Raw genomic sequence first — 111,587 nt, forward strand, 5'->3', positions numbered from 1 at the left:
AGTAGCCGGTGTCCCCGGGGACCTTGGTCTTGTCGTAGACGGTCTTCAGGGCCTTGAAGTAGTCGTCCCAGGTCCAGCCGGCCGCCGGCTCGACGCCCGCCTTGCGGAAGACCTTCTTGTCGATGACCAGCGCCATGGTGTTGGAGCCGACGGGGACGCCGAGCTGCTTGCCGTCGACCTCACCGACCTTGGTGACGCCGGCACGGAAGTTGTCGAGGCTGAGATTGCCCGCGTCGATCTGCGACTTCAGGTCGAGCAGAACACTTCTCTTGTCGTACTTGCGAAGGAATGTGACGGCGTTTTGGAAAACGTCCGGGGGATTTCCGCCGGAGGCCTGCGTCTGGAACTTCTCCCAGAAAGACACGTAGTCCTGGAAGTCCGTCTTCACCTTGATCTTCGGATACTTCTTCTCGAAGAGCTTGATGGTCTGGTTGATCTTCTTGGCCCGCTCGTCGGCACCCCACCACGAGTAACGGATCGTCACCGTTCCATCGGCCGAGGTGCCGCTGTCGCCTCCGCACCCGGTCGTCGCGGCCAGCCCCAGCGTGGCCGCGGTGACCCCCGCGGCCTTGAGGATCGTACGCCTCTCAACATCCCTGCTGGTTCCCACAGTCGGGCCCTCCCCGGCATCGTCGCCGCATGCATGAATCGTTTCAAGTAAGCGCTTGCTGGCACAAGTTACGGAGGGGCTCGGGGTGCGTCAATGATTCGGACAGGAATTTCTCGAGGGACTCGCGGGAGGGCGGGTGACGGAGGGCGACGGGTGGGTGGGAGGCGCGGGGCGAATGCGCAGGTGAGGGGCTTGCGGTTGGGGGGCCGAACGAGTTGGGAGCCCTGGGGGGCTGGGAGTGTGCGGCTGAAAATGGTTTGGGGGGAGGGGAGTTGACGGGGCGTTTGGCGGTGGGGGGCGGGGCGAGAGTGAGGTGTGGTCGAACGGGGTGGGATGGGGGTGGAGCGGGAGTGGAGCGGAGGTGGAACGTGGGGTGTACGCGGTGCGTGGTGCAGGCGCCGCGGAGCGCAGGCGCGATCAAGCGCCTGCCACGAGACAGCGCGCCTTGATCGAGACGCGTCTTCCACAGACTCGGCCACCTAGCCCACGGTGAACGCCCCTCTCACCGGAACATCGCACCCCGCAGCCCGCGGGCCCGCGCCGCCGCGACCGGCTCAGCCCGCACCGCCGAACACGGCGCCCCGATCGGCTCAGCCCGCACCCGTCCCGCGCACAGGCGCCGTCGCAGACCCCGGGCCCGCCGCCCACTCGCACACCCGCAAGCGCCCACTCACACACCCGCACAAAACAACGGTGGCCCACCTGCACTGATGCAGATGGGCCGCCGTTTCCGGGTGGGCGATACTGGGTTCGAACCAGTGACCTCTTCGGTGTGAACGAAGCGCTCTCCCACTGAGCTAATCGCCCGGGCGCAGGAAGAACATTACCCCATGTCAGGCGGCGCCCCGCACCCTCGCACGAAGATCACTGGTCCTCGATCTTCCAGGGCATCACGACCCCGAACTTCCACAGGTAGACGCCGACCAGCACGCCGACGATCACGAGCCCCACGGCGGTCAGCGTGATGTTGCGCCGCCGCACCTTGGGGTCGAGGGCCCGCTGGGCCGCCTCCGTGACCTTGCGCTTGGTCCAGCGGAGCACCAGCTGGGCCCAGACGAACTCGGTCGCCCAGATGGCCATGCCGCCGAAGATCACGACCCAGCCGGGACCGGGCAGCGGCAGCATGACGATGCCGGCGCCGACGACCGCGAGCCCGACGACGAAGACGCCGACCTGCCAGCTCAGATGCAGTGCGCGGCGCCGCTTGATGAACCCCGGCGCCCTGGATCCGAGCCCCTGCTCATCCCGCACGTCGCCCGCCTCGGTGCCGCCCGCTTCGAACTCGCCCGGCGCCACGGCGACCTCGCCGCCCGCACCGCCTGTCCGGTTACTCCCCGTATCCATACGGCCAAACTTTACCTTACTTTACTGACCGGAAACCAGTCACCGGAATGGCCGTACCGTACGAAGGAGCTCTCGGCCGGAAGAGTTACGTAAACGCACGCAAAACACTCAGAGGGGTTTACAACGGCACCGTAGGTGGCATGTCGATTTCGCCGACGTGCGAATCCCCGAGCGCACACTGAGCGAAAGGCCCTGGCGCTTATGAACACCACGGTCAGCTGCGAGCTGCACCTGCGCCTCGTTGTGTCGAGCGAGTCCTCCCTGCCTGTCCCCGCAGGACTGCGGTACGACACGGCCGACCCCTACGCCGTGCACGCCACCTTCCACACCGGAGCCGAGGAGACCGTCGAGTGGGTGTTCGCCCGCGACCTCCTCGCGGAGGGCCTGCACCGCCCGACCGGCACCGGCGACGTCCGTGTCTGGCCGTCACGCAGTCACGGTCAGGGCGTCGTGTGCATCGCCCTCAGCTCCCCGGAGGGCGAGGCCCTGCTGGAAGCCCCGGCGCGGGCGCTGGAGTCCTTCCTGAAGCGAACGGATGCCGCCGTGCCTCCCGGCACGGAACACCGGCACTTCGATCTCGATCAGGAGCTCTCGCACATCCTGGCGGAGAGCTAGGCCGAGAGCCCACCAAGCCGCCCGGCGCCGTCGACTCGGGGAGACGGCTCGGGCCGGAACAACCGCATAGGGCTCACGCCGACGCCGTCCCGTTTTCGTCACGGGACGGCGTCGGCGTGTCCGCGCGCGTCCTCCTCCGCCTGCGGAGCGGCTTGTCCGGCGTCGCGTGACCGGCGGCACCGGTTCGTACGCCCTGGGACGCATTACCATCGGCCAGCATCGGCGGGCGTGTGCCCGACCCCCAGGCCAGGGAGCGAAACGTGCTGATCACCCACGACACCCGGTGCGCCCTCGACACCGTGGTCGATCTGGTGAACACCGCGCCGGAGGACGACACGACGCCGGACGCGCTGCCGGACGTCCCGGCTCTCGAGGAGTTCGTACGAAACCACGAGATCAGCGATGTCGGCGTGCTGTCGGAGTTCGACCTGTCGGCGGTGCGCAAGATCCGCGGCCGGTTCGCCTCGGTGTTCGCCTCGCCCGACGCGCGGAGCGCCGCCGGGTTGATCAATGAGCTGGTTGCCGCGGCGGGCACTACTCCCCGTCTCACGGACCACGACGGCTACGACTGGCATGTGCACTACTTCGCGCCGGGCGCCTCCGTCGCCGACCACCTGGCGGCCGACTGCGGGATGGCTCTCGCGTTCTTCGTGGTGGCCGGGGAGCAGGAGCGGCTGCGCCGCTGCGAGGCGCCGGACTGCCGGCGTGCCTTCGTCGATCTGTCCCGGAACCGGTCGCGGCGGTACTGCGACAGCCGCACCTGCGGCAACCGCCTGCATGTGGCCGCGTACCGGGCACGGCGCAAGGAGGCCGCGGGCTGAGGCCGGCCGGGGACGGTCCGGCGATGTCGACGTGGTCCCCGACGGGTGACGCCGGGGACCACGGGTACGGCTCAGAGCAGCAGCAGATCGTGCAGCGCAGCCATGAGCAGCAGACACCCGATCACCGCAAGGAAGATCATCAGCGGTGGCTGGGAAAGGGCGAAGAGGCATCCGCGCGGCTCGTCCTTCGGCGGCGCGGTATCGCTTGGTGTCGTGTCCAGCATCTCGCGGCGATGATGGCGCAATCGGCACCCTCGGCGCGATCAACACACCCGAAATGACCGGGAGTTCGCTGGATCCCGTGACGTCCCGTTTCGGGCGTGATCACTTAGGGACGACACGTTGGTCCACTGTGACGTTTCAGCCGTCATGCGCAGGTCATATGCCGTGCTTCTTCAGGATGGCCTCGATGTCGCTGAAGTCGTCCGCGGAGTCGCCTCGCGGCGCGGTCGCCGGCCGGGTCGAGGCGCGGGTGCCCGGACCGAGGGAAGGTGCGGAGGCGGTGGGGGCCGCCGCCGCGCGCCGTTCGGCCGCCCTGGCCTCCTTGCGCTCCTTGCGGGTACTGCCCCGGCGGCGCTCCACCGCGCGTGTGGTGGAGAACAGCAGCCAGGAGACGCCGAGCACGGCGAAGCCGGCCCAGGCGGTCACACTGAAGGCGGTGTCCGCCAGCCACTCGACGACCCCGGTCATCACCAGGCCGAGGGGCACCAGCGAGTAGGCGGCGATGCGCGCTGCAGCGAGGAAACGCTTGCGGTAGGCGGTGACCGCCGCGATGCCCAGGCCGGCCGCGGCCACGGCGGAACAGACTGTCTCGGCGATCATCCGGTCCTCCAGGGCGGGCTCGATCGAGCAGGGGCGGTTCGTCCCTTCCCTTCCATCCTGCACCGCCCGGGCCCCGCCGGGCCATGCCCCGGGCGGACATCAGGGACATCTCCGGGTCGACTCCTCCGCAGGTGCCGGTACCGGGCGCCTCCCCGGTAGTGGTTCGGGGCCGGCCCCGCAGGTCACCGGCGTGCCGGCCGATTGGGACTGCCGCGTCCGGGCTGGAAGACTGTCCCCATGAGCGACTCCTCCCCCGCCCCCGTCCTCGACGTCTGGTGCGAACTCCAGTGCCCCGACTGCCGAAGCGCCCTGGACGACCTGCGTGCCCTGCGCGCCCGTTACGGCGACCGGCTGGAGCTGCGCCTGCGCCACTTCCCGCTGGAGAAGCACAAGCACGCCTTCGCCGCCGCGCAGGCCGCCGAGGAGGCACTGGAGCAGGGCAAGGGCTGGGAGTACGTGGAGGCCGTGCTGGGCCGGGTCGAGGAGCTGGACCGTGCGGGCGAGTCATTCCTCGTCGAGGTCGCCCGGGAACTCGGTCTCGACGCCGAGGAGTTCGACACCGCGCTGATCGACGGCCGGCACATCCTGATCGTCGACGCCGACCAGGCCGAGGGCAAGGCGATCGGCGTCACCGGCACTCCGACGTATGTGATCGACGGGGAGCGCCTGGACGGCGGCAAGAGCCAGGAGGGCCTGCGCGAGCGGATCGAGGAGATCGCGGACCGGCTGCTCGCCGCAAACCCGTGAGCCGGCCGACCGCCACCTGCGCCTGGGGTCTGTCGTTTGGATCAGCTCGGCGTCGCGGAGTCTGGCACGCACTCCCCCAGAGGGGGCACCCCCAGCCGCGTTGTCGTCACTCGCCGACTCCCTCATCCGCCTTCCAGCTGCACGCTCCCCCACGCTCGAACACCCTCGCGCGGGAGCACCCCCCACGACCCCGCTCGGCTCGGCCGAAACGCACCGCCCCCTGCAGTCGACCTGACCCCAAACGACAGACCCTAGAGCAGGTCCTTGTACAGGTGGTAGGTGATCGTCTCGTAGCCGAGTGACTCGTAGAGCCGCTCGGCGGGGGTGTTGCCCGCGAAGACGTTCAGCTGGATGGCGGGGCGGCCGGCGGCCACACTCTGGGCCTCCGCGAGAAGCATCAGTGTGCGTCCGTGGCCCCGGCCGCGGTGGTTCGCGTCGGTCTCCACCTTGTAGACGAAGGCCTTGCCGTCGCGGGAGCCCGTCCACAGGACGCCGACCGCTTCCCCCTCGTGCTCCAGGACGCTCAGATCCATTCCCTGGGTGGCCGGCCCGTCCGGCAGGGCGAGGGTATGGTCCCGCTCGGCCTTGGCACGGGCTTCCGCCTCGGGCACCCCGCGCTCGATCCAGCTCTGGGCGTAGCTTTCCTTGTCCTGCTCCTGCCAGGGCCCGAACTCCTCCGGAGTCATGGGCCGGCCCCGGCTGCCCGCGGGCAGGTCGGGTGCGGTGGGGCCGAGCGGTTTCTCCATGTGACGGTTGCGGACGACGTAGCCGAGGGTGTGCGCCAGCCGGAGTGCCGCCTCGGCGCCGGCCGGCACCGACACCTCGACCCTTTTGCAGCCCCAGCCGCGCAACACCTCTTCGGCGGCGAGCGCGGCGACCGTGCCCCGGCCGCGCCGGCGGTCCGGTTCCTCGATGCTCAGGTCCAGGATCTGGGCCACCGATTCGCCGAATGCGGGATTCGTGGCGAGGTGCACCGTGCCCACGGGGCGGCCGTTCACGCACACCTGGTAGTGGCGCGACAGCGCCCCGTCGGCGGCACGTTGGAGCGGCTCGGTCGGCCGCAGGGTCGTCGTCATCAGGGGAGTTCTACCCGGCGGGAAACCCTGAGTCAGCCCATTTTCCGCGTCTGTCACGGATCTTGGTCGGCTCCCGACCGCTCGTCGAAGATCCGCATGGCCTTGGCGGTCACCGGGCCGGGCGCGCCGGGCGGTTCACGGTCGTCGACGCGGTGGACGGCCTGGATGTCGCGCAGGGTAGAGGTGAGGAAGATCTCGTCGGCCCGCTCCAGCACGTCCAGGGGCAGCTCGCTCTCCACGGCGCCGGTCCACTCGATCGCCAACGCGCGCGTGATGCCCGCGAGGCAGCCGGAGGCGAGCGGCGGGGTGTGGATCTCGCCGTCGAGGACGACGAAGACATTCGATCCCGTGCCCTCGCAGAGCTGCCCGACGGTGTTGGCGAACAGGGCCTCGGAGGCGCCGTGTTCATGGGCGCGGGCGAGCGCGACCACGTTCTCGGCGTACGAGGTCGTCTTCAGGCCGGTCAGCGCGCCCCGTTCGTTGCGCGTCCAGGGCACGGTGATCACGGCCGTGGAGTCGGGGCGGCGGGTGGTCTCGCCGAGCGCGACGACGAGGGTGGGGCCGTGCTCGCCGCGGTCGGAACCGAGGGGGCCGTGGCCGCCGGTGTAGGTGATGCGCAGCCTGCCGAGCGGCATCGGATTGGCCTCGAGGACGGCGGCGCAGGCGCGGCGCACCTCGTCGTGGTCGGGGTCGGGCAGACCGAGACCTCGTGCGGAGCGGGTCAGCCGGTCGAGATGGCGGGTGAGCGCGAACGGCTTCCCGTCGACCGCCTTCACCGTCTCGAAGATGCCGTCGCCCACGGTCAGTCCGTGGTCGAAGACGGAGACGCGGGCGGATTCGATGTCCCTGAGCGCGCCGTCGAGCCAGATCTTCACGTCGTGATTCCCTCTCCACTCACCTCGTACGTCCCCGACGCTACCGCGAGCAGTCGGGCCGCCTTCAGCTCGGTCTCCCGCCACTCCGCCTCCGGGTCGGAGCCCCAGGTGATGCCGGCGCCGGTGCCGAAGCGCAGCTCGGCCTGGCCCTCTGCGGTCCGGTCGATCCAGAACGTGCGGATGCCGACCGCCAGCTCGCCGGTTCCGCGGTCGGCGTCCACCCAGCCGATGCCCCCGCAGTACGGGCCCCGGGGTGCGGGCTCCAGGGCGTCGATGATCCGCAGCGCGCTGGACTTGGGCGCGCCGGTGACGGACCCGGGCGGGAAGGCGGCATCCAGCAGCTCGGGCCAGCCGGCGCCGTCGCGCAGCTCGCCGCGGACCGTCGAGACGAGGTGGACCAAGCCGGGGTGTTTCTCCACGGCGCACAGGTCGGGGACGGTGACGCTGCCGGTGGAGCAGACGCGGCCGATGTCGTTGCGGACCAGGTCGACGATCATCACGTTCTCGGCGTAGTCCTTCTCCAGCAGGTCGGCCTCCGTGCGGCCGGTGCCCTTGATCGGCCCCGACTCCACGACCCGGCCCCGGCGGCGGAGGAAGAGCTCCGGCGAGGCGGTGGCTATCTCGACGCCGTGCCCCGGCAGCCGGACCGTTCCCGCATACGGCGCCGGGTTGCCACGCGCGAGCAGCGCCGTGAGGTCGTCGACATCGGCCCCGGGGGCCAAGGGGGCGGCGAGCACCCGGCACAGGTTCGCCTGGTAGACCTCGCCCGCCGCGATGTGCTCACGGATCCGGCGCACACCGGCCGTGTACGCGGCGCGGTCGAGGGACGACGACCAGTCGCCGGCCGCCGGCCCCCGCCAGCGTCCCGGAACCGGCGCGGGCACCGGCTCCTGTCGTACGTCGTCGAAGCGGGCGCAGGTCAGGCGGCCCTCGAAGTCCGCGACGACGGCCCAGAAACCGGCGGAGTCCAGGGCGGCGGGATCGGCGGTGACGTCGCGAAGGCCGGTGGCGACGCGCGTGCCGAAGCGGGCGAGAGGAGGGAGGTCGTGCACGCGTCGAGTCTAGGGCGGGTGTCCGAAACGTGACCTCGGCATGTCCCGCCGGAGGCCCTGGCCACGCCCCTGAGCAGGCGTAGCGCAGCACGCTGCGCAAACGCGTTTTTGTACTGGCCGCGGTATCCGCTAGAGTTCAACACGTCGCCGGGCCGCGAGAGCGGAACGAAACGACAAGCGGACGTAGCTCAGTTGGTAGAGCGCAACCTTGCCAAGGTTGAGGTCGCGAGTTCGAGCCTCGTCGTCCGCTCGATGGAAACAGGGGATCTTCCCGAGCCCCTGCACTCCTGGTGGAGTGGCCGAGAGGCGAGGCAACGGCCTGCAAAGCCGTCTACACGGGTTCAAATCCCGTCTCCACCTCCAAGGACGATTAGCTCAGCGGGAGAGCGCTTCCCTGACACGGAAGAGGTCACTGGTTCAATCCCAGTATCGTCCACTGGATCTTCGGCGGAACATCGAAGGTCTGACCCGCGCGATTAGCTCAGCGGGAGAGCGCTTCCCTGACACGGAAGAGGTCACTGGTTCAATCCCAGTATCGCGCACGCAGTACGCACGATCTCGATCGTGGTTCCCGCGCGATTAGCTCAGCGGGAGAGCGCTTCCCTGACACGGAAGAGGTCACTGGTTCAATCCCAGTATCGCGCACACACCGAAGCCCCCGGCCGTCCCAGACGGCCGGGGGCTTCTTCGTCGTTCCGGTCAGCTGGAGAACAGCATGTGGCCGAAGCTCTTGTGGCGGTGGTGACCGCCGTGGTGGCCGCCGTAGTGACCACCGCCGTGCGGGGCGCCCCAGGCCGGCGCGGGCGGGGCCGGGTAGGCCTGCGGCGCGGACGGGGGCGGCGGGGCGGGCTGGGACCACTGGGACTCCAGCCGGGTCAGCGCCTCCAGCTCGCCGTAGTCGAGAAAGATCCCGCGGCAGCCGCTGCACTGCTCGATCTGGACACCGTTGCGGTTGTACGTGTGCATCGGCGCATGGCACTTCGGACACTGCATGGTCGGCTCAACTCCTCGCCGGTCGGTCCTGCTTCGTGTTTCGCCAGGACAGACTCTGTCCGGCTGCGGTCGGTTGCACCCTACTTCGCTCGGACCGGGGTCAACTGCGGCGGGAGCGAACCCATTCGGGCACATGCGTCGATCACGGACACCTCGACCTCGTCGAGGGGGCGGTGGCCGGTGACGGCCTTGGTGACGGCCCGGGCGGCGGTCTGCACGGTCAGAGCGCGGGCCGGGACGTCGAGGGCGGGCCACGGGTCGCCGTCCGCCGGAACCGCCGGGCCTGCTCCGGCGCGGTAGGCGGTGAGGAAGCGGGTCCATTCGTCGGGCGGGAGCAGCCCGCAGGCGTACCAGGCCGCCGGGCGGGCGAGGTCCCAGGCGGGGATGCCGGTGCCGAGGTCGTCGACGTCGATGAGGAGCCAGGGGCCGTCGGGGGCGGGGTGGCGGACGAGCTGGCCGAGGTGGAGGTCGCCGTGGCAGAGGGTGGTGGCGTCCGGCATGGGGGCCTCGGCCCGGGCCCAGGCGGGGAGCGTGGCCCAGGCGCGCAGGACAGGGGCGACGGCGGGGTGGGGAGCCAAGGCCGAGCCGGTGGCCGCGGCGGCGAGCCGGGCGACGGCGTCGGCCGCCTTCGCCGGGCCGCGCATGGGCGGCAGGGGGGCGGCCGCGGGCGGGACCGGGGTGCGGTGGAGGCGGGCGAGCAGGGTGGCAGCGGCCTCCCAGGGGGCGGCGTCGGGCGCGTCCGGGTTCACGGGGGTGCCGTAGGGCCAGAAAGTCACGGCGCGGCCGTGCAGGTCGACCGGGGTCGCGGTCAACGGGGGCAGGAGGATGCCCGGGAGGTGGGCGGCGGCCGCGAGACGGGGAGCGAGATCGCGCAGGTCGGTGTGGGGGGCGTGGGCCTTGGCTACCGTGTCCGCGTGACGCACGACGGTGGCGTCCGGCCGGTCGGCCAGGGTGATGGACCCGCCGCACGGGCAGCCCGGGGTGCGCGTGTGGGCCGTGGCCTCGGCTCGGACGGTGAGCTCGGCGAGCAAGGCGGTGGCGGTCACGGGGCTCCCTGGGGCGGTACGGGGCTGCTTGCGCAGGGTACGGCGCGCGGTACGGCGGCCGTAACAGCCCCTGCGTCCCCGCGTCGACGGGATGGTGTCCGTTTCCGGGCAGAGCAATGCCGGCGCAGCTCCCCAGCTGCGCCGGCATTGTTGCCGTCCGCCGCACCCCCGTCCCCACGGGGTTTCATGGGTGGATGTCCCCGCCCGGACCGCTCTTCCGGGCCTGGGGTCGCCGCTCAGCGCCCCAGCATCACTCCCACGGACGACGCCTGTGTGGCCACTGTCTCCCAGCCGTCGAAGACGAAGAAGAGCAGGGCCGCCAGGGGGAGGACCATGAGCGTCGCCACCAAGGGGTGGCGGCGGCCCGTGCGGCGGGGGCGGAGCGTACTGCGCTCCAGCGTGCGGAACTGTGTCCGCGGTGCCGTCCAGGCCATGGTCCCTCTCCTGACCGATCTTGTTGTCATTGGCAGCGGCGGGTGTCTGACCTCGGGGGACGAGTGCTGCACCCGCCGCTTGACCTCAAATCTAGGCGTCCGGCGTGCTCTGGTCGTCATGCCCTCGTACCGATCGGCGGGCCTCCCGGAGGATGAGCCGCCGGCCGAGGAGTACTCCCCTGGGTGGAGACGAGGACCTAGGTCTCAGGGTCTTCCCCGAGGGAGCGCCCGGTGTGTGCGTGCTTTTCCGAGCTGTCCTCCCTCGGTACCGGCTGCTCGACCAGGGCCAGTACCCGGTTCGCCATGAAGCGGGCCGTGCGGACCACGGAGCCGTTCCTGGTGACTTCGCTCACTTCCACCACGCCTCGGCGCACCGCCGTCTCCACCCTGCGGCCCGCCCTGCTCGCCACCACCTCGTAGGTGCGGGTCGTGTCGCCCGCGTCCACCACTATCTCCACACGGTCACCCTTCACGGGTTCAATCCCCCTTCTGCGATGGGTGGTTGGCAGCACGGTCAACGGCAAGTCCGCCTGCTGCCGTGCTCCCTGACCACCCCTCAAGTCTCCCACCCGGCACTGACAATCGATCTGCGCGAGAGGGCGCGGCCTCTGCGCGCGGGCGGCCGTGGAAACGTAAGCTGTGCCACGTCACACGGACCGGGCAGCGGGGATGAACATGGCGATGATGCGCCTGAGGCGCGAGGACCCGCGCGTCGTCGGCTCGTTCAGGCTTCACAGACGGCTCGGCGCGGGCGGGATGGGCGTTGTGTACCTGGGCTCCGACAAGAAGGGGCAGCGGGTAGCACTGAAGGTCATCCGGCCTGACCTGGCGGAGGACCAGGAGTTCCGGTCGCGGTTCGCCCGCGAGGTCTCGGCGGCGCGGCGGATCAGGGGTGGGTGTACGGCCCGGCTGGTCGCCGCCGATCTGGACGCCGACCGGCCCTGGTTCGCGACACAATACGTGCCCGGTCCCTCGCTGCACGACAAGGTCGCCGACGAGGGACCGCTGGCCGCGGCCGACGTCGCGGCCGTGGGGGCCGCCCTGTCGGAGGGGCTGGTCGCGGTGCACGAGGCCGGTGTGGTGCACCGGGACCTCAAGCCGTCCAACATTCTGCTGTCCCCCAAGGGGCCGCGGATCATCGACTTCGGCATCGCCTGGGCGACGGGCGCCTCGACGCTCACCCACGTCGGCACGGCCGTCGGCTCCCCCGGCTTCCTCGCCCCGGAGCAGGTGCGGGGTGCCGCCGTCACACCGGCCACGGACGTGTTCGCGCTCGGGGCGACCCTGGCGTACGCGTCCATGGCCGACTCGCCCTTCGGGCACGGCAGTTCCGAGGTGATGCTGTACCGGGTGGTGCACGAGGAGCCGCAGCTGCACGGCGTCCCGGACGCGCTGGCCCCACTCGTGCGGGCGTGTCTGGCGAAGGATCCCGAGGAGCGGCCCAGCACGCTCCAGCTGTCGATGCGCCTGAAGGAGATCGCCGCCCGGGAGGCGCAGGGTCCCGCGGAGGTGCGTCCGCCCGGGCCGCGGACGGGCGAGGCGGACCGGCCCACCGGGCGGCTCGCCGACACTTACCCGGAGACGCTGCGCGAGCCGCAGCGGAGGCGTCCGCAGGGGACTCCTCCCCCACGCGGCACTTCTTCCTCGTCGCGCGGGGCCGCCCCGTCGCAGGGCGGGGTCCCGTCCCGAGGCGGCGGTTCGGCGACCGGCGGGAGCCAGTCCCGGGGCGGCGGCCCGTCGTCGCGGGGCGGCTCGTCCTCCTCGCGTTCGGGGTCCCGGCCCACGCCCGCCTCTCGCAACGGCACCCGTTCCGGCAGCGGGAGCCGGCCCGCGCCGCGCAGCGGTGCCGGGCGCCCGGCGCCCAGGACCACCGGGACGGGACGCCGGCCCGCCAATCCGCGGCTGCTGCGGCAGCGGTTGTTCGTGTTCGTGGTCGTGACCCTGCTGGTCGCGCTCGGCATCGCCGCGGCGCAGGGCTGCCAGGGGCCGGCGCGCGGTCTCGGCGACGACGGTCACGTCGTACGACAGCACCAGCAGCAGGTTCAGCCGGGTCCTGGCCAGGGGAGCCAGGTGTGCTGTTCGGGCACGTAGGTGACGGTGCAAGGGGCTTGCATGGGTGAGGGCCTTCTGGTGGGGATCCTAGGGCTCCAGGTTCGGCAGGACGCGTTCGAAGAACTCTCGGTCGCCGTCGAAGACGGGGTCGAGGGCGAGGAACTCCTCGGGGGTGACCCAGCGGAAGTCTCCGACCTCGGCGGGGTCGGGGACGACCTCGCCGTCGGGCGCGTCGGCCGTCCACCAGTAGAGGCGGAAGGTGCCGTCGTCGGTCTCCGACTCCCAGACCTTGGCCAGGGGTGCCGCCGAGAGGCCGACCTCCTCGCGGACCTCCCGGACGACGGCCTCCGGCTGGCTCTCCCCCGGCTCGATCCTGCCGCTCAGGGGCTGCCAGTAGCCGGGGCGCACGACGTCGGGACCCCGGCGGATGGCCAGCAGCCGGTCGCCGCGGCGCAGGATCGCGACGATCGCCTCGCCCCGCTCCACGGCTACCCCTGCGGGCGGCCCGTGGCCACCGCGTAGAAGGCGACCGCGGCCGCCGCGCCGACGTTCAGGGAGTCCACGCCGTGCGACATCGGGATACGCACCCATTCGTCGGCGGCGACCAGTGCCTGCGTGGACAGGCCGTCGCCCTCGGCGCCGAGCATCAGGGCGACGCGGTCCATCCGGTGCGGGGCGGCCTCGTCCAGGGCCTTGGCCTTCTCGTCGGGGGTGAGGGCGAGCAGCGTGAAGCCGGCCTCGCGCACCGATTCCAGGCCCTTGGGCCAGGTGTCGAGGCGCGCGTAGGGGACGGAGAAGACCGCGCCCATGGAGACCTTGACGCTACGGCGGTACAGGGGGTCCGCGCAGTCCGGCGAGAGCAGGACCGCGTCCATGCCCAGGGCCGCCGCCGAGCGGAAGATCGCGCCGATGTTGGTGTGGTCGTTGACCGACTCCATGACCACCACCCGGCGTGCGGTCTGCAGGAGTTCGGCCGCCGTCGGCAGCGGCTTGCGCTGCATCGAGGCGAGCGCGCCCCGGTGCACGTGGTAGCCGGTGACCTGCTCGGCGAGCTCCGGGCTGACGGCGTAGACCGGGGCGGGGAGCTCGTCGATGACGTCGCGCATGACGTCGACCCACTTGGCGGACAGCAGCATCGAGCGCATCTCGTACCCGGTGTCCTTGGCCCGGCGGATGACCTTCTCGCCCTCGGCGATGAACAGGCCCTCGGCCGGTTCGCGTTTGCGGCGCAGCTCTACGTCGGTCAGGCCTGTGTAGTCGCGCAGGCGCGGGTCGTCGGGATCCTCGACGGTGATGAGATCGGCCACAGGGTGATACTGCCTTGTCCTGGGTGTGGTGCCAACGGCTGGGAGCGAGTTGTGTTACCCCGGGTTACGCCGAGGTCTCCGGGCCCACCTTCACGACCGCGCCGATGACGATGACCGCCGGCGACCTGACCTCCTGCGTGACGACCGTCTCGGCGACCGTGGCGAGGGTGGCGTCGACGCGCCGCTGGGCGGCGGTCGTGCCCTCCTGGATCAGCGCGACCGGAGTGTCGGGCGACTTGCCGTGCGCGATGAGCGTCTCGGCGACCTTCCCGATCGTGGCGACGCCCATGAGGATCACGAGCGTCCCGGTGAGCTTGGCCAGCGACGGCCAGTCGACGAGGGAACGCGCGTCGTCAGGGGCGACGTGCCCGCTGACCACCGTGAACTCGTGTGCGACACCGCGGTGGGTGACCGGGATACCGGCCGCGCCGGGGACCGAGATTGAACTGGAGATGCCGGGCACGACCGTGCACGGGATGCCGGCCTCCGCGAGCGCGTTGACCTCCTCCATCCCACGGCCGTAGACGAACGGGTCGCCGCCCTTGAGCCGGACGACCGACTTGCCCTGCTTGGCGTGTTCGATCAGCGCGTTGTTGATGGCCTCCTGGGCCATGAAGCGTCCGAACGGCAGCTTCGCCGCGTCGATCACCTCGACGCCCGGGGACAGCTCGGCGAGCAGGTCGCGGGGGCCCAGGTGGTCGGTGATGACCACGTCGGCCTCGGCGAGCAGACGGCGGCCTCGGACGGTGATCAGGTCCGGGTCGCCGGGGCCGCCGCCGACGAGGGCGACGCCCGGGGTGCGGGTGCGGTGGTGCGGGGCGACCAGGGTGCCGTCGCGCAGTCCCTCGACGACCGCGTCGCGGATTGCGGCGGTGTGCCGGGGGTCGCGGCCGCCGGCGCGGCTGGTGAGGACGGCGACCGTCACGCCCTCGCTGGTGCCGGTCGCCGGGGTCCAGGCGGTGGCGGCGTCCGCGTCGTCGGAGCGTACGCACCACACGCGGTTGGCCTCCGCCTCGGCGGAGGCCCGGACGTTCGCCTCCGCGTCGCTGGTGGCGATCAGGGCGTACCAGGCGTCCGCCAGGTCCCCGTCGGCGTACCCGCGCCGGTGCCAGGTGATCTCGCCCGCTTCCGCCATCGCCTCGACGGAGGGAGTCGCCTCGGGCGAGACGAGGAGGACGTCCGCGCCCGCGGCGATCAGCGCCGGGAGTCGGCGCTGGGCGACCTGGCCGCCACCGAGGACGACCACTTTGCGGCCGGAGAGGCGGAGGCCTACGGGGTAGGCGGGGTGTTCGGCCATGAGGTGCGGCTCCTCGTCCTGGCAAAAAGCGATGGGCGCTACGGCGCTGGAGCAGCCCTGACGTGCGTGTTTCGATGACGCGTTCAGCGTACGGCCGGGATGGGGGCGACCGCAGTGACGGCGGTCCCACCCCGGCCGGGGCTCACTTCTCGGTGACGCCCGCCGAGTCGAAGGTCGCCACCTCGTGCATGGCACGGGCCGTGCTCTGCACGAGCGGCAGGGCGAGCAGGGCGCCCGTGCCCTCGCCGAGGCGCAGGTCGAGGTCGACCAGGGGGCGCAGGCCCAGCTTGTTCAGGGCGGCCACGTGACCGGGCTCGGCGCTGCGGTGGCCCGCGATGCAGGCCGCGAGGACCTCCGGGGCGATGGCGCGGGCGACCAGGGCGGCGGCCCCGGCGCTGACACCGTCGAGGATCACCGGCGTACGCAGCGACGCTCCGCCCAGCAACAGGCCGACCATCGCGGCGTGTTCGAAGCCGCCGATCGCGGCGAGGACGCCGATGGGGTCGGCCGGGTCCGGCTGGTGGAGTTCGAGGGCGCGCCGGATCACCTCGGTCTTGCGGGCCAGCGTCTCGTCGTTGATGCCGGTGCCGCGGCCGGTGACCTCGGCCGGGTCGGCGCCGGTGAACACCGAGATCAGGGCCGCCGACGCGGTCGTGTTGGCGATGCCCATCTCACCGGTCAGCAGGGCCTTGTTGCCGGCGGCCACCAGGTCGCGGGCGGTCTCGATGCCCACCTCGATGGCCAGCTTGGCCTCCTCGCGGGTCATCGCGGGGCCGGTGGTCATGTCGGACGTGCCCGCGCGGATCTTGCGGGGCAGCAGACCCGGGGTCGCCGGGAGGTCGGTGGCCACACCGACGTCCACGACGCACACCTCGGCGCCGACCTGGCCGGCGAAGGCGTTGCAGACCGCGCCGCCGCCGAGGAAGTTGGCGACCATCTGGGCCGTCACCTCCTGCGGCCAGGGGGTGACGCCCTGGGCGTGCACGCCGTGGTCGCCGGCGAAGATCGCGACGGCGGCGGGCTCCGGGATCGGCGGCGGGCACTGGCGGGACAGACCGGACAGCTGGGCGGAGATGATCTCCAGCATGCCGAGCGCGCCGGCCGGCTTGGTCATGCGCTTCTGCCGCTCCCAGGCCTCGCCGAGCGCCTTGGCGTCCAGCGGGCGGATCTGCGAGACGGTCTCGGCGAGCAGGTCGTGCGGCTCCTCGCCGGGCAGGGCGCGGCGGCCGTACGTCTCCTCGTGCACGACCCACGACAGCGGGCGGCGCTTGGACCAGCCGGCCTGCATCAGCTCGGGCTCGTCCGGGAACTCGTCGACGTACCCGACGCACAGGTAGGCGATGACCTCCAGGTGCTCGGGCAGCCCGAGCGCGCGGACCATCTCGCGCTCGTCGAAGAAGCTGACCCAGCCGACGCCGAGCCCCTCGGCGCGGGCGGCGAGCCAGAGGTTCTCGACGGCGAGCGCGGCGGAGTACGGCGCCATCTGCGGCTGGGTGTGCCGGCCGAGGGTGTGGCGGCCGCCGCGGGTCGGGTCGGCGGTGACGACGATGTTCACCGGGGTGTCGAGGATGGCCTCGATCTTCAGTTCCTTGAACTGCTTGGCCCGCCCCTTGGGCAGCGACTTCGCGTACGCGTCCCGCTGCCGCATGGCCAGTTCGTGCATGCTGCGCCGGGTGTCGGCGGAGCGGATGACGACGAAGTCCCAGGGCTGCGAGTGGCCCACGGACGGGGCGGTGTGCGCGGCTTCCAGGACGCGGAGCAGCACCTCGTGCGGGATGGGGTCGCTGCGGAAGCCGTTGCGGATGTCGCGGCGCTCGCGCATGACCTTCAGGACGGCCTCGCGCTCGGCGTCGTCGTAGGCGGGCGCGGCGGGGCCGGTGGACTGTCGTACTTCTTCCACAGCGGCCTTGCTCTCTTCTTCCTGGTCGGCGACCTGGGTGTCCAGGTCGTCCGCGTGCTGTACGGGTTCGGGGTCGGCCTCGCGCGGGGCGGGGACCGTGGCGGCCGGCTCGGGCGCCTGCGCCTGCTCCGCGGGGAGGGTGAGCGCGTGCGGCGGGGTCGGCGCGAGGTGCGGGGTGGTCGGCACGGAGCCGGCCACCGGCACGAACCGGCCGATGGACCGGTCGTCACCGGCCGGCGGGACCGCCGTCTCGGCGTCCGCGGGGAGGCCGGGCCGGTCGGCCTCGGGGGCCACCGGCGGGGGCGTCTGCGCGGGGTCGACGGGCTGGGGCGCGGCCCCCGCCTCGACAAGTGGGCTGCGGACCTGGGCGATGTGCTCGCCGTCCGCGGGCTGGGGGGAGGGGTCGGTGGCGATGGTGGCATCTCCGGTCGGTGCCGCGGGGCCGTCCGTCGGCTGCGGTGGCTGCGTCGGGTCGAGGGCCGACGGCAGGGTGCCTTCCGGCGGCTCGGGGGTTACGGCGGTGTGGGGGGCGTCCGCCGCGACGGCGGAGGCGGCGACGGCCACCTGGGCGGCGTCGAGGGGCGCGACCGGGGCAGCGGTCGGGGGCGTCGCGTCGTCCGGGAGCCGGCCGACCTCGGGCAGGGCCTGCGCCACGGGCACGGCCACCGGTTCGGCGGCCACGGCGTCGGAGACCTGCCCGGTCTCGGGTACGGCGGCTTCGGTGAGCTGGGCACCCTCGGGCGCGGCGCCCTCCGCGAACTGCGCGCCCGCGGGCGCCGACGCGGCATCGGGGGCGTACGCGGCTCCGGGAAGCGGGCCGGGGTCCGCCGCCTGGGCGGCGTCGGGAACCACCATGGCCTCGGTTGCCATGACGGCTTCGGTGGGCACGCCCTCGGGTCCCGCTCCGGCGGCGACCGTGTCGGGACCGGCCGCGACATCGGACGCGCCCTCCGTGCCGGGGCCGCCCGGAACGGTCTGCTCACCTGCCACGGCGAACTCGCCCGCGTGCCCGGCATCTGTCACGGGAACGCCCGGCCCCGCGGGCCCGGCATCCGCGCCGAGCTGGCCGGACCCATCGGCCGCGGGTACGGGGTGGCCTACGGCCTCGCCCTCCGGGGCCAAGCCGCCGGCAGCCGTGTGTGCGCCCTCGGCACCGGGCACGCCCGGCGCGACCTGCGCACCGTCCACGGCGAACCCGCCCACGCCCGCCTCTCCCGCATCGGCAGCGGGAGCGCCCGGGGCGACGGGGCCGCCCTCGACCGGCACGTCGGCCGCGTCGGGAGCCGCCGGAACGCCCGGCGCGACCGGCCCGCCCTCGGCATCGGCGACGTGAGCACCCGGGGCAACGGACCCGCCCTCGACCGCGTCGGTCTGCGCGCTGTCCGCCGCAAGGGGCCCGGGGGTAGTCGGAGCGCCGTCCGCCCCATGGGCCCCCGGAGCCGTCGGAGCGCCGTCCACCCCATGGGCCCCCGGAGCCGTCGGCGTGCCCTCCGGAGGGTTTCCGGACGCCGTCGGCGCGCCCTCGGCGGGGAAGGCGCCGACGGGCCCGCCGGAATCCGGGGCGAACCCGCCCGCGGAGGCGTCGGCTCCGGCGACGTGTGCGCCGTCCACGGCGGCCACTTCCACGGGCACATGCCCGCTCTCGGGGCCGTGGGCCGCGGTCGCGTCGTCCGGTCCACCGGTCTGCGTGTGGTGAGCGGCGTCACCGCTCTGGATCGCGTACGAACCGTCCTGCCCCTGCGCGGCGGCCCCCGCCTCCGTCGCGATGCGGGCCATGACGGCCTGGGCCGCGCCCACCGGCTCGGGCTGCCGCTCGTGCTCTCCCTGCTCGGGACCAGCGGAAACAGCCGGAGCAACCGTTTCGGCAGCCGTGGCCTCGGGGCCGACCGGCGCCTGTGTCGCGCCCGGCGCCTGGGCGCTCCAGGGGGTCGCGCCCTGCGGGGACGCGGCACGCGCCTGGGGTGCGTCGAGGTACTCGGGGCCGACCGTCGGCGGGCCCGGCTGGCGCACGGGCGCGCCCGCGGGGCCGCGGTCGGCCAGGGAGCGGACCGGGCTGGCGGACGCGTCGGGGATGGGCGGGCCGAGGTGGAGCGGGCGGCGCGGGGTGACCGGCGGGATCGGCGTGGTCGGCGCTTCGGGGAGACGGACGCCGCCGAGGTCGACCGAGCCGCTGTCGCGGCCGGACATCTCGTGCGGGCCCGGCTCGTGCACGGTCTCGACGACCGGCTCGGGCGCGGGCGGGGCGACCTCGTTGCCCCAGGGGCTCTGCGCACCCGGCAGCAACAACAGGTCTTCGTCCTCGGCGGTGGTCTCGGAGAGGTAGGCGTACGCACCGGGCGCCGGAACGCCCGGCTGTTCCACCACGCCTGCGTTCTCCGGCAGCCCCTCGCCCGGGACCTGGCCGGTGTCGGTCATGCGTACCCCTCGCCCATCGGTTAGTGCTTCTCGGTCCGGCTCACCGGGAACGGCGCACCGACCGCCCCCGCAGTGAAGAACGAGCGTGCGCGCCCAGCGGCACGAACGACCCGCCCATAAAAGGCGACAAAGCCATTCAGTGGCATTGTCCCGGTCGTTCCTCCGTCGCGACAGCTTGATCCGCGACAGCCCGCTGTGGACTGCGCCACGTTGCGCGTCCTCCGGTTCTGCCGTACCGCACCCACCCCAAAAGGGGCGCGTTTTCCGGACATTGGCGAACGAACTGCCGGGCCACCCGGTGCGGTACAACGGTCGGCCAGCCTACCGCGAGCGATAGGACTACCGGATCACCGGGAGGGAAGAAAACAGGATCACTGGGACGGCAGCGGGGTCACGCCGTGCGCTCCGGCAGCGCCCCGCTGAGCAGGAACGCGACGCTCCGCTCCGTCTCCGTCCAGGCCCGGGTGTCGAGTTCGACGGACTGCAGGAGGGCGCACTCCACGTCGTATCCGTGCTCCGTCAGGTCGCGGCCGATGAGTTCGGCGGCGTCACGGGTCGCGGCGTGCGTGACGATGCGCTGCGGGCGGCGGTCGGCGACCGCCGAGACGACGGCCGCTCCCCCGCCGCCGACGCGGACGACGTCCGGCTCGGGGAGGTTCTCCAGGACGTGCGGGGCGGTGCCGCGGATGATCTGTGCCTGTACGCCGAAGCGGCGGGCGGCGGCGTCCGTGCGGGCGCAGGCGTCCAGCTCCCGGTCGACGGCGATGACGGCGGCGCCGGCGCGGGCGGCCTCGACGGCGAAGGCACCGCTGCCGCAGCCGATGTCCCAGACGAGGTCACCGACGCGGGGGCCCAGCCGGGCGAGTTGGGCCGCGCGGAGCAGATCCGTCTCACCCTCGCCGAGCGGGCCGTCGTAGGCCTCGCCGGGCTGCGTCCAGCCGCGCGGGCCGGCGCCGGGGTCGCGTCCGGCGAGCCAGCCGCCGCTCTCCCCCACCCCGGCGGGGCCGCCGATGACGATGACGACGTTCGGGTCGCGCCAGGTGTGGTCGGGGGCCTTGTCGGAGGTGACGACGGTGACCTGTTCGCGTTCGGTGCCCAGTTCCTCGCAGATGACGAAGGTGCGATGCACACCCTCCAGGAGCAGGCCGAGTTCTGCTGGGCCGGCGCCGGGTGAGGTGAGAACGGCCACCTTGGTGTGGGCCCGGCATACATTCACCGCGCGTCGCAGGGTGCGCCGATGTGCGACGACCACCTGTGCGTCGTCCCAGGGCATGCCGGCGCGCGCAAAGGCGGCGGCGACGGAGGAGACGGCGGGGACGACCTCGACCTCCAGGCCGAACTCGGGTGCGCGCAGCGTCCGTACGACTCCGAAGAAGCCCGGGTCGCCGTCCGCGAGGACCACGGCGGTTCCCCGGTGTCCGGCGATGCGGCGGGCGGCGAGGGCGACGCTGCCGAGCCGGATGCGCTCGGCGGAGGGCGGCACCTCGGGCAGCGCCAGGTGGTGGGCGGCCCCGGCCACCAGGGTGGCGGCACCGAGGGCGGAGCGAGCCGCGGCGGTCAGCGGCGAGCCGTCCCAGCCGATCACCGTGACGCGGTCGGCCATGGTCGTCAGTCTCCAGGGGGTTCACGCAGGTCGGGCTCCGTGAGGGTACCTGGTGGCGGAGGCGGCCGCTGCGGCGGTGCCGTGCCCCTCGGTCCCCAGGGTCAGTTCCAGTCGGGGAACGTGGTGAAACCATCTCTGTCGGCCAGCTGCTCGCCGGCGCCGTCCAGGTCCTCGGGCAGCAGGCTCCACACGATGTAATCGGTGCGTACGTCGTTCCAGGTGCCGTCCTCCGCGCGGACGCGGGCTATGCACGCGTTGCGCAGGACGCCCTCGCTGATACAGCCGATCTTCTGGGCGACCTGCTGGGACGCGGTGTTGTCGGCCGCCGTGCGCAGCTCGATCCGCTCGAACTTCTGGTCGCCGAGCAGCCATTGGGCGGTGGCGAGCGCGGCCTCGGAGGCGTAGCCCTCGCCGCGCGCCCAGGGGGCGATGATGTACGACAGCTCGGTGGAGCGGATGTGCCAGTTGGTCCTGGCGAGTTGGACGACGCCGACCAGGCGCTGGGTGAGGAACTCCGTGACGGCGAAGGTGAGTCCGCGTCCCGCCTCCCGCTCGGCGGGCGCCCGCTCGGTGATCCAGACGCGGGCCAGTTCCTCGGTGTAGGGCTGGGGGACGCTCGTCCAGGCGCCCACCTGCTCGTCGTTCATCATCTCGGCCAGGGCGGGCACGTCGTCCTCGTCGAGGGGTCGCAGCACCAACCGCTCCGTGCTGATGGAGATGTTGGGGAAGGTGCCACTCATGCGCCGCTCCGTAACCTTCGGAAACCTTCAAGTCCTGCTGAACTGCCCAGCATGCAGCATGGACCCGCCGGACCGCACCACGGGGTCCACTCGCAGTGAGCGAGTAGACCCCGTGCGTGGCGATACGCCGTATACGTGCCGAGCCGCACCGATCGGTGCGGCTCGGAAAGAGGCTCAGAAGGAGGGGATGACGGAGCCCTGGTACTTGTCCTCGATGAACTTCTTCACCTCGGGCGAGGTGAGCAGCTTGGCCAGCTTCTTGACCCGCGGGTCCTTCTCGTTGCCCTTCTTCACCGCGAGGAAGTTGCCGTACGGGCTGTTCTTCGCGGACTCCAGGACGAGCGCCTCCTTGGCGGGCTTGATGCCCGCGGAGATGGCGTAGTTGCCGTTGACGACGGCCGCGTCCACGTCGTCCAGGGAGCGCGCGGTCTGGGCCGCCTCGACCTCCTTGAACTTGAGGTTCCTGGGGTTCTTGGTGATGTCCTGCGGGGTCGCCTCGCTGCCCGCGCCGGCCTTGAGCGTGATGAGGCCGTTGGCCGCGAGCAGCTTCAGTGCGCGCGCCTCGTTCACGGCGTCGTTCGGGACGGCGACGGTCGCGCCGCTCTTCAGCGCCTCCACCTTGTCGACCTTGTGGGAGTACAGGCCGAGCGGCTCCAGGTGCACCGTGACGACGGGCACGATGTGGGTGCCGCGCTTGTTGTTGAAGTCGTCGAGGTAGGGCTGGTTCTGGAAGTAGTTGGCGTCGACCGAGCCGTCCTCGGTGGCGGTGTTCGGGACGATGTAGTCCTGGAACTCCTTGACCTGCAGGTCGAGTCCTGCCTTCTTGGCGAGGTTCTTCTCGACGAAGTTCAGGATCTCGGCGTGCGGGGTCGGGCTCGCGGCGACGACCAGCGGTCCGCTGTAGTCGGAGGAGGCCGAGTCGTTGCCCGAGCCGCAGGCGGTGAGCCCGAAGGTGAGGGCTCCGGCGGCGAGGACGGCGGTGCTGAGCTTTGCGGTGTTACGCACGAAAAGTGCCTTTCCTTATGGGTGCAGCGATCCCGCGGTTGGTGGGCGGGAAGATCTGAGGGCGGTTAGGCGACCTTGCCGACGTCGGCCGACGCGGGCTCCGCGGCCTTGAGCAGCCGCAGCTTCGGCGCCGGGCCGGAGCGGCCGCCACGGCGGTGCAGCGAACGGGCGGCGAAGTCGCCGGCGAACTGGATGAGCGAGATGACCACGGCGAGGATCGCCACGGTGATCCACATCAGCTCGGTCTCGAAGCGCTGGTAGCCGTAGCGGATGGCGATGTCGCCCAGTCCGCCGGCGCCGACCGTGCCGGCCATGGCGGAGTAGCCGATGAGGGCGACGATCGTGGTGGTGGTGCTGGCGATCAGCGAGGGCAGCGCCTCCGGTACGAGGACCTTGCGCACGATGGTCCAGGTGTTGCCGCCCATCGACTGCACGGCCTCGACGAGCCCGCCGTCCACTTCGCGGACAGCCGTCTCGACGAGGCGCGCGAAGAACGGGATGGCGCCGATGGCCAGGGGCACGATGGCGGCCTCGCGGCCGATGGTGGTGCCGGTGATCGAGCGGGTGAAGGTCATCAGCGCGACCATCAGGATGATGAACGGCATCGAGCGGGCGATGTTCACGACCTGTCCGATGACCTTGTTGGCCACGATGTTCTGCAGCAGCCCGCCCCGGTCGGTCAGGACGAGCAGGATGCCGAGCGGGAGTCCGCCGACGACGGCGATGAGTGTGGACCAGCCGACCATGTACAGGGTGTCCCAACACGCCTGGGACAGCAGGGGCTGCATCTCGGACCAGGTCACTTGGCACCTTCCTTCACCGGCCGGCTCTCACCGACGACGTCGATCTGCAGTCCCTGTTCGCGCAGGAAGCCGACCGGCACCACGTTGTCCTCGTAGCGGCCGGGCAGTTCGATGCGCATCCGGCCGACCTGGAGGCCGCCGACGGTGTCGATGGCGGCGCCGAGGATCGATATGTCGATGTTGTAGGTGCGGGAGAGCTGGGAGATGACCGGCTGGGTGGCGGCCTCGCCCTGGAAGGTGACGTCGACGACGGTCCGGTCCTCGCCGGAGGCCTCGCCGCCGAGCGGGAAGAGGGCCGAGGCCAGCTCGGAGCCCGGGGTGGCGAGCAGTTCGCTCACCGTGCCGGACTCGACGACGCGGCCGTTCTCCATCAGGGCGGCCGAGTCGCAGACCGACTTCACTACGTCCATCTCGTGGGTGATGAGCAGGACCGTGAGGCCCAACTGCCGGTTCAGGTCGCGCAGCAGCGTCAGGATCGAGCGGGTGGTCTCCGGGTCGAGGGCGCTGGTGGCCTCGTCGGAGAGCAGCACCTCGGGGTCGCCGGCCAGGGCGCGGGCAATGCCGACGCGCTGCTTCTGGCCGCCGGAGAGCTGGGCGGGGTAGGCCCGCGCCTTGTCGGCGAGCCCGACGAGGTCCAGCAGCTCAAGCGCCTTGCGCGAGCGCTCCCTGCCGGACTTGCCGAGGATCTCCAGCGGCAGTTCGACGTTGTCCTGGACGGTGCGCGAGGACAGCAGGTTGAAGTGCTGGAAGACCATGCCGATACGGCTGCGCGCCCGCCGCAGTTCCCGGCCGGCGCGGGGGCCGCGGCCGGCGAGGGCGGTGAGGTCCTGCCCGGCGACGGTGACCGTCCCGGACGTCGGACGCTCCAGCAGGTTGACGCAGCGGATGAGCGAGGACTTGCCGGCGCCGGACTGGCCGATGACGCCGTACACCTCGCCTTCGCGGACGTGCAGGTCGACGCCGTCCAGGGCGGTGACCTCACGACCGCGCGAGCGGTAGACCTTGGTCAGGCCCGATGTCGTGATCACAGGGGTTTTCCGTCACTGTCGAGTCCGTACACGGGCGTGGGTGTGCCCCGGTACGGGAGGAAGGGTTCATGCGCGGGGGCCGGGTGTCGTACGGCGTTCAGCGCGTACGGACATGCCGCGGCGGCTGCTTCGGGGCTCCCCCACTCTCGGCTTCGCTCGAGCGGGGGCACTCCCAGGCGGGGCCCTCTAGAAGGCGCACATTCGACACATACAACGAGCACCGGGCGTCATGGTCGCCTCGGTCGCAAGGGTGCGGCAGCTCGTCGTGGTCATGTGGTCAGTAAATCAGACGTATCGAGATGACCAAGAACCGCCGTCCCACATCGTGGACGGCGGTGGACAGGTGTCAGGCGCGGACGGAGATCTCCACTCCCCGGCCGGTGACCAGTGCGGACAAGGCCGACAGGTTCTCGACCACGAGGTCGGCGTCGAGCTCGTGGGCCCGGTGGGTTGTGGCCAACGCCACGGTGGTCATTCCGGCGGCGCGGCCGGCCGCGAGCCCCGCCGGGGCGTCCTCGAAGACGACGCAGCCGGCCGGGTCGACGCCCAGCTGCCGGGCGGCGAGGAGGTAGGGCTCGGCGTCGGGCTTGCCGCGGGTGACGTCGTCGGCGGCGACCAGCGTCTTGGGCAGGATGCCGACGGCGTCGAGGCGGGCCTCGGCCAGGCGCCGGGTGGCGGAGGTGACGACGGCCCAGCGGATGGGGGTCCCCCCGCGCGAGCGAAGCCGAGCGTGGGGGAGGGCAGCGAGGCCAGGAAGTCGGCCGTCCCGGGCAGCAGCTGGACGCCTCCGTGGGGGACGTCCTCCACTTCCAGCAGCTCGATCCGCGCGACCGCCTCCGGGACCAACTCGGCGGGCAGCAGGTCGGCGGCTATCTCCACGGCCGTGCGTCCGTGCAGCTCGACGCGGCCGAACTCCTCGGCGGTGAGGCCGTACTCCCGGCCCACCGCGTCCAGCAGCGGTCCACGGAGGCGAGGGAGGAGACGAGGGTGCCGTCGTTGTCGAACAGGAGGGCGTGCGCGTGGATCGTCATGGTCTGGACCCTACGGCGTACGACGGGGTCGGCGGCGACGGCCGGTTTCGGCCGTAATAAGGTCACGACATGCTTGATGCCCTGACGCTGGTGACCGGTGTCGCCGCGCTGCTGCTCGCCGCCTGGTGCGGGTGGGCGGCCTACCGCGACCAGCCCACCAAGGACTGGCACTTCATCGGGATGGCCGTGGTGTCGGTGCTGGCCCTGGTCCAGCTGGTGATCGGGATCGTGCAGCTGGCGCGGGGCGAGAAGCCGGAGCAGGGAACGACGATCTTCGTGGCGTATCTGATCGGCGCCCTCGCCTGCGTCCCCGTGGCGGGGTTCATGTCGCTGGCGGAGCGGACGCGCTGGGGCTCGGTGACGGTCGCCGCCGGCGGCGTGGTGCTGGCCGTGCTCGAGGTGCGGCTCTATGACATCTGGGGAGGGTGAGTTGACCGCCGTGGAAGACAAGCCGAAGCGGCTCATCAGCGGGCCCGGCATGCTGCTCGTCTGGTTCTACGGCGTGATGGTCGTCGGCGCGGTCTCGCGCTCGGTCTACCAGATCGCGACCGAGTTCGACCGGGCGCCGCTCGCCTACTCGCTGTCGGCCGTCGCGGGCGTGGTGTACGGGTTCATCACGTACACGCTGGTACGCGGTGGCGAGAGGGCCCGCAAGGCGGCGCAGGTGTGCTGCGCCGCCGAACTCGCGGGCGTGCTGATCGTCGGCACCTGGACCCTGGTGGACCCCTCGGCCTTCCCGGACGCCACGGTCTGGTCGGACTACGGCATGGGCTACGTCTTCATCCCGGTGCTGCTGCCGCTGTCCGCCCTGTACTGGCTCCGCAGGAACCGCACGATCACGCGGTAGTGACGTAGGCCTCCGCCGGCTTCTCCAGGATGATCATCGGTACCCCGTCGGTGCCCTGCGACGTGCCCACCGTCTCGTAGCCGACGCGGCGGTACAGACGCAGGTTGCCCTCGCTGCGGTGGCCCGTGAACAGGCGGAACTTCTTCGCGCCGCGCTCCTCCACCAGGGCCGTCTCGGCCGCGCGCAGCAGCCGCGCGCCGATGCCGTGACCCTGCAGGCGGGGGTGGACGCAGAGCTTGCCGATGGAGGCCGAGCCGTCCTCGGTGACACGGCCGCGGACCGAGCCGACGACCTCCTCGCCGAGCCGCGCCACGAAGACGCAGTCGGCGGCCACCTCCTGGCGGACCGATTCCAGGGACTGGACGAGCGGGTCGATGCGGTAGTTGCCGTACAGCGCCGCCTCGCTCTGGAAGCACAGGTACTGGAGCTTGAAGATCTGCTCTGTGTCCTGCTCGGTCGCCACCGAGATGGTCACGCTCATGCCCATGTGCGCACGCCTCCCGCTCACCTGATCGCCACGTTGTCCCTCACTCCTATCCCCGCCCTTCGCGCGCCGCAACCTCCGATGTGAGCAAACGGCGAAGACATCCCAGGCATCTGGAGCGTTCCGGACCCAGACTGCCCTGTGACATACCCAACTCCCCCGCGATTTCCCTGTATGTCAGGTCTTTCGGGGAGAGCAGGGCCTCGATCAGACCGGGGCAGCGGCCGGGCAGCCGGCGGGCCGCCTCGCGCAGGGCCCGGCGGCGGGCGGCGGCGAGGGCGAGGTCGGCCGGGTCCCGCTCGGTGTCGTCGGCGGGCTCGGCGCCGTAGGGCCGTTCGTGACGGGTCGTACGGCGGCTGCGGCGGGCCTCGGAGCGGACGGCGCGGCGCAGCCAGCCCGGCGGGTCGAGGGGCGCGCCGTGCGTGTCGAGGCGTTCCAGCAGGCGGAGCCAGACCGCCTGCTCCAGGTCGGCCGGTTCCGCCCCGGAGGCGGGCGCCTCGGCCGAGGCCTCGGCGGTGAGCAGCGGGCGCAGGGCGGTGAGCAGGTCGTGCGTCATATGCGGCACGACGCGGCCGCCCGGGTGCCGGGTTGCCCGGGCGGCCTGCCGTTCACCCCAACCGGGGTGCGGCCGTCAGCCGTTGACGAAGTCGGCGCGGGCGAGCAGGCCCGTGTCGGCGTTGTCGGTGAAGACGCCGTCGATGCCGGTGGCGAAGTACCGCTTGAAGGCGCCGAAGGCGTCGCCGTAGCCGTCCGCGTCCGTGCCCCTGCGGTACTCCGCCGGCAGGAAGGGGTTCTCGTTGCGCATGGTGTACGGGTGCAGGATCAGGCCGACCTTGTGCGCGTCGGAGACGAGGGTGGTCTCCTTGTCGAGGCTGCCGTCCGCCTTCTTGGTGATGACCAGGTCGAGGGTCGGGCCGATGCCCTGCGCGTAGCCGGCGATCTCCCTGAGGCCCTTGGGGGTGATCAGGTCGGCGACGGTGCGCGGGTCGCCCGACTCGACGAAGTCCCAGGGGCGGGTGGTCGCGCCGGACAGCAGGACGACGAGGGGGTTGTCGACGAGCTTGTTCAGCCGCTGGATGCTGGTGGGCTCGAAGGACTGCAGGACGACCGGCGAGTTCCGCCTGTCCTTGCCGTGCTTGTGCAGCAGCTTGGCGACGCGTTCCTCGAGGCCCAGGCCCAGCTTGCGGAAGTAGGTGGGGTGCTTGGTCTCGGGGTAGATCCACACCTGCTTGCCGCGCCTGCGGGTCTGCTCGTCCTGCCACCGCAGGACTTCGTCGAAGGTGGGGATCTCCCAGCGGCCGTTGTAGAGCGTGTTGTGCGGGCGGTTGGCCGGGATGCGCTCGATCGCGCGCAGCGTCTTGAGCTCGGCGAGGGTGAAGTCCTCGGTGAACCAGCCGGTGGTGGAGACGCCGTCCAGCACCTTGGTGGTCCTGCGGCCGGCGAACTCGGGGTGGTCGGCGACGTCGGTCGTGCCGCCGATCTCCGGCTCGTGCCGGCAGACCAGATGACCGTCCTTGGTCGGACAGAGGTCGCCGGCCTCGACGATGTCGGCGCCCATGTCGAGGGCCAGGTCGTACGAGCCGAAGGTGTGCTCCGGTCGGTAGCCGGCGGTGCCACGGTGGCCGATGATCGTCGGCCTGGGCAGGCTGCCCAGCCCGCCCCCGTGCCGTGCCTCGGCGGCTCTCGCGGTCCCCACCACGCCGAGTACGGCTCCGCCGGCGCCCAGCACCGCCGCGCCGAGAAGCGCCCGTCGCCCGGTGCCGCCTGCCTGATCGTTCTCCTGCGTTCCCATGAACGCCTCCCCTGACGTGGGCTCCTGGATGCGGGCCGATCGTAGGTGCGTGGACATGACGTGCGGGAGACCGTGGCCGGAACACGCGGGTGACGCCCGATGTCGTACGGGCAAGGAGATCTGACGAGGTGCCGGTCCCACTCATGCGGTGTACGCGACATGCGTCACAGGTTCCGCGCCGGTTACCGGCGGGTGACAGGGCGTCACCGCAGGTAAACGCGTGTCAACACTGCGTAAGACCTCGGTGAACCCGATGTGCGCGACCCCCGGGCCCGGGAGTATCGTCCTCACCTGCACAGACTCATATCGAAACCCTTGACATCGGAGGGCCCGTTGTCCCGCTTCGCGCTCATCAAGGCAGTGCTCGGACCGATCATGCGCCTGATGTTCCGCCCACGGGTGGAGGGCGTGGAGAACATCCCCGGGGACGGTCCCGTCATCCTGGCGGGCAATCACGTCACCTTCATCGACTCGATGATCCTTCCGCTCGTGTGCGACCGGCAGGTGTTCTTCATCGGCAAGGACGAGTACGTCACCGGCAAGGGCCTCAAGGGCCGGCTCATGGCGTGGTTCTTCACCGGCGTCGGCATGATCCCGGTCGACCGGGACGGCGGCAAGGGCGGCGTGGCCGCGCTGATGACGGGCCGCCGGATCCTGGAGGAGGGCCGGGTCTTCGGCATCTACCCCGAGGGCACCCGCTCCCCCGACGGCCGGCTGTACCGGGGGCGCACCGGCATCGCGCGGCTGACGCTGATGACCGGCGCGCCCGTCGTCCCGTTCGCCATGATCGGCACGGACAAGATCCAGCCGGGCGGCGCGGGGATGCCGCGCCCCGCGAAGGTGACGGTCCGTTTCGGCGAGGCCATGGAGTTCTCCCGGTACGAGGGGATGGACCGGGACCGGTACGTGCTGCGGGCCGTGACGGACTCCGTGATGGCGGAGGTCATGCGGCTGTCCGGGCAGGAGTACGTGGACATGTACGCCACGAAGGCGAAGGCGGCGTAGGTCTCCGACGGTTCGGTTGGACTGACGGTGCTGTTGGACTGAACAGTGCTGTGGGTGAGGGTGCTGTGCGCGGTTCCTCGCGCCCCTGGGTGGCCGACGGGTCGGTTGCGACTCCTGTGCCCTGGGCGAGGGTGCTGTGCGCGGTTCCCCGCGCCCCCGGGTGGCCGACGGGTCGGTTGCCGACTCCTGTGCCCTGGGCGAGGGTGCTGTGCGCGGTTCCCCGCGCCCCTCAGGGGTGGGTCTCCAGGCGTTGGCCTCGAAGCATGAACCATGCTGCGGCCGCTGTCGCCAGGAGGACGCCGGCTCCCACGCCCGAAGCGATCGACAGGCCGTCGACGAAGGACTCGCGGGCTGAGGACAGCAGTTCCCGGCCCGCTGCCGTCGGCATCCCGGCCGCTGCCTCGACCGCGCCGCCCAGGGATTCATGTGCCCCGGACGGAGTCCCCGTCGGAGCGCTGAAGCCCCGGTAGACACCCGTGACGATCGTGCCGAGCAGTGCGATGCCCAGGGCCGCGCCCAGTTCGTACGCCGTTTCCGACACGGCCGAGGCCGCGCCCGCCTGCTCCTTGGGCACCGAGGAGAGGATGACGTCCGCGGTGACCGTGAAGGAGAAGCCCGCGCCCACGCCCACCACCAGCAGGGCGGCGCCGAGGAGGCCGTAGCCCGTCGACCGGTCGAGGACCGTCAGCGCGGCCAGGGCCAGGCCCACGGCCGCCAGGCCGCCCGCGACGACGGCGCGTACGGAGAACCGGCGGGCCACGCGCCCGGCGACGAGACCCGCCGCCACCGCGCCCACCGCGGCGGGCAGTTCGGCGAGACCCGCCTCCAACGGTCCCCTGCCCTGCACCAGTTGCAGGTACTGGGAGAGGAAGAACACCAGGCCGGACAGGCCGAGGATGGTCAGCAGGTCGGCCAGGACCGCGGCGCTGAAGCCGCGGTTGCGGAACAGGCGCATGTCCAACAGCGGTGCCGGAAGCGTGAGTTGGCGGCGTACGAACCAGGTCAGGGCCGCCGCGCCGAGGGCACCGACGGCGAGCGGGAGCCAGGCGAGGCCGTCGGTGGCCGCTTCCTTCACCGCGTAGACGACGCCGATCACGCCGACCAGGGACAGCGCGACGCTGGTCAGGTCCCAGGGGCCCGGGTTCGGGTTGCGGGACTCGGGAAGGGTGCGGATGCCGACGACGACGAGGACCGCCATCACGGGCAGGTTGATCAGGAAGACCGAGCCCCACCAGAAGTGTTCCAGCAGGAAGCCGCCCACGATGGGGCCGACCGCCGTGCCCGCGGAGGCCGTCGCTCCCCAGATGCCGATGGCGAGGCTGCGCTCGCGCGGGTCGTGGAAGATGTTGCGGATCAGGGCCAGGGTGGCCGGCATGAGGGTCGCGCCCGCGACGCCGAGCAGGGCGCGGGCCAGGATCATCAACTCCGGTGTCGACGCGTAGGCGTTGAGGACCGATATCGCGCCGAACGCCGTGGCACCGCCGAGCAGGACGCGCTTGCGGCCGATGCGGTCGCCGAGGCTGCCCATGGAGACGAGCAGACCGGCGATGACGAAGGAGTAGACGTCGCCGATCCACAGGAGCTGGGTGCCGGAGGGGTTGAGGTCCTCGCTGATGTAGGGGGTCGCGAGACCGAGGACGGTCGCGTCGACGGCCACCAGCAGCACGGCGAGGACGAGGACGGCGAGCGCGGCCCAGCGGCCCGGGCGCTTCACCGCCTCGGTCGTGGTCGCCGGCTGCAGGGTGCTGGTCATGATTCCTTCCTTCGTGGTGTGTCCTGGCGCAGTGCGCCGCCGAGCAGCAGCTCGGCGATCATGTGGGTGAAGTCCTTGCGGGCCACGCGGCCCTCGGTCACCGCCCAGGCGCCGGAGGCCAGCAGGCCGTACAGCGCCTCGGTGAGCCAGGCCGGGGTGAGGTCGATGCGGAACTCGCCGGCCGCCTGCCCGCGCCGGAACAGGTCCGCGATGCGGTCGTCGATCCTGGTCCAGCCCGTGTTCTGCTCCTCGCCCTCGAACAGCTGGTTCTCGGTGTAGAGGAAGGCGAGCAGGGCGGCCGACGGCTCCAGCGTCCGGATGAGCCGCCGTAGGGCCTCGGGCGCGGGGCCCTCGTCCAGGGCGGCCGTGTCCAGCGCCGCCTCGCACTCCGCGATGCCGAGCGACTCCAGCGCCCGTACGAGCGCGTCGCGGCCCGCGAAGTGGCGGTGCAGGGTGGCGCGGCTGATCCCGGCGGCCTTGGCGACCTCGTCCATCGTCGCGGTGGACTTGCGGGTCAGCAGGGCCGCTGCGGAGCGGAGGACGTGGTCACGGTCGACAGACATGAGACAACCATAGCCCATGTGAGACATTCATGTCTCATGCGACGCATGCGCGACTCACCTACGGGTGGTTCGCGGCGGTTCTCTCAGTGCCAGGGCAGGCTGTTGCGCTTCTCCCAGTAGGCCCGCGGCTCCTCGGCGAGCGCTGCCAGGCGGGCCAGCTGGTCCTCGTCGAGATCCACCGCGGCCGCGTGCAGGTTGGAGGAGAGCTGGGTGAGGGTCGCGGCACCGGAGAGGACGACACCGGCCCAGGGCTGCCGGAGGATCAGGGCGAGGGCGACGGCGTCGCAGCCCAGAGAGGTCTCCTCCGCCACGGCCTTCAGGGCTGCGGGGGCGTGCGGGGCCGCGAGCCGGCCGTTGGCCATGCCCTCCTTGACGATGACCGTGAGGCCGGCGTCGTGCGCCTCGGCGAGGGCGGGGCCGGCCGAGGTCTCCAGGGCGTTGTACGTCGACTGGACGGTACGGAAGAGGGGTTCGCCGTCGACCGTCACGGCGAGGGCGGCGCGGATCGCGTCCGCCTGGGCCGGGCCGCTCGTGGAGAAACCGATGGTCAGGCCCTGCACGGCGGCCCGGGCCAGTTCGGCGTGGAGTTCCTTGTCGGTGAGGGCGGGGCTGTCCGGGGTCACCGAGTGGATCTGGTAGAGGTCGAGGCGGTCGCCGAGCAGCGCGGCGGTCTCGGCGCGCTGACGTTGGTAGGTCCGGAGGCCGTGGTCCTTGACCTCGTGCGTCTCGGCGTCCGTGGTCCAGTCGGCGGTGTAGGTGTAGCCCCACTTGCTGCCGACGACGATGTCGTCGAAGCTCGGCCGGGCGTTGAGCCATTCGGCGAGGAACTCCTCCGAACGGCCGTAGGAGCGGGCCGCGTCGAAATAGCGGACGCCCTGCACGTAGGCGGCGTCGAGGAGTTCATGGGTGCGGGCGCGCAGGGCTTCGACCGAGCGGTGCTCTCCGAGGTCCTCGTCCCGGCCGAGGTTGATGTAGCCGGGGCGGCCGACCGCGGCGAGGCCCAGTCCGATGTGGCAGGTGGGGGTGGTTGCGGCGGCCAGTCGGGCGAAGGGCATCGCGGGCTCCGTGGGTCGGGTCCGGTTCGGTTCCCGACCAACGTAGCCCGCGGGCCTTCGTATCAGAGCATCAGAGCTCGGTGGGTGCGGTGCGTCGGCCAGTGCTGGTTCGTTGTGGCTTGTCGCGCCCACGCGGCGGAGCCGCACATCGACACAGCCCCGCGCCCCTTCAGGCCTGCTGCCGGGCCGTTGCCCAGGTGTGCTGGGCCGCCACGTTCTCCTTGACCTCCGCCAGTTGGACGGCGACCGCGCTGGGCGCCGTGCCGCCTCGGCCGTTGCGGGAGGCGAGGGCGCCCGGGACGTTGAGGACCGTACGGACCTCCGGGGTCAGGTGGGCGGAGATCTTGGCGAACTGCTCGTCCGTCAGCTCGTCCAGTTCCTTGCCCTCGGCCTCGGCGGCCTTCACGCACTCGCCGGCGACCTCGTGGGCGACGCGGAAGGGGACGCCCTGCTTGACCAGCCACTCGGCGATGTCGGTGGCCAGGGAGAAGCCGGCGGGGGCCAGTTCCTCCATGCGCTCGCGGTGGACGGTGAGCGTCGCCATCATGCCGGTGAAGGCCGGCAGCAGGACTTCCAGCTGGTCGATGGAGTCGAAGACCGGCTCCTTGTCCTCCTGCAGGTCGCGGTTGTAGGCGAGCGGCAGGGCCTTGAGGGTGGCCATCAGGCCGGTCAGGTTGCCGATCAGGCGGCCGCTCTTGCCGCGCGCCAGCTCCGCGATGTCGGGGTTCTTCTTCTGCGGCATGATCGACGAGCCCGTGGAGAACGCGTCGTGCAGGGTCACGAAGGAGAACTCCTTCGTGTTCCAGATGATGACCTCCTCGGCGATGCGGGAGAGGTTCACGCCGATCATCGCCGTGATGAAGGCGAACTCGGCGACGAAGTCGCGGGACGCCGTGCCGTCGATGGAGTTGCCGACGCTGCCGTGCTCGAAGCCGAGGTCCTTGGCCACCGCCTCCGGGTCCAGGCCGAGGGAGGAGCCCGCCAGGGCGCCCGAGCCGTACGGCGACACCGCCGAGCGCTCGTCCCACTGGCGCAGCCGCTCGGCGTCCCGGGACAGCGACTGCACGTGAGCCAGGACGTGGTGGGCGAACAGGACCGGCTGGGCGTGCTGCAGGTGCGTACGGCCCGGCATCGCGACGTCCGGGTGGGCCTCCGCCAGGCCGATCAGGGCGTCCTGAAGTTCGGCGATCAGTCCGCCGATCGTGCGGGCGTGGTCGCGCAGGTACATCCGGAAGAGGGTCGCGACCTGGTCGTTGCGGGAGCGGCCGGCGCGCAGCTTGCCGCCGAGGTCCGGCCCGAGACGCTCCAGCAGGCCACGCTCCAGGGCGGTGTGCACGTCCTCGTCGGCGATGGTGCCGACGAAGGAGCCGGCAGCGACGTCGGCCTCCAGCTGGTCGAGCCCGGCGATCATGCGCTGGAGCTCGTCCCCGGTCAGCAGCCCGGCCTTGTGCAGCACGCGCGCGTGGGCGCGCGAACCGGCGATGTCGTACGGCGCGAGGCGCCAATCGAAGTGGACGGACGCGGACAGCTTCGCCAGGGCCTCGGCGGGACCGTCGGCGAACCGGCCGCCCCAGAGCCGGACGTCACCGCTGTTGCTGCTCACTTGCGTTGCTCCTAGGGAAGAGGCCGAACCGTCATGCATGAGTATGCAGACCTCTGCATGATTCGTCAATCTGAGAGGTGATTGAACGCCCGCAACCGCTTTCACGTACCTCACGCCGAACGCAGGCGCCGCGTTTGTACACACCAGCCACACAGCAGTGACACACCTGTCACCCGAGACCCTAGTGAGGCAGCCGCATGTCCAGGGCTCTTCCGAAGTACAACAAGCGTCGCGTCGTCATCCTCGGCGGCGCCGCCGCAGTGGCGCTGTCCGGCGCGATCATCGCCGGTACGGCCCTCGCCGGGACGCCGTCCAAGGGCAGCGGCACCGACGCGCGGACCCTGGCGGCCTCGCCCGGCACGATCACGTGCCCGGACGTGGCCTCGAAGCTGCCCGCGATCCCCGCCTCCGCCCAGGCCGAGGTCACCCGCAACCTCACCCTGCTGCAGACCCAGATCGACGAGGCCAACAAGCGCCTGCAGTCCACCGTCGGCCAGGGCGGCCCCAACTTCGTCAACAACGCCATCCTCGGCCCGCTCAAGGACAAGCGCGTGGCCACGGTCAACCGCATCGCCACGGCCATCGGCCGTACGGCGGCCAAGCCGACCGGCCTGGACGCCCTCGCGCCGTGCGCCCTGAACGCCGCCGGCGGGAAGGGCGCCAACACCGGCAACGCGGGCAACGCCAACGGCAACGCGGGCAACAGCAACGCCAACGGCGGAGGCAACAACAACGCCAACGCCGGAGGCAACGCGAACGGGGGCAACGCCAACGCCGGAGGCAACGCCAACGCCGCGGCCGCCGGCACGATCACGTGCCCGGACGTGGCCTCTAAGCTGCCCGCGATCCCCGCCTCCGCCCAGGCCGAGGTCACCCGCAACCTCACCCTGCTGCAGACCCAGATCGACGAGGCCAACAAGCGCCTGCAGTCCACGGTCGGCCAGGGCGGCCCGAACTTCGTCAACAACGCCATCCTCGGCCCGCTCGCGGACAAGCGGAAGTCGACCATCGACCGCATCGCGATCTCCATCGGCCGTACGTCGACGAAGCCGACCGGCCTGGACTCCCTGGCCGCCTGCACGCTCACCAAGTGACGTACAGGCGCTGTGGCCGCCCCGATCCAGCGCCGGCCGGGGCGGCCGCGGCAGGGTCCGGAGAGCCCACGGCATCCGGACCCGGCAATTCCTTAGACAGGCGAAAGACTTGCGCCCATAATCGGCAGGTGTGGGAAAGACTTATGAGCGCATAGACGGCAGGCTGCGCACGTTCATCGAGGAGCAGCCCCTCTTCTTCACCGCGACCGCGCCGCTCTCCGGCGACGGCACGATCAACCTGTCCCCCAAGGGGCTCAAGGGCTCCTTCGCGGTGCTCGACGAACTCACCGTGGCCTACCTGGACTTCGCCGGCTCCAACGCCGAGACGATCGCCCATCTGCGGGAGAACGGGCGGATCACCCTCATGTGGTGCGCCTTCCAGGGACCGCCGAACATCGTGCGGGTGCACGGGCGCGGCGAGCCGGTCTTCCGTGACGATCCCCGTTTCGCCGGACTCCTCACCCGTTTCCCCGACATCGACCCGGCCGCGCACGGGCTGCGCGCCATCATCGTCGTCACCGCCGAACTCGTCCGCGACACCTGCGGGTACGCGGTGCCGTTCATGACGTACGACGAGGACCGCGATCTGCACGGCAGGCGGTTCGCACGCGAGGACGACGCCTCACTCGGCGAGTACTTCACCAAGAAGGAACACATCGCCACCAGCCTGGACGGGCTGCCCGGGCTGCCGTTGCCCCTCCCGCCCACCCCGGCCCGGGCACCGCACCCGGCCTGAGCACCGCACCCGGCCCGAGCAGGGCCGTCACGCGCCGCTGAGCCGCACGGTGAACGTCGTCGATCCGGGCCGGCTCTCCAGCTCCACGCTTCCGCCGTGCGCCTCCGCCACCGCCGCGACGATCGACAGGCCGAGCCCCGCGCCGCCGCCGGGGGCGTCCGAGCGGCGGCGGTGTTCGGCACGGGTGAAGCGTTCGAAGATCGTGGGCTGGACGTCCTTGGGCACGCCGGGCCCGTCGTCGTGGACCTTCAGCAGGACGGATCCGCCCTCCGTCTCCAGGGACACCGTGACCTTGGTGCCGACGGGGGTGTGCACGCGCGCGTTGGTCAACAGGTTGGCCAGCACCTGCTGGAGCCGGTGGGCGTCGCCGTCCACCGTGACCGGTTCCTCCGGCAGGTCCAGTGACCAGCGGTGGTCGGGGCCGGCGGCCCGGGCGTCGGTGACGGCGTCCAGGACCAGCATGGTCAGGTCGACGGGACGGCGTTCCAGCGGCCGGCCCGCGTCCAGACGCGCCAGGAGCAGCATCTCGTCGACCATCTCGCCCATGCGGCCGGACTCGGCGGCGATGCGTTCGAGGGCCCGGGTGACCTTCGGCGGCACCGGGCCCGGGTGCAGCAGGGCGAGTTCCGCGTGGCCGCGGACCGAGGCGACCGGAGTGCGCAGCTCGTGGCTGGCGTCGGCGGCGAAGCTGCGCAGCCGCTCCTCGCTGGCGTGCCGCTTGGTCAGCGCGTCCTCGACATGGCCCAGCATGCGGTTGAAGGCCCCGGCGACCCGGCCCACCTCGCTGCGCGGGTCCGACTCGGGGGCGCGTGGCGGCAGGGCCACCTCGCCGCTGGCCAAGGGGAGTTCGCTGACCCGGGTGGCCGTCGCCGCGACCCGGCTCAGCGGCCGCAGCGACCAGCGCACCCACAGTGCCCCGGCCACGCCGGTGACGGTGAGGGCCAGGCCGAAGACGACGGCGGCGACCAGGATCAGCCGGTGGACGGCGGCCTCCACCGGTTCCAGGGGCAGACCGGTGATCAGGACGTCGCCGTCGATGCCCCGGGATGCCTTCACCCGGTAGGAGTCCAGCGCGGACAGCTCGACGCTGTGGGCCCGGCCGTCTACCGGGACGGCGGCCAGTTGCCGCCCGTCCCCCGTGGTCAGGGGGACGTCGGTGACGCTGCCGGGGCGGACGACGGCCGAGTTGGTGACGGTGTCGCCGACCAGCCGGGCCCCGTACGTGCCGGTGGTCTGCCGCCGGGTGTCGCCGTGCTCGTCGCCGTCGTGGTCGTCGGGCGGCAGCCCCTTGTGCTCCAGGCTCTCCGGGAAGCGGCTGCCGGCCTGGGCCAGCTGCTGGTCGAGCCTGCTGACGAGGAACCCGTCCAGCTCGATCACCGCCGCCACGCCGACCGCGGCGCAGCTGACGGCGAGCAGGACGACCAGTCCGACGGTGAGCCGGGCCCGGAGGGTGCGCGGGCGCGGCAGGCGCCGCAGGAACCTCATGGACTCACCGGCTTCAGCACGTACCCGGCCCCGCGGACCGTGTGGATCATCGGTTCCCGGCCCGCGTCGACCTTCTTGCGCAGGTAGGAGATGTACAGCTCGACGACATGGGCGCGGCCGCCGAAGTCGTAGGACCAGACGCGGTCGAGGATCTGCGTCTTGCTCAGGACGCGGCGCGGGTTGCGCATCAGGAAGCGGAGCAGCTCGAACTCGGTCGGCGACAGCTCGATCAGTTCGCCGGCGCGCGTGACCTCGTGGGAGTCCTCGTCCATGACCAGGTCGCCGACGATCAGCTGCGGGCCCTCCTCCAGCTGGCGGGCCATGCCGGCGCGGCGCAGCAGGCCGCGGACCCGGGCGACGACCTCCTCCAGGCTGAACGGCTTGGTGACGTAGTCGTCGCCGCCCGCGGTGATGCCGGCGATGCGGTCCTCCACGGCGTCCCTGGCGGTGAGGAACAGCACGCAGACGTCCGGCTTCACGGTGTGCAGGGAGCGCAGCACGGCGAAGCCGTCGGTGTCGGGGAGCATCACGTCCAGGACGACGGCGTCGGGCATCAGCTCGCGGGCCCCGGCGAGCGCGGCCGCCCCGTCGCCGGCCGTGCGGACCTGCCAGCCCTCGTAGCGCAGGGCGCCGGAGAGCACTTCGGCGAGGTCGGGGTCGTCGTCGACGACGAGGACGCGCAGCGGGGTGCCGTCGGGGCGGGTGAGGGCGGGGCGGCCCGATCTGGTGTTCATCTCCTGACCAGGATCGCCCCTCGCGGGCCCGGCGGGTCTCTTACGGAGCTCTGAGTTTCCTCTGAGTGGCCTCGGCGGAGCCCGTTTCAGAGGGTCCTGAGAAGTTACGACGGCACCCTTGCGTCGCATAGAAGGCGAAAGGACGCACATATGACCACCGTGTACGACCGACGGACGGCCCCCGCCGTGACGCCAGCCGCGCCGCGCTCCCCCGCCGGTGCCGTGCTCGCGCTGCTGTGGGCCGGGGCCGCGGCCGTGGTCGCCCTGTGGTGGGCGGACACCGGTTCCGTGGTCGGTACGGCCGGCTGGCTGACCGGCGCCGGGCGCATCGCCGGGCTGCTGTGCGGTTACGCCTGCGCGGTGCTCGTCGGTCTGATGGCGCGGGTGCCGCTGCTGGAGCGGCGGGTCGGCTCCGACCGGGTGGCCCGCTGGCACGCGATGGCCGGCCGCTACACGATCTGCCTGCTGGTCGCGCACGTCGTGCTGATCCTCCTCGGGTACGCGGCACAGGACCGCGCCTCGCTGTGGCACGAGACGGTCACCGTGGTCATGGACTATCCGGAGATGCTCAAGGCCACGGCCGGGACGGTCATCCTGTTCGCGGTCGGCATCACCTCGGCCCGGGCCGCGCGCCGGCGGCTGAGCTACGAGTTCTGGTACTACGTCCACCTGCTGACCTACGCCGCCGTCTTCCTGGCCTTCGGCCACCAGCTGGCCCTGGGCAACGACTTCAACGGGCACGCGGTCGCGACGGCCGTCTGGTACGCGCTGTACCTGGGTGTCGCGGCCCTGGTGCTGTGGTTCCGGATCCTCGCGCCGGTACGGCTGAACCTGCGGCACCGGCTGCGGGTTGAGTCGGTGCACCGCGAGGCGCCGGGCGTGTACTCGGTCGTCATGCGCGGCCGGCGGCTGGACGAGATGGGCGCCGAGGCGGGGCAGTTCTTCCGCTGGCGGTTCCTCGGCGAGGGCATGGGCTGGACGTCGACGCCGTACTCGCTGTCGGCACCGCCCCGCCAGGACCTGCTGCGGATCACCGTCAAGGCGCTCGGCGGCCACAGCGCGGCCGTGTCGCTGCTGCGGCCCGGCACCCGGGTGTGGGCGGAGGGCCCGTACGGCTCGATGACCGCGGACCGGCAGACCTCGGCGAAGTCCCTGCTGATCGCGGCCGGTGTCGGCATCACGCCCATGCGGGCCCTGTTCGAGACGCTGCCCGGGGACGTCACGCTGCTGTACCGGGCCCGTACCTCCGAGGACCTCGCCCTGGGCGGGGAGCTGGAGGCCATCGCCCGCTGGCGCGGCGCGAAGGTGCTGTACGCGCTCAACGGGCCGGACGGCAGGCGCCCGAACCTGACCGCGCAGTCGCTGCGCTCCACCTTCCCCGGCCTGGCCGCGTACGACGTGTACATCTGCGGCCCGCACGGCTTCGCCCGGGACCTGTACGAGGAACTGCGCGCCGCCGGAGTACCGGACCGTCGCATCCACCACGAGTCGTTCGAATTCTGAGAGCTGTGAGGCCCCAACCGTGCACGCGCTGAAGAAGAACCGTCCGCTGCGCCGCATCGTGCTGGCGAGCGCCGCCACCGTCTCCGGAATGGTGATGCTGCTGTCGCTGAAGCCGCATTCCTCGCCGGAGACCGCCCTGGCGGTACCCGCGCCCTCCAGCAGTTCGAGCGCGTCGAGCGGGTCGAGCAGCTCCGGCGGGTCGAGCAGTTCCGGGAGTTCGAGTTCCGGGGGGTCGAGCACTTCCGGTACGAAGACCGTCACCGGCGACACGATCCAGACCCGCTGGGGTCCGGTCCAGGTCAAGATCACCCTCAAGAGCGGCAAGCTCACCGAGGTGACGGCCGTTCAGTACCCGACGGACAACCCACGGGACCAGGAGATCAACAGCTACGCCCTGCCCCGCCTGCGCAGCGAGGCGCTGCAGGCGCAGAGCGCGAACATCGACACCGTCTCTGGGGCCACCTACACGAGCGACGGTTACCGCCAGTCACTCCAGTCGGCACTCGACTCGGCAAGCAGCTGAACGCACGGGCGTCATGGCACGTATCTCAGGGCCAAGGGACCACGCCAACCCCCTTGCCCCCGCCCCCGGAGGAATCGTGACCACCACGCTCGCAGGCGGCCGCGCCGCCCGCCGCCAGACGATGCGCCGCATCCGCCCGCGCCGTTCCCCGGCGACCGTCCTGCTGCTCGCCGTCTGGGCGGGCGCCGCGGCGGTGCTGTGGCTGTGGTGGCACAACACGCCGTCCATCGCCGACAACAACGGCAGGATCCTCAACGCGGGCCGGATCACCGGTCTGTTGGCCGGCTACCTGATGGCACTCGTCGTGCTGCAGATGGCCCGGGTGCCCGCCCTGGAACGGCGGGTCGGCTCCGACCGGGTGGCCCGTTGGCACGCGATGAGCGGCCGCTACACGCTCAGCCTCATCGCGGCGCACATCTTCCTCACCATGTGGGCCTACGCGCTGCAGGCCGGCAAGACGCTCGGCGACATCGTGCAGCAGACGATCGACTCCATCGACCAGCTGCCGGACATGGGCAAGGCCGGCATCGGCACCGGACTGTTCGTGCTCATCGGGCTGACGTCGATCGGCCCGGTGCGCCGCCGCATGGGGTACGACACCTGGTACCACGTCCACCTGCTGACGTACGGCGCGGTGTTCCTGACGTTCTGGCACCAGATCACCACCGGCAACGACTTCGCCGTCGAGCCGACCGCGAAGACCTTCTGGTACGCGCTGTACGGATCGGTCACCGCGCTGGTCGTCTGGTACCGCGTCCTCGTCCCGATCCGGCTGAACATGCGGCACCGCATGCGCGTCGAGGCGGTCATCGAGGAGACGCCGGGCATCGTGTCGGTGCTGATCGGCGGGCGCAAGCTGCACCGGATGGGCGCGGAGGCGGGGCAGTTCTTCCGGTGGCGGTTCCTCGCTCCGGGCATGCGGTTCAGTTCGCACCCGTACTCGCTGTCGGCGGCGCCCCGCCCGGACATGCTGCGGATCACCGTGAAGGCGATCGGCGACCACAGCGCCCGGCTGCGCGAACTGACCCCGGGCACGCGGGTGTGGGCGGAGGGCCCGTACGGCGCGATGACCGCGCAGCGGCGCAGCCGCGGCAAGGTGCTGCTGGTCGCCGGCGGCGTCGGCATCACGCCGATGCGGGCGCTGTTCGAGACGCTGCCCGGCGCGGCCGGCGACATCACCCTGCTGTACCGGGCCAACACCACGCAGGATCTGGCCCTGTGGGACGAGCTCGCCGCCATCGCCGACGACCGCGGCGCCCGTCTGATGTACGCCGTCAACAGCCCTGACGGGGAGCGCCCGGACATCTCGGCCGAGCGGCTGCGGCAGAAGCTGCCGGACATCGACGAGCACGACGTGTTCATGTGCGGCCCGGCCGGGTTCGCGCAGACCGTGTACGAAGCACTGCGCGGTGCGGGAGTGCCCGCCCGCCGCATCCATCACGAGTCGTTCGAGATGTGAGCGACGGGACTTCAGGAGCCTCGGAACGATGAAGAAGAGTCACCCCGTCCGGCGTGTCGTGCTGGCCACCGCCGCCACCGTCTCGGGTGTCGTGCTGCTGCTGTCGCTGAAGCCGGCGTCGGACCCGAACGCCCAGGCGGCGGGCGCGGCCCCGCAGCAGACCCAGGGGGCCCAGGAGTCGCCCCAGGGCGGCAGCTCGGCCACCGGGAACGGCACGATCGACGGCAGTGTGGTCCAGACGGAGTACGGCAACGTCCAGGTCCGGCTGACCGTCGCCAACGGAAAGATCACCAAGGCGGAGGCCGTCCAGGCGCCCAAGGGCGGCACCAGCGACCAGAAGACCGCCCTGTCCATCCCCAAGCTCACCCAGGAGACGGTCGCGGCCCAGAGTGCGCAGATCGACTCGGTGTCGGGGGCGACGTACACGAGCAACGGCTACAAGCAGTCGCTGCAGTCGGCGCTCGACAAGATGAAGGCGAGCGCCGGTTCCTCTCAGAGCGGCGCGAGCCCGTCGCAGAGTGCCGGTTCCTCCCAGGGCGGCGGTTCGGGTTCCTCGGGTGCCGCCCAGGCGAAGACCGTCACCGGCGCCGTCGCCCAGACCCAGTACGGCCCCGTCCAGGTCCGCATCACGGTCGCCAACGGAAAGATCACCAAGGCGGAGGCGGTCCAGGCGCCCAAGGGCGGCCTCAGCGACCAGAAGACGGCCCTGTCCATCCCCAAGCTCAACCAGGAGGCGGTGGCGGCGGGCAGCGCGAAGATCGACTCGGTGTCCGGAGCGACGTACACCAGCGGCGGCTACAAGCAGTCGCTGCAGTCGGCGCTGGACCAGGCCGGTGGCTGAGCGGGTGGCCGAGTCGGCAGATGCTCCCGTCGCCGTGCGTCGGCACGCGGAGGAGGTCATGGGGACCGTCTTCTCCTTCGACGTCCGCGGCGGGGAGCCCGGTGCGGTCGAGGCGGCGCTCGAAGAGGCGATCGCCGGACTGCACCGGGTGAACGAGCTGTTCAGCACCTACCGCGAGGACAGCCAGGTGTCCCGGCTGGCGCGCGGGGAGCTGGAGCTGGAGGAGTGCGACCCGGACATCGCCGAGGTGCTCGAACTGGGCGCCGAGGCGGAGCGGGTGAGCGGCGGCTGGTTCAGCACGCACTACCGCAAGCGGCTGGACCCCACCGGGATCGTCAAGGGCTGGGCGGCCGAGCGCGCCGCCCTCCGGCTGCGCGCGGCCGGTGCGACCGGCGTCAGCGTCAACGGCGGCGGCGACGTCCAGATGTTCGGCGTGCCGGAGGAGCACCGCGCCTGGCGGGTGGGCGTCGCCGACCCGCTGCGCCCCGGCGGCCTGGCCGCGGTGGTCTCGGCGGCGGGCGCGGACGAGCTGGCCGTGGCGACGTCGGGCACGGCGGAGCGCGGCGACCACATCGTCGACCCGAGGACGGGCCGTTCGGCGGTCACCGACCTGGTGGCCGTGACCGTGGTGGCCCCCCGGCTGACCTGGGCGGACTGCTGGGCGACGGCCGCTTTCGCGATGGGCTCACGCGAGGGCCTGCGCTGGCTGGAGTCCCTCCCGGACGTGGAGGCCCTACTGATCACGGCAGGCGACGAGGTCCGATGCACGGGGGGCCTGGCGTCCCGACTCGGATGACAGCACGCGGCTGAGCCCCCCCCCCCCCCCCCCCGGAGGACGCGAGTCCGCGCCCCACACGCGGCCACCACAGCACAGGGAACCGGCCGCGCAGGGCACGCGGCCACCACCGCACGGGCACAACCGGCCGCGCACGGCTCACGGCCAACCACCGCACGGGCGCCAAGCCGCGCCCCATACGCAGCCACCACCTGCACGGGTGCAACCGGCCACCCACGGCTCGCGGTTCATCCACCACAGCGGCGCCGGGCCGCCCGCACGGCTCACGGCCAACCACCGCACGGGCGCCCAAGCCGCGCCCCATACGCAGCCACCACCTGCACGGGTGCAACCGGCCACCCACGGCTCGCGGTTCATCCACCACAGCGGCGCCGGGCCCCGCACGGCTCACGGCCAACCACCGCACGGGCGCCCAAGCCGCGCCGCACACGCGGCCACCACCGCACGGGCGCAGCCGGGCACGCACGGCGGCTCGCGGTTCATCCACCACGGGCGCAAGGCCGCGCGCGGCTCGCGGTCATCCACCAAGGGGGCGCCGGGCCGAGCTGCCACCGTGTGGATGCGAAGCCGCGGCGCGTGTATCCCCCACATGGCCGTCAGGCCGCGCCCCGCACGTGGGCGCCGCCGCGAGGCCGCTGGCGGTCGCCCCGTCAGTGGCCGTTCTGGGCCAGTCGTAGCAGATGTTCGGCCAGGGCCTGGCCGCCCGTGGGCTCGCGGCTGATCAGCAGGAGTGTGTCGTCGCCGGCGATCGTGCCCAGGATGTCGTGCAGTTCGGCCTGGTCGATGGCCGACGCCAGGAACTGCGCGGCCCCGGGGGGCGTCCGCAGCACCACGAGGTTGGCCGACGCCTCCGCGGAGATCAGCAGCTCCTGCGACAGCCGCCGCATCCGCTCCTCCTTCGCCGAACCTCCCAGCGGCGCCCGGGGGGTGCGAAAACCGCCCTCGCTCGGCACCGCGTAGATCAGGTCGCCGTCGGTGTTGCGGATCTTGACCGCGTTGAGCTCGTCGAGGTCCCGGCTGAGCGTGGCCTGCGTGACGTTCAGGCCGTCGTCGGCGAGGAGCTTCGCCAACTGGCTCTGCGAGCGAACGGGTTGCCGGTTGAGGATGTCCACGATCCGGCGATGCCGCGCTGTCCGCGTCTGCGGCACGGCAGGCCCGGCGTGCTGTGCGTCGTCCTGCGCCTGACTCATGGTCGTTCGTCTCTCCGGATCATCCGTCCCCCTTGGCAGCGTCCAGGATGCCGGGGAGCGCCCGGAGGAACGCGTCCACCTCGTCGTCGCCGAGATTCAGCGGTGGCATCAGCCGTACGACGTCGGCGGCGGGCACGTTCACCAGGAACCCGGCCTCCTGAGCCGCCTGGCGCACCTGGGGCGCGAGCGGCTCGGTGAGCACGATACCCAGCAGCAGGCCCGCGCCCCGGACATGGGCGATCAACGGGTCGCCCAGTGACTCGATCCCGTCGCGCAGCTTCTCGCCCTGCCGCTTGACGTTCTCCAGCAGCCCCTCGTTCGCGATCGTGTCGACGACGGCGAGTCCGGCGGCACAGGCGACCGGGTTGCCGCCGAAGGTCGACCCGTGGTGGCCCGGCTGCAGCAGCTCCGCGGCCCGCCCGAAGGCGACCGTCGCGCCGAGCGGCAGCCCGCCGCCCAGGCCCTTCGCCAGGGTGACGACGTCGGGCAGGACCCCGTCGTGCGCCTGGTACTCGAACCAGTGCCCGGTCCGGCCGACGCCGGTCTGCACCTCGTCGAGGACGAGCAGCGCGCCGTTCGCGGCGGTGATCGCGCGGGCCGCCTTGAGGTAGCCCGGCGGCGGGGTGACCACACCGATCTCGCCCTGGATCGGTTCGAGGATCACCAGCGCGGTGTCCTCGGTGACCGCGGCGGCCAGCGCCTGCGCGTCGCCGTAGGGCACGTGCGTGACCTCGCCGGGCAGCGGCAGGAACGGCGTCCGCTTGCCCTCCTGGCCGGTCATCGCCAGCGCGCCCATGGTGCGGCCGTGGAAGCCGCCCTCGGTGGCGACGACATGCGTGCGCCCGGTCAGCCGGCCGATCTTGAAGGCGGCCTCGTTGGCCTCGGCGCCGGAGTTGCAGAAGAAGACGCGGCCGTCCCGGCCGAAGAGCTGCAGCAGCCGCTCGGCGAGGGTGACGGTCGGCTCGGCCATGAAGAAGTTGGAGATGTGGCCGAGGGAGCCGATCTGCTCGCTGACGGCCGCGACGATCGCCGGGTGGGCGTGGCCGAGGGCGTTGACCGCGATGCCGCCGACGAAGTCGAGGTACTCCTTGCCGTCGGCGTCCCACAGCTTCGTGCCCTCGCCGCGCACCAGGGGCAGCAGCGGGGTGCCGTAGTTGTTCATGAGCGAGCCCTGCCACCGCTGGGTGAGCTCTTCGTTGGCGGTCATGCGACGTCCCCCTCTTCGGCGTCGGGCACGACCATCGTGCCGATGCCCTCGTCGGTGAAGATCTCCAACAGGATCGAGTGCTGGACCCGGCCGTCGATGACGCGGGCGGTGTTGACGCCGCCTCGCACGGCGTGCAGGCAGCCCTCCATCTTCGGCACCATTCCGGAGCTCAACTCCGGGAGAAGTTTCTCCAGTTGGGAGGCGGTCAGGCGGCTGATCACCTCGTCGCTGTTGGGCCAGTCCTCATAGAGGCCCTCGACGTCCGTGAGGACCATGAGAGTCTCCGCTCCAAGAGCAGCAGCGAGTGCCGCAGCCGCCGTATCAGCATTGACGTTGTAGACATGTCCGTCGTCCTGGCTACGGGCGATCGACGAGACGACCGGGATCCGGCCGTCGGCGAGCAGAGCCTCGATCGCGCCCGTGTCGATCTCGGTGATCTCGCCCACCCGTCCGATGTCGACCAACTCGCCGTCGACCTCGGGCCGGTGCTTGGTGGCGGTGATGGTGTGCGCGTCCTCGCCGGTCAACCCGACGGCCAGCGGGCCGTGTTCGTTGAGCAGGTTGACCAGCTCGCGCTGCACCTGCCCGGCCAGCACCATGCGTACGACGTCCATGGCGTCCTCGGTGGTGACCCTGAGGCCGGCCTTGAACTCGCTGACGATGCCGTGCTTGTCGAGCGCGGCGCTGATCTGCGGACCGCCGCCGTGCACGACGACCGGCTTGAGGCCGGCGTGGTGCAGGAAGACGACGTCCTGCGCGAACGCGGCCTTCAGGTCCTCGTCGATCATGGCGTTGCCGCCGAACTTGATGACGACCGTCTTGCCGTTGTGCCTGACCAGCCAGGGCAGCGCCTCGATGAGGATCTGGGCCTTGGGCAGCGCGGTGTGCTTACGCGTAGTGCTCATGAGGAATAGGCGCTGTTCTCGTGGACGTAGTCGGCGGTGAGGTCGTTGGTCCAGATGGTGGCGGTCTCGGACCCGGCGGCGAGATCGGCGACGATGTGCACCTCGCGGTAGCGCATGTCGACCTTCTCGCGGTCCTCGCCGACGCCGCCGTTCTTGCACACCCAGACGCCGTTGATGGCGACGTTCAGGCGGTCCGGTTCGAAGGCGGCCTTCGTCGTGCCGATCGCGGAGAGCACGCGGCCCCAGTTGGGGTCCTCGCCGTGGATCGCGCACTTGAGGAGGTTGTTGCGGGCGATGGAGCGGCCCACCTCGACGGCGTCGTCCTCGGTCGCCGCGCCCACCACCTCGACCTTGATGTCCTTGCTGGCGCCCTCGGCGTCCCGGATGAGCTGCTGGCCGAGGTCGTCGCAGACCTGCCGTACGGCCTCCGCGAACTCCTCGTACTCCGGGGTGACTTCGGAGGCGCCCGAGGCGAGCAGCAGCACGGTGTCGTTGGTCGACATGCAGCCGTCGGAGTCGACGCGGTCGAAGGTCGTGCGGGTCGCCGCCCGCAGCGCCCGGTCCAGTGCGTCGTCGTCGAGGACGGCGTCGGTGGTGAGGACGACCAGCATGGTGGCCAGGCCCGGGGCGAGCATGCCCGCGCCCTTCGCCATGCCGCCGACGGTCCAGCCGTCCTTGGTGACGACGGACGTCTTGTGGACGGTGTCGGTGGTCTTGATGGCGATCGCGGCCTTCTCGCCGCCGTGCTCGGAGAGCTGGGCGGCGGCCGTCTCGACCCCCGAGAGCAGCTTGTCCATCGGGAGCAGGACGCCGATGAGGCCCGTCGAGCAGACGGCGACCTCGATGGGGGCCCGGTCGAGGACCTCGGCCACCTTCTCGGCGGTCGCGTGCGTGTCCTGGAAGCCCTTCGGCCCCGTACAGGCGTTGGCGCCGCCGGAGTTGAGGACGACCGCGGAGACCTGGCCGCCCTTGAGGACCTGCTCCGACCACAGCACGGGGGCGGCCTTCACCCGGTTGGAGGTGAAGACACCGGCGGCGGCGCGGCGCGGACCGTTGTTGACCACGAGGGCCAGGTCGGGATTGCCGTTCTGCTTGATTCCGGCGGCGATGCCCGCGGCCGTGAATCCCTTCGCTGCCGTCACGCTCACGGTGCGACTCCGATCGTGGTCAGTCCGGTCGTCTCGTCGAGACCGAGGGCGAGGTTCATGCTCTGGACGGCACCGCCCGCGGTGCCCTTGGCCAGGTTGTCGATGGCGCTGATCGCGATGATGCGGCCGGCGGCCTCGTCGTACGCGACCTGCACCTGAACGGCGTTGGAACCGTGGACGGACGCCGTGGCGGGCCACTGGCCCTCGGGCAGCAGGTGGACGAAGGGCTCGTCGGCGAAGGCCTTCTCGTAGGCGGCCCGGACGGACTCCGCCGTCACGCCCGCGACGGCCTTCGCGCTGCAGGTGGCGAGGATGCCGCGAGGCATCGGCGCGAGCGTGGGCGTGAAGGAGACTGTCACCCGCTCCCCCGCCGCGGCGCTGAGGTTCTGGATCATCTCGGGTGTGTGCCGGTGGCCGCCGCCGACGCCGTACGGCGACATGGAGCCCATGACCTCGCTGCCGAGCAGGTGCGGCTTGGGTGCCTTGCCCGCGCCGGAGGTGCCGGAGGCGGCGACGATCACGGCCTCGTTCTCGGCGAGGCCGGCCGTGTAGGCCGGGAAGAGGGCCAGGGTGGCGGCGGTCGGGTAGCAACCGGGCACCGCGATGCGCTTGGACCCCTCCAGCGCAGCGCGGGCGCCCGGCAGTTCGGGCAGACCGTACGGCCAGGTCCCGGCGTGGGCGGAGCCGTAGAACCGCTCCCAGTCGGCCGCGTCCTTCAGCCGGAAGTCGGCGCCCATGTCCACCACGAGGACATCCGGGCCGAGCTGTTCGGCGACGGCGGCGGACTGACCGTGGGGCAGAGCCAGGAAGACGACGTCGTGGCCGGAGAGGACCTCGGGGGTGGTCTCCCGGAGCACGCGGTCGGCCAGGGGCAGCAGGTGCGGCTGGAGCGCGCCGAGCCGCTGGCCGGCGTTGGAGTTGCCGGTGAGGGCCCCAATCTCGATCTCGGGGTGCGCGAGCAGCAGACGCAGGAGTTCACCACCCGCGTATCCACTCGCTCCGGCCACCGCCGCACGTACCGCCATGTCATCCTCCTCCTGGATGGCATGACTATACGTTTCACCGCAGTTTTATGCAATCTCATGGATCGCTATGCAGTGCCGGCCCCCGGGACGCCTCAGGCCTGGGGCCGCCGGCCGCTGCGGCGCGGGGCCGGGGGCGCGCCGTCCAGGAGGGCGAGGCGGCGCTCCTCGCCGTGCTCCTCGACCTGGAGCACGACCCGCCGCAGACTCGCGGCGACGTCGCGGCACTCCTCCTCGTCCAGCCGCTCGGTGACGAAGGCCTCCTCGGCGTTGAAGGCGGGAAAGACCTCCCGCATCAGCTCCTCGCCCTCCTCGGTGAGGCTGAGCAGCACCAGCCTGCCGTCACTGGGATGACCGGCCCGCTTCACCAGCCCGCGCTTCTCCAGGGTGCGCGAGACCCCGGTGAGCGTGCCCTTGGAGATCCCCGCCTCCTCGGCCACGTGCCGGGTCTCCGACTCCCCCCAGATCCACACCACCCACAGCACGACGAACGCCGTCCACGTCAGGTCCGCGCCGCGCAGCACGGAGTTCTCCAGGTGCTGCCGCACCGCGGAGGCGGCCCGGTAGATGTTGGCGACGACGGCCATCTGCTCGTGGCGTACGGGGATGCCGCCGAGCTTGGCCTCCGCCAGCTTCTCGGCCTGCGTGATGGATCGCTGTCCGGGCACGGCACTCTCCTTCGCACCACGAGGGCACAGGACCTGAGCATCAAAGCGTCCGAGCGGGTCGAGGTCTCAGACGTCGTTCGGATCCAAATTGTACGGAGTGACCTTGGGCAGCATCACCCGGCGCGAGACGACGAAGGTCGCCGGAATCGCCCAGAGGGAGGCGAGCAGCGGCGCGAAACGGCTTCCGGCGTGCAGCATGTCCACGATCACGTACAGGCCCGCGGTGGTGACCGCGAAATTGGTGGCGTTCGACAGGGGGAACAGCAGGAATTTCCGCCAGGTGGGCGGTGTCCGATAGGTGAACCGCGCATTGAGGAAAAAGGAACCGACCATACTGAGCAAGGAGGCGAGGACATGCGCCACGAGATACGGAACACACGTGAGGAGCAACAGGTAGAGGCCGTAATACGTGCCGGTGTTCACGACGCCGACGACGGCGAACGTCAGGAGTTGCCGGGACATCACGGAATGAGGTCCTTCGCGCGTTCCACATTGGTGGCCTTCACCAGGAAGTGCGGGCGTCCCTTGACCTCGTAGTAGATCCGGCCGGTGTACTCCCCGATCACCCCAAGCATGATCATCTGTACTCCGGCCAGGCCGGTGACGGCGGTGATGATGGTGACGTAGCCGGGTGTCTGTACGCCGTTGACGAGCGCGGCGCCCACGATCCACGCCGTGTACAGCCCGGCGATCAGCAGCAGCACCATGCCCAGGTGGAGGGCGGCGCGCAGCGGGCGGTTGTTGAAGGAGAGCAGGCCGTCCAGGCCGTAGTTGAGCAGGCCGCGCATGCTCCAGGAGCTGCGGCCGGCCTCCCGGGCCGCGTTCTCGTACTCGAAGGTGGTGCCGGGGAACCCCACCCACGCGAACAGGCCCTTGGAGAAGCGGTTGTACTCGGTGAGGTTCACCACCGCGTCCACGACCCGGCGCGACAGCAGCCGGAAGTCGCCGACGCCGTCGACCAGCCGGACGTCGACGAGCCGGTTGACCAGGCGGTAGTAGAGGCGGGCGGCCAGGGTGCGGGTCAGTTTGTCGCCGGTGCGGGTGCGACGGGCGATGACCTGGTCGTAGCCCTGCGCGCGCAGTTCCACCATGCGTGTGATCAGCGCCGGCGGGTGCTGGAGGTCGGCGTCCATGACGACGACGCTGTCCCCCGAGGCGTGGCGCAGACCGGCGAGCAGGGCCGCCTCCTTGCCGAAGTTGCGGCTGAGGGAGACGTACCTGACCCGGGAGTCGAGGTCGGCCAGCCGCCGCAGGACCGTGAGGGTGCGGTCGCGGCTGCCGTCGTCGACGTAGACGAACTCCATGTCGTGGCCGAGCGGGAGGAGTTCCTCCGCGACCTTCTGGACCTCTTCGTGGAAGCGGTCGAGGACGGCTTCCTCGTTGTAGCAGGGTGCGACGATCGATATGAGCATGGGTCCCCCTGGGACGCGGTCAGGCGGCGCCGGGCACGCGCTCGCGCGGTCGGGTGGGCAGGGACGGGGATGGCGGTGTGCCGCGTCGGCGGCGGACGGCGGCCAGGACGCCGAGCAGGGCCGGGGTCAGCAGTGAGCCGGCCCCGACACTCGTGCCGAGCCTCAGCCCGGGTGGGTGGAAGGTGCAGGTCAGAGTGGTCGAGGTGCCGTCGAGGGGGACGGCGATCAGGCCATGGTGGTCCTTCGCCGGTACGGCGGCGCCGTCGCCGGTGGCGCAGCGCCAGCCGGCGATGCGGGGTGCCGCCACGACCGCGATCCCCTTGCTGTCCGCCGGGAGTTCGGCCCGGACGGTGGCGCCGGAGACGGTCACGCGGGTGGCTCCGGTGGTCTTGAGGTGCGCCACGGCCGCGTGCAGCCGGGCGGTGTCCAGGCAGCCGACGGCGCCCTGGGGAATGCTGCCGGGGCGGTCGGGGGTCAGCCGGATGTGGATCCGTCCGGAGGCCGGGGCGGTGCCGAGCGGCTCCATGGCGGCACGGTTGCGGGGGCGGGCCGAGCGGAAGAACCCGGTCTCGTCTGCCAGGCGGGCGGTGCCGGAGAAGTGCGGGGCCCACAACTGCACCTGGCTCCCGGCCGGGCAGTGCGCCGTGATCACCGGTGCGGCCAGGGCATTGCCGGAACCGACCCGCCCGGACCTGAGCGGCTTTCCGGCGTCGTCGTACACGGCGGTCCGGGGGACGGTGTAGACGCGGCTGCCGAGCAGCAGTTCCTGGTTGCGGTACGGCGACGGGCCGAAGGGCGTCGCGTCGGGCCGGTTCCGTACCGTCACGAGCGGCGGGACGTCCGCCCGGGAGACGATCAACGGGCCGCCCACCGGCGGCAGGTAGGCCTGGTGGGGGTCCGTGGGCGAGTGCACGCGCGCTCCGACCGAGAAGATCGCGTCGGTGACGGCGTTGTCGAGGCTCTGCACGCTGCGGCCCCGTGAGGTCCAGCCGCCGCCCAGGGCGGTGAGGGTGCGGCTGAGGACGTCCGAGGTGAGGCTGCTGTAGTACTGGGCGCCCTGGCCGCCGACCATGAGCGGGTCGTTGCCGACGGTCTGCTCGCGGCCCGGGTCGGTGCGGTAGCGGGGCCAGCCGTCGGCCCGCGCGACCGCCTCCGCCTGCTCGCGCTGCCGGGCGCCCCAGGGCGCGTAGTCGTCCATGTGCCCGAAGCGCTGCCGGGTCGCCACGAAGGAGGTCGCCACCGCCTCCCCGAACTGCCCCCCGAAGAGCAGGACGACCGCGAGCACGGCCAGGAGGGTCCGGCGGCGGGGGGCGGCCCGGGGCACGAGCGGGGAGGCTGGGCCGTCGGCGAGCCCTGCGGCGGTGGCCCGGGAGCCAGGCGGGGACACTAGGCCGTCGACGAGGCGGCCGACTGCGGCCCGGGACCCGGACGGGGACACCGGGCCGTCGGCGAGGCCGGCGGCAGACGCCCGGGACTCGCACGGGGACACCAGGCCGTCGACGATACGGGCGGCAGACGCCCGGGACCCGGACGGGGACACCAGACCGTCGGGGACACCGGCCGCAGAGGCCCCGGAGCCGGGCGAAGACACCAGACCGTCGACGAGACGGGCGGCAGACGCCCGGGACCCGGGCGGAGACACCAGACCGTCGGGGACACCGGCCGCAGAGGCCCCGGAGCCGGGCGGGCATGCCGGGCCGGCGGCGCGGGGTTTCGTGGCGGGTGGGGTTTCGGCGACGGAGGCCGGGAGGTGGCTCTCGGCGGCCCGCAGCAGCGCCAGTCCGCCGGCCGCGCCCGCGACGGCGAGGGCCAGTACCGCCCATGACACGGGCTTCACCAGGGCACTTCGGCTCGCGACCGCCGTGAGCAGGGCGAGCAGCGTGCCCGCCGCGCCCAGTGCGCGCGGGTCGGGCAGACCATAGGACAGGGTGTGCCAGGCGGTGATCACCAGCAGCGCGCACAGGACGAAGGCCTGCCGGTAGGGGCTGCCCTGCGGAGTGGCGAACGCATGCCAGACCAGGTGGGTCGGGCCCCACTGGAAAGACAGCGCGACCGCCGTGAGCAGCAGGGGCCAGCCCGCCCGCACCCGGCGCGGGGCCGCCCGGTGGAAGGGCAGGGCGAGGGCGAGCAGGAGTGCCGCGGTGCCAACATAGAGGGCGGGGCTGCCGAAGCTGTACGTCGTCGGCAGGAGGCGGGCCAGCAGGTCCGGCGTGGACACCGGCCGGAACGTCGCGGTCCTGCCCGGGTAGGCGTGCCTGGTGCCGAAGTACACCACCGTGACCAGCGGGGCCGCCAGGCCCACGCCCAGTGCGGCGGTGACGGCCGCGCGGCCCGCCGTCCTGAGCCGCCGCCCGGCCGGGAGGCCGGTGAGCCACAGCCGCAGCAGCAGGACCAGGCCGGCGGCGAGTGTCGCCATGTACGCGGTGTAGAAGTTGGCGGTCCAGGCGAGGGCGACCACGAGGACGCCGAGCAGCGGGCGGCGTCGGCGCAGTGTCCACTCGCCCACCAGGCACAGCAGCGGCAGCGCGAGGAGTCCGTCCAGCCACATCGGGTTGTACGAGGCGACCGCGACGCTCCAGCCGCACAGCGCGTACGAGGCACCGAGCAGCCCCGCCGCCCACCAGCGGCCCGGCCGCAGGCTCAGCAGCAGCACGGCCATGGCCGCGCCCGCCGACGCCGTCTTCAGCACCGTGATCACGTACACCGCGAGGTCGATCTCGTCACGCGGGAACACCCCTACGAGCAGGGCGAACGGGCTGCCGAGATAGGTGCCGAGGTCGGGCAGGAAACTGGAGCCGTACCCGGACTGCCAGTTGACGAGGAGCCCGCCGTCGGCCCGGCCGTGCAGCAGGTCCCACAGGTGGGCGTGGAAGGGGACGTACTGGTTTCCCAGGTCGTTGACGTCACGGGTGCGCGGGCCGAAGGGGCGGCTGCGGGCCAGCGCGTCCGCGACGCAGGACACCGCGGTCACGAGGAGCGCCGCGAGAAGCGCGGCCGCGCGCCCCGGCCGGTCCGCGACGCGCTCTTTCACGACGGTGCGTTTCCGCGGGCAATACCGGTCGAAGTGATTCTGTACAGGATTTCGCGCAGCATTGCTCGTCACTCCCCGCGGGTCGATTGTCCGCGGGGTTAGACGGATCGAATTCCCCATAGGTTGCGCCGCCCGCAGGAAGTGAGAATGCCGGTTCCGAACAACTCCTCGAGGTGAATTCGAGGGAAAAATGAACGGACGGGAAACAGAAATCTCCCGACGCGTGATGTCGCAATGAACCGAACGCGCCGCCCAGCCGGACCCCCGAGCGCACGGCGCGGCCGGCGGACGACGTAGGGTCGGGCACATGAACGCACCGCCGGACCGGGAGCAAGGCGCGCCGGCGGACTCCTTCCGGCCCGTGCCCGACGTCCTGGCGTATCTCCGCGGGCGCTGGCACGTGGCGCGCACGGTGCGGGACCTCGCGAGCGGCGACGAGGGGCAGTTCGAGGGGACGGCCGAGTTCAGCCCGTTGAAAGGCGGCGGGCTCCTGCACTTCGAGTGCGGCACCTTCGCCTGGCAGGGCGTACCGCGCCCCGCCGAACGGACCCTGCGCTTCCTGCCGGGGAGCACACCGGGGACGGCCGACGTGCGCTTCGCCGACGGCCGCCCCTTCCACGACCTGGACCTCGGCACCGGCCGCCACGTCACCGACCACCCCTGCTCGGCGGACCTCTACCGCGGGGAGTTCACGGTCCGCGACACCGACCACTGGCGCACGGTCTGGCGGGTCCGGGGCCCCGCGAAGGACCTCGTACTGGTGACGGACTACGTCCGGGCGGGCGGGAATTTTGACGACAGGGCCTAGGCGGGCACCGCGTCGAAGCGGAGGTTCCAGCGGCCCGCACGACCCGTGACGGTGGTCGTCGACAGGGGGCGTACGTCGAGGTTCCAGTACGTCGACGGCGGAGCCTTGAGGGCGTAGACGAGGGCTGCGCGGACGACCGAGGGCTCGGCGACCGCGACGATCCGGCCACCGTCCTCCACGGGCCGGGTGTCGAGCCACTCGCCGACCCGGCCGATGAAGGTCAGCAGCGACTCCCCGCCGTGCGGGGCGGAGCGCGGGTCGGCGAGCCAGGCGTCCACCGCCTGTGGCTCCCGGGCCATCGCCTCGCCCAGGGTGAGCCCGCGCCAGCGGCCCATGTCGCAGTCGCGAAGGGCGAGCTGCACCAGTGGTGCGTAACCGAGGGCGTCGCCCGTGGCACGGCTGCGCGGCGTGGGTGAGCAGTAGCGCAGCTCGGCGGCCGCGAGCGGAATCAGCTCGTGGGCGACGCGCTGCACCTCCTCCCAGCCGGCCTGGTCCAGCGGACGGTCGTCCTCGAAGCGCTCGGCAAGCAGCGGGGCACTGCGAGCGGCGGCGAGGAATGTGACCCTGAGTTGCATGCGGTGATGGTGAATCGTGAAGGTTTGCAGGTCAAGGGATGTCACGTACGAGTCACCGAGGGTTGCCGAAACCTTACCCGCGGGTCAGGATTTGGCGGACAAGTCGCCCGGAGCGGTTCAGCCGAACTCGAGCGCCATCCAGATCTCGGGCCGCTCCAGTCCGGTGAAGCCGACCTTCTCGTAGACGCCGTGCGCGTCGAACGTGGCGAGCAGCACGCGCCGCAGCCCGAAGGGGCGCAGGTGCTCCCGTACGGCCGCCACCATCGCCGTGCCGACGCCCTTGCCGCGCACGGACGGGTCGACGTAGACGTCGCACAGCCAGGCGAAGGTGGCGCGATCGGTGACGACCCGCGCATAAGCCACCTGATCCCCGGAAACCGTCTCGTACACCCCGAAGTTGAGGGATCCCGCGATCGCGCGCTCCTGCTTCTCCCGCGACCGCCCGAGCGCCCAGTACGCGTCGGTGGACAGCCAGTGGTGCACGCGCTCGGGGTCGAGGCGACCGGGGTCGGTGGAGAGTTCGTAGCCTTCCGGCAGGCCCGGGGTGTCGCTGTCGGTCATGGCGGGATGCTCGCAGGCCCCGGTCACCGCCGTCGACCGGTTATCCCAGTACCTCCTCGCAGGCCGTGCGCAACCGCCGTACCCCTTCCGTGATCTCGCCCGCGCCCGCGACCGCCGCGAAGCTCAACCGCAGGTGGGCGGCCGGGGGTTCGGCGCTGAAGTAGGGGCGGCCGGGGGTGATGGCGACGCCCGCGCGCAGGGCGGCGGAGGCGAGGGCGGCCTCGTCGGTCCCGTCGGGGAGGCGGAGCCAGAGGTGGTAACCGCCGGACGGGATGTGTGGCAGGGCGAGTTCGGGCAGCTCCCGGCGCAGGGCCGCCGTCATGGTGTCGCGGCGGGCCTTCAACTCCGCCGAGACCGCCCGCAGATGGCGGGGCCAGGCCGGTGAGCCGACGAGTTCGAGGGCCGCCTCCTGCAACGGGCGGGGGACGAAGAAGGTGTCCACGACCTGGATGGCCCGCAGCCGTTCCAGGACCGGCCCGTGGGCGGCCAGGGCGCACAGCCGGAAGCTCGGCGAGGTCACCTTGGTCAGCGAGCAGACGTGGACGACGACTCCGTCGGGGTCGTCGGCGGCGAGCGGGCTGGGCAGCGGCCCGGCGTCCTCGTGGACGAGCCGTCGTACGAAGTCGTCCTCGACGACGAAGGCGCCCGCCGCCCGGGCGATGCGCAGCACCTCCCCGCGACGTTCGGGGGCGAGCACGGCGCCGGTCGGGTTCTGGAACAGGGGCTGGCAAACGAAGACACGGGCGCCGGTGGCCCGGAAGGCGTCGGCGAGCAGCGACGGCCTGACGCCGTCGGCGTCCACCGGGACCGGAACGGGACGCAGTCCCGCCGCCCGGGCGATCGCCAACATGCCGGGATAGGTGGGCGATTCGACGAGCACCGGCGCGCCGGGCGGGGCGAGCGCGCGCAGCGCGGTGGTCAGCGCGGACTGGCCACCGGCGGTGATCTGCACCCCGGCCGCGGTGACCCCGCCGCCGATGCTGCGCGCGAACCACTCCCGCAACTCCTCCAGCCCCTCCATCGGCGGCCGTCCCCAGGCGCCGGGGCGGCGGCCGGCCCGGGACAGGGCGGCCGCCATCGCCCGCTCCGGCTGCAGGGAGGGGTGCAGATAGCCGCCGTTGAACTCGATGACGCCGGGCGGCGGGGCGGCGAGCGAGACGACCACGCCGGAGGCGTCGACCGTGCGCGGGACGAGGTCCCCGGCGCCCTCGGCGCTGAGCGCGACCTCCTGCCAGGAGGTGTCGCCGACGGGTGCGGTGGCGGCGCGCGGTGCGGCCCGGAAGGCGCCGGCCCCCGGCCGGGTCACCACCAGACCCTCGGCGGCCAGCTGGGCCAGGGCGCGCGAGACCGTCACCGGACTGACCCGGAACCGGTCGACCAGGACCCGACTGGACGGGAGCTTTCCACCGGGTGAGTAGCGGTTGAGCTCTCTCTTGAGCTGTTCCGCCAGTTCATTGACGCTGCTACGCTGCTGCATGAGAGCACAGAGTAGCGCTACTACGACGACCACGATAGCGGTCAGCACCGTCACGGCCGATACGGCGGCCCGGGCGGACCGGCGCTCCGGCACCCTTCAGGCCGCGCTCGGCGTCACCGCCTTCTCCCTCACGTTCCCCGCCACGGTCTGGGGGCTGGAGGGGTTCGGGCCCTGGTCGCTGGTCGCCGTGCGCAGCGTGCTCGCGGCGGTCATCGCCGGGGGCTGTCTGCTGGCACTGCGGATACCGGTACCGGACCGCCGGCACTGGGCGGGCCTGGCCGTCGTCGCCGCCGGTGTCGTCCTCGGCTTCCCGATGCTGACGACCCTGGCCCTGCGCACTTCGACCACCGCGCACGCCGCGGTCGTGGTCGGTCTGCTGCCGCTGACGACCGCGCTGCTGTCGGCCCTGCGCACGGGCAACCGTCCTTCGCGCACGTTCTGGACGGCGGCCCTCGCGGGCGCGGCCGCGGTCGTCGCCTTCACCGTGCAGCAGAGCGGCGGGGCGCTGACGGCCGCCGACCTGTACCTGTTCGCGGCGCTGCTGGTGTGCGCGGCCGGTTACACCGAGGGCGGCCGGCTGGCGCGGGTCATGCCGGGCTGGCAGGTCATCGGCTGGGCTCTGGTGCTGTGTCTGCCGCTGTCCGTGCCGGCCGCGGCGATCGCGCTGTCGTACGAGCCCGTGCGCCTGACCGCGCACGCCGTGGCGGGGCTGCTGTGGGTGGCGGCGGGCTCGCAGTTCATCGGGCTGGTCGTCTGGTACCGGGGCATGGCGGCCATCGGCATCCCCAAGGCCAGCCAGTTGCAGTTGGCCCAGCCCCTGCTCACACTGGTGTGGTCGGTGCTGCTGCTGGGCGAGCACCTGACGGCGGCCGCCCCGCTGACGGCCGCGGCGGTGCTGGTGTGCATCGCGGTGACCCAGCGGGCCCGGGGCTGAGGGGCCCAACGGCCCCCTTCCCTCCGCCGTTCGGCGCCTTAGACTCAGGGCCACGGACCGCTTCTCCCGCACTCGCCGAGGAGGCACCGAAGATGCGCGCAACCGTGGGCGACCAGCTTGTCCAGCACGGCAGGGTGGTAGGCCAACAGGACAAGGTCGGCGAGATCGTCGAAGTCATGGGGCAGGAGGGCAACCCTCCGTACCGCGTCCGCTTCGAGGACGGGCACACGGGTATCTGCTCACCGGGCCCCGACACCGAGATCCGGCACAGGGAAACACAGGCGTGAATCAGCGCGGGGGCCTCGCCGGCCGCTGGTAGTGGTCGGCGACCACCCTCGCCATCGCTCCGATCGGGTCCGCCACCACGTCCTTGGCGGCGAAGTGGACGTGCCCGCGCACCTCCGGGTGGTCCGCGCCCAGGGTGAGGTGCCGGGACAGCTCGGCGGGGTCCTGCCAGGCGGCGGACTGGGCCGGGTCGCCGGCCTTGTACAGGGCCTCCCCGATGTACAGCCTGGTCGCGGTGCCCTTCGCCACCTCCGCCCACCAGGGCAGCAGCTTGGCGTAGTCGGCGGCCGAGAAGCCGATGTTCCAGTAGATCTGCGGGCAGATGTAGTCGATCCAGTTCTTCCGCACCCACTTGCGGGTGTCCGCGCACAGGTCGTCGTACGTCTGGACCCCGGCCCGGGTGTCAGAACCGCGGGAGTCGGTGGCCGCGTTGCGCCACACGCCGAACGGGCTGATGCCGAACTGAGCGGCCGGGCGGATGGCCTTGATGCCGGCCGCCGTCTCGCGCACCAGCTTGTCGATGTTGTCCCGGCGCCAGTCGGCGCGGCTCGCGAAGCCGCCGCCGTAGCGGTCGTAGGCCGCGTCGTCGTCGAAGGTCTGGCCGGCCACCGGGTACGGGTAGAAGTAGTCGTCGAAGTGGACGGCGTCGACGGGGTACTTGCGCACCGCGTCGAGGATCGCCTTCTCCACGAAGGCGCGGACCTCGGGCAGGCCGGGGTTGTAGTACATCTTCCCGCCGTACGTCACCACCCAGTCCGGATGCTTGCGCGCGGGGTGCGTGGCGACGAGCTTCGCCGGATCGGTGTGGTTGGCGATGCGGTACGGGTTGAACCAGGCGTGCAGCTCCAGGCCGCGGGCGTGGGCCTGCTCGACGGCCGTGCCCAGCGGGTCCCAGCCCGGGTCCCCGCCCTGGGTGCCGGTGAGCACCTGCGACCAGGGCTCGTACGGCGAGGGCCACAGGGCGTCGGCCGTCGGGCGCACCTGGAGGATCACGGTGTTGAGGCGGTCCTGGACGGCCCGGTCGAGGAGGGCGATCAGCTCGCTGCGCTGCTGGGCGGCCGTCAGTCCCGGTTTCGAGGGCCAGTCGCGGTTGGCCACGCTCGCCACCCACACGCCCCGCATCTCGCGCGAGGCCCGCCTGCGCCTGGGTTCGCCGCCCGCCGTCGCGGCACCGGCCGCCACGGCACCGCCTCCCGCCGCCAGAGCCGACAGGGCGGTCACCGCGAACAGCCGTCGTGACAGCCCGGACTTCCGGTGCAGCATTCCCCGACCTCCGTGTGCCGATGCGTGAGTCCCGGCGCGATTGTCGACCCGGGCGCCCTCCGGCGTCAGCCTGCCACGCGGTACCCGAACGATCGATCAACGATCGCCGGAGGTAACGTGCAGGTTTGGAGCAGGCGCCGAACCAGCGGGTAACCTGCCCGATTCGTAGATCAGCGAAGGGGACGATGTGACCGACATCGAGCGCGTCGGAGTGGTCGGCTGCGGCCAGATGGGAGCGGGCATCGCCGAGGTGTGTGCCCGGTCCGGCCTGGACGTGAAGGTCGCCGAGACCACCGGCGAGGCCCTGGAGATCGGCCGGACCCGGCTGTTCAACTCCCTGGGCAAGGCGGCCGAGCGCGGCAAGATCAGCGAGGAGGAGCGGGACGCGACCCAGGCGCGGCTGAGCTTCACCACGGACCTCGGCGAGTTCGCCGACCGTGACCTGGTGATCGAGGCCGTCGTCGAGAACGAGCAGGTCAAGACCCAGATCTTCCAGGTCCTCGACCAGGTGGTGACCCGCCCGGACGCGATCCTGGCCTCCAACACCTCCTCCATCCCGCTGGTGAAGCTGGCGGTCGCCACCTCGCGCCCGGACCACATCGTCGGCATCCACTTCTTCAACCCGGCCCCGGTGCAGAAACTGGTCGAGCTGATCCCCGCGCTCACCACCTCCGAGGGCACGCTCAGCCGCGCCCAGGTCTTCGCCGAGAAGGTGCTGGGCAAGCACGCGATCCGCGCCCAGGACCGCTCCGGCTTCGTGGTCAACGCGCTGCTGGTGCCGTACCTGCTCTCCGCGATCCGCATGTTCGAGTCGGGCATCGCCGGCCGTGACGACATCGACAACGGCATGGAGATGGGCTGCGCCCACCCGATGGGCCCGCTGAAGCTGTCCGACCTGATCGGTCTGGACACCATCGCCTCCATCGCGAGCTCCATGTACGAGGAGTACAAGGAGCCGCTGTACGCCGCTCCCCCGCTGCTGCAGCGCATGGTGGACGCCGGCCGGCTCGGCCGGAAGACCGGTTCGGGCTTCTACACGTACGACTGATGGCGGCCCGCTGCGTGCACAGTGCCCGTTCCAGGGTGCCGGTCACACAGTGCGACGGTCATGGGCCCGGCACTCTGGGGAGTGCCGGGCCCGCGCCATTCACACACCGTGTGCGCACCGGGCACGCATATGCCGCGCGCACACGCTCCCCACGCGCCCACCAGGCGAGTTGACTCTTCATGCGCATGCAAGGGATGTGACGACTACGGAAAGGAGCGGACTCGTGACCGCCGACCCCGAGCATCCCGTGGTCCATGGAGAACTCGCAGAGTTACGCCGCCGGCTCGACGTCGCCTACGCGCGTGTCGAGGGGGGACTGGCCCTGCTCAACCATCGCACCGAGGAGACGGACAAGGAGATCGACGACCTGAGCGCACGGATCATCGCACTGGAACACGCCCGCTGGCCGCTGCCGGCGATAGCGACGCTGACCGCGGTGGGCGCGCTCGTGGCGACGATATGGCAGGCCCTGGGCCACTGAGGCGGGACCAGGACGCGGGTGGGGATCAGGGTTTGGCGTCCTGGCCGAGCCTGAGGTGATGCAGGAGCAGTAACGCGGCCGCCATGTTGGCGGCCGGGACCTCCCCGCGGGCGACCATGTCGGGGACGAGTTTGAGGGAGACCCATTCCCGGCGGTCCGACTCGAAGTCGTCCACGGGGGGCCCGACGTACTCACCCTCGTCCGACCAGTAGATGTGGTGGCGGGCGTCGGTGAGGCCGTTGGACGGCTCCACGCTCATGAGGTGGTGCAGGGGGCCCGGCCGCCAGCCGGTCTCCTCCTCCAGTTCCCTGGCGGCCGCGTGCACGACGTCCTCGCCGTCCTCGACGACCCCCGCCGCGAGTTCCCACCCCCAGCTGTCGGTGATGAAGCGGTGCCGCCACAGGAGGAGGACCTCGTTGGCCTCGTTGACCACCGTGGCCACGGCCACGGGCCGCAGCCGTATGAGGAAGTGATCGAGATGCCGGCCGTCCGGCAGTTCGACATCCGCGAGGTTGACGCTGAACCAGCGGTTTGAGTACACAGTTTGTTCGTTCTGTTTCGTCCACTGCACGGTTCTGCCACCTTCCGTCGAGTAAGTGGCAATATCGCAGCAGGGACTGTGGCTCGGCGGCGCGCTGGACCCGTCTACAGAGGTACGCGCAGGGCCCCGTCGATGAGTTCGGCGGCCTCGGCGGTGCCCGCGCAACCGCTGCGCACCAGGTGTTCGCGCACCGCCCGGAGTCTGTCGCGCAGCCGCTGGGACTCCATCCCGCGGGCCTGTTCGGCCATCTGCACCGCGATGGCCACCGCGTTGTCGGCATTGCCGCGACGCAGTTCGATCGTGCTCAGCATCGCGAGCCGGTGCACGCGCCCCCGGTCGTGTGCCGGGTTGTCCACGGCGGCCGCCGCGTGCTCCCCCGCCGCCACCAGTTCACCGAGGCTGAGCAGCGCCTCCGCCACCTGCACGTTGACCAGCCCGGGCTGGACATAGCCGGTCTCATCGGGCTCGTACCCGCGCCGGATGCGTTCGGCCGCCTGCTCGGCACGCCGGATGCAGGACAGGGCGGTCGTACCGTCGCCGAGGTGTGCGTACGCCTTGGCCTGCATCGCGTACAGGTCGCAGGCGAGGGCGGGGGTGATGTGCTTGCCGGCGGCGCGCAGCGCGGCCTCCGCGAAGGCGACGGCCTGCCGGAACTCCCGCATGAACAGGGACTGGTTGACCAGCAGGGCGATCACATAGGCGCCAAGTCCCCGGTCCCCGCTGGCCTTCGCCAGACGCAGGGCCTGGTGGAAGTAGCGCTGGGCGAGGCCGTGGGCGTCGGAGTCGTACGCGCAGATACCGGCGATCGCCACCAACCCGCCCGTGGCGCGATGCAGTTGGCGGCCGGTGGCGTCGGTGTAGCTGCCGCGCAGCAGCGGTGCGGCCTCGGCGTTGAGGAACCCCACTATCCGGGTGCGGGTCGCTATGCCGCCCGCCTTGCGGTACATCTGCTCGTAGTGGGTGCGGGCGGCGCGCAGCATCTCCAGGTCGGCGGCCGTGACCCGGTGCCGGCCTCCGCGCGAGACGTCGACGTCCTCGGGCGGGTTCTCCCACTCCCACACGGGCATGACCGCGGGCGTGCCCGTCACCGCCGGCGCACCCAGGATGTGCGGGCGCTGCTGCTCGTCGGAGCGCCACAGCGCGGTGGCGCGCTCGACGAAGCCGGACAGGGACGTGCCGTGCGGGGTCGACGGCTCCCCCGGCACGCCCAGGCCGATGTCGTCGAGGGTGACGGGCCGGTGCAGCCGTCCGGCCAGCACCTCGCAGATCAGGTCGGGCACCTGACCGCGCGGCCGCTGCCCCTTCAACCACCGCGCCACGGCGGTGTGTTCGTACCGCAGCGCGAGACCGCGTGCCCGTCCCGCCTGATTGACGTGCGCGGCCAGCCCGGCGTGCGAGATCCCGGCCTCGTCAAGGATCGCGTCGAGCAGAGTGTTGGGCTGCATGGTGCCCCCCGGAAGCCTCGGTGCCGTCAGAGTAGTGCGAGCGCCTTCACACGGGGTGTGAACGGAGTGCAAGAATCCGCAGTGTGCGCGCACTGTCGCGGAGAGTTTCCAGCCGGTTGACTGAAATGCCTCGCAAGAGGCCGGCCGGGCCGCCGGCTCCCCCTCGTACAGTGCGGCGGCCCGCTTCCGCGCCGTCCACCCCGCTGCCTGCCCGACACTCCGTGGCGGGGGGACGGCGCGCCGGGCCGAGAGCGAGAGACCTGCCCGCCGAGACCACGCGGGAGCGCCGGGCGCACCGTGGGGGTGCGTGACGGTTCGCGGCCTCGACGTCACGTGAGGCGGTGCGCCCGGTGTCCGACCGGCTCACCGGGAGTCTGTCGGACGACATGACGGCGGTCGTTGCGCAGGACGAGCAGCGCGACGTCGTCGGCCGGTCTGCCGCGGACGTGCCGCATCAGGGCGGCGAGGACGGCGCGCAGCACCGACTGCGGACAGACGGGTCCGGCACGGACGGCCCCGGCGAGCACGGCCGGCAGCGGAAAGAACCGGCCATGTCGGTCCCGGGCGCCCTCGACACCGTCCGTGTGCAGGAACAGCGCCTCGCCGGGCAGCAGACGTCCGCAGTCCACGGCCGGCAGCTCGGCAGGCAACGGGAACGGCCCGAGGGGAGGAAGTGGTTCGGCCCGGGTCAGCGGTTCGGCCCGGGCCGGACCGAGCAGATACGGCCAGGGGTGCCCGCAGTTGAGGACGCGCACCTCGCCGTCCGCCCGGATCTCCAGCAGCACCACGGTGACGAATTCCTCGGCGACCGGATGAGCCGGCCGGCCACCGGCGGAGGGATGCTCCCCGCGCGCCCGTTCACGCAGATGCCGGTCGAGCGCCCGCTCCAGCCGCCGCAGCACGCACCCCAGCTCCGGCTCGTCGTGCACGGCCTCGCGGAAACTGCCCAGGACCGCGGCGACCGTACCGATGGCGGCGAGCCCGTGACCGCGCACGTCGCCCATCACGACCCGCACGCCGTGCTCGGTGGCGATCACCTCGTAGCGGTCCCCGCCGATGACCGCGCCCCGGTCGGCCGAGAGCTGGATGGCGGCGAGGTTCAGCCCGGCGACCCGCGCGGGCAGGGGCCGCACCAGCACCCTCTGCGCCGCCCCGGCGACCTCCCGGGCCTGCCTCAACTCCCGCAGCAGCACGCGCCGGACCTGGAGGACCAATCCCGTCCCGACGACGAAGAACACGGCGCTGGTGACGATGCGCGCCCGCAGCCGTTCTGCTGGGCGAGCGGGCAGACCAGGTTGAAGGTGACGGCCACGGCTCCCCACACCAGGGGCGGGCCCAGAGAGAGCAAGCGCTTACGGGAAAGCCCAGCCTGATGCGAATCATGCCGATGGCCCCCCATACAGGCCTCGGTAGCACAGACGGACCGGCCTCGAAAGGCCGGTCCGATTGTGTCCAGCGAATGGCCCGTCAGGACCAGATCGCCCGGAGTTGTCACCCGAACGAGGGAAGGGCGTGGTTGCCTAGCCCCGAAGAACGGCCCCGGTGCGGTCGCCCGCCACGGCGACCGCCGCGTCCCTTGCCGCGGACGCCTCGTCGACGGTCAGCGTCCGGTCGTCGGCCCGGAACCGCAGCGCGTACGCCAGCGACTTGCGGCCCTCGCCGAGCTGCTCCTCGTTCTCGTACACGTCGAACAACCGGATGGACTCCAGGAGTTCACCCGCGCCCTCGCGCAGCGCGGCCTCCACGTCGGCGGCCGGCACGAACTTGTCGACGACGAGGGCGACGTCCTGCGTGGCCACCGGGAACGTGGAGATGCTCGGCGCCTGGGGGGTGTCGTCGCCGACCCGCTCCAGCGCGTCCAGGTTCAGCTCCACCGCACAGGTCCGCTCGGGCAGGCCGAGCGCCTTGACGACGCGCGGGTGCAGCTCACCGGCGTGCCCGACGACGGTCTCCACGCCGTCGGCGACGACCGTGAACTCGGCACAGCGGCCGGGATGCCAGGGCCCGTACTGGCCCTTGCGGACCTGGAGCCGCGCACCGGCCTCCCGGGCGACCGCGCGGCCCGCCTCGACGGCGTCGGCCCAGTCGGCGGGACGACCCCGGCCCCACCAGCCGGCCTGCTCGCGGGCGCCGGCGAGGACGGCGGCGACGTGCCGCGGCTGGTCGGGCAGCGCGGCGTCGAGGCCGGCGATCTCCTCGTCGGTCGGACGCCGGTCGACGGGCAGTGCGGCGGCGACCTTCTGCTCCTCGCGCGGGTGGAACACCAGTCCGGTCTCGAACAGGGCCAGGTCGTGCGAGCCGCGGCCGACGTTGCGCCGCAGCGCGCCGAGCAGGCCCGGCAGCATCGACGTACGGAGCGCGGGCTCCTCGTCGTTGAGCGGGTTGGTGAGCTTCACGACCCGGCGCGCCGGGTCGTCCGCCTCCAGCAGCAGCTGGTCGAAGACCTGCTCGCTGATGAAGGGGTAGTTCGGCGCCTCCACGTAGCCCGCTCCGGCCAGCGCGCGGCCGACCCGGCGGTGCAGCCGCTGCCGGTGGGTCAGACCGCGGCCCGACGGGGGCTTGGGCAGCGTCGAGGGCAGGTTCTCGTAGCCCTCCAGGCGGATGACCTCCTCGGCGAGGTCGTTGATCTCCTGGAGGTCGGGACGCCAGGACGGCACGGTGACGATCAGCTCGTCCTGCCCGTACACGTCGCAGCCGATCTCCTGCAGCCGCCGTACGACCGTCTCACGGCCGTACTCCACGCCCGCCACCTTGTCGGGGTGGTCGGCCGCCACGGCGATGCTGTGCGGCGCGGAGGATGCGACGACCTCGGTGACGCCGGCCTCGGCGGTGCCACCAGCGAGGAGGACCAGCAGGTCGACCGTGCGCTGCGCGGCAGCGGCGGCGGCCTGCGGGTCGACGCCCCGCTCGAAGCGGCGGGAGGCCTCGGAGGACAGCTTGTGACGGCGGGAGGTACGGGCGATGGAGACCGCGTTGAAGTGCGCGGCCTCGATGACCACGTCGGTGGTGCCCTCGCCCTCGGCGTGGTCGGCGATCTCTGTGTTGGCGCCGCCCATCACGCCCGCGAGCCCGATCGGGCCGCGGTCGTCGGTGATGACGAGGTCCTCGGCGTCCAGCTTGCGCTCGACGCCGTCGAGGGTGACGAGCTTCTCGCCGGGCTCGGCGCGGCGCACGCCGATGGTGCCCTGGACGAGGGAGCGGTCGTAGGCGTGCAGGGGCTGGCCCAGCTCCATCATCACGTAGTTGGTGACGTCGACGGCGAGCGAGATCGGGCGCACGCCGACCTTCTGCAGGCGGCGCTGCAGCCAGATCGGGGAGCGGGCCTCGGGGCTCAGGCCGGTCACCGTGCGGGCGGTGAAGCGGTCACAGCCGTGCGGGTCGGTGACCTGGACCGGGTAGCCGAAGGCGTTCGGACCGGGTACGTCGATCAGGGCCGGGTCGCGCAGCGGCAGGCCGTAGGCGATGGCCGTCTCGCGGGCGACACCGCGGATGGACAGGCAGTCGCCGCGGTTGGCGGTGACGGCGATGTCCAGGACCTCGTCGACCAGTTCGAGCAGCTCGATGGCGTCCTTGCCGACCTCGGTCTCCGGCGGCAGCACGATGATGCCGTGCGTGCCGTCGTCGCCCATGCCCAGCTCGTCGCTGGAGCAGATCATGCCGTGGGACGTCTTGCCGTAGGTCTTGCGGGCGGAGATCGAGAAGCCGCCGGGCAGCGTGGCGCCCGGGAGGACCACGACGACCTTGTCGCCGACGGCGAAGTTGCGGGCGCCGCAGACGATCTCCTGGGGCTCGCCGGTGCCTCCCCCAGAGCCGAAAGCCTGGGAGGTGCCCCCAGCCTGACCGACGTCGACCGTGCAGAAGCGGATCGGCTTCTTGAAGCCCTCCAGCTCCTCGATGGTCAGCACCTGGCCGACGACCAGCGGGCCCTTGATGTCGGCGCCGAGGTGCTCGACGGTCTCGACCTCGAGCCCGGCCGAGACGAGCTTCTCCTGTACGTCACGGCCGGTTTCCGTCGCCGGCAGGTCGACGTACTCCCGCAGCCAAGAAAGCGGGACCCGCATCAGATCTCCATCCCGAACGGCCGGGTGAACCGGACGTCACCCTCGACCATGTCTCGCATGTCCTCGACGTTGTGGCGGAACATCAGCATCCGCTCGATGCCGAACCCGAAGGCGAAGCCGCTGTACTTCTCCGGGTCGACGCCGCAGGCGGTGAGCACCCGCGGGTTGACCATGCCGCAGCCGCCGAGCTCGATCCAGCCCTCGGAGGAGCAGGTGCGGCAGGGCCGGTCGGGATTGCCGACGGACTCGCCGCGGCAGACGTAGCACACCATGTCCATCTCGGCGGACGGCTCGGTGAACGGGAAGAAGTTCGGCCGCAGCCGGGTCTTCATGCCCTCGCCGAACAGCGACTGGACCATGTGGTCCATGGTGCCCTTGAGGTCGGCCATGGTCAGGCCCTCGTCCACGGCGAGCAGCTCGACCTGGCGGAAGACCGGGGTGTGCGTGGCGTCGAGCTCGTCGGTGCGGTACACGACACCGGGGCAGATCACGTACACCGGCAGCTCACGGCTGAGCAGCGAGCGGATCTGCACGGGCGAGGTGTGGGTGCGCAGCACGACACCGGACTCGGTGCCACCCTCCGGGCCCTGCACGAAGAAGGTGTCGTGCTCGCCGCGGGCCGGGTGGTCAGGGCCGATGTTGAGGGCGTCGAAGTTGAACCACTCCGCCTCGACCTGCGGGCCCTCGGCGACCTCGTAGCCCATGGCCACGAAGACGTCCTCGATGCGCTCGGACAGGGTGGTCAGCGGGTGGCGGGCGCCGGCCGGTACGCGGTCGTACGGCAGCGTGACGTCCACCGACTCCTCGACCAGCACGCGCGCGTCCCGCTCGGCCTCCAGCTCGACCTGGCGGGCGGCCAGGGCCTTGTTCACGGCGCCGCGGGCCTGGCCGACCAGCTTGCCGGCGGCTGCCTTGGCGTGCGGGGGCAGGGCGCCGATCTCCCGGTTCGCCAGGGCCAGTGGTGAGGTTCCGCCGGTGTGGGCGACCTTGGCCTCCTGGAGCTTGTCGAGGGAGTCCGCGGCGGCGAAGGCGGCGAGCGCCTCCTCGCGCATGCGCTCGATCTCTTCCGGTTTCAACGCCTCGACCTCGACAGGGTCGTACGACTTATTGGGTGCCGACATCTCTTCCCGTGCTTCCGATTGGCTGGCTGAAGGTCCCCGTCACCGACTCACACAGAGGTCAGAGGGCCGTCCATGGGACACATGGGTGCCAAAGGCCGAGTCTAACGGGGTGGAGGTATACGAATGCGCCCGTGGCCGTCAGGCGAGATACGCCGGGGCCGCCACGGGCAACGTAAATCGGAACTCGGCCCCCCCCTGGGGGCCCCGGCCGACGGTGATGGTGCCGCCGTGGGCCTCGACGATGCCCTTGACGATGTAGAGCCCGAGGCCGGTGCCGCCGCGCTTGCTGCCCCGCCAGAAGCGGGTGAAGACGCGGTTCATGGACTCCTCCGGGATGCCGGGCCCCTCGTCGCTCACCGTGACCGACGTGCCGGTGTCCTCGCCCTCGCGCGGGGACTCGGTGGCCGTGATGTCGATGGTGACGGTTCCCTCGCCGTGGCGCACCGCATTTTCCAGCAGGTTGCTGAGCACCTGGTCGATCTTGTCGGGGTCGGCCCAGAGGGAGGGCAGCGGCTGCTCGATGCGGAGCAGGAACCGGTCGGCGGGCTGCCCGGCGGCGACGTACGCCTGGATGTGCCGCCCGACGGCCGCCCCGATGTCGACGGGCTGGCGCCGCACCTCCAGCCGCCCGCTGTCGATCCGTGAGATGTCCAGCAGCTCGGCGATGAGCCGGGTGACCCGGTCGGCGTCGGCGTCGACGGTCTCCAGCATCAGCCGCTTCTGGTCGTCGGTGAACCTCTCCCACTTGGCCAGCAGCGTGGCGGTGAAGCCCTTGACCGAGGTCAGCGGCGAGCGCAGCTCGTGGGCGACGGTGGCTATCAGCTCGGCGTGGCTGCGTTCGGTGCGGCGGCGGGCCTCGGTGTCGCGCAGGGAGACGATGACGCGGCGGACGGGGCCGGTGGGCTCGGCGCGCACGTACCGGGCCGAGACGAGGACTTCGCGGCCGCCGGGCAGGAGGAGGTTCCGCTCGGGCTGCCGCTGCCGGATGGCGAGCCCGCCGTAGGGGTCGGTGAGCTGCCACCAGCGGCGCCCCTCCAGGTCCTCCAGCGGCAGGGCCTTCTCCAGCCGCTGCCCCAGGGCCTCCTCGGCGGGGACGGCGGTGATGCGCTCGGCGGCGGCGTTGAAGCAGACGACCCGGCCCCGCTCGTCGGCGACGACCAGGCCGTCGGGCAGTTCGTCGGGGTCGACGCCGAGCTCGGTGACCTCACCGTGCCGGGGTGCGGGCGCGTGCGGCGCGTCCTGTGCTCCCCGTGCCCTGCCCGTGCCGACACTCATCCCCGAAACCCCACCTCTCGACGGCGCAGGTGGCCCCCCGAGCTGGTCACCCTACTAGCTCTCGGTGACGGAGCGGCACCCTCCGGAGGCGCGCTGTGCACGGGCCGACGCATAGAGACATACGGCGGCGGCGGTGGCGAGGTTCAGGCTCTCGGCCTTCCCGTGGATCGGGACGCGCACCACGGCGTCCGCGAGTGCGCGGGTCTCCTCCGGGAGCCCCCACGCCTCGTTCCCGAACACCCATGCGGTCGGCCCGCCCATGGTGCCCTTGTCGAGTTCGTCGTCGAGGTCGTCGGTGCCGGCGCCGTCGGCGGCGAGCACGCGGACGCCGACGCCCTTGAGCCCCGCGACGGCCTCGTCGACGGGGACGCCGACGGCCACGGGGAGGTGGAAGAGGGAACCGACGGAGGCCCGTACGGCCTTGGGGTTGTACAGGTCGACGGAGGCGTCGGTCAGGACGACGGCCTCGGCCCCCGCGGCGTCGGCGCACCGCAGCACGGTCCCGGCGTTCCCGGGGTCCCGCACGTTGGCGAGCACGGCGACCAGCTTGGGGCGGGCGGCGAGGATCTCCTCGAACGGCGTGTCGACGAACCGGCAGATCCCGACGAGCCCCTGCGGGGTGACGGTCGTGGAGATGTCGGCGATGACCTGCTCGGAGGCGAGGTGCACCCGGGCGTCCGCGTCCCGGGCCTCGCCCACGATGTCGGCGTACCGCTCGGCGGCCTCCACGGTCGCGAACAGCTCCACCAGCCCGTGCCCTGCGGCCTCCCGCACGGCCTGCGGGCCCTCGGCCAGGAACAGCCGCTCCTTGCCCCGGAAGTTCCGCTTGGCGAGCCGCCGTGCGGCAACGACCCGCGAGGAACGGGGAGAGATCAGCTCAGGGGAGACGGGCGGCATCCTCTTGACTTTCGCAGACGTGTAGCGCCCCGAGAGGGGCGCGGGGCTGAATCCATGTGCGGCTCCGCCGCGTGGGCGCGACCGGCCACAGCGGCCCCGCAGCCGAACGACGCACGTCGGGACACCCAACAACAGGACCCGCAAGCCCAAAAGCCTGCGGGTCCTACAGCCACGTCGGCTGGAGCCAGCGCGGCGTCAGGCCGCCTTGGGGGCGTTGACGTCGGCGGGCAGCGCCTTCTGGGCGACCTCGACCAGCGCGGCGAAGGCGGTGGCGTCGTTGACGGCCAGCTCGGCCAGGATCTTGCGGTCGACCTCGACGTTCGCGGCCTTCAGACCCTGGATGAAGCGGTTGTACGTGATGCCGTTGGCGCGGGCAGCGGCGTTGATGCGCTGGATCCACAGCTGACGGAAGTCGCCCTTGCGCTTCTTGCGGTCGTTGTAGTTGTAGACCAGCGAGTGGGTGACCTGCTCCTTGGCCTTGCGGTACAGGCGCGAACGCTGACCGCGGTAGCCGGAGGCCTGCTCGAGGATCGCCCGGCGCTTCTTGTGGGCGTTGACTGCCCGCTTGACGCGTGCCACTTGTTAACTCCTTGTAGCGGGGCCGTGGGGGGACTCACACGGCCCGGTATCGATTGGGTCCCGGTCCAGACGTGCGGTGCTCACCCCGAGCACCGGGCACGTCACTTGCCGAGAAGCTTCTTGATCTTCGCGGCGTCGCCCGGGGCCATCTCGGCGTTGCCGGTGAGGCGACGCGTCACGCGGGACGACTTGTGCTCGAGCAGGTGGCGCTTGCCGGCGCGCTCACGGAGCACCTTGCCGGAGCCGGTGACCTTGAAGCGCTTGCTGGCACCGCTGTGCGACTTGTTCTTCGGCATAGCGCCGTTATCTCCTCGTCGGTGGCGCTCCGGTGCCCGGTCACGAAAACCGGGCACGTCGGAACGTCGCTCTTGTATCGGTTACATCCTTGGGGACGTGGTGTCCCCCGGGATCACGCCTCGGCGGAAGCCTCGGCAGGGGCCTCGTCGTGCGCCTCGGCGTTCACAGCGTCCGGGTCAGCCGCATTCTGCGACTTGCCCGGGTTCGCCTTCGCCTCGGCCTTGCGGGCCTCCTGCGCCTGGCGGGCCTCGGCCATCGCCTCGGTCTTCTTCTTGTGCGGACCGAGAACCATGATCATGTTCCGGCCGTCCTGCTTCGGGTTCGACTCCACGAACCCGAGGTCGGCCACGTCCTCCGCGAGCCGCTGCAGCAGCCGGTAGCCCAGCTCGGGCCGGGACTGCTCGCGACCACGGAACATGATCGTGATCTTGACCTTGTCGCCCTGCTTGAGGAACCGGACGACGTGACCCTTCTTGGTGTCATAGTCGTGCGGGTCGATCTTCGGCCGGAGCTTCATCTCCTTGATGACCGTGTGCGCCTGGTTCTTGCGCGCCTCACGGGCCTTCATGGCCGACTCGTACTTGAACTTCCCGTAGTCCATGAGCTTGCACACGGGCGGACGGGCGTTCGCCGCTACCTCGACGAGATCGAGGTCGTACTCCTGGGCAAGCTCCAGTGCCTTGGCCAGCGGGACGATGCCCACCTGCTCGCCACTGGGACCGACAAGTCGCACCTCGGGAACGCGAATCCGGTCGTTGATGCGGGGCTCGGCGCTGATGGATCCTCCTCGGTTAGCACCACACGGCCATCTGGCGGACGGCCGTGTTTGTCTCTTTTCGACAGACCTAACCGCGCCGAAGCACAAAAAATGCCCCGGACGATCACAGGCGGGGCTCCAAATACACTGCCGGAGCACCGCCGCGATGGCCGCGGGGCGCGCTTTCGGGCGACTCCATCGTCCGTACGGAACGATGGTGGCCGCCTGACCGGGGTGACCCGCCGTCCCGGGGGGCGGTCGGGTGGGAGATCGGAGCCTCCACTTGTGGGCCGGGCACAAGGTCTTGCTGGCGTGTCCAGCCGGTCGTCACACAAGGTTAGCAGCTGTCCGGGGGTGGTGCGAACCGGCGTGCGCCGGGCCCTATCGTGTGGGGCATGAGTGACACCCCTCCTGAGTCCCCCGAGTCCCCCGCCGACTTCGACGCCATGACCCGCGACATCGCCGAGGTGCCCGCGGTCGAGGTGATCGTGACGGTCGCCGTCAACCTGATGAGCGCCGCCGCGGTGAAGCTGGGCCTGACCGAGGAGGGCGACAAGTACAAGGACCTGGACGAGGCCCGCAAGCTGGTCTCGGCCCTCGCCGGTCTGCTGGACGCCTCCGCGACGGAGATCAGCTCCTTCCACGCGGCCCCGCTGCGCGACGGCCTGAAGTCGCTGCAGCTGGCCTTCCGCGAGGCCTCGCTCGTGCCCGACGAGCCGGGTCAGGGCCCGGGCGAGAAGTACACGGGCCCGGTCTACGGCAAGTAGGTCAGCGCACGTACAGGGGCTCGCCCGGAGGCGTCGTCCCGGCCGGCAGCAGTGCCAGGTCGAGGCCGCGCACCAGGCGGGCCCTCAGTGTGTCGTCGGCGGCGAGCCGCTCGGCGACGGCCCGCGCGGCCTCGGCCGGCGCGGCGGACTCCTCGAGTACGAGGGCCAGGGTGCCGTCGGCCTGCCCGGGCCCCAGGTGGGCGCGCAGCACGGCGGGCTCGGCGGCGACCGCGGCCCGTACCGCCTCCCGCACGGCCGGGTCGGCGAGCGGGTCGGCCGTCGTACGGCCCTCGGCGAGGGCGAGCAGGGCGGGTCCCGTCAACTCGAAGGGCACCGGTCCGGCCATGTCCAGCACCACCGTGTCCGCCTTCTCGTGCGCGGCGGCCTGCAGCGCCTGGTGCAGGGGCACGGCGACGGGGCGCGCCGCCGGGTCCCAGCGGGCCAGCGAGTCGGTCGAGGTGAAGGCCGGCAGGGCGGTCCGGTTCCCCGCCTTCAGGGTGGGCACGGCCATGTCGGAGGTCTTCTCGCGGCGCAGCCCGTTCTCGTCCTCCTCGACCTCGCCGAGCACGGCCACGACGGGGACCAGCAGCCGGGCGTCCTTCAGCGCTTCGAGGACCGGTCCCAGCGCAGTGCGGTCCTCGGCCCAGGCGGCGAGCGCGGCGCTCAGCCGGGGGTCGGCGGAGCCGTCGTCGTCGGAGAAGCCGGGGTCGGGAATGTTCTTGTTCGCCACGGTCACCGACCCTATAGGGCGGGTATCAGGGGAATGCTGCTGGGCTTGTGCAGGCCCGGAAATCAGCGGTTCACCGTCTTCACGGTTTTCTCAGATTTCCCTGACACACATCTAACGTCCGTCTAACGGCCCGCACAGTCACCGCCCCGAGCATCGCGGGCATGGAGTCCCCCAGAGCCCGCCGCGGCCGCCGCGCCCGCCCCTCCCGGGCACGTCCTCTGCTTGCCACCGCCCTCGCCGTGGTCGCCGTGGTGGGCGTCACCGCCGCCGGAACGGTGTACGTGAAGGCGCAGGCGCACTCGGGCCCGGGCCCCGTATCGTCGCGGGCGTCGGCCGCCTCCTCGGCAACGGCCGACGGGAGGCAATCGGTGGAGCCCGTGGCGGAGCCGACGGTGGACCACGACGCGCTGCTCGGCGAGGCGATGGGGTCGGTGGCCGTCGAGGACGGGGCGGCGGTGTCGGTGGCGGTGCTGGACCTGGACTCCGGGGAGAGCGCCACCTACGGGGACGACGCCTTCGACACGGCGAGCATCGTCAAGGTCGACATCCTCGCGGCGCTGCTGCTGCGGGCCCAGGACGAGGACCGGCATCTCACGGCGGCCGAGAAGTCGTACGCCACCAAGATGATCGAGAACAGCGACAACGCGTCGGCGTCCGCGCTGTGGGACGCCATCGGGCGGGCCGACGGGCTGGACGCGGCGAACAAGACGTTCGGGCTGACCGGCACCGAGGGCGGTGACGGCGCCCTGTGGGGGCTGACCCAGACCACGGCGGCCGACCAGCTCACCCTGCTGCGGCAGGTGTTCGGGGAGGACTCGAAGCTGACCGCCGCCTCACGGTCGTACCTGCAGGGGCTGATGGGGCGGATCGAGGCCGATCAGCACTGGGGTGTGTCGGCCGCGGCGAACGGCACGCGGTGGGCGCTGAAGAACGGCTGGCTGGCCCGCAGCACCACCGGGCTGTGGGACATCAACAGCATCGGCCGGGTGACTGCCGGCGGTCACACGTTCCTGGTGGCCGTGGTCTCCAACGGCAACTCGACGCAGGCGAAGGGGATTTCGCTGGTCGAGGCGGCGGCGAAGGCGGCGGTCTCGGTGTTCACCGGGGACGGTGACAGTTCGTCGGCTTCGGCGTCCCCGTCCGTTTCGCCCACCGCGTCCTCGTAGCGGGACCGCCGCCTCTAGAAGCCCTCGTGACGTGAGCGGCGGCCGCGCCAGAGCACCACGGCGGCGACGAGCAGGACTCCACCGAGGCCGCCCGCGACCGGGCCGGCCCAGCCGCTGGTGCCGTCGTCGGACTCGGCGTCGTCCGGACCGGGACCGAAGTACTTGTCGTCGTAGGAGACCGCCCGCAGGTCCTTCGGCTTCAGACGGCCGGCCGCCTTGATCGCGGCGGCCGGGTCGACCATGCCGAAGCCGCGGGAGTCGTCGCGTCCGCCGGCCGGGGCGTCGCGGGCGGTGTCCTCCAGGAGCTGCTTGACCTGGGCCGGGGTCAGGCCCGGCTGGGCCGCCTTGACGAGCGCCACGGCGCCCGACACGAAGGCCGAGGCCGCGCTGGTGCCCCAGCCCTCGTAGTACTTGTGGTCGGGGTCGGCGATGACGACATCGTCGCCGGGGGCGCTGACCGTGGCGTACCAGCGGCGGGTGGAGAAGTCCGCGCGGGCGCCGAAGCGGTCCACGGCGGTCGCCGCGATGACGCCCGGGTATGCGGCGGGGTAGGAGACGTGGTCGCCCTTCTTGCCGCCGTTGCCGGCGGAGGCGACGACGGTGACGTTCTTCTTCAGGGCGTACTGGATCGCCTCGTCCTCGGCGGGCTCGGGGTGGGCGGAGGCCGAGTCGTCGCCCAGGGAGAGGTTGATGACGTCCGCTCCGTGGTCGGCGGCCCAGCGGATGCCCTCGGCGAGGGCGTTGCCCCGGGTGGAGCGGGCCTTGCCGCGGGCGCTGTCGCCGTCCTCCAGGATCACCCGCACCGGCAGGATCTTGGCCTCGGGGGCGATGCCCACGACGCCGTCGGCGTCGCCGGGGCCGTGTCCGTGGCCGGCGATGATGCCGGCCATCGCGGTCCCGTGCCGGGCCCAGGCGCGGTCCCCCTCCTGCGCGCCGAAACCGATCATGTCCTTGGCGGCCAGGACGTTGCCGACGAGGTCCGGGTGGTCGGCCTCGACGCCGGTGTCCAGGACGGCGACGGTGACGCCGCTGCCCTTGGTGGTCTGCCAGGCCTGCTGGGTGTGCATGGCGTCCAGGGCCCATTCCTGGCCGCGTATGCCGTCGGCGTGCGCGGAGGTGGACGGCACCAGTGCCAGGGATGCGGCGAGCAGGAGGCTCACGGCCCCCGTACGGCGGTTCATGAGGGCTGCTCCGTGGCCGGGCCGGCGATGTCCTTGCGCAGGGCGCGTTCGATACGGTCGGCGAGGCCCTCGGCCTCGTTGCCGAGGCCGGCCTGGGCGGGGGCCGTGCCGGCGCCGGACCGGGGGGCCTGGTCGGCGGGCTGCGGGGCGTCGACGGTACGGCCGTCGGCCCAGCCGGAGACGGCGTAGACCACGACGGGGGCGTCGGTGAGGACGGAGATCGTCCAGGATGCGCGCTGGCCGGGGCCGAAGCGGGCGGCGGCCGTGTCCTTCGCCGCGTAGGGGCGGGGCATGAGGTCGGCGCGGTCGCCGAGGCCGTCGTCCTGGAAGCGCTTGGCGAGGGAGGACATGGCGGTCTGGTCGCCCTTGGTGAACAGCAGGCCGACGGTGGTGACGAAGCTCTGGGTGGCGTCGGTGTACGTGGCCCGTACCAGCCGCTCACAGCCGACGGGTGCGAGCGCCTTGGCGAGCAGCGGGTCGAAAGCGCCCTTGCAGCCGCTGTCCGGGGCGACGGCTATCCGGGTCCAGGTGCGGTCGGCGCCGCCGGGGCCGGCTCCCGTGCCCAGCACGGTCCGCGGGAACAGCTTGTCCACGGGCACGCTGTGCCACAGTCCGCGAGCCGTGACGAAGGTGCCCTGCGCGCCGCCGTCCCCGGAGCCTCCGAGCAGCCAACTCCCGGTCACGGCACCGCCGATGAGGCCGAACCCCAGCACGAGGCAGGTGGCCACGGCGAGGGTCCGCGAGCGCACCCGCCCGCCGAGCGGCCGAAGCCGCCGAGTCCGGTCGTCGTACCCCTCGGGCTCCCCGAACGACACCACGGGCCTGATGCTTCCGCTCTCCCCACCGGGCGCCATCGGCGCACTCCACGACAACGCCGGATCGGGCGTCACACCCGCCGCGCCGCCCGCCCCGGACTCCGGCCGCCCGGGGGGCATGGGCGGGACAACGGGGGCGGGGTGCCGGGGGTCGGCGGCGGGAGCGGCGCCGGTACGGCGCGGAACGTCGGCCGGAACCGAGCCGTCGCGCCGCGGGGCGCCACCGGCAGCCGAGCCGGTACCGGGCCGTGTGTCGGGCTTCGGCGGCACGACCGGCCCCGCCGCGCGAACAGAGCCGGACGCCCCCGACGCGGGCCGCGCCTGCGGCATGGGCCCGGCCGACGACGGCCGCGCCTCGGACGTCGGCGCCGCGAACGAATTCGACACCCCCGGCGCCGGACGCCCCTGCGGCATCGACGGCGTCGAGGAACCCGGAGCCTGCCCCGCGGAAGACGGACGCGTCGGCGGCACCGGCGGCGTCGAGGAACCCGGGCCCCGCCCCGCGCCGGACGTCGCAGGCTCGGGCCGCGCCTGGGGTATCGGGCCTGCGGTAGTCGGGCGGGCCTGCGGCACTGGCGGCGTCGACGAAGCCGGATGCCGCCCCGCGCCGGACATCCCCGACTCTGCGGAGGACGAGCGCGCCTGCGGCGTCGAGGAACCCGGCCCCCGCACCGCACCGGACATCCCCGAGTCGGGACGCGCTGCGGAAGTGGGGCGAGTCTCCGGCATCGGTGGGGCGGGGGGATTCGAGGGACGGGTCGGGCCGGATGCGGGTGTGGGGGGCGTGCCGGGGCGGGGGGTTTCGGTCGGGGGCGTCGGGGGGCGCGGTGGGGTGCGGGGCCTTGCCGGGGCCTGCACGGGCTGGTCCTGCTCCCGGCCGACCTCCGGAGGAGCGTCCGGGAAGCGTGCCGAGGCCGGGGGCGGCGGTGCCTGGGATCCCGAGGCCCCGGGCACGGGTGTGTCCGGCTGTGGGACGCGAGGGCGGTCGGCCGGGGCGTCGGCACCCCTGCCGCCCGGCGCCGTTCCCGCCCTGCCGTCCTGCGTCGTTCCCGCGGCCGCGTCCGTCCGCGGCGTGCGGGTTCCGAAGGCCTCGAAGGGCTCGGCGTTGCGCCAGGGCGACCACACGCCGGTGGGGCCGGACGCCGTCGGGTCGGCGGCGGAACGCCCGCCGGATCTTCCGGACACCGGTCGTGAACCCTCGCCGCCGGACACCGCACTCCCGTTTCTTCCGCCGCCCGGCGACGCGTCGGGGCCTGCCCCGCCGGTCGCCGAAACGGTCTCGCTCTGTGCCTCGGAGCCCTCGGTCCCCACCTTCGGTGGACGGGACGGGCGTGGCGGAAAAGAGGCGTGCCGCGGTTCCGTGGTCATGCACCCCCCGTTTCCTCGTGCCCCGGGCCGTCTACTCGTACGCGAGCCGTGGTCGTTGCGCTCATTCGCCGGGCGCCGAGTCCGGCGCGGTCGGTCACCCCGGGCAGGCATACCCGTACGAGCGGACCGGCATCCCGGTGCAGCGTATGCGGCACTCGCCGTTCCGCCGTACGTGCGCGTCACTCTACGGCTTGGCCCTGTGGGAACGGGAACCAGTCCACGAGCCCGGGGCATCTGCCCGGAACGTCCCCCTACCCTGCGGTAATCCTGTCTGGCAGGCTTCGTTCATGACTGCGCGCGCCGCCGACCGGGCCCGTTACGACCGGGCCACCGCCCATCTCGAAGCCCCTCTCGCGATCGTCGACCTGGATGCCTTCGACGCCAACGCGGACGATCTTGTGCGCCGGGCCGGCGGCAAGCCGATCCGTGTCGCCAGCAAGTCCGTGCGCTGCCGGGCCCTGCTGGAGCGAGTCCTGGCGAAGGACGGCTTCGCGGGCATCATGTCCTTCACGCTGGCCGAGTCCCTGTGGCTGGCGCGCGGCGGATTCGACGACGTCCTGCTCGCCTACCCGTCCGCCGATCGTGCCGGGTACGCCGAACTGGCCTCCGACCCCAAGCTCGCCGCCGCGGTCACCGTCATGATCGACGACCCGGCGCAGCTGAGGCTGATCGACGAGGCGCGGGACGGAGGGCGTGAAGTCATCCGGGTCTGCCTGGAGTTGGACACCTCGCTGAAGCTGCTCGGGGGCCGGGTGCGCGTGGGCGCACGGCGCTCCCCGCTGCACTCCCCCGCCCAAGTGGCCGACCTGGCCCGGTTCGTGGCCGGCCGGCCGGGCTTCAAGGTGGTGGGGATCATGGCCTACGAGGGTCATATCGCGGGTGTGGGCGACTCCGTCGCGGGACGGCCGTTGCGGTCGCGTGCGGTACGGCTGATGCAGGCCACCACCCGCCGTGAGCTGGCCGAGCGGCGCGGTGAGGTCGTGCGCGCGGTGCGGGCCGTCGTACCCGATCTGGAGTTCGTCAACGGGGGCGGCACCGGCAGTGTGCAGCACACGGCCGCCGAGGACGCGGTCACCGAGATCGGCGCCGGGTCCGGGCTGTACGTGCCGCGCCTGTTCGACAACTACACGTCCTTCAGCGGGCGTCCGGCCGCGCTGTTCGCGATGCCCGTCGTGCGGCGGCCGGGCGTCGGGGTCGTCACGTGCCTCGGCGGCGGCTACCCCGCCTCCGGCGCGCCGGGCCCCGACCGGCTCCCCGTGCCGTACCTGCCGGAGGGGCTGCGCTACGACCCGCAGGAGGGGCCCGGCGAGGTGCAGACCCCGCTGCTCGGCTCGCCGGCCGACGATCTGCTGATCGGCGACCGCGTGTGGTTCCGGCACGCGAAGGCCGGAGAGCTGTGTGAACGGTTCGAGAAGCTGCACCTCGTCGAGGGCGACACGGTGACGGCGACGGTCCCGACGTACCGGGGTGAGGGTCACACGTTCCTCTGAGCGGGCCTACAGCGGTGTGACGTACGCCCCCGAGATCCCGCCGTCGACCAGGAAGTCGGCGGCGTTGACGAAGGAGGAGTCGTCGCTGGCCAGGAAGGCGACGGCGGCGGCGATCTCCTCGGCCTCGGCGAACCGGCCGACGGGGATGTGCACGAGGCGGCGGGCGGCCCGCTCGGGGTCCTTGGCGAACAGCTCCCGCAGCAGCGGGGTGTTGACCGGGCCGGGGCACAGGGCGTTCACGCGGATGCCCTCACGGGCGAACTGCACGCCCAGCTCGCGGGACATCGCCAGGACGCCGCCCTTGGAGGCGGTGTAGGAGATCTGGGAGGTCGCCGCGCCCATCCGGGCCACGAAGGACGCCGTGTTGATGATGGAGCCCCTGCCCTGCCGCCGCATGTAGGGGATGGCGGCCTTGCAGCACAGGTAGACGGAGGTGAGGTTGACCTCCTGGACGCGCTTCCAGGCCTCCAGGCCGGTCTCCAGGATGGAGTCGTCGTCGGGCGGGGAGATGCCGGCGTTGTTGAAGGCGACGTCGACGCTGCCGTAGGTGTCGAAGGCGGCCTTGAAGAGGGCCTCGACCTGCTCGGGGTCGGTGACGTCGACCTTCACGAACAGCCCGCCGACCTCTTCGGCGGCCGCCTTGCCGCGGACCTCGTCGACGTCGCCGCAGACCACGTGCGCGCCCTCGGAGGCGAGCCGGCGGGCGGTGGCGAGGCCGATGCCGCTGCCGGCGCCGGTGATGACGGCGGTGCGGCCGACGAGGCGACGGCAAACAATGTCTTCGGTCACTGTGCGGGGCCTTCCGTGCTGATGAAGACGTTCTTGGTCTCGGTGAAGGCGGTCAGGGCGTCCGGGCCGAGTTCGCGGCCGATGCCGGACTGCTTGAAGCCGCCGAAGGGGGTCCAGTAGCGGACGCTGGAGTGGGAGTTGACGGACAGGTTGCCGGCCCGCACGGCCTGCGAGACGCGCAGCGCGCGGCCGACGTCACGGGTCCAGATGGAGCCGGAGAGGCCGTAGTCGGTGGCGTTGGCCAGGCGTACGGCGTCCGCCTCGTCGTCGAAGGGCAGAACCACGGCGACGGGGCCGAAGACCTCCTCGACGGCCACGCGCGCGTGCGGTTCGACGTCGGTGAGGACGGTGGGCGGGAACCAGAAGCCGGGGCCCTCGGGGGCCTTGCCGCGGATGCCGGGGGCGGCGGCGTCGACGTACGAACGGACCCGTTGCAGCTGGGACCTGGAGATCAGCGGGCCCATCTGCGTCTGCTCGTCGGCCGGGTCGCCGACCGTGACCGCCTCGATGGCGGGGCCGAGCAGTTCCAGGAAGCGGTCGTGGACCCCGCGCTGGACGAGGATGCGGGTGCGGGCGCAGCAGTCCTGGCCGGAGTTGTCGAGGAAGGACATGGGGGCGGCCGCGGCGGCGGCTTCGAGGTCGGCGTCGGCGAAGACGATGTTGGGGCTCTTGCCGCCGAGTTCGAGGGTGACGCGCTTGAGGAGCGCCGAGCCCTTGGCGAGCACCTGCTTGCCCACGGCTGTCGACCCGGTGAAAACGATCTTCGCGACACCGGGGTGCTCGACGAGGGCGTTTCCGGCGACCGGCCCGTGTCCGGGGAGCACCTGGAACAGCCCCTCCGGCAGCCCGGCCTCCAGGGCGAGTTCGGCCAGCCGCAGCCCGGTCAGCGGGGTCGTCTCGGCGGGCTTGAGGAGCACGGCGTTGCCCGCCGCCAGCGCGGGGGCGGTGCCCCAGGCGGCGATCGGCATGGGGAAGTTCCAGGGCGCGATGACGCCCACCACGCCCAGCGGTTCGAGGATCGTGACGTCCAGGCCGCCGGGGACCGGGATCTGCCGGCCGGTCAGCCGCTCCACTCCCCCGGCCGCGTAGTCCAGCAGGTCGCGGACGTTGCCGGCCTCCCAGCGGGCGTTGCCGACGGTGTGCCCGGCCTCGCGGACCTCCAGGCCGGCCAGTTCCTCGACGTGCTCGTCGACCTTCGCCGCGAACCGGCGCAGCAGCCGGGCACGGTCGGCGGGCGGCAGGGCGGCCCACCGCGCCTGGGCCGCCACGGCGCGTACGACGGCGGCGTCCACGTCGGCCGCGGTCGCGGCCGGGACGGTGGCGATGACCTCCTCGGTGGCGGGGTTCAGTACGACGAGTTCGTGCTCGGTGGACAACAGGGGCCTCACATGCGTTCGAAGGAGCGGCGCAGCTCCCAGTCGGTGACCGCGGCGTCGAAGGCGTCCAGTTCGACGCGTGCCATGTTGCGGTAGTGCGCGACGACCTCGTCGCCGAAGGCGGCCTTGGCGATCGGGCTGTTCTCCCAGAGCTCGGCGGCCTCCCGCAGGGTGCTGGGGACGTGCTCGAACTCCGCCGTGTACGCGTTGCCCGGGCAGGGCTCGGGCAGCGCGAGCTTCTGCTCGATGCCGTACAGACCGGCGGCGACCAGGCCGGCGACGGCGAGGTGCGGGTTGACGTCTCCGCCGGGCAGCCGGTTCTCGAAGCGCAGGGAGCGGCCGTGCCCGACGACCCGCAGCGCGCAGGTGCGGTTGTCGTGGCCCCAGGCGACGGCGGTCGGGGCGAAGGAGCCCGGCTGGAAGCGCTTGTAGGAGTTGATGTTGGGGGCGTAGAGCAGGGAGAAGTCCCGCAGGGCGGCGAGCTGCCCGGCGAGGAAGTGCCGCATGACCTCGGACATGCCGTCGGGACCGGGCATCGCGTTGTTGCCGGCCGCGTCCGCCAACGACAGGTGGATGTGGCAGGAGTTGCCCTCACGCTCGTTGTACTTGGCCATGAAGGTGATCGACACGCCCTCCTGGGCGGCGATCTCCTTGGTGCCGGTCTTGTAGATCGCGTGCTGGTCGCAGGTGACGAGGGCGTCGTCGTAGCGGAAGGCGATCTCGTGCTGGCCGGGGTTGCACTCGCCCTTGGCGGACTCCACGGTCAGGCCCGCGCCGGCCATCTCGTTGCGGATGCGGCGCAGCAGGGGCTCGATGCGCCCGGTCCCCAGCACCGAGTAGTCGATGTTGTACTGGTTCGCCGGGGTGAGCCCCCGGTAGTTGGCGTCCCAGGCCTGTTCGTAGGTGTCCTTGAAGACGATGAACTCCAGCTCGGTGCCGACCTTGGCGGTGAGGCCGTGCTCGGCGAGCCGGTCGAGCTGGCGGCGCAGGATCTGGCGGGGGGCGGCGACGACCGGGGAGCCGTCGGTCCAGGCGAGGTCGGCGATCACCATGGCCGTACCGGCGTTCCACGGGACGCGGCGCAGGGTCGTCAGGTCGGGGTGCATGGCGAAGTCGCCGTAGCCGCGGTCCCAGGAGGACATGGCGTAGCCGTCGACGGTGTTCATCTCGGTGTCGACGGCGAGCAGGTAGTTGCAGCCCTCGGTGCCGTGGTGGAGGACCTCGTCGAGGAAGAAGCGTGCGGCGAACCGCTTGCCCTGGAGACGCCCTTGCATGTCGGGGAACGCCAGGACGACAGTGTCGATCTCACCGCTCGCGACGAGGGCGTGCAGCTCCTCGACGGCGAGTGGGGGTGTGCGGTCTGCCACGGGAAAGCCTCCTTCGGCTTCTACGGTCAGCCGGAAGCCATAAGGTATTCGGGAGAACCTTTGCTTGGGAAGGGGGTGCGGCGGGATGTCGCTCGATCCGGACGGCGGCCTGGAGGACCGGTTGACGCCGGTGCTCAGGCCGGTGCGGGCGGGGAACGGCTTCGAGGAGGCGCTGGAGCAGATCCTGCAGGTCGTCCGACTGGGTCTGGTGCCGGGCGGCGAACGGCTGCCCGCCGAACGAGAACTGGCGGATCGTCTGGGCATCAGCCGGGTGACACTGCGCGAGGTGCTGAAGGTGCTGCAGGACCAGGGCCTGGTGGAGTCCCGCCGGGGGCGCTACGGCGGCACCTTCGTCCTGCCGCGGCCGGACGCGGGCGGCGAGGACGAGTTGCGGCGGCGGATCTCCGAGGTCGACATCGAGGACGTGCTGCGCTTCCGCGAGGTCCTGGAGGTGGGGGCGGCCGGCCTGTGCGCCGCGCACGGGCTGACGGACGAGCAGGCGGAGCGGCTGCGCGAGGCGCTGGCCCGCACCCATGACGCGCCGTTGTCGGAGTACCGCCGCCTGGACACCCTGCTGCACCTGACGCTGGCGGAGCTGTGCGGCTCGCCCACGCTCACCGCCCAGTACGCGGCGGTACGGGCCTCGGTGAACGACCTGCTCGACTGCATCCCGCTCCTCGTGCGCAACCTGGAGCACTCGCAGCGCCAGCACACCGCCCTGGTCGAGGCCGTGCTCGACGGGGACGCCGACGGGGCGCGGGAGATGATGCGGGAGCACTGCGCGGGGACGGCGGCACTGCTCAGGGGCTTCCTGGCGTGATGGCCCCGCACCGAATCCTTGCCGTGCACGGCACTCCTGGGAAAAGGTATGGGAACAGTCCATTGTAGGAGTGGGAGGGCGCATGGCGGGCAGGCCGCTGATCGGCGTCAGCACGTATCTGGAGGCCGGGGCGCGCTGGGGCGTGTGGGAGCTGGAGGCGGCGCTGCTGCCGGCCGGCTATCCGCGGCTGGTGCAGCGGGCCGGCGGGCTGGCCGCGATGCTGCCGCCGGACGCCCCGGAGCAGGCGGCGGCGGCCGTCGCCCGGCTCGACGGGCTGGTGATCGCGGGCGGCCCTGACGTCGAGCCGGTGCGGTACGGCGCCGAGCCCGACCCCCGTACCGGCCCGCCGGCCCGGGCCAGGGACGCCTGGGAGCTGGCGCTGATCGAGGCGGCGCTGGCCGCGCGTCTGCCGCTGCTGGGCGTCTGCCGGGGCATGCAGCTGCTGAACGTCGCGCTCGGCGGCACACTCGTGCAGCACATCGACGGCCACGCGGTGGAGGTCGGCGTCTTCGGCCGGCATTCGGTCAAGCCGGTGCCGGGCACGCGGTACGCCGAGATCGCCCCGGAGGAGACGTCCGTACCGACCTACCACCACCAGGCCCTGGACCGGCTCGGCACGGGCCTGATGCCGTCGGCCTACGCGGCGGACGGCACGGTGGAGGCCGTGGAGGTGCCCACCGCCGACCGCTGGGTCCTCGGTGTGCAGTGGCATCCCGAGATGGGCGACGACCTGCGGGTCATGCAGGCCCTGGTGCGAGCCGCCTCCTGAGCCAGGCCGTGGCGGCCTCGCCCTGGGCGCGCTGGAAGGCGCGCAGGGTGGGCAGCCCTGGCGGGGCCGGCCGCAGGGAGTGCTCCACGAAGAAGCCCGCGACGGCGGCGAGCGTGGCGGTGACGCCGTCTGGGTCCGCGCCCCGGGCCAGCGGGTGTGCGGTGAACACCTCCTCCGGGTCCGGGCCGCCCTGCGCGCGCACGCACGGCAGCATGACCAGCAGGTCGAACCAGGGTGCGGCGCGCACGGCGTGCGGCCAGTCCACGAAAACCACGCGGCCGTCGGCGGTCAACAGCATGTTGTCGGCGCGCAGGTCGGCGTGGGCGAGGGTGTCGCCGGCGGCGGCGTCCGGCCAGCCGTCGGCGAGGTCGGCGAGGTGGGCCAGCCGGTCGAGGGTCCAGGCGTCGAGGCGTCCGCGCAGTTCCTCCCGCGGCCGGGCGCACAGCCGCCGCCAGCCGGAGAAGTCCTCGGCGAGCGCCTCGGCGACGGGCGGCGCGGCCACGGGGGACGGCGTGAGCCTGCGGCCGAGCTCGGCCACCGCGTCCAGCACGAGCCTCAACTCCCGCTCCCGCCAGGGGACATGGGGCTGGCGGCCGTCGACCTCCTCGAAGACGAGCGCGACCCAGGTGCCGTCGTCGTGGCTGCCGAGGAGGCGCGGGGCGGGGACGGCGGGCGGCAGCGCGGCGGCGTTGCGGGCCTCGGCGCGGTGCAGGGCCGGGCTGTGGGGGTTGGTGTGCGCGCTGACGGCCTTGACGAAGGCGCGGCGGCCGTGCCCGGTGGTGACGCGGCTGGCGACCCCTGGGGAGAAACCGCCGGTCTGGGTCTCGGCGTGCACGACGGCCCCGCCGAGCACACGGGCGACCGCGTCGCGTACGGCTGCGGGTAGTTCCTCCCAGGGGGTGCGGACACCGGAGGCGGGCGGTGCGGTGGGGTTCATGCGCGCCATGGTGCGTGCCGGGCGACGGGCGGCGCCACCGCGTTTCCGCACGGGGATGATCCGACCGTCTCCTGGGCAGGAAGCAGCGCATGAGGATCGTGGTCACGGGCGGATTCGGTTTCCTGGGCGGCCGGCTGGGAGCCGCCCTGCTCGCGCGGGGCACCCTCCGTGGGGAGCCCATCGGCCGGCTGGTGCTCGCGGACCGGATCGTGCCGCAGGAGTCCCCACTGCCGTCCGACTCACGCGTACGGGTGGTGCACGGCGAGCTGGCCGACCGGCTCGACGAGGTGTTCGCCGAGCCGGTCGACGTGGTCTTCCACCTCGCCGCCGCGGTCTCGGCCGAGTGCGAGGCCGACTTCGACCTCGGCATGCGCGCCAACCTGGACACCACCCGCGCGCTGCTGGAGGCCGCACGGGCCCAGTCGGAGTCCGGCGGACCGGTGCCGCGGCTGGTGTTCTCCAGCAGCGTCGCCGTCTACGGCGGCGACCCTGCGCTGCCTCTGCCCCCGGTGGTCGACGAGTCGACACTCCCCTTGCCGCGGACGAGTTACGGCACCCAGAAACTGGTCTGCGAGCAGCTCGTCGCGGACTTCACGCGGCGCGGTTTCGTCGACGGGCGCGTGGCCCGGCTGATGACGGTGTCGGTGCGGCCGGGCAGGCCCAACGCCGCCGCGTCCGGTTTCCTCTCCGGAATCGTCCGCGAGCCCCTCGCCGGCCTGCCGACCGTCTGCCCCGTCAGACCCGGCCTGCGGGTCGCCCTGTCCTCGCCGAGGCGCACCGTGGAGGCCCTGCTGCGCCTGGCGGAGGCCGACCGCGGCACGGCGCCGGGACAGCTCACCGGCGCCCTGCCGGTCAACCTCCCCGCCCTGTCGGTGTCGGTGGCCGAGATCCTGTCCACCCTGCGGCGCGTGTCCGGCGACGCGGTAGCCGACCTGGTCACCATCGCCCCCGACCCCGCCATCGAGACGATCGTCGCCTCCTGGCCGGCGGCGGTGGACCCCGCTCGCGCGGCGGCACTGGGCCTGCACCCGGACCCGGACTTCGAGACGGTCCTGCGGGACTACATCAACGATGGGACGCGGCCGGTTCATTGACGCCGGTCCGCACACCCAGCCCGTCCGGCGATTGAGGACGAGGCCCCTTCAGGGCCGAAGCGGGGGTCTGGGGGCGGCAGCCCCAGTAACCGGCGCCAAGAGACCCCCTACCCGCGTGTCAACGACAGAAGATCCCGCGCCGGCCCCACCGGCCGATGCCCCGTCGGCCACACCGCCCGCAGATCCCGGGCCAGCGCGACCCCTTCCACCGGCACCCGCACCAGCCGCCGCAGGGCCAGTTCCTCCCCCACGGCGAGTTCGCTGAGCACCGCGGGCCCCGCCCCGCTCACCACCGCCGCCTTCACCGCGGTCGTCGAGGACAGTTCGATCAGCGGCCTGGCCAGCCCGCCCAGGGCCGCGTCCAGCACCTGCCGCGTCCCGGAGCCCTTCTCCCGGAGGATCAACGGTGTCGCCGCCAGCTCCGACGCCTCCAGTGGCCGCCGGCGGCGAGCCCACGCATGCCCCGGCGCCGTCACCACGATCAGGCGGTCGTGGGCGATGACGGCGGAGTCGAGACCGGCCGGCACGCTGACCCCCTCCACGAACCCCAGGTCCGCCTCCCCGGACAGCAGCCGCTCCGCCACCGCCGTCGAGTTGCCGGCCAGCAGGGACACCGCGGTGTCCGGCCGCCCCGCCCGAAGGGCCAGCAGCCACCCCGGCAGCAGGTACTCGGCGATCGTCATGCTCGCCGCCACCCGCAGCCGCGAGTCCCGCCGGTCCCGCAGCGCCTGCGCGCCCGCGTCGAAGGCCTCCGCCGCCTCGACGATCCGCCGCGCCCAGTCCGTGACCAGCGCACCGGCGTCCGTCAGCCGGGACCCGCGCGGCGACCGGTCGACCAGCGCCACCCCCAACTGCCGTTCCATGGACCGGATCCGGCTGCTCGCCGCCGGCTGGCTGATCCCCACCTCGCGTGCGGCCCCGCCCAGGCTGCCCAGCCGGGCCACCGCCAGCAGCAGCTCCAGCGCGCCGAGGTCGGGCACGCGGTGCGCGAGCGAACCTCCGGGCTCCGGCCGGACAGCCGCCTGCTCCTCCACGTCGCTCATAACCCCAGCTTATGTCCTCATAGAGACATACTCCCTGGCCCGCGTCCCGCGGCGGCGGGACGGTGGTCGCATGGTCACCGCAGCCCAGCCCGTCACCCGGGCACTCCCCCGTGCCACCGCCGTCCGTCACCTCGGACCGAACTGGTACGCCGCCGTCATGGGGACCGCGATCGTCGCCACGGCCGGAACCGGCCTCCCCGTCCACCTCCCCGGACTGCGCACCGCCTGCGCGGCCGTCTGGGCGCTCTCCCTCGGTCTGCTCCTCGTCCTCCTTTCCGCCCGCGCCCTGCACTGGACCCACCACCGCGACCAGGCCCGGGCCCACCTTCTCGACCCGGGGACCGCACCCTTCTACGGCTGCCTCGCGATGGCCCTGCTGGCCGTCGGCGGCGGTGCCCTCACCGTCGGCCGCGACTGGACCGGCCCGCGCGCCGCCCTCGCCCTCGACGCCGTGCTGTTCACCGCCGGGACGGTCGTGGGGCTGGCGGCCGCCGTCGCGGTGCCGTACCTCATGGCCGTACGACAGGAGGTGACGCCGGGGCAGGCCTCGCCGGTGTGGCTGCTGCCGCTCGTCGCGCCGATGGTGTCCGCCGCCCTCGGGCCGCTGCTCGTGCCGCACCTGCCGCCGGGGCAGCCCCGCGAGACGCTGCTGCTGGGCTGCCTGGCGCTGTTCGGGCTCAGCCTGCTGGCCACCCTGGTGACGCTGCCGCTGGTCTTCGCCCGGCTGATCACCGGCGGCCCGCTGCCCCTCGCGCTGACGCCCACGCTCTTCCTGGTGCTGGGCCCCCTGGGGCAGTCCACCACCGCCGTCGGCAAGTTCGCGGACTTCGCGCCCGGGGTCGTACCGGCCCCGTACGAGGGGGGCCTGCGGGTCCTCGCGGTGCTCTACGGCGTGCCGGTGATGGGGTTCGCGCTGCTCTGGCTGGTGTTCGCCGGTGCCCAGGTGCTGCGGGCCCGCCGCGACGGCATGCGCTTCGCGATGACCTGGTGGGCCTTCACCTTCCCCGTGGGCACCTGCGTCACCGGCGCCGAGACGTTGGCCCGGCACACCGGGCTCGTCGTCTACGACTGGCTCGCGGCCGGGCTGTACGCCGGTCTCGTCGTCGCCTGGGCCGTGGCCGCCGCGCACACCGCGCGCGGTCTGCTCAGCGGCGAGCTCCTCGCAGCGCCTCGGCCAGCACCCGTGGCGCCCGCGCCAGTGAGGGCCCGTACCAGGTCAGGTGCCGTCCGCTGACGAGTGCGCAGCGCAGTCCGGCGAAGGCCTCCGGGCCGTCCTCGGGTGTGAAGCGGTAGGGCTCGTCGGGCAGGACGACGACGTCCGGGGCCGCCGCCCGCAGCTCTTCGAGCGGGATACGGGGATAGCGGTCGGGGTGGTCGGCGTACAGGTGGTCCACTCCGAGCCGCGCCAGTACGTCGCCCGCGAAGGTGTCCCGGCCGAGCACCATCCACGGCCGGCGCCAGACGGGGACGACCGCGGTGGTGCGCTGCCCGGGCGGGGGCAGTGCCGTCCAGGTCCGCTCCGCCTCGTCCAGCCAGCGCGGCCGGGTCCGCGCGCCGCAGGCGGTCACCACCCGGTCCAGCTCCCGGAAGGCCTGGGGCACGTCCCGTACCTCGGTGACCAGGACCTCGACGCCCGCCGCGCGCAGGGCGGCGAGGTCGTCCTCGCGGTTCTCCTCCTCGTTGGCGATCACGAGGTCGGGGGCGAGGGCGAGGACATCGTCCGGCCGGGGGTTCTTCGTACCGCCGACGCGGGTGACGTCGAGGCCGGCGGGGTGGGTGCACCAGTCGGTGGCGGCCACCAGGGCGCCGGGGACCGAGGCGGCGATCGCCTCGGTCAGGGAGGGGACGAGCGAGACGACGCGCGGCGGCACTACCGGGACCGGTCCTGGACCGCCTCGACGTGTTCGGCGACCGCGACGACGATCAGGCGCGCGTCCGCGACGGTCGCCCGCCAGCGGTGGCGCACCCCACCGGTGAGGTACAGGGTGTCGCCGCGGCCGAGGCGGTAGGCGCGGCCCTCCGCCTCGATCTCCACCGCGCCGTCGGCGACGTACATCAACTGGTCGTTGCGGTACTGGAATTCGCGGCCCGCGTCATGGTCGCCGGTGAATTCCGAGGCGTGCATCTGGTGGTGCCCGCGGACCAGGGAGCGCGTCCGGGGCTCCGCAGTGGGTTCGGGGCCCTCGGCGCGTACGACATCGACGCTGCACGCCGGGTCGGCGGCGGCGAGGAGTTCGACCGCGGTGGTGCGCAGGGCGTCGGCGACCTTCTCCAGGGACGTGCTGCTGGGGCGGGCCCGGTCGTTCTCGATCTGGCTCAGGAAGGGCACCGACAGGCCGCTGCGCTCGGCCACGACGGCGAGTGTGAGTTCCAGGGACCGGCGCCTGCGCCGCACGGCCGCACCCACGCGCAGGGGCTGTTCCTTGAGGTCTTTGTGGTCGCCCATCGCTCCGGCTCCCTCCTTCGCTCGTCGGTCGGTCGTCGAGGCCGTCGGGGTGCCAATGGCCCCGAAGGGTTCTCTGCACCTTACGCAGGTTCGGCAAACCGTTTCATGTGCCCGTCACACACCCGTAAACGAGGCGTGCGGTCAATGCGCCAACTATCGCCAGTAGACCAGTTCCACGGAGTCGACGGGTCCGGATTTCGCCTTCGATGCGAAGGGACTGACCAGCGGGTGGGGCGAGGGAAGGGGAGAGGCTTGGGGTCGGGGTAGCGCTACGTGGTTGGCCGGATCCTTGCCGTGCCCTTGGACACGGTGAGGATCCGGCCGCTAACGCACGGAGACCGGCCGCTACCGCGGGGTCATCCGGTCGGCCGTCCCGGGGTGTTCCTTCAGCCAGGCGGCGACCGCTTCCTCCTCGTGGCCCTGGCCGGCCCGGTTGATCTCGCTCTCCAGGCTGCCGAGCTCGGCCTCACTCATGTGGAACCCCTTGATCCACTCGGTGAGTTGCGGGTACCGACCGGGGAACTCCTCGTTGGCGACGGTGCGGATGGTGTTGCCCTCGCCGAAGAGCTTCCTGTCGTCGTGGAGCTTGGTCAGGTCGTAGCGGCTGTAGGCCCAGTGCGGCGACCAGAGCACGACGGCCACCGGCTGCTTCTTGGCGTAGGCGCGCTTGAGTTCGGCCAGCATCGCGGGCGTGGAGCCGTCGACGACCTTGTACTCCTCGTCCAGGCCATAGCCGGGCAGCACCTTGGTCTTGAGCAGGTTCATCTCGCCGGTCCCCGGCTCGATCCCGATGATCTTCCCGCCGAAGAGGTCCGCCTTGCCCTTGAGGTCCTCGTAGGACTTCACGCCCTTGACGTAGGAGGGCACGGCGACCTCCAGCGAGGTCGGCCGGTACCAGGTGCCGAGGTCCTTGAGCCGGTCCTTGCTCTTGTCCCAGTAGTTCTTCTGCGCGTACGGCAGCCAGGCGTCGAAGTTGACGTCGAGGTCACCGGAGGCCAGGCCCGTGTAGACGGGTCCGACGTCCATCTGCTTGAGGTTCAGCTGGTAGCCGCGTCGCTGGAGGACGTTCTTCCACAGGTAGGTGACGGCGATGTCCTCGTCCCAGGGGAACCATGCGACGTTCACGGGCCGTCGGGCCTCGGCGGGCGCGGCGCTGTCGCGCACCGGCGCCAGCTTGTCGACGACGCCCGGGTTCTTCTTCAGCCAGGCGCGGACGGCGTCCTGCTGCTTGCCCTTGCCGGCCTTGTTGATCTCGGCTTCCAGGCCGGTGAGCTGCTTCTCGTCCAGCTTGAAGTCCTCCAGCCACTTGGCGACGACCGGGTTCTCGCCGGCGAAGCCCTTGCGGGCGACGGTGTGGATGCCGTCGCCGGAACCCCAGGCGCCCTTGGGGTCCTTCAGCTTGGTCAGCTTGTAGTCGTTGTACGCCCAGTGCGGCGACCAGAGCGTGGTGACGATCGGCTGCTTGTCGCTGTAGGCCCGCTTCAGCTCGGCCAGCATGGCGGGCGTGGAGCTGTCGACGACCTTGTACTCCCGGTCCAGGCCGTACTCCTTGAGGACCTTGCTCTTGAGCAGGGCCATCTCGCCGGCGCCGGCCTCGATGCCGGTGATCCTGCCGCCGAACAGTGCCGCCTTGCCCTTGAGGTCGTCGACGGAGTCGATGCCCTTCATGTACGACGGCACGCTGAGCTCCAGCGAGGTCCTGCCGTACCAGGCGCCGAGGTCGTCGAGCCTGCCGCCGTACTTCTTCCAGTACTGCTCGTGGGTGGTCGGCAGCCAGGCGCCCGTCATGAAGTCGACGTCGCCCGAGGCGACCGAGGTGTAGAGCGGGCCCGCGTCGAACTGCCTGGCGTCGACGTGGAAGCCGCGCTCCTGAAGGATCTCCTTCCACAGGAAGGTGGAGGCGACGCCGTCGTCCCAGGGGACGTAGCCGATGGTGACCTTCTTGCCCTGGCCGACGTCCTTGGCGTCGGCGACGGCGGTGGAGCCGCCGGAGCCACCGCCGAACACGCCCATGCCGCCCGCGACGAGGGCGAGGATCACGACGCCGATCATGGCGACCTGGGGACGGGGGCGGTAGGACCAGATCTTCAGGCCCCGGGCGGCGCGCGCCCTGGCGGCGGCGCGGCGGCCGAGCGGGGAGACATGGGTGCCCAGGGCGCCGGTCATCCGGTCCAGGTAGATCGCCAGGATGACGATGGCGACGCCCGCCTCGGAGCCGAGGCCGACGTCGAGTTGGCCGATGGCCTCGTTGACGTCGCCGCCGAGGCCACCGGTGCCGACCATGCCGGCGATGGCGGCCATGGACAGGCCCAGCATGATCACCTGGTTGACGCCCGCCATGACGGTGGGCAGGGCGAGCGGCAGCTGGACGCGCAGCAGGGTGTCGCGGGGTGTGGTGCCGAACGCGTCGGCCGCCTCGACCAGTTCCGCGTCGACCTGCCGGATGCCCAGTTCGGTCATGCGGACGCCGGGGGCGAGCGCGAAGATGAGGGTGGCGACGATGCCCGCGGAGGCGCCGGTGCCGAAGAACAGGATGGCCGGGATGAGGTAGATCATCGCGGGCAGCGTCTGCATGAAGTCCAGGACCGGGCGGACAACGGAGCTGACCCGGCCGGAGCGCGCGGCCCAGATGCCGAGCGGCACCGAGACGACCAGCGCGATGATCGTGGCGACGAGCACGAGCGAGAGGGTCACCATCGCGTCGTCCCACAGTTCGAGGGAGTCGATGAAGGCGAACCCGGCGAAGGTGAGGACGCCGGCGAGCGTGCCGCGCAGCCAGAAGGCGAGCACGGCGAAGATGCCGGCGAGGAGCAGCGGCTCGGGGGCCTGCAGGACGGCGTCGATGCCGTCGTAGGTGCCGGTGAAGACCGTCTTGAGGAGGTCGAAGAGCCAGGAGACGTGGTTCAGCAGCCAGTCGACGGTGCTGTTGACCCAGTCTCCGAGGGGGATCCTAGGCATGGGCCGGCACCTCCCCGTCGCCGAGGAAGCCGACCAGCCGCCGGGTCGGCACCACACCCACGAGTCTGCGGTCGTCGTCCAGGACGATCACCGGGTGCGTCAGGCGGGCGCTGATCGCGCAGAGTTCGGTGAACGGCGTGTCCGGGGTCGCGGTCTCGCACCCGCTCTCGCAGCCGCAGTCGGCCTCGTCGCCGCGCAGGTCGGTGTCCATGACGGCGGACGCGGTCAGGACGCGGGAACGGTCGACGTCCTTGGTGAAGGAGGCGACGTAGTCGTCGGCCGGCCGGACGAGGATGTCCTCGGCCGTGCCGGTCTGGACGATGCGCCCGTCGCGCATGACCGCGATGCGGTCGCCCAACCGCATGGCCTCGTTGAGGTCGTGGGTGATGAAGACGATGGTCTTCTTCAGCGTCCGCTGCAGCTCGAGCAGCTGGTCCTGCATGTCGCGGCGGATCAGCGGGTCCAGGGCGCTGAAGGACTCGTCCATGAGGAGCAGGTCGGCGTCGGTGGCGAGGGCGCGGGCCAGGCCCACGCGCTGCTGCATGCCGCCGGACAGCTCGTCGGGCCAGGACTTCTCCCAGCCGGCCAGTCCGCACAGGGCCAGCGCCTCGCCGGCGCGCCGCTCGCGCTCGGCGCGGGGCACGCCCTGCACGGCGAGGCCGTAGGCGGCGTTGTCCAGCACGCTGCGGTGCGGGAACAGCGCGAAGTGCTGGAAGACCATACTGATCTTGTGGGCGCGGACCTCGCGCAGTTCGCGGGCGCCCAGCGCGGTCAGGTCCTGGCCGTCGAAGCGGACGTGTCCGGCGGTCGGCTCCAGCAGGCCGTTGAGCATGCGCAGCAGGGTGGACTTGCCGGAGCCGGACAGGCCCATGACGACGAAGATCTGGCCGGGGTCCACGGTGAAGGAGGCGTCGATCACGGCGGCCGTGGTGCCGTCGGCGCGCAGCTCCTCCCGGTCGGCTCCCTGCCTCAGCCGTTCGACTGCCTGGTCCGGTCGTCTGCCGAACACCTTGTAGAGCTGTTCGGCCTCAAGTCTCGCTGACACGCTTGCCTCTGGTCTCGGGGGCGGTGAACGGGGCGGCGCCTGCCCTGGTCCGACCGGCCCAAACGCGACAGTGGTCCGGTTCACAAGGGGTGCGTAGGATCGCCGCCGCTGCTTCACATCGCCATTCACCGGGGGGGACGACCGTGGACCGACCCGACGACAGACGCGCCTCCGGCTTGCGTTTCGCGACGGAACTGGTGGCCTGGATCGCGACACCGTGGGCGCTGTGGCCGTACTCCCCGCCGCTGGCCGTGCTCGCCGTGGTGGTGCTGATCGGCCTGCCGACCGTCTTCTCCACGCCCGGCGACAAGGCGCACGTCGTCGTCGCGGTCCCCGGCTGGGCGACCGTCCTGCTGGTGCTGCTCCAGCTCGTCGCGGCCGTGATGTCGGCGTGGTGGCTGATGCCGGTCTGGGCGGCCGTCCTGGTGTCGCTGCTGGCCGCCGCCACCCTGGTGAGCGAGGGTCCGCGCACCCGGTGGCTGCTGGCCGGCGGGTGACTGTCACTGCCGTGCGGCATGATGCGAGCGTGACCGGACGACTGATGCTCCTCGACACCGCCTCGCTCTACTTCCGCGCCTACTTCGGCGTCCCGGAGTCCGTGAAGGCACCGGACGGCACCCCGGTGAACGCCGTGCGCGGGCTGCTGGAATTCATCGACCGCCTGGTCAAGGACCACCGGCCGAGTGACCTGGTGGCCTGTATGGACGCCGACTGGCGCCCGCAGTGGCGGGTCGACCTGATCCCCTCGTACAAGTTGCACCGCGTCGCCGAGGAGCACGCGGCGGGCCCGGACGAGGAGGAGGTGCCGGACACGCTGTCGCCGCAGGTGCCCGTCATCGAGGCCGTCCTGGACGCGCTGGGCATCGCGCGGGTGGGCGTCGAGCCGTACGAGGCGGACGACGTGATCGGCACCTTCACTGCGCGCGCGAAGGGCCCGGTCGACATCGTCACCGGCGACCGCGACCTCTACCAGTTGGTGGACGACGCCCGGGGGGTGCGGGTGCTGTACCCGCTCAAGGGCGTGGGCACGCTGCAGTTGACGGACGAGGCGTGGCTGCGCGAGAAGTACGGGGTCGACGGGCCGGGGTACGCGGATCTGGCGCTGCTGCGCGGCGACCCGAGCGACGGTCTGCCGGGCGTGCCGGGCATCGGTGAGAAGACGGCCTCCAAGCTGCTGGCCGAGTTCGGGGACCTGGCGGGGATCATGGCCGCGGTCGACGATCCGAAGGCGAAGCTCACGCCGTCGCAGCGCAAGCGGCTGGACGAGGCCAGGCCGTACGTCGCCGTGGCGCCGAAGGTCGTCAAGGTCGCCGACGACGTGCCGTTGCCGGACGTGGACACGGCCCTGCCGCACGCCCCGCGCGACGCGGCGGCACTGGAGGCACTGGCGGCGCGGTGGGGGCTGGGCGGCTCGCTTCAGCGGCTGCTGACCACTCTGGATGCGTAAACAATGTTCTCGTTTCGGTAATGGCCTGGGTAATGGCCCCTCTCTTTGAGGTGGTTCTCAAGGGAGTGGTGCTAACTTAGGTAAGCCTAAGCAGGGAACATGGGAGGCCGTCATGGCAGAACGTCCGGCTCGGAGGCCGCGGAAGCCTCATTCCGCGCAGGTCGTCCGCACAGAACGGCTGACCCCGCACATGCAGCGCGTGGTCCTCGGCGGCGAGGGGCTGGCCGATTTCGCGGCCGACACCTGCACCGATCACTACGTCAAGCTACTGTTCCCCCCGAGCGAGGGCGTGACCTACCCGGAGCCCTTCGACATGGAGCGCATCCGCGAGGAGCTGCCGCGCGAGCAGTGGCCGGTGACCCGGACCTACACGGTGCGGGCCTTCGACCCCGAGACGCACGAGCTGACGCTGGACTTCGTCATCCACGGAGACGAGGGCCTCGCCGGGCCCTGGGCGATGCGCGTCCAGCCGGGCGAGACCGTGCGCTTCATGGGACCGGGCGGCGCCTACGCCCCCGACCCGAGCGCCGACTGGCATCTGCTGGTGGGTGACGAGAGCGCGCTGCCCGCGATCGCCCGTTCCCTGGAGTCGCTGCCCGGCGGCGCCACGGCGCACGCCTTCGTGGAGGTGTCCGGCCCCCAGGAGGAGCAGAAGATCGACTCCGACGTCGAGGTCGTCTGGCTGCACCGCGGCGACCGTCCCGTCGGCGAGGCACTGCTGGAGGCCGTACGGTCGTTCGACTTCCCCGAGGGCCGGCTGCACGCCTTCGTCCACGGCGAGGCGCACTTCGTGAAGGAGCTGCGCCGGCTGCTGCGCATCGAGCGGGAGATCCCGCGCGAGGACCTGTCGATCTCCGGCTACTGGCGCCTCGGTCACAACGAGGACGGCTGGCAGTCCTCCAAGCGGGAGTGGAACGCGCGCATCGAGGCGGAGCAGGAGGGCGCGGCTCCGGCCGCGTGAGGTTCCGGAGGTTCCGGCGAGGTTCTGGTGAGGGGCGGCACCCGGTCGGGGTGCCGCCCCTCCGTCATGCGCTTGACCCGGAAGTCGGGTTCACACCGACCGCTGGTACGACCGGAACGTCCGGATCGACAGCCACACCGCCGCCACGGCGAGCGCCAGCAGCCCTGCGCCGCGGCTGAGCACGACGCTCCAGTCGGGGTGCTCGGACAGGGCCGAACGGCCCGCGACCATCGCCCAGTTCAGCGGGTTGAAGTCGGCGACGTGCCGCATCCAGGAGGGCATCTGCGACGGCGCCATGAACGCGGACGACAGGAAGGTCAGCGGCAACAGCAGGAAGGTGTTGATGCCGATGATCGACTCCCGCTCCCGCACCAGCATGCCCAGCGAGTTGGACAGCGCCCCGAAGATCGTGCCGAGCAGCACCGAGGCGAGCACCAGGATCGCGACGCCGCCGGCGCCGCCCGGGTAGTCCGCGCCACCCGCCAGGGCCAGCAGCACGATGACGACCGACTGGAGCGCGGTGACCAGGCCGTTGTTGACGACGTTGCCGTTCATCAGCGCGGCCCGGCTGACCGGCGTGGTCAGGAAGCGGTCGAGGGTGCCCCGCTGGATCTCCTCCAACGTGCCCATGCCGGCCCACATGTTGGAGCTGAGCGCACTCATCGCGACCACACCGGGGACGAGATAGGTGAGGTAGGTCGTGGTGCCGAAGCCGCCCAGCTCGACGACCTTCTTGAACAGGCCGCCGAACAGGAACAGCCAGATCACCGGCTGGACGAGCGTGATGACCGCGTACGCGGGCTGCCGTGCGAACACCATTAGTTGGCGCTGCGTCATGTACCAGGTCTGGGAGACGGCCGTGCTCATCGCGCACCTCCGGCGAGGACGAGGTTCCCGTCCGCCCCGGCGTCGGCCTCGGAGTAACGGCGGCCGGCGTAACGGAGGTAGACGTCGTCGAGCGAAGGCCGGGCGACTGTCGCGGCGGCGACCCCGACCCCGGCCCGCTCCAGGGCGGCGAGCAGAGCGGGTACGGCGGCGGCTCCGTCGTCGGCCCGGACGCTGACGCGGCGGCCGTCGACGAGGACCTCGTGCATGCCGGGCAGCCCGGTCAGGGCGCCGTCGAGCAGGGTGCGCCCGGCCTGGCCGACGGCCTCCCGCAGCTCCACGTGGACGGCGTCGCCGCGCAGTTCGCCCTTCAAGGCGTCCGGGGTGCCCTCGACGACGACCCGGCCGCGGTCGACGATGGCGACGCGCTCGGCGAGGCGGTCGGCCTCGTCCAGGTAGTGCGTGGTGAGGAGGATCGTCAGCCCCTCCTCCCCCGCGAGCCGGTCGATCTCGTCCCACATCGCCGTGCGGGCCTCGGGGTCCAGGCCGGTGGTGGGCTCGTCGAGGAAGAGCACGTCCGGCCGGTGGACCAAACCGAGGGCGACGTCGAGGCGGCGCCGCAGGCCGCCGGAGTAGCCCTTGACCGGGCGCCGGCCCGCCTCGGCGAGGCCGAAGCGGTCCAGCAGCTCGTCCACCCGCAGATCGAGGGCGGCGCCCTTCAAGCCGTAGAGCCTGCCCTGCAGTCGGAGGTTCTCCCGGCCCGTGGCGACCGGGTCGGCGCCGGAACCCTGGGCGACCACGCCGATCGCGCGGCGCACCCGGTCGGGGTGGCGCAGCACGTCGTGTCCGGCGACGGTGGCCGTGCCCGAGTCGGGCCGGGCCAGGGTGGTGAGGATCTTGACGGTGGTGGACTTGCCGGCGCCGTTGGGGCCGAGGAGCCCGAAGACGGTGCCCGGTTCGACGGTGACGTCCATGCCGTTCACGGCGGTGACTCCGCCGGCGTAGGTCTTGATCAGCTGACGCGCCTCGACCGCGGGCGCACGGGTACTGCTCATGACGACAGCTCTCCTGAGTGAGCGGATGACAGATGACGACTGATCCGCGTGGGGAGGGCCGGGCTATCCTGGGTGTGCCGCACCTCGATCGCCCGGCCTGCCGCACGGCGGAGTCGGTTCGGGGTTCGAGACCCCGGCGGGAGCTGCTGCAACAGCCCTGCCGGGGTCTGTTTCTTCCTGGGTGGTCCGGGTGATCCCGGCCATCGCATGATCTAGGTGATCTCCTCCATGAAGTCCGGGGGCAGCTCGCCCGTTTCGTGGAAGCGGCGCCAGGCGTCGACGCCGGGCAGTGCGCCGTTGCCGATCTCCTCGACGAAGCCGCGGACCCACTGCGCCTCGGCCTCGACCATGTGGAGGCGGTACTCGACCTCCACCAGGAAGAGCCGGGGCACGGACTCGTACAGCTTCTCCAGTGCTCCGCGCGAGCTCGCCGCCTCCACCTCCAGGGTCGTCAGCCGTTCCTTGAGCAGCCGCACCACCTCATCGGGGTGCACGGCCCCGAGGAAGGACAGCGCGCTCTCGAAGACCGGGTACTCCTTGGCGGGGACGGCCAGCAGGTCGGACAGCCACTCGGTCACCTCCTGACGGCCGGCCGCGGTGAGGCCGTAGACCGTGCGCTCGGGGCGGTTGCCCTGCCGCTCCACGTCGGTGACCTCGACGAAGCCGTGCTTCTGGAGGTTCTGGACGACGGTGTAGAGCGAGCCGTAGTTGATTTTCGTGCTGGTGTCCTTGCCCTGGCGGCGAAGGGTCTGCGCGATCTCGTACGGGTGCATCGGCTTCTGCCACAGCGTCACCATCACGGCGAGCGCGAGCGGGTTGCCGAGCTTGCGCCGCTTCATCGCCATGACCTCACCTCGCCAACGAATATCCGTGGCCGAACATATCGCGAATCTCGCACGAGCGTCAATACACACGATGTATCGCGTTTTCGTGTGCACGGCAAGCACGTGAGGACTTGGGCCCGCCCCCGACATGCCGGCGTGACGCGGCGGAAACAGCCCGTCCCTAATTTCTGTCGCCTGACAGGAATCCGCTCGCAGGACCGTGCCGAAGGCAGGTGCCGCCGTGCCGACAACCGACCATTCCCTCGCCGAGTTCGGCTATCGCCAGGAGCTGCACCGCAGCCTGGGCCGGTATGCCTCCTTCGCGGCGGGCTTCTCCTTCATCTCGGTCCTCACGACCGTCTTCCAGTTCTTCGCCTTCGGGTACGCCTTCGGCGGCCCCGTCTTCTTCTGGGCCTGGCCGGCGGTGCTGCTCGGCCAGCTGCTGGTGGCCGCCTGCTTCGCGGAACTCGCGGCGCGCTACCCCATCTCCGGCGCCATCTACCAGTGGTCCTCCCGCCTGTCGAACCTCACCTTCGGCTGGTTCGCCGGCTGGATCATGGTGATCGGGCAGATCGTGGTGGTCGCGGCGGCGGCACTGGCGCTGCAGATGGTGCTGCCGGCGATCTGGTCCGGCTTCCAGCTCATCGGCACCGACCCGGCGGTGACGTCGACGGACGGCGCGGCGAACGCGGCGGTGCTCGGCGTGGTCATGCTTGTGCTCACCACGATCGTGAACATCGTCGACAACCGCGTGATGTCGGTGATCAACCGGGTCGGCGTGACCGCCGAGATCATCGGCGCGGTCCTGATCGTCGTCCTGCTGCTCACCCACTCCGAGCGCTCCCCCGGCATCACCTTCCACACCGAGGGCGCCGCGAGCTCCGGCCTGCTGGGAGCGCTGCTGATCGGCTCCTTCACGGCGGCGTACGTGATGATCGGCTTCGACAGCGCGGGCGAGATGAGCGAGGAGACGCACAACCCCCGTCGTACGGCGCCGCGTACGATCCTCACCGCGCTGGCCGCCGCCGGTCTGCTGGGCGGTCTGGTCATCCTCGGCGGACTGCTCGCCGCGCCCAGCCTCACCGACGGCCATCTCGGCGTCGACGGCCTCAGCTACGTGCTGACCAGCAGCCTGGGCGACGGCGTCGGCAAGGTCCTGCTCGCCGACGTGGTGGTGGCCATCGCGGTGGCGACCCTCGCCATCCAGACGGCGGCCTGCCGGATGCTGTTCTCCATGGCCCGCGACGGAGAGCTCCCCTTCTCCGCACGCCTCGCACGGGTCAACCCGCGCACTGGCATGCCGAGCGCCCCGGCCGTGGTCGTCGGCGTCCTGGCCGCCGCGCTGCTCCTGCTCAACTTCGCCTCGCCGGACGCCTTCCTGGCCATCGGCACCACGTGCATCGTGATGCTGTACCTGGCGTACGCGATGGTCACCGGCCCGCTGCTGGTCCGCCGCCTCCGCGGCGAATTCAGCTCGCGGGGCACGGACGAGACGGGCGGAAAGCTCTTCTCCCTGGGCCGCTGGGGCATCCCGGTCAACGCCCTCGCCCTGCTCTACGGCCTCCTGATGACCGTCAACCTGGCCTGGCCGCGAGCGGCGGTGTACGACCCGGCGGGCGGCCACTGGTACTTCCAGTGGTTCACGGTCCTCTTCCTCGCCGCCACCCTCCTGACCGGCACGGCCTACCGCGCGTACCGCAGGGCCGCCGAGAGCCCGACTCCCGCACCGGAACCGGCCGTTCAGGAAGCCGCCGTCTAGTCCTCGCGCAGGCGGGCGTGCAGGTGCATGTCGTGCCACCCGTCCTGGTGGTAGGCGGCCCGGCGCTTGGTGCCCTCCAGGACGAAGCCGACCTTGGCGGCGACCCGGCAGGAGGCCTGGTTGGCGGTGGCGTGCAGGAGTTCGAGGCGGTGGAAGCCGATCTCGTCGAAGGCCCAGCGGGTCAGGGTGTTCGTCGCACGGGTGGCGACGCCCCGGCCCCTGGCCGCCGCAGTGGTCCAGTAGGCGACCTTGGCCTGCGCCTCGGCGAGCATGATGCTCAGCAGCGCCACCCGTCCCAGCAGCAGGCCGGTGTCCGCGTCGACGACGGCCCACTGCGCCTTGCGCTCGCCCTCCCACTCCTTCAGCCACTCCCGGACCCACCCGGCGGCCTCCTCCTCGGAGTCGCTGCGCCGGATGTGCCACTGATGCATGAGGGGATCCTGGTACGCATCGTGCACAGCGGGTACGTCCTCGACCCGCCAGGGCCGCAGAACCAGACCGTCACCGGTGGCCAGGAGGGGTTGAGGGGCGCGGGAGAGGGTGCCCTGGGGCAGGAGTTCGTCGGCGGTGTACGGCATGGGCGGCATCCTGCCGCCCCACCAGGGCACCTGCCCAACGCTTTTCGGGCGCCAGGCTCATGGTCGTGAGGCCGACGTGTCCTTCGGCCGCAGTGATCCCTCCCCGGGGACTGCCGAGCGCCTTCGGCCTTCGTGTCCCGCGACGTCCCGCGCGACGGTACGCATGAACAGCCCCTTGGGCCCCAAGGCGAGCGCATAGGGCGCCGCCCTGACCCGTCGGCCGGGCGTGGGCTCCAGTCGCCACCGAGCGGCGATGGTCGCGAGTGCGAGGGTGGCCTCCGTCAACGCGTACGCGTCACCGATGCACTTGCGCGCGCCTCCCCCGAAGGGCAGGTACGCCTCGCGGGGGATCGCCCCCGCCCGGTCGGGCCCCCATCGGTCGGGATCGAAGCGCTCCGGTTCGGTGAACAGGTCGCCGCGATGATGTATCTGGTAGGGGCTGAAGGCGACATCGGTGCCGGCGGGGATGTGCCGGCCACCGAGTTCGGCGTCGACTGTCGTGGTACGGGTCAGCAGCCAGCCCGGCGGATACAGCCGCATGGTCTCGGTGATGATGTTCCGGGTCACCTCCAGCCGCGGCAGATCCTCGAAACCTGCGACGCCGCCGGCGAGCACGGCGTCGGCCTCCGCGTGCAGTCGCTCCGCGAGGTGGGGGTGGCCTCCCAACAGGTGCAGGGCCCAGGCGAGGGCCTTGCCGATCGTGTCCGTACTGGCGAAGAGGAACGACATGACCTGGTCCCTGACCTCTTCGTCGGACAGCCGTGCCCCCTCGGTGCCGGGGCCGGCGAGATCGTCCTGGGCCGCAAGCAGCATGGACATCAGGTCGCCGTGGTCAACGCCGTCGGCCCGGTAGTCGGCGATGATGCGGTCGATGGTCTGCTGGGACCGGGCGTGTGCGCGGTCGTAGCGCCGCTTGCCTGGCGTGGGGACGGCATCGACATGGGGCGGCAGGAGCATGCGCCGGAACACGCCCTCCTCCAGCGTCACCAGATCGGCCGCCAGTGACTCCCGAAGGGCGGCGGGCGCGGCGGAGAAGATCGTCGCCGCTGTGGTGCGCAGACTGATCGCCGTCGTTTCGGCCAGCACGTCGATGGTGCGCCCGTCCTGCCAAGCATCGGTCACCGCGTGGGCCTGTGCGTTCATCTCCCTGGCGTAGCCCGGCAGGCGAGCCCGGTGGAACGCCGGCTGGATCATCCGCCGCTGCCGGCGATGGTCCTTGTGCAGGCAGGTGCCGAGGCCGTTGCCCAGGAACTCGCGGCTGCGGTCGAAGAGGAAGCCGCCCTTGTCGAAGGTACGGTCGTCCACGAGGACCCGGCGGACGAGCTCGGGAGCGCAGACGACGACGGGGCTGACGGGGCCGAGCCGGATGGTGACGATGTCTCCGAAGTCGGGCAGTGAACGCAGGAAGCGCAGTGGATCGCGCAGGAACCGCAGTGTGTGGCCGAGAAGCGGCAACGCCCCCGGCGCGACGACGAACGAGTAGTCGGCCTGCGCCATCGGTCCTCCACCGTTGTGGGTGCACATCCACCCGCACAGATCAGATCGCGCCGTGCCTCGAGGCCACCGACCGGCGAAACGGTGTGACCGACAACTGACCGCGGTCACAGGGCCGATGCCCGCGACCCCTCGGAAGGTGCCCTGTCAGTTTGGTACGCAAGCCAACCACATGAGGGCGCACGGAAGTAAGGTCTTGTCACATGGAGGTGCGGACCTGACCGTTCCTGCTCTTCACGCCACATCGTGCGCCCCCCGCTCAGGCCCGCAGCCCACAACTACCGGCTACACAAACCTCATTGCGAGACACACTGAGGCCCGCCAGTCACGACCGCGCGCGCTGGGGCGTACAACCACGCGCACCGCGCCGTGTGGCGGGCGGGAAGGTTGTCCCCGACGCTGTTCCTCGGCACGCCTTGATCGGAACCCCCATGGCCCTCACCTGCGCTGCGGAGTTGAGCCGTTATGCATAGTTCCCGTACCGCTTGGCATCCTCTGGGCGAAGCGCCTGTGCCGGCCCGCGAGACACGGCGCTGCCTGGACCGCGCCGCTGCCGCCTGTCTGGAGTCACAGCGGCCCAACGGCTCGTGGGCGACGCCCGCGCGCCCGCGCATTCTGGAGAACGCCCTCGCGGCCTTCGTCCTGGCCAAGGCGGAATGCGGTTCGCCGCACCACGACCGTGTGCGTGCCTGGCTCCGGCGGGCCGAGCCGCAGAGACACGACGCCTTCACGGCGGCGGCGGACGCGTGGCTCCGCGCCCTCGCCCTCGACGTCACGACCCCGCCCCCGCTGCCCGTCTTTCCACGCGACAGCGCCGCGTATCAGCGTCGCCTGTTGCTGCTGCGGACCCTGGGGGTGGCCGCGGGTGCGCCGGGCTGCTCCCCGTACGAGCTGCTGGACCACGCCACAAAGGCACTCGGCCACGGAGGCGGCGCCTCACTGACCGGCTGGCACCGGGCCCAGTTCCTGTCCGCCGCGATCATCGCCGGGCAGGCGGTGGGCCTGCCGGTGGACGAAGGCCTTGTCGCCGCGTTGGCCGCCGAGGAGGCCCCGGACGGCTCCTACCACGCCATGCCGCTGGTCACCGCCATGGCCTGTCTGGCACTGACCCGGGTCGCACCGGGGCGGGCTGCCACGCGGCGCTGCACGGCCAGGCTCCTGGCAGACCAACACGCGGACGGGACATGGCGGTTCACGACGTTCGACGTCTGGGACACCGGCCTGATGGTTCGCTGCCTGCGCGGCCACTCCGCCTTCGACGCGCTCGCCCGGCCCTCAGCGCTGGACTTCCTGGCCGACGCCCAGTCCCGGCAAGGAGGTTGGGGCAGTGTGTCGTCGGCGATCGCCGGCAGCGGACTGGACTGCGACGCGGACACCACGGGGAACACCCTGCTCGCCCTGGCCGGCACGGAACAGGGCCGCCGGGCCTGGCCGGCCGTCGCGGTCTACGCGCGGGAGAACCAGGACGACCGCGGTCTGTGGACCACATGGAGATCCTCCCGGGACACCGTGGCTCAGGACACCGTCGCGCACATGGTCGGCGGAATGCGTGCCCACGGCTGCACCGGGGTCGACGTCGGGCGGGCCGCTCGCTGGCTTGAGCAGCAGCACCGCGGTGCCCGTCGCTGGACCGCCGACTGGTATGTCTTCCCCGGTTACCCGGCCGCCGAGATCGGTCCGGTGGTGGGCTGGAGCACCGACGCCGCCCGCTCGGAGGCCAGGACCCTGGCGGCCACCCAGAACAGGGACGGCGGCTGGCCGGCGTTCCCCGGCGCGAGCGGTTCCAGCCCGGCGGCCACGGCCCTCGCCGCAACCGTCCTCGTCCGTTCCCGGATCAGCACGCCGCAGGCTCTCGCGCGGGCCGCCCGCTTCCTCGTCGAGACGCAACTCGGCGACGGCACCTGGGACGAGCCGGACCCCTTCATGAGCGGCCCGCGACCGTTCCTGACCGACGTGCCCGCCCAGGCGCACGCCCTGACCTGCCGAGGGCTCATGGATCTGCTGCGGCACCCGGAGGCGGCCCGGAGCCCACGGTCCGCGCCATGACCCGGGCCCCGACCAGCCCGCAGCGCAACGCACTCGCTCAGCCGCCAGGGCCCGTCCCGACCGGCCCGCCCGCCGTCGGCCGCCCACGCTGCGGACCGGCGGCCAGGAAGGGAGTACGCATGAACGAGCAGCCGCGTGATCCGCTCTCCATACCCTCGTTGTGGTGCCCGATCCCCAGCCGGATCCACCCGCAACGCGCCTTGGTCACCGAGTTCCAGCTCGACTGGAGCGTCCGTCACCGGCTTGTCGGGAGCGACGCCGAGTCGACGCGCCTCGCCGCCGCGGACATCGCCGGCCTCGCCGCCCGCTTCGTCCCGCGTGCCGGCCTGGCCGGCGCCCGGACCATGGCCGCCCTGCTCACCCTGACGTTCGTCATCGACGACCTCAACGACGAGGGACGGCTGCGCGGTCGGCCCGCCGAGTTCGAGCGCTACGCCGCGGCGCTCTCCCGGGCGCTCGACCGCGGCCCACTGGACGAACCGGCCGAACCGACGGTCCGGGCGCTCCATGACATCGGCCGGCGTCTGGGGCACTCGATGTCTCCCGGGCTCAGGGCACGCCTGGTCCGTGACTTCCGCGTCACCCTCGCCGCCGAGGTGCGCGAAAGCACGCAGCATGTCCGCCGGCTGCCGCCCGACCTCGACACCTATGTGCGCAACCGCCTCGCCACCACCTGGGTGCTGCCGCTCACGGACCTCGCGGCCGCCGTGGACGGCGCGGAACCGGCGCCGGCGGACCTGGACCGACCGGAGGTACGGGCGCTGACCGAGATGACCGGCCTCATCCTGGGCTGGGACAACGACATCTGCGGCTACGCCAAGGACCGTCGCGACGGTGTCGTCGACGTCAACAACCTGCCCGACGTCCTCGCCCGCACCACCGGCGCCGGCCCCGCCGAGGCCCTCGCCCAGGCCGTGGCGATGCGTGATCGGGTACTGGAGCACTGGCTGGGGCTGTGCGACCAGGTCAACGACACCGCGAGCCCCGCGCTGGCCGGCCATCTCGCCAGCCTCGCGTCCATGATCCGCGGGCACCTCGACTGGGCGGCGACCTGCCCCCGCCACACCGTCCCGCAGGGCGGCTCCGTCATCCGCATCACCCCCACGCGCCCCGCCCGCGAGCTCAGCGGCCCGGACCCGCTGAAGATCCCGTCGATCGCCTGGTGGGGGCGGCTGTCCAGCAGGGTCGCCGGGTAAGGGGGTACGAGGCGGGAGCCGGCACCTTCGTAAGCTGGACGCGATGAGACGCCGTACCCCGCCCCCGCCCTCTCCCCTGCCACAGCGCGACGGGGTGGATCCCGTGCGGGTGCGGTTGCCGCCCGCCGACACCTGGGCGACCGTGCGGGATCATCTCGTGGCGCGGCTCGCGCCCGGGGCCGCGGTGATCGACGGAATGTTCCACGCGGGGCGGATCGTCGATGTCACGGGACGTCCGGTGCCGTGGGACGCGGCGTACGTGCCGGGGATGTACGTGTGGTTCCACCGGGACCTGCCCGCCGAGGAGCGGGTCCCGTTCAAGATCGACGTCGTGTACCGCGACGAGCACGTGGTCGTGGCCGACAAGCCGCACTTCCTGGCCACGACCCCGCGCGGCAGTCATGTCGCCGAGACCGCCCTGGCACGGTTGCGGCGCGAGCTTGACATCCCGACGCTCGGGGCGGCGCACCGGCTGGACCGGCTGACGGCCGGCCTGGTGCTGTTCACCGTGCGTCCCGAGGAGCGCGGCAGGTACCAGGCGCTGTTCCAGGAGCGGCGGGTGCGGAAGGAATACGAGGCGGTGGCCCCTTACGACGCCGCACTCGACCTGCCCCGCACCGTGCGCAGCCGGATCGTCAAGGAGCGCGGGGTGGTCACGGCCCGCGAGGTCGAGGGCGAGCCGAACGCCGTGAGCCGGGTCGAGTTGCTGGAGCAGCGGGACGGACGCGCCCGGTACCGGCTGAGACCGCACACCGGTCAGACCCATCAACTGCGGGTGCACATGAGCGCGTTGGGGGTGCCGATTCTCGGCGACCCCCTCTATCCCGTGGTGACCGGCCCCGTGCCGGACGGTGATTTTCGTCGGCCGCTCCAACTGCTGTCGCGGGTGCTGGAGTTCGCCGATCCGGTCACGGGGCGCGAGCACCGGTTCGTCAGCTCACGTCTGCTGCGGGCCTGGTCGTCGTACGACGAGTGGGCCGACTAGCCCTCTCATCGGTCGGCTCAGTCGCCGCTCCACCACCGCAGGAGGCGCCGGAACACGTTCGGTCGGCCGACCGGTTCGGGCGCCGCGACCGGCGCCGCAGCCGGCATCGCGGCGGTGGGTTCCGGGGCGGCGGGCTGCTGCGGGGGGAGCTGTGTCTGCACGGTGCCGATCTGCCAGTCGTTCGAGCGCTGTGACGGCACCGGGGAGATGACGAGCCTCTCCATGACGTCCTGCTGGGGCTTCGGCGCGAACTCCACCGGCAGGGCCACCAGGTGCTGGTTGGAGATGGACGACCGCCAGCGCAACTCGTCCTCGTCACAGGCCAGTTCGACGTCGGGGAGACGGGTCAGCAGCGCGTCGACGCCGACGTCGGCGATGGCACGGCCGATGTCCTGGCCCGGGCACTCGTGGGAGCCGCCGCCGAAGGCGAGGTGAGAGCGGTTGCCCTGCATGTTGGCGGTGAGGTCCGGACGGACCCGGGGATCGACGTTGCCGGGCGCGATACCGAAAAGGAGGCCGTCACCCTTGCGAATGTGCTGGCCGCCCAGCTCGGTGTCCTGTTTGGCGAAGTAGCCGAGGATGGTGCTGAACGGCGGCTCGTCCCACAGGGACTGCTCGACCGCCTCGGGCACCGTCATCTGACCGCCGTTGAGCTGGGCGCGGAACCGCGGATCGGTGAGCACCACGCGCAGGACGTTGGCGAGGAGGTTGGCGGTGGCCTCGTACGCGGCGATCAGGACGACGCGCAGGTGCTGGCCCACCTCGTCGTCGGTGAGCCGCGCCGGATGGTTGATCAGGTGGCTGGTGAAGTCGTCCTGGGGGGCGGCGCGGCGGCGGACGGTGAGCCGCATCAGGACGTCCATGATGTACGCGTTGCTGGCGATGGCCGTCTCGCTGCCCTTGAGCATGTCGCGGGCGGCCTGCACGATCTGGTCGTTGTACTCCTCGGGCATGCCGAGGATCTCGCACATCACGGCCATCGGCAGGTACTCGGCGAACTGGCCGACCAGGTCGGCCCGGCCCTCTTCGCAGAACCTGTTGACGAGGTGCTGGGTCGCGCGGTTGATGTAGCGGCGGATACCCCGGTGGTCGATGGTGGACATGGCGCCGGTGACCGCGCCGCGCAGCCGCAGGTGTTCGTCGCCCTCGGTGTGACTGCAGATGGGCTGCCACGCGAGGTGCGGCATGAGCGGGTTCTCGGGCTTGACCATGCCCTGCCGCAGCGGGGTCCACAACCGCAGGTCACGCGAGAAGTGCGAGGCGGTGCGCACCATCTGCATGTTCTCGCTGTGGCCGAGCACCACCCAGATCGGCAGGTCGTCGTGCAGCAGCGCGGGGGCCACCGGGCCGTGCTCGGCGCGAAGCTCCTCGTAGACGGGCCTCAGATCCTCCGTCCCCGGACCGTACAGCCGGCGCAGCCCGCCGGGGCCGATGCCGTGGGCGGGGCAGCCGGGGGGTGGGGCGGTGAGGGGCTGGTCCGTGTCGGTCGGGGAGAAGGGTTCAGGCGTCACGATGGTGGCTCCGAAGCTGAGGTGGAATCAGGTGGGAAAGGAGAGGTCGAGGTCGGGTGCGCCGCTCACGCCGGCCTCTTCGCCGTCGCCAGGGCGTGGAGGAAGCGCATCAGCGTCATCAGGACGTCCCGGCTGGAGGCCCGGCGGCGGGCGTCGCACTCGATGATCGGGATCTCCTCGGCCAGGTCGAGGGCGCTGCGCAGATCCTCGATGGGGTAACGCGGCGCGTCGGGGAAGGAGTTGACGGCGACCACGAAGGGCACGCCCCGCTCCTCCAGTCGTCCTATGACGTCGAAGCTGACCTCGAGGCGGCGCGTGTCGATCAGGACGACCGCGCCGAGCGCGCCTTCGAACAGGCCGTTCCACAGGAACCAGAAGCGTTCCTGGCCGGGCGTGCCGAAGAGGTAGAGCACCAGCTGGTCGGTGATGCTGATCCGGCCGAAGTCCATGGCGACGGTGGTGGCCGTCTTCGACTCCGAGCCGTAGTTGTCGTCGACCCCGACGCCGGCCTGCGTCATGGTCTCCTCGGTGGTCAGCGGCCTGATCTCGCTGACCGAACCGACCATCGTCGTCTTGCCGACTCCGAAGCCGCCCACGATCACGATCTTCACCGCGGCCTGGGCCGTATGCGGCAGATGATCCTCTGTGCGTGGTCCGGGGATGGTGTCAGAGCCTTTGAAGTCCATGCATCACCGCTTCGAGGAGGGAACGGTCGGGAAGCGCCTGCCGCACGATCGGGGCGCGCGCCTGCACCAGTTCGGCCGCCAGCATCTCGGTGAGCAGTACGGTCATCACGCTGAACGGCAGGTTCAGATAGGCCGAGAGCTCGGCCACCGAGAGGGGGGCCGCGCACAACCGGAGCGTCGCCGTCTGCTCCGGTGTGGCCGAGGGCGGCGGGTCGGCGCGCGCCACGATTAAGGTCACCAGGTCGATGTCCGCCCGCTCGCCGTCGGGTCCGGCGACGACGTAGAGCCGTTCCGGGGCCTTCTCGTCGCCCTGCTTGGCGGTGCGCGGGACGGGCGGCGGGGGTGGTTGCCGGTTCTGATGTCGTCGCCGGCGTTGCGGAGGAGTCATACGGCCTGCCCGTTGCGTCGGGGTGGACTGGTGAGGTGAGCGCCGATGCGGACCACGAGGTCGCGCATGCGGTTGCTCATCAGGCCCGGTTCGGCGACCACGTCCGACAGGACCGCGAGATAGGCGTTGGGGCCGGCGGCCATCAGGTAGAAGTAGCCGCCGTTGATCTCGATGAGGACCATCTTCATCCGGCCGTCGCTGTCCGGGATCTCCTGGGCAACGGCACCCGCGAGGCTCTGCAGGCCCGCGCAGGCCGCGGCGACGCGGTCGGCCGCGTCCGGGTCGCCTCCGTAGCGAGCGATGCGCAGGCCGTCCGCGGACAGCACCACGATCATCTCGATGCCCGGTACTCCATCGGCGAGATCCTTGAGCATCCAGTCGAAGTTGGCTCGCTGCTGGATCACTTGGGGTCCCTCTCGTCGTCGGCCTCAAGGCGGGCCGGCTCGTTGGTCGGCTGGGCAATGTCGAACGGGTCGGGCGTGCCCTTCAGGCCGTTCCAGAACGCCTCGACCCACAGGCCCGGTTCGGGCTCGTCCTTCTCCTCCGGCTCGGGTTCGGGTTCGGGCGTCGCCCAGACGGAGCGGGCCTCCTCGGCCTCCCGTTCGGCGCGTTCGGCGGCGGCCTGTTCGGCCAGTCGGACACTGAGCGGCGTCTTGACCCGGCTGCGCCGCTGCGGCAGACCGCCCGCCGTCCACTCGGTGACCACGGGGACGTCGTCCTCCATGGAGACGCCGGCGGGAATGCGCGGGCTGGTGGGACGGCGCCGCTTGGGGGCGCGCTGGGGGGCCTCGATG

The 111,587-nt window shown here is 71.9% G+C and carries 105 protein-coding genes, 6 tRNA genes and 3 pseudogenes (2 of these 114 only partly in view); 38 read left to right on the top strand and 76 right to left on the bottom strand.

The window, feature by feature from the left end:
• From FBY22_RS28010 to FBY22_RS28020, 3 genes are all read right to left on the bottom strand, one after another.
• Positions 1–610: the beginning of an ABC transporter substrate-binding protein gene (locus tag FBY22_RS28010; RefSeq protein WP_142150550.1), read on the bottom strand. The gene continues 680 nt to the left of window position 1, outside the view; only the first 610 of its 1,290 coding nucleotides appear in the window; the start codon lies at positions 608–610; its stop codon lies off the left edge, out of view.
• 735 nt (positions 611–1,345) lie between these two features.
• A tRNA-Val gene (locus FBY22_RS28015) sits at positions 1,346–1,417 on the bottom strand.
• A gap of 57 nt (positions 1,418–1,474) precedes the next feature.
• Positions 1,475–1,954, bottom strand: a complete 480-nt coding sequence (locus tag FBY22_RS28020; protein WP_142150552.1) for a TIGR02611 family protein — start codon at positions 1,952–1,954, stop codon at positions 1,475–1,477.
• Positions 1,955–2,155: 201 nt separating this feature from the next.
• On the opposite strand from FBY22_RS28020, the gene FBY22_RS28025 reads away from it, so the two are divergent.
• On the top strand, positions 2,156–2,569 hold the full coding sequence (locus FBY22_RS28025) for an SsgA family sporulation/cell division regulator (RefSeq protein WP_004002642.1): 414 nt from the start codon (positions 2,156–2,158) through the stop codon (positions 2,567–2,569).
• Between the two features lie 260 nt (positions 2,570–2,829).
• Entirely contained in the window at positions 2,830–3,390 is a 561-nt protein-coding gene (locus tag FBY22_RS28030) for a CGNR zinc finger domain-containing protein (RefSeq protein WP_142150554.1), read from the top strand.
• A gap of 71 nt (positions 3,391–3,461) precedes the next feature.
• Here the strand turns inward: FBY22_RS28030 and FBY22_RS44295 are convergent, their stop codons facing one another.
• A complete protein-coding gene (locus tag FBY22_RS44295) occupies positions 3,462–3,614 on the bottom strand; it encodes a hypothetical protein (protein WP_174267277.1) in 153 nt (50 codons plus the stop codon).
• 154 nt (positions 3,615–3,768) lie between these two features.
• Positions 3,769–4,212 (bottom strand): hypothetical protein, encoded by a 444-nt coding sequence (locus FBY22_RS28035; protein WP_142150556.1) that lies wholly within the window; start codon positions 4,210–4,212, stop codon positions 3,769–3,771.
• A gap of 237 nt (positions 4,213–4,449) precedes the next feature.
• On the opposite strand from FBY22_RS28035, the gene FBY22_RS28040 reads away from it, so the two are divergent.
• Entirely contained in the window at positions 4,450–4,959 is a 510-nt protein-coding gene (locus tag FBY22_RS28040; protein WP_142150558.1) for a DsbA family protein, read from the top strand.
• Between the two features lie 251 nt (positions 4,960–5,210).
• On the opposite strand, the gene FBY22_RS28045 is transcribed toward FBY22_RS28040, so the two are convergent.
• The 3 genes from FBY22_RS28045 to FBY22_RS28055 are packed head-to-tail and all read right to left on the bottom strand — an operon-like array spanning position 5,211 to position 7,962.
• Positions 5,211–6,035, bottom strand: a complete 825-nt coding sequence (locus tag FBY22_RS28045; protein WP_142150559.1) for a GNAT family N-acetyltransferase — start codon at positions 6,033–6,035, stop codon at positions 5,211–5,213.
• 53 nt (positions 6,036–6,088) lie between these two features.
• Positions 6,089–6,910: an aminotransferase class IV gene (locus FBY22_RS28050; RefSeq protein ID WP_142150561.1), complete on the bottom strand. Its 822-nt coding sequence runs from the start codon at positions 6,908–6,910 to the stop codon at positions 6,089–6,091.
• Positions 6,907–7,962 carry a chorismate-binding protein gene (locus tag FBY22_RS28055; RefSeq protein ID WP_142150563.1) on the bottom strand — a complete coding sequence of 352 codons (1,056 nt, stop codon included), beginning with the start codon at positions 7,960–7,962 and terminating at the stop codon, positions 6,907–6,909. The genes FBY22_RS28050 and FBY22_RS28055 overlap by 4 nt, the downstream gene beginning before the upstream one ends.
• Before the next feature lie 177 nt (positions 7,963–8,139).
• Here FBY22_RS28055 and FBY22_RS28060 point away from each other — a divergent pair.
• The 5 genes from FBY22_RS28060 to FBY22_RS28080 all read left to right on the top strand — a co-directional run bounded on the left by FBY22_RS28060 (position 8,140) and on the right by FBY22_RS28080 (position 8,607).
• Positions 8,140–8,212: transfer RNA gene (locus FBY22_RS28060), tRNA-Gly, on the top strand.
• A gap of 39 nt (positions 8,213–8,251) precedes the next feature.
• Positions 8,252–8,325 (top strand) — tRNA-Cys (locus FBY22_RS28065).
• Position 8,326: 1 nt separating this feature from the next.
• A tRNA-Val gene (locus FBY22_RS28070) sits at positions 8,327–8,398 on the top strand.
• Between the two features lie 34 nt (positions 8,399–8,432).
• Positions 8,433–8,504 (top strand) — tRNA-Val (locus FBY22_RS28075).
• A 31-nt stretch (positions 8,505–8,535) separates the two neighbouring features.
• Positions 8,536–8,607: transfer RNA gene (locus FBY22_RS28080), tRNA-Val, on the top strand.
• 54 nt (positions 8,608–8,661) lie between these two features.
• Here FBY22_RS28080 and FBY22_RS28085 read toward each other — a convergent pair.
• The 4 genes from FBY22_RS28085 to FBY22_RS28100 form a co-directional block, all read right to left on the bottom strand.
• Positions 8,662–8,955 carry a zf-TFIIB domain-containing protein gene (locus tag FBY22_RS28085; protein ID WP_142150565.1) on the bottom strand — a complete coding sequence of 98 codons (294 nt, stop codon included), beginning with the start codon at positions 8,953–8,955 and terminating at the stop codon, positions 8,662–8,664.
• An 80-nt stretch (positions 8,956–9,035) separates the two neighbouring features.
• Positions 9,036–10,001 carry an aminoglycoside phosphotransferase family protein gene (locus tag FBY22_RS28090; protein WP_142150567.1) on the bottom strand — a complete coding sequence of 322 codons (966 nt, stop codon included), beginning with the start codon at positions 9,999–10,001 and terminating at the stop codon, positions 9,036–9,038.
• A gap of 236 nt (positions 10,002–10,237) precedes the next feature.
• Positions 10,238–10,435 carry a hypothetical protein gene (locus FBY22_RS28095; protein ID WP_058926448.1) on the bottom strand — a complete coding sequence of 66 codons (198 nt, stop codon included), beginning with the start codon at positions 10,433–10,435 and terminating at the stop codon, positions 10,238–10,240.
• Between the two features lie 197 nt (positions 10,436–10,632).
• On the bottom strand, positions 10,633–10,908 hold the full coding sequence (locus tag FBY22_RS28100; RefSeq protein WP_142150569.1) for a hypothetical protein: 276 nt from the start codon (positions 10,906–10,908) through the stop codon (positions 10,633–10,635).
• A 196-nt stretch (positions 10,909–11,104) separates the two neighbouring features.
• On the opposite strand from FBY22_RS28100, the gene FBY22_RS28105 reads away from it, so the two are divergent.
• Positions 11,105–12,526 carry a serine/threonine-protein kinase gene (locus tag FBY22_RS28105; protein ID WP_142152539.1) on the top strand — a complete coding sequence of 474 codons (1,422 nt, stop codon included), beginning with the start codon at positions 11,105–11,107 and terminating at the stop codon, positions 12,524–12,526.
• Positions 12,527–12,574: 48 nt separating this feature from the next.
• Here the strand turns inward: FBY22_RS28105 and FBY22_RS28110 are convergent, their stop codons facing one another.
• The 10 genes and pseudogenes from FBY22_RS28110 to FBY22_RS28155 form a co-directional block, all read right to left on the bottom strand.
• On the bottom strand, positions 12,575–12,973 hold the full coding sequence (locus FBY22_RS28110; protein ID WP_142150571.1) for an NUDIX domain-containing protein: 399 nt from the start codon (positions 12,971–12,973) through the stop codon (positions 12,575–12,577).
• 2 nt (positions 12,974–12,975) lie between these two features.
• Positions 12,976–13,794 (bottom strand): RNA methyltransferase, encoded by an 819-nt coding sequence (locus FBY22_RS28115; protein ID WP_142150572.1) that lies wholly within the window; start codon positions 13,792–13,794, stop codon positions 12,976–12,978.
• Between the two features lie 64 nt (positions 13,795–13,858).
• On the bottom strand, positions 13,859–15,091 hold the full coding sequence (gene cobA, locus FBY22_RS28120) for a uroporphyrinogen-III C-methyltransferase (protein ID WP_142150573.1): 1,233 nt from the start codon (positions 15,089–15,091) through the stop codon (positions 13,859–13,861).
• A gap of 142 nt (positions 15,092–15,233) precedes the next feature.
• Positions 15,234–19,406 (bottom strand): nicotinate-nucleotide--dimethylbenzimidazole phosphoribosyltransferase, encoded by a 4,173-nt coding sequence (gene cobT, locus FBY22_RS28125; RefSeq protein ID WP_142150575.1) that lies wholly within the window; start codon positions 19,404–19,406, stop codon positions 15,234–15,236.
• 391 nt (positions 19,407–19,797) lie between these two features.
• A complete protein-coding gene (gene cbiE / locus FBY22_RS28130) occupies positions 19,798–21,009 on the bottom strand; it encodes a precorrin-6y C5,15-methyltransferase (decarboxylating) subunit CbiE (RefSeq protein WP_142150577.1) in 1,212 nt (403 codons plus the stop codon).
• A gap of 101 nt (positions 21,010–21,110) precedes the next feature.
• Positions 21,111–21,749 carry a GNAT family N-acetyltransferase gene (locus tag FBY22_RS28135; protein ID WP_142150579.1) on the bottom strand — a complete coding sequence of 213 codons (639 nt, stop codon included), beginning with the start codon at positions 21,747–21,749 and terminating at the stop codon, positions 21,111–21,113.
• Positions 21,750–21,923: 174 nt separating this feature from the next.
• Positions 21,924–22,754 carry a MetQ/NlpA family ABC transporter substrate-binding protein gene (locus FBY22_RS28140; RefSeq protein WP_142150581.1) on the bottom strand — a complete coding sequence of 277 codons (831 nt, stop codon included), beginning with the start codon at positions 22,752–22,754 and terminating at the stop codon, positions 21,924–21,926.
• A 65-nt stretch (positions 22,755–22,819) separates the two neighbouring features.
• Entirely contained in the window at positions 22,820–23,557 is a 738-nt protein-coding gene (locus tag FBY22_RS28145) for a methionine ABC transporter permease (RefSeq protein ID WP_142150583.1), read from the bottom strand.
• On the bottom strand, positions 23,554–24,585 hold the full coding sequence (locus FBY22_RS28150) for a methionine ABC transporter ATP-binding protein (RefSeq protein ID WP_142150585.1): 1,032 nt from the start codon (positions 24,583–24,585) through the stop codon (positions 23,554–23,556). Before FBY22_RS28150 ends, FBY22_RS28145 begins: the two co-directional genes overlap by 4 nt.
• Positions 24,586–24,931: 346 nt before the next feature.
• A pseudogene (locus FBY22_RS28155) lies at positions 24,932–25,616 on the bottom strand (HAD-IA family hydrolase).
• Positions 25,617–25,685: 69 nt separating this feature from the next.
• Here FBY22_RS28155 and FBY22_RS28160 point away from each other — a divergent pair.
• Together FBY22_RS28160 and FBY22_RS28165 are read left to right on the top strand one after the other, a co-directional pair.
• The gene (locus FBY22_RS28160; protein WP_142150587.1) at positions 25,686–26,045 is read left to right on the top strand and encodes a hypothetical protein; all 360 of its coding nucleotides are present in this window, start codon (positions 25,686–25,688) and stop codon (positions 26,043–26,045) included.
• Entirely contained in the window at positions 26,026–26,463 is a 438-nt protein-coding gene (locus tag FBY22_RS28165; RefSeq protein ID WP_399211953.1) for a hypothetical protein, read from the top strand. The genes FBY22_RS28160 and FBY22_RS28165 overlap by 20 nt, the downstream gene beginning before the upstream one ends.
• Here the strand turns inward: FBY22_RS28165 and FBY22_RS28170 are convergent.
• The 3 genes from FBY22_RS28170 to FBY22_RS28180 form a co-directional block, all read right to left on the bottom strand.
• A complete protein-coding gene (locus FBY22_RS28170) occupies positions 26,453–26,950 on the bottom strand; it encodes a GNAT family N-acetyltransferase (RefSeq protein WP_142150591.1) in 498 nt (165 codons plus the stop codon). The genes FBY22_RS28165 and FBY22_RS28170 overlap by 11 nt on opposite strands.
• 46 nt (positions 26,951–26,996) lie before the next feature.
• Positions 26,997–27,503, bottom strand: coding sequence for a sigma-70 family RNA polymerase sigma factor (locus tag FBY22_RS28175; RefSeq protein WP_142150593.1), 507 nt, complete (start codon positions 27,501–27,503; stop codon positions 26,997–26,999).
• A gap of 75 nt (positions 27,504–27,578) precedes the next feature.
• Complete coding sequence (locus FBY22_RS28180; protein ID WP_142150595.1) at positions 27,579–28,739, bottom strand: glycerophosphodiester phosphodiesterase; 1,161 nt, start codon at positions 28,737–28,739, stop codon at positions 27,579–27,581.
• Between the two features lie 333 nt (positions 28,740–29,072).
• Here FBY22_RS28180 and FBY22_RS28185 point away from each other — a divergent pair, with 333 nt between their 5' ends.
• Positions 29,073–29,744: a 1-acyl-sn-glycerol-3-phosphate acyltransferase gene (locus FBY22_RS28185; RefSeq protein WP_142150597.1), complete on the top strand. Its 672-nt coding sequence runs from the start codon at positions 29,073–29,075 to the stop codon at positions 29,742–29,744.
• Between the two features lie 229 nt (positions 29,745–29,973).
• Here FBY22_RS28185 and FBY22_RS28190 read toward each other — a convergent pair whose 3' ends face one another.
• From FBY22_RS28190 to argH, 4 genes are all read right to left on the bottom strand, one after another.
• Positions 29,974–31,497, bottom strand: coding sequence for an MFS transporter (locus FBY22_RS28190; protein ID WP_142150599.1), 1,524 nt, complete (start codon positions 31,495–31,497; stop codon positions 29,974–29,976).
• On the bottom strand, positions 31,494–32,060 hold the full coding sequence (locus tag FBY22_RS28195) for a TetR/AcrR family transcriptional regulator (RefSeq protein WP_174267278.1): 567 nt from the start codon (positions 32,058–32,060) through the stop codon (positions 31,494–31,496). Before FBY22_RS28195 ends, FBY22_RS28190 begins: the two co-directional genes overlap by 4 nt.
• An 83-nt stretch (positions 32,061–32,143) precedes the next feature.
• Entirely contained in the window at positions 32,144–33,115 is a 972-nt protein-coding gene (locus FBY22_RS28200) for an aldo/keto reductase (protein ID WP_142150603.1), read from the bottom strand.
• 169 nt (positions 33,116–33,284) lie between these two features.
• Positions 33,285–34,718 (bottom strand): argininosuccinate lyase, encoded by a 1,434-nt coding sequence (gene argH / locus FBY22_RS28205; RefSeq protein WP_142150605.1) that lies wholly within the window; start codon positions 34,716–34,718, stop codon positions 33,285–33,287.
• 197 nt (positions 34,719–34,915) lie between these two features.
• On the opposite strand from argH, the gene FBY22_RS28210 reads away from it, so the two are divergent.
• Entirely contained in the window at positions 34,916–35,812 is an 897-nt protein-coding gene (locus FBY22_RS28210; protein WP_142150607.1) for a hypothetical protein, read from the top strand.
• A 130-nt stretch (positions 35,813–35,942) separates the two neighbouring features.
• Positions 35,943–36,548 carry a pyridoxamine 5'-phosphate oxidase family protein gene (locus FBY22_RS28215; RefSeq protein ID WP_142150609.1) on the top strand — a complete coding sequence of 202 codons (606 nt, stop codon included), beginning with the start codon at positions 35,943–35,945 and terminating at the stop codon, positions 36,546–36,548.
• A gap of 27 nt (positions 36,549–36,575) precedes the next feature.
• On the opposite strand, the gene FBY22_RS28220 is transcribed toward FBY22_RS28215, so the two are convergent.
• Together FBY22_RS28220 and FBY22_RS28225 are read right to left on the bottom strand one after the other, a co-directional pair.
• Complete coding sequence (locus FBY22_RS28220) at positions 36,576–38,033, bottom strand: cell wall metabolism sensor histidine kinase WalK (RefSeq protein ID WP_142150611.1); 1,458 nt, start codon at positions 38,031–38,033, stop codon at positions 36,576–36,578.
• Positions 38,030–38,767, bottom strand: a complete 738-nt coding sequence (locus FBY22_RS28225; protein ID WP_142150613.1) for a response regulator transcription factor — start codon at positions 38,765–38,767, stop codon at positions 38,030–38,032. Before FBY22_RS28225 ends, FBY22_RS28220 begins: the two co-directional genes overlap by 4 nt.
• Positions 38,768–38,917: 150 nt before the next feature.
• Here FBY22_RS28225 and FBY22_RS28230 point away from each other — a divergent pair, with 150 nt between their 5' ends.
• The 5 genes from FBY22_RS28230 (at position 38,918) to FBY22_RS28250 (ending at position 43,889) form a co-directional block, all read left to right on the top strand.
• Positions 38,918–40,270, top strand: a complete 1,353-nt coding sequence (locus FBY22_RS28230; protein WP_142150615.1) for a ferric reductase-like transmembrane domain-containing protein — start codon at positions 38,918–38,920, stop codon at positions 40,268–40,270.
• 19 nt (positions 40,271–40,289) lie between these two features.
• Positions 40,290–40,793: an FMN-binding protein gene (locus FBY22_RS28235; RefSeq protein ID WP_142150617.1), complete on the top strand. Its 504-nt coding sequence runs from the start codon at positions 40,290–40,292 to the stop codon at positions 40,791–40,793.
• 76 nt (positions 40,794–40,869) lie between these two features.
• Positions 40,870–42,252 carry a ferric reductase-like transmembrane domain-containing protein gene (locus tag FBY22_RS28240; RefSeq protein ID WP_174267279.1) on the top strand — a complete coding sequence of 461 codons (1,383 nt, stop codon included), beginning with the start codon at positions 40,870–40,872 and terminating at the stop codon, positions 42,250–42,252.
• 28 nt (positions 42,253–42,280) lie between these two features.
• Positions 42,281–43,093: an FMN-binding protein gene (locus FBY22_RS28245; RefSeq protein WP_142150619.1), complete on the top strand. Its 813-nt coding sequence runs from the start codon at positions 42,281–42,283 to the stop codon at positions 43,091–43,093.
• Between the two features lie 58 nt (positions 43,094–43,151).
• Positions 43,152–43,889, top strand: a complete 738-nt coding sequence (locus FBY22_RS28250; RefSeq protein WP_142152541.1) for an FAD:protein FMN transferase — start codon at positions 43,152–43,154, stop codon at positions 43,887–43,889.
• A gap of 650 nt (positions 43,890–44,539) precedes the next feature.
• Here the strand turns inward: FBY22_RS28250 and FBY22_RS28255 are convergent.
• The 9 genes from FBY22_RS28255 to FBY22_RS28295 form a co-directional block, all read right to left on the bottom strand.
• Positions 44,540–45,079, bottom strand: a complete 540-nt coding sequence (locus tag FBY22_RS28255; RefSeq protein ID WP_058926418.1) for an arginine repressor — start codon at positions 45,077–45,079, stop codon at positions 44,540–44,542.
• 19 nt (positions 45,080–45,098) lie between these two features.
• Positions 45,099–46,286, bottom strand: coding sequence for an acetylornithine transaminase (locus tag FBY22_RS28260; RefSeq protein ID WP_142150621.1), 1,188 nt, complete (start codon positions 46,284–46,286; stop codon positions 45,099–45,101).
• Complete coding sequence (gene argB / locus FBY22_RS28265) at positions 46,283–47,191, bottom strand: acetylglutamate kinase (protein WP_142150623.1); 909 nt, start codon at positions 47,189–47,191, stop codon at positions 46,283–46,285. Before argB ends, FBY22_RS28260 begins: the two co-directional genes overlap by 4 nt.
• Positions 47,188–48,339, bottom strand: a complete 1,152-nt coding sequence (gene argJ / locus FBY22_RS28270; protein ID WP_142150625.1) for a bifunctional glutamate N-acetyltransferase/amino-acid acetyltransferase ArgJ — start codon at positions 48,337–48,339, stop codon at positions 47,188–47,190. Before argJ ends, argB begins: the two co-directional genes overlap by 4 nt.
• Entirely contained in the window at positions 48,336–49,364 is a 1,029-nt protein-coding gene (argC, locus tag FBY22_RS28275) for an N-acetyl-gamma-glutamyl-phosphate reductase (protein WP_142150626.1), read from the bottom strand. Before argC ends, argJ begins: the two co-directional genes overlap by 4 nt.
• 92 nt (positions 49,365–49,456) lie before the next feature.
• Positions 49,457–50,029, bottom strand: a complete 573-nt coding sequence (locus FBY22_RS28280) for a MarR family winged helix-turn-helix transcriptional regulator (RefSeq protein WP_142150628.1) — start codon at positions 50,027–50,029, stop codon at positions 49,457–49,459.
• A 66-nt stretch (positions 50,030–50,095) separates the two neighbouring features.
• On the bottom strand, positions 50,096–50,491 hold the full coding sequence (locus tag FBY22_RS28285) for a GtrA family protein (protein WP_142150629.1): 396 nt from the start codon (positions 50,489–50,491) through the stop codon (positions 50,096–50,098).
• On the bottom strand, positions 50,491–51,441 hold the full coding sequence (locus tag FBY22_RS28290; protein WP_142150631.1) for a glycosyltransferase family 2 protein: 951 nt from the start codon (positions 51,439–51,441) through the stop codon (positions 50,491–50,493). The genes FBY22_RS28285 and FBY22_RS28290 overlap by 1 nt, the downstream gene beginning before the upstream one ends.
• Positions 51,442–51,460: 19 nt before the next feature.
• On the bottom strand, positions 51,461–54,472 hold the full coding sequence (locus FBY22_RS28295; RefSeq protein WP_260845194.1) for a YfhO family protein: 3,012 nt from the start codon (positions 54,470–54,472) through the stop codon (positions 51,461–51,463).
• A 307-nt stretch (positions 54,473–54,779) separates the two neighbouring features.
• Here FBY22_RS28295 and FBY22_RS28300 point away from each other — a divergent pair, with 307 nt between their 5' ends.
• Positions 54,780–55,280, top strand: coding sequence for a DUF6314 family protein (locus tag FBY22_RS28300; protein ID WP_142150635.1), 501 nt, complete (start codon positions 54,780–54,782; stop codon positions 55,278–55,280).
• Here the strand turns inward: FBY22_RS28300 and FBY22_RS28305 are convergent.
• The 3 genes from FBY22_RS28305 to FBY22_RS28315 form a co-directional block, all read right to left on the bottom strand.
• Positions 55,277–55,855, bottom strand: a complete 579-nt coding sequence (locus FBY22_RS28305; RefSeq protein ID WP_142150638.1) for a histidine phosphatase family protein — start codon at positions 55,853–55,855, stop codon at positions 55,277–55,279. The genes FBY22_RS28300 and FBY22_RS28305 overlap by 4 nt on opposite strands.
• Before the next feature lie 117 nt (positions 55,856–55,972).
• Positions 55,973–56,416: a GNAT family N-acetyltransferase gene (locus FBY22_RS28310; RefSeq protein WP_142150640.1), complete on the bottom strand. Its 444-nt coding sequence runs from the start codon at positions 56,414–56,416 to the stop codon at positions 55,973–55,975.
• Between the two features lie 40 nt (positions 56,417–56,456).
• Positions 56,457–57,893, bottom strand: a complete 1,437-nt coding sequence (locus FBY22_RS28315; RefSeq protein ID WP_142150642.1) for a PLP-dependent aminotransferase family protein — start codon at positions 57,891–57,893, stop codon at positions 56,457–56,459.
• Between FBY22_RS28315 and FBY22_RS28320 the strand changes: the two genes are divergently transcribed.
• Complete coding sequence (locus tag FBY22_RS28320; protein WP_142150644.1) at positions 57,892–58,827, top strand: DMT family transporter; 936 nt, start codon at positions 57,892–57,894, stop codon at positions 58,825–58,827. The two genes, FBY22_RS28315 and FBY22_RS28320, sit on opposite strands and share 2 nt — an antisense overlap.
• A 92-nt stretch (positions 58,828–58,919) precedes the next feature.
• Positions 58,920–59,114, top strand: coding sequence for a DUF1918 domain-containing protein (locus tag FBY22_RS28325; protein WP_142150646.1), 195 nt, complete (start codon positions 58,920–58,922; stop codon positions 59,112–59,114).
• A gap of 1 nt (position 59,115) precedes the next feature.
• On the opposite strand, the gene FBY22_RS28330 is transcribed toward FBY22_RS28325, so the two are convergent.
• Positions 59,116–60,375, bottom strand: coding sequence for a glycoside hydrolase family 10 protein (locus FBY22_RS28330; RefSeq protein ID WP_174267280.1), 1,260 nt, complete (start codon positions 60,373–60,375; stop codon positions 59,116–59,118).
• Positions 60,376–60,562: 187 nt separating this feature from the next.
• On the opposite strand from FBY22_RS28330, the gene FBY22_RS28335 reads away from it, so the two are divergent.
• Complete coding sequence (locus FBY22_RS28335) at positions 60,563–61,423, top strand: 3-hydroxybutyryl-CoA dehydrogenase (RefSeq protein ID WP_142150648.1); 861 nt, start codon at positions 60,563–60,565, stop codon at positions 61,421–61,423.
• 223 nt (positions 61,424–61,646) lie between these two features.
• Positions 61,647–61,904, top strand: coding sequence for a hypothetical protein (locus FBY22_RS28340; protein ID WP_058926401.1), 258 nt, complete (start codon positions 61,647–61,649; stop codon positions 61,902–61,904).
• A gap of 25 nt (positions 61,905–61,929) precedes the next feature.
• On the opposite strand, the gene FBY22_RS28345 is transcribed toward FBY22_RS28340, so the two are convergent.
• The 10 genes and pseudogenes from FBY22_RS28345 to infC all read right to left on the bottom strand — a co-directional run bounded on the left by FBY22_RS28345 (position 61,930) and on the right by infC (position 72,923).
• Positions 61,930–62,475: an NUDIX hydrolase gene (locus FBY22_RS28345; protein WP_142150650.1), complete on the bottom strand. Its 546-nt coding sequence runs from the start codon at positions 62,473–62,475 to the stop codon at positions 61,930–61,932.
• A gap of 74 nt (positions 62,476–62,549) precedes the next feature.
• Positions 62,550–63,890: a transcriptional regulator gene (locus FBY22_RS28350; RefSeq protein WP_142150652.1), complete on the bottom strand. Its 1,341-nt coding sequence runs from the start codon at positions 63,888–63,890 to the stop codon at positions 62,550–62,552.
• A gap of 329 nt (positions 63,891–64,219) precedes the next feature.
• Positions 64,220–65,273, bottom strand: a pseudogene (locus FBY22_RS28355) (PP2C family protein-serine/threonine phosphatase).
• A gap of 137 nt (positions 65,274–65,410) precedes the next feature.
• Positions 65,411–67,951: a phenylalanine--tRNA ligase subunit beta gene (pheT, locus tag FBY22_RS28360; RefSeq protein ID WP_142150654.1), complete on the bottom strand. Its 2,541-nt coding sequence runs from the start codon at positions 67,949–67,951 to the stop codon at positions 65,411–65,413.
• The gene (gene pheS, locus FBY22_RS28365; protein ID WP_142150656.1) at positions 67,951–69,072 is read right to left on the bottom strand and encodes a phenylalanine--tRNA ligase subunit alpha; all 1,122 of its coding nucleotides are present in this window, start codon (positions 69,070–69,072) and stop codon (positions 67,951–67,953) included. Before pheS ends, pheT begins: the two co-directional genes overlap by 1 nt.
• Before the next feature lie 138 nt (positions 69,073–69,210).
• On the bottom strand, positions 69,211–70,347 hold the full coding sequence (locus FBY22_RS28370) for an ATP-binding protein (protein ID WP_142150658.1): 1,137 nt from the start codon (positions 70,345–70,347) through the stop codon (positions 69,211–69,213).
• Positions 70,348–70,401: 54 nt separating this feature from the next.
• Complete coding sequence (locus tag FBY22_RS28375) at positions 70,402–71,244, bottom strand: RNA methyltransferase (RefSeq protein ID WP_142150660.1); 843 nt, start codon at positions 71,242–71,244, stop codon at positions 70,402–70,404.
• Between the two features lie 195 nt (positions 71,245–71,439).
• Entirely contained in the window at positions 71,440–71,823 is a 384-nt protein-coding gene (rplT, locus tag FBY22_RS28380; RefSeq protein WP_004933571.1) for a 50S ribosomal protein L20, read from the bottom strand.
• 101 nt (positions 71,824–71,924) lie between these two features.
• A complete protein-coding gene (gene rpmI / locus FBY22_RS28385; RefSeq protein ID WP_004933563.1) occupies positions 71,925–72,119 on the bottom strand; it encodes a 50S ribosomal protein L35 in 195 nt (64 codons plus the stop codon).
• A gap of 113 nt (positions 72,120–72,232) precedes the next feature.
• A pseudogene (gene infC / locus FBY22_RS28390) lies at positions 72,233–72,923 on the bottom strand (translation initiation factor IF-3).
• Between the two features lie 349 nt (positions 72,924–73,272).
• Here infC and FBY22_RS28400 point away from each other — a divergent pair.
• A complete protein-coding gene (locus tag FBY22_RS28400) occupies positions 73,273–73,644 on the top strand; it encodes a DUF1844 domain-containing protein (RefSeq protein ID WP_058926392.1) in 372 nt (123 codons plus the stop codon).
• A 1-nt stretch (position 73,645) separates the two neighbouring features.
• Here the strand turns inward: FBY22_RS28400 and FBY22_RS28405 are convergent, their stop codons facing one another.
• On the bottom strand, positions 73,646–74,374 hold the full coding sequence (locus FBY22_RS28405; RefSeq protein ID WP_142150662.1) for an SseB family protein: 729 nt from the start codon (positions 74,372–74,374) through the stop codon (positions 73,646–73,648).
• A 161-nt stretch (positions 74,375–74,535) separates the two neighbouring features.
• Here FBY22_RS28405 and FBY22_RS28410 point away from each other — a divergent pair, with 161 nt between their 5' ends.
• A complete protein-coding gene (locus tag FBY22_RS28410; RefSeq protein WP_142150664.1) occupies positions 74,536–75,540 on the top strand; it encodes a serine hydrolase in 1,005 nt (334 codons plus the stop codon).
• Positions 75,541–75,554: 14 nt separating this feature from the next.
• Here the strand turns inward: FBY22_RS28410 and mycP are convergent, their stop codons facing one another.
• Both mycP and FBY22_RS28420 read right to left on the bottom strand, forming a co-directional pair.
• On the bottom strand, positions 75,555–76,721 hold the full coding sequence (gene mycP / locus FBY22_RS28415) for a type VII secretion-associated serine protease mycosin (protein WP_142150666.1): 1,167 nt from the start codon (positions 76,719–76,721) through the stop codon (positions 75,555–75,557).
• Positions 76,718–77,536 carry a hypothetical protein gene (locus FBY22_RS28420; RefSeq protein WP_142152544.1) on the bottom strand — a complete coding sequence of 273 codons (819 nt, stop codon included), beginning with the start codon at positions 77,534–77,536 and terminating at the stop codon, positions 76,718–76,720. Before FBY22_RS28420 ends, mycP begins: the two co-directional genes overlap by 4 nt.
• Positions 77,537–79,191: 1,655 nt before the next feature.
• On the opposite strand from FBY22_RS28420, the gene FBY22_RS28425 reads away from it, so the two are divergent.
• Positions 79,192–80,394, top strand: coding sequence for an amino acid deaminase/aldolase (locus FBY22_RS28425; RefSeq protein WP_142150668.1), 1,203 nt, complete (start codon positions 79,192–79,194; stop codon positions 80,392–80,394).
• A gap of 6 nt (positions 80,395–80,400) precedes the next feature.
• Here the strand turns inward: FBY22_RS28425 and FBY22_RS28430 are convergent, their stop codons facing one another.
• From FBY22_RS28430 to FBY22_RS28440, 3 genes are read right to left on the bottom strand one after another with little or no spacing between them, the layout of a single operon-like run.
• Positions 80,401–81,183, bottom strand: coding sequence for a 3-oxoacyl-ACP reductase (locus tag FBY22_RS28430; protein WP_142150669.1), 783 nt, complete (start codon positions 81,181–81,183; stop codon positions 80,401–80,403).
• The gene (locus FBY22_RS28435) at positions 81,180–82,559 is read right to left on the bottom strand and encodes an aldehyde dehydrogenase (protein ID WP_260845197.1); all 1,380 of its coding nucleotides are present in this window, start codon (positions 82,557–82,559) and stop codon (positions 81,180–81,182) included. The genes FBY22_RS28430 and FBY22_RS28435 overlap by 4 nt, the downstream gene beginning before the upstream one ends.
• 8 nt (positions 82,560–82,567) lie before the next feature.
• Positions 82,568–83,926, bottom strand: coding sequence for a glutamine synthetase family protein (locus FBY22_RS28440; RefSeq protein ID WP_142150673.1), 1,359 nt, complete (start codon positions 83,924–83,926; stop codon positions 82,568–82,570).
• Positions 83,927–84,011: 85 nt separating this feature from the next.
• On the opposite strand from FBY22_RS28440, the gene FBY22_RS28445 reads away from it, so the two are divergent.
• Together FBY22_RS28445 and FBY22_RS28450 are read left to right on the top strand one after the other, a co-directional pair.
• Complete coding sequence (locus tag FBY22_RS28445; RefSeq protein WP_142150675.1) at positions 84,012–84,746, top strand: FadR/GntR family transcriptional regulator; 735 nt, start codon at positions 84,012–84,014, stop codon at positions 84,744–84,746.
• Positions 84,747–84,828: 82 nt separating this feature from the next.
• Positions 84,829–85,515: a gamma-glutamyl-gamma-aminobutyrate hydrolase family protein gene (locus FBY22_RS28450; RefSeq protein WP_142150677.1), complete on the top strand. Its 687-nt coding sequence runs from the start codon at positions 84,829–84,831 to the stop codon at positions 85,513–85,515.
• Here the strand turns inward: FBY22_RS28450 and FBY22_RS28455 are convergent.
• Complete coding sequence (locus FBY22_RS28455; RefSeq protein WP_142150679.1) at positions 85,484–86,452, bottom strand: aminoglycoside phosphotransferase family protein; 969 nt, start codon at positions 86,450–86,452, stop codon at positions 85,484–85,486. The two genes, FBY22_RS28450 and FBY22_RS28455, sit on opposite strands and share 32 nt — an antisense overlap.
• Before the next feature lie 89 nt (positions 86,453–86,541).
• Between FBY22_RS28455 and denD the strand changes: the two genes are divergently transcribed.
• Positions 86,542–87,546 (top strand): D-erythronate dehydrogenase, encoded by a 1,005-nt coding sequence (gene denD / locus FBY22_RS28460; RefSeq protein WP_142150681.1) that lies wholly within the window; start codon positions 86,542–86,544, stop codon positions 87,544–87,546.
• A 107-nt stretch (positions 87,547–87,653) separates the two neighbouring features.
• Here the strand turns inward: denD and FBY22_RS28465 are convergent, their stop codons facing one another.
• The gene (locus FBY22_RS28465) at positions 87,654–88,589 is read right to left on the bottom strand and encodes a LysR family transcriptional regulator (RefSeq protein WP_142150683.1); all 936 of its coding nucleotides are present in this window, start codon (positions 88,587–88,589) and stop codon (positions 87,654–87,656) included.
• A gap of 70 nt (positions 88,590–88,659) precedes the next feature.
• Between FBY22_RS28465 and FBY22_RS28470 the strand changes: the two genes are divergently transcribed.
• Positions 88,660–89,823 carry a TDT family transporter gene (locus tag FBY22_RS28470; protein WP_142150685.1) on the top strand — a complete coding sequence of 388 codons (1,164 nt, stop codon included), beginning with the start codon at positions 88,660–88,662 and terminating at the stop codon, positions 89,821–89,823.
• On the opposite strand, the gene FBY22_RS28475 is transcribed toward FBY22_RS28470, so the two are convergent.
• From FBY22_RS28475 to FBY22_RS28490, 4 genes are all read right to left on the bottom strand, one after another.
• Complete coding sequence (locus tag FBY22_RS28475) at positions 89,735–90,460, bottom strand: helical backbone metal receptor (RefSeq protein WP_142150687.1); 726 nt, start codon at positions 90,458–90,460, stop codon at positions 89,735–89,737. The two genes, FBY22_RS28470 and FBY22_RS28475, sit on opposite strands and share 89 nt — an antisense overlap.
• A complete protein-coding gene (locus tag FBY22_RS28480; protein WP_142150689.1) occupies positions 90,460–91,035 on the bottom strand; it encodes a helix-turn-helix domain-containing protein in 576 nt (191 codons plus the stop codon). Before FBY22_RS28480 ends, FBY22_RS28475 begins: the two co-directional genes overlap by 1 nt.
• Positions 91,036–91,380: 345 nt before the next feature.
• Entirely contained in the window at positions 91,381–93,993 is a 2,613-nt protein-coding gene (locus tag FBY22_RS28485) for an ABC transporter permease/substrate binding protein (RefSeq protein ID WP_142150691.1), read from the bottom strand.
• Positions 93,986–95,038, bottom strand: coding sequence for a glycine betaine/L-proline ABC transporter ATP-binding protein (locus FBY22_RS28490; RefSeq protein WP_142150693.1), 1,053 nt, complete (start codon positions 95,036–95,038; stop codon positions 93,986–93,988). Before FBY22_RS28490 ends, FBY22_RS28485 begins: the two co-directional genes overlap by 8 nt.
• 143 nt (positions 95,039–95,181) lie before the next feature.
• Here FBY22_RS28490 and FBY22_RS28495 point away from each other — a divergent pair, with 143 nt between their 5' ends.
• The 3 genes from FBY22_RS28495 (at position 95,182) to FBY22_RS28505 (ending at position 97,446) form a co-directional block, all read left to right on the top strand.
• Entirely contained in the window at positions 95,182–95,535 is a 354-nt protein-coding gene (locus FBY22_RS28495; RefSeq protein WP_142150695.1) for a hypothetical protein, read from the top strand.
• A 29-nt stretch (positions 95,536–95,564) separates the two neighbouring features.
• On the top strand, positions 95,565–96,485 hold the full coding sequence (locus FBY22_RS28500; RefSeq protein WP_399211973.1) for a 5'-3' exonuclease H3TH domain-containing protein: 921 nt from the start codon (positions 95,565–95,567) through the stop codon (positions 96,483–96,485).
• Positions 96,486–96,597: 112 nt separating this feature from the next.
• Positions 96,598–97,446 (top strand): siderophore-interacting protein, encoded by an 849-nt coding sequence (locus FBY22_RS28505; protein WP_142150698.1) that lies wholly within the window; start codon positions 96,598–96,600, stop codon positions 97,444–97,446.
• Positions 97,447–97,536: 90 nt separating this feature from the next.
• On the opposite strand, the gene FBY22_RS28510 is transcribed toward FBY22_RS28505, so the two are convergent.
• From FBY22_RS28510 to FBY22_RS28520, 3 genes are all read right to left on the bottom strand, one after another.
• A complete protein-coding gene (locus FBY22_RS28510) occupies positions 97,537–98,313 on the bottom strand; it encodes an ABC transporter permease (RefSeq protein ID WP_142150700.1) in 777 nt (258 codons plus the stop codon).
• Positions 98,310–99,326 carry an ATP-binding cassette domain-containing protein gene (locus FBY22_RS28515; RefSeq protein WP_142150702.1) on the bottom strand — a complete coding sequence of 339 codons (1,017 nt, stop codon included), beginning with the start codon at positions 99,324–99,326 and terminating at the stop codon, positions 98,310–98,312. The genes FBY22_RS28510 and FBY22_RS28515 overlap by 4 nt, the downstream gene beginning before the upstream one ends.
• 212 nt (positions 99,327–99,538) lie before the next feature.
• Positions 99,539–100,171, bottom strand: a complete 633-nt coding sequence (locus tag FBY22_RS28520; protein WP_142150704.1) for a PadR family transcriptional regulator — start codon at positions 100,169–100,171, stop codon at positions 99,539–99,541.
• 220 nt (positions 100,172–100,391) lie between these two features.
• Between FBY22_RS28520 and FBY22_RS28525 the strand changes: the two genes are divergently transcribed.
• Positions 100,392–101,909, top strand: a complete 1,518-nt coding sequence (locus tag FBY22_RS28525) for an amino acid permease (RefSeq protein WP_260845198.1) — start codon at positions 100,392–100,394, stop codon at positions 101,907–101,909.
• Here FBY22_RS28525 and FBY22_RS28530 read toward each other — a convergent pair.
• Together FBY22_RS28530 and FBY22_RS28535 are read right to left on the bottom strand one after the other, a co-directional pair.
• Positions 101,906–102,487, bottom strand: a complete 582-nt coding sequence (locus FBY22_RS28530; RefSeq protein WP_399211976.1) for a GNAT family N-acetyltransferase — start codon at positions 102,485–102,487, stop codon at positions 101,906–101,908. The two genes, FBY22_RS28525 and FBY22_RS28530, sit on opposite strands and share 4 nt — an antisense overlap.
• 57 nt (positions 102,488–102,544) lie before the next feature.
• Complete coding sequence (locus FBY22_RS28535) at positions 102,545–103,984, bottom strand: cytochrome P450 (RefSeq protein ID WP_142150710.1); 1,440 nt, start codon at positions 103,982–103,984, stop codon at positions 102,545–102,547.
• A 507-nt stretch (positions 103,985–104,491) separates the two neighbouring features.
• Here FBY22_RS28535 and FBY22_RS28540 point away from each other — a divergent pair.
• From FBY22_RS28540 to FBY22_RS28550, 3 genes are all read left to right on the top strand, one after another.
• Entirely contained in the window at positions 104,492–106,027 is a 1,536-nt protein-coding gene (locus FBY22_RS28540; protein ID WP_142150712.1) for a prenyltransferase/squalene oxidase repeat-containing protein, read from the top strand.
• A gap of 119 nt (positions 106,028–106,146) precedes the next feature.
• On the top strand, positions 106,147–107,223 hold the full coding sequence (locus FBY22_RS28545) for a terpene synthase family protein (protein ID WP_142150714.1): 1,077 nt from the start codon (positions 106,147–106,149) through the stop codon (positions 107,221–107,223).
• 43 nt (positions 107,224–107,266) lie between these two features.
• Positions 107,267–108,208, top strand: a complete 942-nt coding sequence (locus FBY22_RS28550) for an RluA family pseudouridine synthase (RefSeq protein ID WP_142150716.1) — start codon at positions 107,267–107,269, stop codon at positions 108,206–108,208.
• Between the two features lie 17 nt (positions 108,209–108,225).
• Here the strand turns inward: FBY22_RS28550 and FBY22_RS28555 are convergent, their stop codons facing one another.
• The 5 genes from FBY22_RS28555 to FBY22_RS28575 form a co-directional block, all read right to left on the bottom strand.
• On the bottom strand, positions 108,226–109,719 hold the full coding sequence (locus tag FBY22_RS28555) for a cytochrome P450 (protein WP_142150718.1): 1,494 nt from the start codon (positions 109,717–109,719) through the stop codon (positions 108,226–108,228).
• A gap of 65 nt (positions 109,720–109,784) precedes the next feature.
• Complete coding sequence (locus tag FBY22_RS28560; RefSeq protein ID WP_142150720.1) at positions 109,785–110,405, bottom strand: ATP/GTP-binding protein; 621 nt, start codon at positions 110,403–110,405, stop codon at positions 109,785–109,787.
• On the bottom strand, positions 110,386–110,793 hold the full coding sequence (locus FBY22_RS28565; protein ID WP_142150722.1) for a DUF742 domain-containing protein: 408 nt from the start codon (positions 110,791–110,793) through the stop codon (positions 110,386–110,388). Before FBY22_RS28565 ends, FBY22_RS28560 begins: the two co-directional genes overlap by 20 nt.
• Positions 110,790–111,197, bottom strand: a complete 408-nt coding sequence (locus FBY22_RS28570; protein ID WP_058926362.1) for a roadblock/LC7 domain-containing protein — start codon at positions 111,195–111,197, stop codon at positions 110,790–110,792. Before FBY22_RS28570 ends, FBY22_RS28565 begins: the two co-directional genes overlap by 4 nt.
• Positions 111,194–111,587: the 3' end of a sensor histidine kinase KdpD gene (locus tag FBY22_RS28575; RefSeq protein ID WP_142150724.1), read on the bottom strand. 1,202 nt of this gene lie beyond the right edge of the window; only the last 394 of its 1,596 coding nucleotides appear in the window; its start codon lies beyond the right edge, outside the window — the gene reads right to left on this strand; its stop codon occupies positions 111,194–111,196. Before FBY22_RS28575 ends, FBY22_RS28570 begins: the two co-directional genes overlap by 4 nt.

The organism is Streptomyces sp. SLBN-31 (assembly GCF_006715395.1).
Taxonomy (GTDB): Bacteria; Actinomycetota; Actinomycetes; order Streptomycetales; family Streptomycetaceae; genus Streptomyces.

Bases quoted from the DNA above. Each gene is read 5' to 3' on its own strand.
- FBY22_RS28020 (WP_142150552.1), bottom strand. From the start codon at position 1,954: ATGGATACGGGGAGTAACCGGACAGGCGGTGCGGGCGGCGAGGTCGCC.
- FBY22_RS28025 (WP_004002642.1), top strand. From the start codon at position 2,156: ATGAACACCACGGTCAGCTGCGAGCTGCACCTGCGCCTCGTTGTGTCG.
- FBY22_RS44295 (WP_174267277.1), bottom strand. From the start codon at position 3,614: ATGCTGGACACGACACCAAGCGATACCGCGCCGCCGAAGGACGAGCCG.
- FBY22_RS28035 (WP_142150556.1), bottom strand. From the start codon at position 4,212: ATGATCGCCGAGACAGTCTGTTCCGCCGTGGCCGCGGCCGGCCTGGGC.
- FBY22_RS28040 (WP_142150558.1), top strand. From the start codon at position 4,450: ATGAGCGACTCCTCCCCCGCCCCCGTCCTCGACGTCTGGTGCGAACTC.
- FBY22_RS28045 (WP_142150559.1), bottom strand. From the start codon at position 6,035: ATGACGACGACCCTGCGGCCGACCGAGCCGCTCCAACGTGCCGCCGAC.
- FBY22_RS28085 (WP_142150565.1), bottom strand. From the start codon at position 8,955: ATGCAGTGTCCGAAGTGCCATGCGCCGATGCACACGTACAACCGCAAC.
- FBY22_RS28095 (WP_058926448.1), bottom strand. From the start codon at position 10,435: ATGGCCTGGACGGCACCGCGGACACAGTTCCGCACGCTGGAGCGCAGT.
- FBY22_RS28105 (WP_142152539.1), top strand. From the start codon at position 11,105: ATGAACATGGCGATGATGCGCCTGAGGCGCGAGGACCCGCGCGTCGTC.
- cobA (WP_142150573.1), bottom strand. From the start codon at position 15,091: ATGGCCGAACACCCCGCCTACCCCGTAGGCCTCCGCCTCTCCGGCCGC.
- cobT (WP_142150575.1), bottom strand. From the start codon at position 19,406: ATGACCGACACCGGCCAGGTCCCGGGCGAGGGGCTGCCGGAGAACGCA.
- cbiE (WP_142150577.1), bottom strand. From the start codon at position 21,009: ATGGCCGACCGCGTCACGGTGATCGGCTGGGACGGCTCGCCGCTGACC.
- FBY22_RS28135 (WP_142150579.1), bottom strand. From the start codon at position 21,749: ATGAGTGGCACCTTCCCCAACATCTCCATCAGCACGGAGCGGTTGGTG.
- FBY22_RS28160 (WP_142150587.1), top strand. From the start codon at position 25,686: ATGCTTGATGCCCTGACGCTGGTGACCGGTGTCGCCGCGCTGCTGCTC.
- FBY22_RS28165 (WP_399211953.1), top strand. From the start codon at position 26,026: ATGACATCTGGGGAGGGTGAGTTGACCGCCGTGGAAGACAAGCCGAAG.
- FBY22_RS28170 (WP_142150591.1), bottom strand. From the start codon at position 26,950: ATGGGCATGAGCGTGACCATCTCGGTGGCGACCGAGCAGGACACAGAG.
- FBY22_RS28175 (WP_142150593.1), bottom strand. From the start codon at position 27,503: ATGACGCACGACCTGCTCACCGCCCTGCGCCCGCTGCTCACCGCCGAG.
- FBY22_RS28180 (WP_142150595.1), bottom strand. From the start codon at position 28,739: ATGGGAACGCAGGAGAACGATCAGGCAGGCGGCACCGGGCGACGGGCG.
- FBY22_RS28190 (WP_142150599.1), bottom strand. From the start codon at position 31,497: ATGACCAGCACCCTGCAGCCGGCGACCACGACCGAGGCGGTGAAGCGC.
- FBY22_RS28195 (WP_174267278.1), bottom strand. From the start codon at position 32,060: ATGTCTGTCGACCGTGACCACGTCCTCCGCTCCGCAGCGGCCCTGCTG.
- FBY22_RS28200 (WP_142150603.1), bottom strand. From the start codon at position 33,115: ATGCCCTTCGCCCGACTGGCCGCCGCAACCACCCCCACCTGCCACATC.
- FBY22_RS28210 (WP_142150607.1), top strand. From the start codon at position 34,916: ATGTCCAGGGCTCTTCCGAAGTACAACAAGCGTCGCGTCGTCATCCTC.
- FBY22_RS28220 (WP_142150611.1), bottom strand. From the start codon at position 38,033: ATGAGGTTCCTGCGGCGCCTGCCGCGCCCGCGCACCCTCCGGGCCCGG.
- FBY22_RS28225 (WP_142150613.1), bottom strand. From the start codon at position 38,767: ATGAACACCAGATCGGGCCGCCCCGCCCTCACCCGCCCCGACGGCACC.
- FBY22_RS28230 (WP_142150615.1), top strand. From the start codon at position 38,918: ATGACCACCGTGTACGACCGACGGACGGCCCCCGCCGTGACGCCAGCC.
- FBY22_RS28245 (WP_142150619.1), top strand. From the start codon at position 42,281: ATGAAGAAGAGTCACCCCGTCCGGCGTGTCGTGCTGGCCACCGCCGCC.
- FBY22_RS28250 (WP_142152541.1), top strand. From the start codon at position 43,152: ATGGGGACCGTCTTCTCCTTCGACGTCCGCGGCGGGGAGCCCGGTGCG.
- FBY22_RS28255 (WP_058926418.1), bottom strand. From the start codon at position 45,079: ATGAGTCAGGCGCAGGACGACGCACAGCACGCCGGGCCTGCCGTGCCG.
- FBY22_RS28260 (WP_142150621.1), bottom strand. From the start codon at position 46,286: ATGACCGCCAACGAAGAGCTCACCCAGCGGTGGCAGGGCTCGCTCATG.
- argB (WP_142150623.1), bottom strand. From the start codon at position 47,191: ATGAGCACTACGCGTAAGCACACCGCGCTGCCCAAGGCCCAGATCCTC.
- argC (WP_142150626.1), bottom strand. From the start codon at position 49,364: ATGGCGGTACGTGCGGCGGTGGCCGGAGCGAGTGGATACGCGGGTGGT.
- FBY22_RS28285 (WP_142150629.1), bottom strand. From the start codon at position 50,491: ATGTCCCGGCAACTCCTGACGTTCGCCGTCGTCGGCGTCGTGAACACC.
- FBY22_RS28290 (WP_142150631.1), bottom strand. From the start codon at position 51,441: ATGCTCATATCGATCGTCGCACCCTGCTACAACGAGGAAGCCGTCCTC.
- FBY22_RS28300 (WP_142150635.1), top strand. From the start codon at position 54,780: ATGAACGCACCGCCGGACCGGGAGCAAGGCGCGCCGGCGGACTCCTTC.
- FBY22_RS28305 (WP_142150638.1), bottom strand. From the start codon at position 55,855: ATGCAACTCAGGGTCACATTCCTCGCCGCCGCTCGCAGTGCCCCGCTG.
- FBY22_RS28310 (WP_142150640.1), bottom strand. From the start codon at position 56,416: ATGACCGACAGCGACACCCCGGGCCTGCCGGAAGGCTACGAACTCTCC.
- FBY22_RS28320 (WP_142150644.1), top strand. From the start codon at position 57,892: ATGAGAGCACAGAGTAGCGCTACTACGACGACCACGATAGCGGTCAGC.
- FBY22_RS28315 (WP_142150642.1), bottom strand. From the start codon at position 57,893: ATGCAGCAGCGTAGCAGCGTCAATGAACTGGCGGAACAGCTCAAGAGA.
- FBY22_RS28325 (WP_142150646.1), top strand. From the start codon at position 58,920: ATGCGCGCAACCGTGGGCGACCAGCTTGTCCAGCACGGCAGGGTGGTA.
- FBY22_RS28330 (WP_174267280.1), bottom strand. From the start codon at position 60,375: ATGCTGCACCGGAAGTCCGGGCTGTCACGACGGCTGTTCGCGGTGACC.
- FBY22_RS28350 (WP_142150652.1), bottom strand. From the start codon at position 63,890: ATGCAGCCCAACACTCTGCTCGACGCGATCCTTGACGAGGCCGGGATC.
- pheT (WP_142150654.1), bottom strand. From the start codon at position 67,951: ATGCGGGTCCCGCTTTCTTGGCTGCGGGAGTACGTCGACCTGCCGGCG.
- pheS (WP_142150656.1), bottom strand. From the start codon at position 69,072: ATGTCGGCACCCAATAAGTCGTACGACCCTGTCGAGGTCGAGGCGTTG.
- FBY22_RS28370 (WP_142150658.1), bottom strand. From the start codon at position 70,347: ATGAGTGTCGGCACGGGCAGGGCACGGGGAGCACAGGACGCGCCGCAC.
- FBY22_RS28375 (WP_142150660.1), bottom strand. From the start codon at position 71,244: ATGCCGCCCGTCTCCCCTGAGCTGATCTCTCCCCGTTCCTCGCGGGTC.
- rpmI (WP_004933563.1), bottom strand. From the start codon at position 72,119: ATGCCGAAGAACAAGTCGCACAGCGGTGCCAGCAAGCGCTTCAAGGTC.
- FBY22_RS28400 (WP_058926392.1), top strand. From the start codon at position 73,273: ATGAGTGACACCCCTCCTGAGTCCCCCGAGTCCCCCGCCGACTTCGAC.
- FBY22_RS28410 (WP_142150664.1), top strand. From the start codon at position 74,536: ATGGAGTCCCCCAGAGCCCGCCGCGGCCGCCGCGCCCGCCCCTCCCGG.
- mycP (WP_142150666.1), bottom strand. From the start codon at position 76,721: ATGAACCGCCGTACGGGGGCCGTGAGCCTCCTGCTCGCCGCATCCCTG.
- FBY22_RS28425 (WP_142150668.1), top strand. From the start codon at position 79,192: ATGACTGCGCGCGCCGCCGACCGGGCCCGTTACGACCGGGCCACCGCC.
- FBY22_RS28445 (WP_142150675.1), top strand. From the start codon at position 84,012: ATGTCGCTCGATCCGGACGGCGGCCTGGAGGACCGGTTGACGCCGGTG.
- FBY22_RS28450 (WP_142150677.1), top strand. From the start codon at position 84,829: ATGGCGGGCAGGCCGCTGATCGGCGTCAGCACGTATCTGGAGGCCGGG.
- FBY22_RS28455 (WP_142150679.1), bottom strand. From the start codon at position 86,452: ATGAACCCCACCGCACCGCCCGCCTCCGGTGTCCGCACCCCCTGGGAG.
- denD (WP_142150681.1), top strand. From the start codon at position 86,542: ATGAGGATCGTGGTCACGGGCGGATTCGGTTTCCTGGGCGGCCGGCTG.
- FBY22_RS28465 (WP_142150683.1), bottom strand. From the start codon at position 88,589: ATGAGCGACGTGGAGGAGCAGGCGGCTGTCCGGCCGGAGCCCGGAGGT.
- FBY22_RS28470 (WP_142150685.1), top strand. From the start codon at position 88,660: ATGGTCACCGCAGCCCAGCCCGTCACCCGGGCACTCCCCCGTGCCACC.
- FBY22_RS28480 (WP_142150689.1), bottom strand. From the start codon at position 91,035: ATGGGCGACCACAAAGACCTCAAGGAACAGCCCCTGCGCGTGGGTGCG.
- FBY22_RS28485 (WP_142150691.1), bottom strand. From the start codon at position 93,993: ATGCCTAGGATCCCCCTCGGAGACTGGGTCAACAGCACCGTCGACTGG.
- FBY22_RS28505 (WP_142150698.1), top strand. From the start codon at position 96,598: ATGGCAGAACGTCCGGCTCGGAGGCCGCGGAAGCCTCATTCCGCGCAG.
- FBY22_RS28510 (WP_142150700.1), bottom strand. From the start codon at position 98,313: ATGAGCACGGCCGTCTCCCAGACCTGGTACATGACGCAGCGCCAACTA.
- FBY22_RS28515 (WP_142150702.1), bottom strand. From the start codon at position 99,326: ATGAGCAGTACCCGTGCGCCCGCGGTCGAGGCGCGTCAGCTGATCAAG.
- FBY22_RS28520 (WP_142150704.1), bottom strand. From the start codon at position 100,171: ATGGCGATGAAGCGGCGCAAGCTCGGCAACCCGCTCGCGCTCGCCGTG.
- FBY22_RS28530 (WP_399211976.1), bottom strand. From the start codon at position 102,487: ATGCCGTACACCGCCGACGAACTCCTGCCCCAGGGCACCCTCTCCCGC.
- FBY22_RS28535 (WP_142150710.1), bottom strand. From the start codon at position 103,984: ATGGCGCAGGCCGACTACTCGTTCGTCGTCGCGCCGGGGGCGTTGCCG.
- FBY22_RS28545 (WP_142150714.1), top strand. From the start codon at position 106,147: ATGAACGAGCAGCCGCGTGATCCGCTCTCCATACCCTCGTTGTGGTGC.
- FBY22_RS28550 (WP_142150716.1), top strand. From the start codon at position 107,267: ATGAGACGCCGTACCCCGCCCCCGCCCTCTCCCCTGCCACAGCGCGAC.
- FBY22_RS28560 (WP_142150720.1), bottom strand. From the start codon at position 110,405: ATGGACTTCAAAGGCTCTGACACCATCCCCGGACCACGCACAGAGGAT.
- FBY22_RS28565 (WP_142150722.1), bottom strand. From the start codon at position 110,793: ATGACTCCTCCGCAACGCCGGCGACGACATCAGAACCGGCAACCACCC.